Raw genomic sequence first — 114,071 nt, forward strand, 5'->3', positions numbered from 1 at the left:
CTGCAGCAACTGCAGGACGAGCTGCTCGAGTCGCGCATGCGCATGTTCAGCGCCGGCAACTTCAAAGCCTCACCTGTCGAACGCGGTCCACAACCCGAAAGCTTCTTTATCTGAGCCCCACCCCAACGCCGCCACCCCATGATGCACAACGACAAGACCCCCATCGTTCCCCCCGCCCAGCGATCGGCGCAGTGGCTGGACGCGCACTGGATGCCGTTCTCCGCGAACCGCCAGTTCAAGGCCGATCCCCGTCTGATCGTCGGGGCCAAGGGCGCGTACTACCTCGACGCCGACGGGCGACGCATCTTCGACGGCCTGTCGGGCCTCTGGTGCTCAGGGCTCGGACATGGGCGGCCCGAAATCACGGATGCGGTGAGCCGCCAGATCGAGCAGCTGGACTATTCACCGGCCTTCCAGTTCGGCCATCCGGGTTCCTTCGCGCTGGCCAACAAGCTGCGCGAACTCACGCCCGAGGGGCTGGACCACGTCTTCTTCACCAGCTCAGGCTCCGAGGCGGCCGACACCTCGCTCAAGATGGCCCGGGCCTACTGGCGCGCGAAGGGCAAGGCCAGCAAGACCCTGCTGGTCGGCCGCGAGAAGGGCTACCACGGCGTCAACTTCGGTGGCATCGCGGTCGGCGGCATCGGGGGCAACCGCAAGACCTTCGGCGCGTCGGTGGATGCCAGCCACCTGCCCCACACGCTCCTGCCGGAGAACCGCTTCACGAAAGGCCTGCCAGAGCACGGCGCCCATCTCGCCGACCGGCTGCTGGACCTGATCGCCCTGCACGACGCCTCCAACATCGCGGCAGTCATCGTGGAACCCTTCTCCGGTTCGGCCGGTGTGGTCGTGCCACCCAAGGGCTACCTGAAACGTCTGCGCGAGATCTGCACGCAGCACGACATCCTGCTGATCTTCGACGAGGTCATCACCGGCTTTGGCCGCTGTGGCGCGCTGACCGCGGCCGAGGCCTTCGGCGTGACACCCGACATCATGAACGTGGCCAAACAGGTGACCAATGGCGCGCAGCCCCTGGGCGCGGTGATTGCCAGCCGCGCGATCTACGAGGCGTTCATGGAGGCGGGTGGCCCCGAGTACATGCTCGAGTTCGCGCACGGCTACACCTACTCGGCCCACCCGGTGGCCTGCGCCGCGGCACTGAGCGCGCTGGACGTGCTGGTCAACGACCGGCTGCCGCAGAGGGTGAAAGAACTCGCGCCCTACTTCGAGAACGCGGTGCACAGCCTGCGTGGCCTGCCCCATGTGCTCGACATCCGCAACTGCGGCCTGGCCGCAGGCATCACGCTGGAAGCCGCGCCCGGAGAACCCGCGCTGCGACCCCACCAGGTCGCCATGGCGTGCTGGAAGATGGGCTTCTATGTGCGTTACGGCGGCGACACCATCCAGCTGGCGCCCCCCTTCATCACCGAACGCGAAGAGATCGACAGCCTGGTCAACGCGCTGGGTGAAGCGATCGAAGGCCTGCAGGACCGGCCCGTGCGCGTGGCCGTGAGCCAGTGGGCCGCCGAGGTGCGGGACAACGCCTGACCCGGCGGTTCCGAACCTACGAAGAGAACAGGAAGTTCATCACGTCACCGTCCTTGACGACGTAGTCCTTGCCTTCGGCGCGCATCTTGCCGGCGTCCTTCGCGGCCTGTTCGCCCTTGTAGGCGATGTAATCATCGAAGCCGATGGTCTGGGCACGGATGTAGCCCTTCTCGAAGTCGGTGTGGATCACCCCGGCGGCCTGCGGGCCGGTGTCGCCCACGTGGATGGTCCAGGCGCGCACTTCCTTCACGCCCGCGGTGAAGTAGGTCTGCAGGCCGAGCAGTTGGTAAGCCGCGCGGATCAGCCGGTTCAGGCCAGGCTCTTCCTGGCCCAGTTCCTTGAGGAATTCGAGCCGGTCGGCGTCGTCCATCTCGGACAGCTCCGCCTCGATCTTGGCGCAGATGGCCACCACCGGCGCGTTCTGCTTCTGCGCGAATTCCTTGAGACGGTCCAGCAGCGGGTTGTTCTCGAAACCGTCTTCCGACACGTTGGCCACGAACATCGCCGGCTTGGCGGTGATCAGGAAAAACTGCTTGAGCTGTGCGCGCTCTTCCTTGCTGAAGTCGATGGTGCGCACGGGCTGGGTGTCGTTGAGCGCGGTCTGGCAACGCTCCAGGATCGCCACCTGTTTCGCGGCTTCCTTGTCGCCCGAACGCGCGATCTTGCTCACGCGCTGCAGCGCCTTCTCGACCGCGGCCAGGTCAGCCAGGCAGAGCTCGGTCTGGATGACTTCGATGTCGGCGATCGGGTCAACCTTGTTGGCGACGTGGATCACGTTCGGATCTTCAAAGCAACGCACCACATTGACGATGGCGTCGGTCTCGCGGATGTGCGCGAGGAACTTGTTGCCCAGGCCTTCGCCCGTGCTGGCACCGGCCACCAGGCCCGCGATGTCCACGAACTCGACGATGGCCGGCACGATGCGCTCGGGCTTCACGATCTCGGCCAGTTGCGCCAGGCGCGGATCGGGCACCTCGACCACGCCGGTGTTGGGCTCGATGGTGCAGAAGGGGTAGTTCTCGGCCGCGATGCCGGCCTTGGTCAGCGCGTTGAAAAGGGTGGACTTGCCCACGTTGGGCAGGCCCACGATGCCGCATTGGAGACTCATGGAATACCTCGGAAAAACAGCCGTGAAGTGTATGCGATGCGTGTTTTTTCAAGGACCGGTGCGGTTTGGCGCGATTCTTCAAGACGCGCGCCGCGGTGCTGGCGACAGTGCGGCATCGCCATCCACGGAGCCCGCCATGCACGTCCTCGTCAACCGTCAGCGATTCGACATCCCGCCCGGGTGGCAGGACGAGACCCTGCTCGCCGTGCTGCGCGAGCACCTGGGGCTGGTCGGCACGAAGTTCGGTTGCGGCGCGGGCCAGTGCGGTGCCTGCACCGTTCTGCTGGACGGCCACGCCCAGCGCAGTTGCCTGCTGCCGGTCGGTGCGGTGCAGGGGCGGGCGGTGGAAACCATCGAAGGCCTGTCGGACGCGAACGGGCGCCTGCACCCGGTGCAGCAGGCCTGGCTCGACGAAGCGGTGCCGCAGTGCGGCTACTGCCAGGCGGGGCAGATCATGGCCACCGTCGCGCTGTTGCGGCAGGAGCCCACGCCCAGTCCGGCCCGCATCGACGAGGCGCTGTCGGGCAACCTGTGCCGCTGCGGCACGCAGCAGCGCATCCGCGCTGGCGTGCAGCGCGCCGTGGCCCTCCAGGGCGAGCGGTCATGAGGCGGCGGGCATTCCTGCAGGCCAGCACGGTGCTGGGCGTGGCTTTCGTGTCGGGGTGCGCGCTGCCCGTTATCCCGCAGCGGCCCACCGCCCGTTACGAGGACGCGCTGGGCTGGATCCGCCACAGCGAGGGACGCTACGAACTGCTGCTGCCGCGCGTGGAGATGGGCCAGAACATCGGCACCGCGCTCAAGCAGATCGCGTGCGAGGAACTGGGCATCGAATGGCACCAGCTCACGCTGTGCCTGCCGCACACGGGAGAGATGGCTCGGGTGCGCGCCACGGTGGGCAGCGAATCGGTGAAGGATTTCGCCCTGCCGCTCGCCCAGGCCTGCGCCACGCTGCGCGATGCCCTGGCGGCGGGCCACATGCAGGGCGAACGCATGGCCGAACCACGCCCTGCTGGCGAACTGCGGGCCTTTCGCCGCGACGCCCGCCACGTGGGGTGTTGCGCCCCGCTGGAGCAGGGGCATGCCATCGTCACGGGCGAACCGCTCTACGCCGCCGACGTCCGCCTGCCCGGCATGATGTTCGGCCGCGTGCTGCGCGCCCCGGTGTCGGCGGAACTCGTATCGACACCCGGCTGGGTGAACGAGGCCGCCGCGCGGCAGGTGCCGGGCTTCGTCGCCCTGGTGCGCGATGCGCGGCTGCGGCAGGGCCTGAGCGACGGCCTGGGGATCGTCGCGCGCACACCCGGAACGCTCGACCTCATCGAGGCCGCGCTCGATGTGCGCTGGTCGACCGAGGGCAGCTTCGACCAGGCCGACATCGACCGTGCGATGGACGTGGACCGCCACCTCGCTGGCGACGGATGCCGCTACCGGGTGCACGACGATGCCATCGATGCGCCGGGACCGTGGGACGTGGACCTGCGCATCGACATCCCGCTGGCGGCACACGCGCCCATCCAGCCGCGCGCGGCGGTGGCCGCCTTCGATGCCGACGGCGGGCTGGACCTCTGGGTGGGCTCGCAGGACGTGTACTACCAGCGCGACGTGGTCCGCAAGCGCCTGGGCCTCGACGAAGACCGCGTGCGCGTGCATGGCACGCGCGTGGGCGGGGCCTTCGGGGGCAAGACGATCTGCACCGTGGAACTGGAAGCGGCCGTACTGGCCGAGGCGGTGCGCCATCCCGTCAAGCTGCAATGGACACGCGCGCAGGAATTCCGGCAGGGGTTCCACCGCCCGCCATCGAGCCACCGCATCCGCGTGCGCCTGCGCGAGGGCCGGCTGGACCAGTGGTGGCACGCGTTCGCGAGCAGCCACATCCTGTTCACCAACGCCGGCCTGCCGGTGTGGATGCAGCGCCTCACCGACTTCGTGACCGACGCCGGCGTGGCGCGCGGCGCGCAACTGCCGTACCGATGCCCCACCCGGCGCGCGGAGTTCGCCCTGAGCCGCCTGCCCGTGTTCACCGGCCCCTGGCGCGGCCTGGGCGCCGGCCCCAACGGCCTGGCGATGGAATCGGCCATCGACGAGTGCGCGAGGCACGCCGGCCTGGACCCGGTGGCGTTCCGACTGCAACACATTGGCGACGCCCGCCTGGCCGGCGTGCTGAAGGCGGCGGTGGCACAGGCCGGGTCATGGCGCGCCCGCCCCGCCGGCACGCGACAGGGACGTGGCGTGGCCTGCGGCACCTACAAGCAGGTGAGCCACGCCGCCGTGGTGGCCGAGGTGGAAGTGGACGAACAAGGCCGCACGACCGTGACGCGGCTGGTGTGCGCACACGATTGCGGCACCGTGATCAACCCTGACCAGGTGCGCGCGCAATGCGAGGGCAACCTGGTCTGGGGCCTGGGCATGGCGCTGAGCGATCGGCTGCACGCGGCTGGGGCGCGCATCGCGGCGGGCAGCTTCGCCGAAGCGCCGATACCATCGCTGCACCAGATTCCACGGCTGGAGGTGGTGCTGGTGGACGAAGGCGGGGCCCCGGGCGGCGCAGGGGAGACCGCCATCGTGGCCACGGCGGCGGCCATCGCCAACGCCGTGCGCGAGGCCACTGGCGTGCGCATCCAGCGGTTTCCGATCGATCCTCTCGTGCTGGCCCTGCCATCCAGAACATGAACGACTTCGCTTCCGAAGCCATGCTGCGCCTGATGCGCGCCGGCCTGCAGCGCCAGGGTCTGGTGCCCGATGGACCTCCACCGGTGCCCCATGCACACGTTGCGCTCGCGGACAAACGCACCTGGCTGGAACGCCTGTGGCGCGACCATGGGCCGGGCGTGATCGTGCGGCTGGGCGAAGCGCTGCAAGACCTGGAAGACGAACCACTGGGCATCGCCCTGTCCCTGGCACGCGATCCCCTGGATCTGTTGCAGCGCTGGCAGCGCCTGGAGCGCTTCGTGCACGCGCGGCATCGCACACGCGTCACCCACTCCGCCCGGGGCCTGCTGCGCATCCAGCATGTTTCCCGGGATCCGCGGCAACCACCTGCCCCTGCAGAGGATGTACTGGTGTTCGGCTTCCTGGCTGCGCTCTTCGAACGTGCCGGAGCCCCCGCTCTGCGGGCACGCCCGGTCGGCCATGCGGCCTGGTGCCGCGTTCGGGGAAACTGGCAGACACCAGCATGGCCAGATGACCTGTCGCACTGGGAATTCCGCTGGACCGCCCAGCCCGATCGGTCGCGCCATGCAGACCGTCGGATCGAGGCCGACCACTGGATCGCGCAGCTGCAGCAACGCCTCGTCACCGACCCGGGACGGGGCTGGACGGTGGAGCTCCTGGCCAGCGAGATGGCGGCGTCGCCACGCACGCTGCAGCGCCGGTTGGCCCGGCAAGGTCAGAGCTTCACCCGCCTGCTGTCGGGGGCGCGGCTGTCCAGCGCGGCCCGCCTGCTGGCTTCGAGTTCCATGGCAACGGCAGAGGTCGGCTATGTCTGCGGCTTCGCCGACCAGGCCCACTTCACGCGTCAGTTCAAGCAGCACACAGCCATGACACCGGGGTTGTACCGCCACGAATTCGCGATGCAGGACGGGGCCTGATCAATCGAACTTCCAGTCGGCACCGACGGCCTGCCCCACCCGCAGCATCTGCCCGTCGCCTTCCAGCACGATGGCGTTCATGCCGAAGGTGATGGCGCCGCCGAGGCGGGGGTCCTGCCGGTAGGCCTGCAGCGTGTCGTTCACTTCGGGGCTCGAGATCGCGGTGGCCGGATCGATGTTGGGAATCGGACAGCGGCCGCAGGGCTTCACCGGCTCGATCAACGCCGAGACCCCGTCCCCGGTGTCGATGCGCATCGCGCCCACACGGTCCTCATCGTGGGCGTCGATGCCGGCCAGCACGATGTTGGGCCGGAAGCGCAGCATCGCCACCGGTGCGTGGCCGGCCGAACCCAGCCGGGTATTGAGCTCGTCCAGCGACGCGGTGCTGGTCACGAGCACGCTGAATCCATCGGCGAATTGTGTGATGGCTTCGCGGCCACCGGTCCATTTGCGGCTGCTCACGCGCCGCACCTCGGGGTCGAAGCGCGCCAGGCGCAGCCGCTTGAGGCCGACCGGCGCATCGGGACCGAGAAAGTCGCTGAACCACTGGGCCGCGAGATCGCCCATGTCGCAGGCCATCACCTCGTCGTCCCACACACGCACTTTCAGCGGGCCTTCGGCCGCGTCCAGCGCGAGGTGCAACGACAGCATGCCGGGGGCGCGAAGAACCAGCTGGCCCATCCTGAAGGCTGTCTGGATCAGCGCCATGCGGGGCAGTTCGCGCTGGGTGACGAACTCGCCGTGCTCGTCCACCACCATCCACGCGCGGTCGTACAGCAAGCCTGTCTCGGTCAGCTCGGCCTCCGTCAGCTGGATGCCTGCACAGGACTTGACCGGATAGACCCAGAGCTGGGCGATGGTGGCCTGGACGTCGGCGGTGGGGCTGTCTGCGCTCATGGTGATCGTTGAAAGCGGTGGATGGGTGAAGGCGGCGGCGGCCGTTCGGCGGGGCGGAGCCCCCGGTGGTCGGGCCATGCCCGGGATGGGGGTCGGGGTATCGTCGGCGCGAGGCCCGGATTGTGCCCTGCTCCTAAAATCCCCACATGAACTCCCCTGCCCCCCGTCCCGGCGCCGCCCGGCGTTTCGACGTCACCATCCGTGGGGCCGGCGTGGTGGGCCAGACCCTGGCCCTGCTGCTGGCGCGTGACCGCCTGCGCGTGGCCCTGGTCGGCACGCCACGCAGCCCGCAGGACGCGCCCGACGTGCGCGCCTACGCCATCAACGCCGCCTCGCGCGACCTGCTGCGCTCGGTGCGCGCCTGGCCCGAGGTCGATCCGCAGGATCTGCGCGTGCCGCCCATCACCCCGGTGTGCGAAATGCAGGTGTGGGGCGACGACGGCGGCGAACTGCAGTTCTCGGCCGAGGACCAGGGAGCCGACGCACTCACCTGGATCGTGGACGTGCCGGCACTGGAGCAGCGGCTGTCCGACGCCGTGGGTTTCCAGGGCGGCATCGAACGCATGACCGAAGCACCGCCTGCCGCCCTCACCGTGGTCTGCGAGGGCAAGCGCAGCCAGACGCGCGACGAGCTCGGTCTGGACTTCGACGTGCGCCCTTACCCGCACAAGGCGGTGGCCGCGCGTCTGCATTGCGACCAGCCGCACGGCGGCATTGCCCGGCAATGGTTTGCCGATGGCGAGGTGATGGCCCTGCTGCCACTGGGCGGCATCTCGGGGAACTCCGTCGCGCTGGTGTGGTCTGTCCCTGCACAGCAGGCCGACACCTGGCTGCAAGCCGACCCCACCACCTTCACCCAGGCCGTGCAGGCGCGTTGCGCCCATGCCCTGGGGCACATGCACATGGAAAGCCCCGCCCAAGCCTGGCCCCTCGAACGCTCCCGTGCCCGACGCTGGATCGCCCGCACCCCTCAGGGCGGCGTGGCGCTGGCCGGCGATGCCGCACACGCCATGCACCCGCTGGCGGGCCAGGGCCTCAACGTGGGTCTGGCCGATGCGGCGGAACTCGCGCGCGTGCTGCAGCAGCGCGAGTACTGGCGTGACCTGGGCGACCTGAAACTGCTGCGCCGCTACGAACGGGCACGCGCAGCCGAAGTGGGCGCCATGGGCTGGGTCACCGACGGCCTGTTCAGCCTGTTCTCCCAGGGTGATTCGCGCCTGCAGGCGTTGCGCAACTGGGGCCTGAGCGGTTTTGACCGCAGCGGCCCCCTCAAGCGCTGGATCGCGCGGCAGGCCATGGGCCAACCCGGCATGTGAGCGCTTCGCTCACCCACCCACTCTTCCGAATGCCCACGAGGCCCTCACGATGAAACTCCTCAAATCCCTCCTGATCACGGGCCTCGCCGCCCTGTCCATGGCCGCCCTGGCACAGGAAGCGACCATCCGCAAGAACCTGACCGAGCGTCTGCCCAACCTGCCACCCATTGACGAGATCAGCAAGACCCCGATGCCCGGCATCTTCGAAGTGCGCGTCAACCAGAGCGATCTTTTCTACACCGATGCCGAGGGCAACTACCTCATCCAGGGGTCGATGATCGACACCAAGGCCCGGGTCGACCTGACCGAGCAGCGCGTCGAAAAGCTCACCGCCATTGCGTTCAAGGACCTGCCCCTGAAGGACGCGTTCACCATCGTGCGCGGCAACGGCAAGCGCAAGATGGCGGTGTTCGAAGACCCGAACTGCGGCTATTGCAAGCGCTTCGAACGCGACCTGCTGAAGATCGACAACGTGACGGTGCACGTGTTCCTGTACCCGATCCTGAGTGCCGACTCGGGTGAGAAATCGCGCAACATCTGGTGCGCGAAAGACAAGGGCAAGACCTTCATCGACTGGATGGTGCGCGACGTCGCACCGCCTTCCGCCACCTGCGATGCCGCCGCCGTGGCGCGCAACTTCGAGTTCGGCAAGAAGGCCCGCATCACCGGCACACCGACCATCATCTTCGCCAACGGCACGCGCGTGCCCGGCGCCATCGGCGCTGAGCAGATCGAGAAGCAACTCGCGGAAGCCAAGCCTTGAGCACGCGCACCAGGGCCAAGGCCGTGCGCGCCGGTGTGCGTTACACCGTCTCGGTGCTGAACGCGCACGCGCATCTCTTCGCCGTCACCCTTTACATCGAGCGACCGGCCAGAAACCAGCGCGTGAGCCTGCCGGTGTGGATTCCTGGCAGCTATCTGGTGCGCGAGTTCTCGCAGAACCTGCAGCAGATGCAAGCCCGGCAAGGCGGCAAGCCATTGCCCCTGAAACAGCTCGACAAACACCGCTGGCAGGTCCCTTCGGTCGCGGACAAGGCGCTCGAGCTGCGCTACGAGGTCTACGCATTCGACGCCTCGGTGCGCACCGCCTTCCTCGATGCCTCACGCGGCTTCTTCAACGCCACCAGCCTGTGCCTGCGCGTGCTCGGGCAGGAAGACCAGCCACACGCTCTTGAACTGGTCAAGGGTGACGCCACGGCGGGTTGGGAAGTGGCCACTGGCCAGACCCCGCACGACGTCGACGCCCAGGGCTTCGGGCACTACCGCGCCGCCAACTACGATGAGCTTGCCGACTGCCCCTTTGAGATGGGCCGCTTCTGGAGCGCCCGCTTCACCGCCGCCGGCGTGGAACACCGTTTCGTCGTCGCCGGCGCGGGCGAATGGCTGGATGGCGAACGCCTCCTCCGGGACACACGGAAGATCTGCGAAACGCAGATCGCCTTCTGGCACGGCAATGAGGCACCACCCTTCTCGCGCTACGTCTTCATGCTCTACGCCAGTGCCGACGGCTATGGCGGCCTGGAGCATCGCAACTCCACCGCGCTGATCTGCCAGCGCAGCGACCTGCCGCGCGCGCCCGCAGCGGGTGAGAAACCCGCCGCCCTCAAGGCCGCCGACGGCTACACCACGCTGCTCGGCCTGATCAGCCACGAGTACTTTCATACCTGGAACGTCAAGCGCCTGCGCCCGACCGAGTTCGCGCGCTACGACTACGACACGGAAAACCACACTGAACTGCTGTGGTTCTTCGAAGGCTTCACCAGCTACTACGACGACCTGATGCTGCGCCGCGCCGGCCTGATCGACGACGCCACCTACCTGCAGCTCGTGGCCAAGACGATCAACCAGGTGCAGCAGACCCCGGGCCGTCTGGTGCAGACCGTGGCCCAGGCCAGCTTCGACGCCTGGGTGAAGTACTACCGGATGAACGAAAACACGCCCAACGCGACCGTGAGCTACTACACCAAGGGCTCGCTGGTGGCGCTGTGCCTGGACCTCACGCTGCGCGCCGAAGGGCACAGCTCGCTCGACGCCGTGATGCGCGAACTCTGGCAGCGCTGCGAAGGCGGACCGATGCGCGAAGCGGACCTGCTGCGCGCCCTCAAGCGGCAGGGAAAACGCAGCTATGAGAGCGAGATCGCGACCTGGGTGCACAACACCGAAGAACTGCCTCTGCCCTCGTTGCTGGAAACGCGCGGTGTGAAAGCCGCGCACGACAAGGCCCCCATTGCGCAGCAGCTCGGCCTTCGGGTGAGCGAGGCCGGCGGCAACGTGGTGATCAAGACCGTGTTGCGCGGCGGTGCGGCAGAAGCAGCGGGACTGGCGGCCAACGACGAGTGGCTGGGGGTGGAATTTCCACCGGCCCGCAAAGGGGCCGAGGGCGAGTCGTGGCGCATCCACAAGCTGGACGAACTGCCCCCGCTTCGCGCACGGCGGCCCCAGCTCACCGCCCTGGTCTCGCGCGACAAGCGCCTGCTGCGCCTGCCGCTGGTCTGGCCCACGGAATCGTTCACCGTCCGGCTGTCGGTCGGTGACGCAGAAAAGCTGACCCCCTGGCTGGGCGACACCCGCAGCGCTTGAGGCAACTCCCTCCGGAACTGCCGCGGAACCGGCTTTGCCGGGCCGCAGGCAGTCGCCCCTGGAGGGGGTGGCGCACAGCGCCGCGGGGGTGCCTCACCTCTGATCGAGCACGCGCCTGGCCTTCCCCTGGCTGCGCTCGACGCCGCCTTCCGGCCTGAGCTGCACCAGCACCGTACTGCCCACGAACACCTTGATGTCGTGCTGCAGCTGGCGCGAAGCCTCCAGGGCTTCCTCGCTGTCGGGCGCCAGACCCGCGCGCGTTTCCACCACCACCGTGAGGTCGTCCATGGGCCCCTGCCGCGTGATCACGCACTGGTAGTGCGCGCTGAGCGCGTCCCGCTTGAGGATCAGCTCCTCGATCTGCGTGGGAAACACATTGACGCCGCGCACGATCATCATGTCGTCGCTGCGGCCGGTGATCTTCTCCATGCGACGCATGGGGCGCGCGGTGCCCGGCAGCAAACGCGTCAGGTCGCGCGTGCGGTAGCGGATGATCGGCAAGGCCTCCTTGGTGAGGCTGGTGAACACCAGCTCGCCCATCTCGCCGTCGGGCACCGGTTCACCGGTCTCCGGGTCGATGATCTCGGGATAGAAATGGTCTTCCCAGATCGTCGGGCCGTCCTTGGTTTCCACGCATTCGTTGGCCACGCCCGGCCCCATCACCTCGGACAGGCCATAGATGTCTACCGCGTCGATGCCCATGCGCTGCTCGATCGCCAGGCGCATGTCGTTGGTCCAGGGTTCGGCGCCGAAGATGCCCAGGCGCAGGCTGCTGTCGCGCGGGTCCACGCCCTGTCGCTCGAACTCGTCGGCAATCGCAAGCATGTAGCTCGGCGTGACCATGATGATGTCGGGCCGGAAATCCTGGATGAGCTGCACCTGGCGTTCGGTCTGGCCTCCGCCGAAAGGCACCACCGTCAGGCCCAGTTTTTCAGCCCCGTAGTGCGCGCCCAGGCCACCCGTGAACAGGCCGTAGCCATAACTCACGTGCACCAGGTCGCCCGGTCGCGCACCGCTGGCGCGGATGCTGCGCGCCATCACCGTGGCCCAGGTATCGATGTCATTCAGCGTGTAGCCCACCACCGTGGGCTTGCCGGTGGTACCGCTGCTGGCGTGAATGCGCGCGCACTTCTCGCGCGGCACGGCAAACATGCCGAAGGGGTAGCTGTCGCGCAGGTCCTTCTTGGTGGTGAACGGGAACTTCGCCAGATCGGAGAGGCTGCGGCAGTCGTCCGGATGCACACCGGCGGCATCGAACTTGGCCCGGTACACCGGTGAGTTCTGGTACGCATGTCGCAAAGTGGCCTGCAGGCGCTTGAGCTGGAGACCGCGCAGTTCGTCGATGCTGGCTTTTTCGATCGGTTCCAGGGGAAGGGTGTTCATGACGGGTTGTCCTCGGGAAACACGGTGCCGGCGATCACGGCGCTCTTGCCGCGGAACATGGCCACGACTTCGCCACGCTGGTTGCTCACACGCATGTCATAGATGCCGTGGCGGCCCGACAGCGTCTGTTCCACGCCCTCGCAGGTCAGCACGTCACCCGCATGCGCGGGCCGCAGGAATTCGATGCTGCAGCCCGCAGCGACCGCATTGCGGTTGTGGCTGTTGCAGGCGAAGGCGAAGGTGGAATCGGCCAGCGTGAAGATGAAGCCACCGTGGCAGATCTGGTGTCCGTTGAGGTGCAGAGGCTGTACGGGCATGCGCATCACAGCGCGCCCCGGTTCGCAGGCCAGCAGTTCCATGCCCATGGTGTTCTTGCTCGCGGTATCCACCGCGAACATGGTTTCACCCACTTTTCTCGCGCGTTCTTGTGGGTTCATCGCTCATTCACCCTTGAACTTTGCAGGACGCTTCTCGAGGAACGCCATCACGCCCTCGATGTAGTCGTGCGTGCGCCCCAGCGCCGACTGCGTGTCGCGCTCGGCGTCGAGCTGCTGGTCCAGCGTGCGTGTACCGGCGTCGCGCAGCAGGCCACGTGTGGCGACCAGCGCCCTGGTGGGCATCACGGCGAGTCGGTCGGCCAGCGCGAGCGCGGCGGCCAAACAGTCGTCGGAAACTTCCCAGACCAGGCCCCACTCCTTCGCCTGTGCGGCGGGCAGCTTGTCGCCCGTCATCGCCAGGGCCATGGCCCGCGCCAGGCCCAGGCGCTCGACCAGGAACCAGCTGCCACCGGCATCGGGGATCAGCCCGATCTTGCTGAAGGCCTGGATGAAGCTCGCGCCGGTGGCCGCGATGGCGATGTCGCAGGTCATCGCCAGCGAGGCACCGGCACCGGCCGCCACACCGTTCACGGCGGCGATGGTCGGCATGCGCAGCTTCTGCAGACGGCGAACCGTGGGGTTGAACGCCTGGTCGATCACCGGGCCGGGGTCGGCGCGCTTCACCAGATCGGGGCCGGGTGCCAAGTCGAACTCGGAGAGATCGGCCCCCGCGCAGAAACCGCGCCCCGCCCCGGTGATGACCAGTGCCCGGACCTGGGCGTTGGCCTCGGCGCGGTCCAGCGCGGCCCAGAGATCCGTGTGCATCTGGCGCGTGAAGCTGTTCAGCGCTTCAGGGCGGCTGAGCGTGACCAGGGCCACAGCCCCACGCTCTTCATAGACGACGGTGGCGTTGCTCATGTCGGCTTGTCTCCTGCGGAATTCGTTGGTGTCGGCTGCAATTTACCATTAACCAACCAATCGGTCGGTTAATGTTTTCCCTTGGTGCGGCCCGATATAGTGATGGGCTTTCATCGATACCTTCCGCAGGAGACGCCATGACCGCCACCTCACCCGAATGCATCACCGTGCGCACCGAAGGCCGCGTGGGCATCGTCACGCTCAACCGGCCCAAGCAGCTCAACGCGCTCAACAACCAGCTCATGGACGAACTGGGTGCGGCGCTTAAGGCCTTCGACGCGGACCAGGACATCGGCTGCATGATCGTCACCGGCAGCGAGAAGGCCTTTGCTGCCGGTGCCGACATCGGCGCGATGGCCACCTACACCTTCGCCGACGTCTACAACGGCGACTACATCACCCGCAACTGGGAAACCATCCGCGCCATCCGCAAGCCGGTGATCGCCGCCGTGAGCGGTTTCGCACTGGGTGGCGGCTGCGAACTGGCGATGATGTGCGACTTCATCATCGCGGCGGACAACGCGAAATTCGGCCAGCCGGAAATCAAGCTGGGCATCATCCCCGGCGCGGGCGGCACGCAGCGCCTGCCGCGCGCGGTGGGCAAGGCCAAGACCATGGACATGGTGCTCACCAGCCGCATGATGGACGCCACCGAGGCCGAGCGCGCGGGACTGGTCAGCCGCGTGGTGCCGCTGGACAAGCTGATGGACGAGGCACTGGGTGCCGCGCTGGTGATCTGCGGCCTCTCGCTGCCCAGCGTGATGGCGGCCAAGGAAGCCGTGAACCGCTCCTTCGAGGGCACGCTGTCCGACGGCGTCATGTTCGAACGCCGCCTGTTCCACGCGCTGTTCGCCACCGAAGACCAGAAGGAAGGCATGGATGCCTTCGTGAACAAGCGCAAGCCGGACTTCAAGAACCGGTGAACTGAGGACGCCCAAAAAACTGTCTATAATGCGCGCTTCGCTGGCGATATAGCTCAGTTGGTTAGAGCGCAGCATTCATAATGCTGATGTCGGTGGTTCAAGTCCACCTATCGCCACCAGCATCTCAAAAAGCGGGTTCCGGCAACGGGGCCCGCTTTTTTTCGTTCAATCCATATTTCGCCCTGCTCGAGGCGACGCCCACCAGAGACACCGAGGGTCCGGCTCCGCCGGCCCAAGGTGTCGCCCCCCTCGAGGGGGGTGGCGCCGAAGGCGACGCGGGGGGTGTTTCGCTCATGGCCCTCAAGTCCACCATCTTCAAGGCGAACCTGCAGATCGCCGACATCGACCACGGCTACTACGCCGACCACGCGCTCACCCTGGCCCGCCACCCCAGCGAGACCGACGAGCGCATGATGGTCCGCCTGGTGGCCCTGGCGATCCAGGCCCACGAGCTGCAGGACACCTGCCGCGGCGACGGCACGCTGGCTTTCGGTGCCGGGCTGTCCGACCCGGATGACCCGGACGCCTCGCTGACCGACTTCACCGGCCGCAAACGCCTGTGGATCGAAGTGGGCCAGCCCGAAGACAAGCCGCTGGCCAAGGCCTGCAGCAAGGCCGATGCGGTGGTCGTCTACGCCTTCGGCAGCGCCGCCGACGTCTGGTGGCGCGGCATCGAGAACAAGCTCACCCGGCTCGACCGGCTGCAGGTCTGGCGGCTGCCCACCGAAGTGGCGCCCGCGCTGGCCGAACTCGCCGAGCGCAGCATGCAGCTGCAGGCCACGGTGCAGGAAGGCGCACTCACGCTATCCAGCGAGAAGGGCAGCGTGCACATCGAACCCGTGCGCTGGAAGTAGACCGGCCGCCTGCCATGCGCTGCCCCGTGTGCGAAGGCCAGGAGGGCCGGCCGTTCCAGGTCGTCGGGGAGCGCGCCTACGGCCGCTGTGAACGGTGCGAGGCCACCTTCCTTTTCCCGGACCAGCGGCCCTCGATCAAAGCCGAACGCGCCGAGTACGCGCTGCACCAGAACACCGACGACGACGACGGCTACCGATCGTTCCTGGCACGCCTCGCCACGCCACTGCTGCAGCGCCTGCGGCCGAGAAGCGATGGACTGGACTTCGGTTGCGGGCCCGGGCCGGTGCTGGCCGGCATGCTGCGCGAAGCAGGCCACACGGTCGCGCTGTACGACCCGTTCTTCCACCCGGATGGCGCGACGCTCGAGGCCACCTACGACTTCATCACCTGCACCGAGGTGGCCGAGCATTTCCACGACCCGGCCACCGAGTTCCGCCGACTGGACCGTCTGCTGCGGCCCGGTGGCTGGCTGGCGCTGATGACCCGCTTCCAGACCGACGACACGCGATTCGCCCAATGGCACTACCGGCGTGACCCCACCCACGTGGTCTTTTACCGGGAGGCCACACTGCGCTGGCTCGCCCGCCACCACGGCTGGCGGGCCGAAGTGCCCTGCCCGAATGTCGTTCTGATGTACAAGCCCTGAATTGATTTCCTGTACACCGTACAACGATTCCTGTACATTGGACAGCACCAGATCGACACCGGAGACCTGAGCATGAGCCAGTCCACCCTTTCCCGTGACGAGGCACTCGTCGATGCCGTTGCACAGGCCAGCAGCCAGTTTGCGCAACGCAACCCGGCCAGCCGTGCCCAGCACGAGCGCGCCCTGCAGGTGATGCCCGGTGGCAACACACGCAGCGTGCTGTTCTACGCCCCCTTTCCGCTGGCCATGCGCCGCGGCGAGGACTGTCGACTCTGGGATGCCGATGGCCATGAGTACACCGACTTCCTGGCCGAGTTCACCGCCGGCCTTTACGGCCACTCCCACCCAGTGATCCGCGCCGCCGTGCAGGCCGCGCTCGATGGCGGGATCAACCTCACTGGCCACAACCTGCTGGAGAGCCAGCTCGCGCGCCTCATCTGCGACCGCTTCCCCTCCATCGCCCAGCTGCGCTTCACCAACTCGGGCACCGAGGCCAACCTGATGGCGATCGCCGTGGCCAAGGCCTTCACGCAGCGTGGCAAGGTGCTGGTGTTCAAGGGCGCGTACCACGGTAGCGTGCTCACCTTCGCGGGGGGGCCTTCGCCCGTGAACGTGCCGCACGACTTCCTGATCGGCCGCTACAACGACGCGGCCGGCGCAATGTCGCTCATCCAGGCGAACGCGAACGATATCGCTGCCGTGCTGGTGGAACCGATGCAGGGCGCGGGCGGCTGCATTCCCGCCGAGACCGCGTTCCTCGAGGCATTGCGAAAGGCCACATCGGACACCGGTGCGCTGCTCATCTTCGACGAGGTGATGACCTCGCGCCTCGGGCCGCATGGACGCCAGGGTCAGCTTGGCATCACACCCGACCTCACCACGCTGGGCAAGTACATCGGCGGCGGCATGTCTTTCGGCGCCTTCGGCGGCCGGGCCGATGTGATGGCGCTGTTCGACCCGCGCCGTGCGGGCGGGCTGGCACACGCCGGCACCTTCAACAACAACGTGCTCACCATGTCGGCGGGCATCGCCGGCCTGCGCGACATCTACACCGCCGAGGCCGCGCTCGCCCTCAACACGCTGGGCGACAGCATGCGCAAGCGCCTGAACGCGGTGTGCCGTGCGCAGGGCGTGGCCCTGCAGTTCACCGGACTGGGTTCGCTCATGAACCTGCAGGCCACGGCACATCCGATCGCGCACATCGACGACACCACCGAAGGCGACCCGCGCATCCGCGACCTGTTCTTCTTCCACATGCTCGAGGCCGGCGTGTACGTGGCACGGCGCGGCTTCACCGTGCTCTCGCTGCCGATTCGCGCCTCGCACGTGGACAAGTACGTGCAGGCCTTCGAAGCCTTCGTGCAGCGCTACCGAGACCTGATCGGCACTGCCGCATGAGCGCAGCGCCGGGCCGTTCCCAAGCTAGCTCGCACCGCAGCCCGCAGGGCGAAGGTACCCCATTGAGCACCGCCGCGAAACGCCCCCGCGCGCGCAAAGCGGCTCCGTCGCCCGACGGCCTCACGCACGAGAAGATCGTGGCCGTGGCGCTGGCACTCATCGCGCAGAAGGGACTGGACGCGTTCAGCCTGCGCGACGTGGCGCGTTCGCTCGGTGTCTACCCCACCGCGCTGTACTGGTATTTCCCGAACAGGAATGCGCTGCTCGGCGAAGTCTGCACCACCACCATGGCACAGGCCATTCCGGCACGAGGCAGGCTGGGCTGGCAGGACTGGTTGCGCACCCTGTTCCGCCAGTACCGCAAGACCATGCGCAAGCACCCCCACATGGCCCAGCTGGTGGGCGCACGGTTGCTCTCGAACTCGGAGAACAACACCCAGCTCATCGAACGCATCCTGCAGGCGCTGGAAGACGCCGGCTGCCCGGATGCGCACATCGTCGCGGCCTACAACGCCATCGTGGCCGCCATGTGCGGCTACCCGACCATGGAGTTCGCGCCCGTGCCCACCGAGGACACCGAGGCCTGGCAAGCCGCCATGCAGGCGCGCGCGCACGAGATTTCGGCCCTGCGCTACCCGGCGGTGGCACGCCATTTGCCCGCGCTGGTCAATCGGTCCTTCATCCTGCGCTGGCAGAGCGGGCACGAACGGCCGCTGGATGCTGGCTTCGACGCCTACGTGGCCGCGTTCATCGGCGGCCTGCAACAACAGATCCACGGCTGGCGCACGTCGACAGGCTGAGCGCGTGCCATGGGCCGCGCGTGAGACAATCGCCCCTCGCGCGCGGGAGCGCCGCGCCCCACCCCACAGCCTCTGGACACATACCATGAACCGCTGCAGACCCGCCTTCGCGGCCACCCTCATCGGCCTGAGCACGATGCTCACAGCCGCCCTCGTCCCCATCCATTCGGCCCAGGCCCAAGCCGTACAGCGCAGCTTCCCCGCCAAGGCCCTGCGCGGCACCATGGTGGTGTCGCAGCCGCCCCTGCTGACCATGGACGACCGCGCCACGCGCTTCGCACCGGGTGCGCGCATCCTGGACAGCCAGAACAAGATCGTGATGTCCGCCACCCTGATCAACCAGGAAGTGGTGGTGAACTACACCCTCGACCAGCGCGGCCAGGTGCACCAGGTGTGGGTGCTGACAGAGGCCGAGGCGAAGGAAAAGCGCGCGGGCTATGGCACGCAGCGCAACTTTGTCTTCGAGTCGCAACAGGCTTCGCCCGCCGGTACGCCGGCACGCACCACCAACTGACCACTGCGGCGCCTGCAGCGGTATCGCCCGCGGCGCTCGCCCGCCGCGCAGCGCCGTTTCCCGATCGGAATTCCCCATGAGCAAAAAAGTCTTCATCAAAACCTTCGGCTGCCAGATGAATGAGTACGACTCGGACAAGATGGCCGATGTGCTGGGCGCCGCCCAGGGCTACGAGCCCACGCAGGACGTGGAGGAGGCCGACCTCATCCTGTTCAACACCTGCTCGGTGCGCGAGAAGGCACAGGAAAAGGTGTTCAGCGACCTCGGCCGCGTCAAGCACCTCAAGGAAAAGGGCGTGCTGATCGGCGTGGGCGGCTGCGTGGCCAGCCAGGAAGGCGCCGAGATCATCAAGCGCGCGCCCTATGTGGACGTGGTCTTCGGTCCGCAGACGCTGCACCGCCTGCCCGACATGCTGAACCAGCGCGCGCGGCTCGCCATGCCGCAGGTGGACATCAGCTTCCCCGAAATCGAGAAGTTCGACCACCTGCCGCCCGCCAAGGTGGAAGGCGCCTCGGCCTTCGTCTCCATCATGGAAGGTTGCTCGAAGTACTGCAGCTACTGCGTGGTGCCCTACACGCGCGGCGAGGAGGTGAGCCGTCCGTTCGACGACGTGCTGGTGGAAGTCGCCGGCCTGGCCGACCAGGGGGTGAAGGAAGTGACACTGCTCGGCCAGAACGTGAACGCCTACCGCGGTGCCATGGGAGACACCAGCGACATTGCCGATTTCGCGCTGCTGCTGGAATACGTGGCCGAGATCCCGGGCATCGAGCGCATCCGCTACACCACCAGCCACCCCAACGAATTCACGCCGCGCCTGATCGAAGCCTACGCCCGCATTCCCAAGCTGGTGAATCACCTGCACCTGCCGGTCCAGCACGGCAGCGACCGCATTCTCATGGCGATGAAGCGCGGCTACACGGCCATGGAGTTCAAGAGCACCGTGCGCAAGCTGCGCGCCATCCGGCCCGAGCTGTCCCTGAGCAGCGACTTCATCGTGGGATTCCCGGGCGAAACGGAGGACGACTTCCAGAAGATGATGAAGCTCATCCACGACGTGGGCTTCGATGCCAGCTTCAGCTTCATCTTCAGCCCACGCCCCGGCACCCCGGCGGCCAATCTGCCCGACGACACACCGCACGAGGTGAAGCTGCAGCGGCTGCAGCACCTGCAGGCCGTGATCGAGGACAACGTCAAGCGCATCAGCGCGAGCCGCGAGGGCACGGTGCAGCGCATCCTGGTGGAAGGCCACTCGCGCCGCCCGGGCAGGAATGGCGAGCCCGAGCTGATGGGCCGCACCGAGTGCAACCGCATCGTCAACTTCGAGGGCGGCCCGCAGGCCGCACGCCTGATCGGCCAGATGATCGACGTGCGCATCACCGAGGCGCGACCGCACTCGCTGCGCGCCGAAGTTCTGGTGCGCGAGGCCGCCTGACACCACCGTGAAAGCCTTGCGTTTCTCCTTCCAGCAATTGCTGCTGGTCGCCTTCGTGCTGATCGGGGCGTTGCTGGGTGTCGCTGCGGTGCGCGCGCTGTTCTCGCTGGAGACGCTGATGGCCCAGAGCCGCGAAAGCGCAGCGCAGGCGATCGCGCTGTCGACCGCCGCGCAATCGCTGTCCGAACGCAGCCTGACGATGGAGCGTGCCGCGCGCCAGTCGCTGGTGCTGCGCGACAACCAGCTGCGCCAACGTTTCAACGAAGCCGCCGGCAACGCGCGCGACATCCTTCGTCGGCTGGAAGACAACGAACTGCCGGCGGACTACGCCATCAACTGGCGCGACCGCCTCGATGCGATCACCCGGCTGCTGGACGGTCCACCCGAGACGGCCCTCGACCGCGAGCGCGAGGTGGCGGCGGTGTTCCGGGAAATCGACGGCCACAGCGCGTCGATCGCGCAGAAGGTCCAGTCCATCATCACCGGGCGCAACGAGGCGCTGCAGGCGCGTTTCGAGACCAGCCGTCAGGAACTCACGCAGCAGGTGGTCGGCTCGATCGGCATCGCGGCCATCCTCGCGCTGGCGTTCGGCATCTGGCTGGCGCGGCCGTTCAAGCGGCTGGAAAGGGCGATCCAGGGGCTGGGCGAAAACCGCCTCGACGTGCCCATCGACATCCATGGCCCGTCGGACGTGCGGCGTGTGAGCCAGCAGCTGGAGTGGCTTCGTCTGCGCCTGACCGAACTGGATGCCGACAAGGCGCGTTTCCTGCGCCATGTCTCCCACGAACTCAAGACGCCGCTGGCCTCGTTGCACGAAGGCGTGGCGGTGCTGGGCGACGGCGTGGCCGGCCCGCTCAACACCAGCCAGGCCGAGGTGGTTCACATCCTTCAGCACAACACCCAGTTGCTGCAGCACCAGATCGAAGCCTTGCTGCGCTTCAACGCCGCCGCTTTCGAGGCGCGCCAGCTCAAGCGCGAGCGCACCGACCTGATGGCGCTGCTGGAAGACCAGGTGGACATCCAGCGCCTGCAATGGCAGGCGCAGGCGCTGTCGGTGCGTGTTGAAGGTGTGCCGGTGACCATGCCACTGGACCGCGAGAAGATTGCCTCGGCGGTGGGCAACCTGCTGTCCAACGCCATCCGCTTCTCCCCCCACGGTGGCCACATCCGGCTTCTGCTGCTGGACCTGCCCGGACGCGCCTGCATCGACATCCTCGACCAGGGCCCTGGCGTGGCGGAAGCCGACCGCGAACGCATTTTTGAACCCTTCTACCGTGGCGAGCGGCAACCGGTGGGTGCCGTGCGCGGCACCGGCATCGGCCTGTCCATCGTGCACGAGTACATTCTGGCCCATGGTGGCCGCATCACCCTGCTGCCCCAGCGCCAGGGTGCCCACTTCCGGATCGAACTGCCCCATGCCAACTAGTCCTTCCCCCACCCGCCACACCGGGCGCCTTGCCGGTCTGGTCACAGCTCTCGCCCTCTCGCAGGCAGCCTGTGGAACGGCGCCCACCGCGCCCGAACCTGCCGACGGCGGTACCGTGTCCATCCGGGTCAGCCCGCCCGCCCCGACCACGGCCCCGACCGCCCCTGCACCCGCGACCGTGACACCGCTGACGGCTGCGCCGTCGCAACCGCCTGTGGTGCTCAACGCGGAGACGCCGGCGGCGCCCGACGTGATCACCGCGCTGCTGAGCTACGCCGACCGCCTGCACGCCCTCAGTCCGGCCGACCTCGCCGCCGAAATCGTGGTGCAGGGTGACCCCGGCAACGTGGCGCTGCGCCAGATGCAGCTGGCCCTTGCGCTGATGCACCTTCGCCAGCCGGCGGAGACCGCCCGCGCGCTGGGCCTCCTGCAGCGGGTGATTGCCCACCCTGGCCCGGAGAGCGTGCCCCTCAAACCCCTGGCACGCCTGCTGGCCAACCGCCTGATGGACCAGCGCCGTCTGGAGGACGGTGCCGAACGCCAGGCGCAGCAATTGCGCGACAGCCAGCGTCGCATCGACCAGCTCAATGAGCGCCTGGAAGCCATGCGTGCGATCGAACGCAGCCTCACCACCCGACCGCCTGCCGCACCCAACGGTGCGCGCCCTGCGCCATGAGCGGCGCACCGAACGGCGGCCCGGAGGCGGCCGGATGAACGCACAACCCGTGCTCAGCCCGACGCCGCGCGCGCGCCTGCTGGTCGTCGACGACGACGCCGACATGCTGCGCCTGCTGGCCATGCGCCTGGGGGCGGCGGGCTACCAGGTCACCTCGGTCGGGTCGGCCGAGGCCGCCCTCGCCCAGCTCGACATCGAGCGGCCACAACTGGTGCTGTCCGACGTGCGCCTGCCCGGGCGGGACGGGCTGGCGCTGTTCGACGAGATCCGCGCGCGCCACCCCTCGCTGCCGGTGATCCTGCTCACGGCGCACGGCACCATCCCGGATGCGGTGGAAGCCACCGCACGCGGCGTGTTCACCTACCTCACCAAGCCCTACGACGCCAAGGAATTGCTCGAGAAGATCGCGCAGGCGCTGGCGCTGGGCGCACCCGCGTTGCAGAACACGCAGATCGACGAAGCCTGGCGCAACGAGATCGTCAGCCGCTCCAACCGCATGGCCGACCTGCTGGCCGAAGCGCGCATGGTGGCCCAGTCCGACGCCAGCGTGCTGTTGCGTGGCGATTCGGGCACCGGCAAGGAGCTGCTGGCGCGCGCCATCCACAAGGCCAGTGCGCGCGCGAACCGGCCCTTCATCGCGGTGAATTGCGGTGCGATACCGGAAGCGCTGCTCGAATCCGAGCTCTTCGGCCATGTGAAGGGCGCTTTCACGGACGCGGTGGCCAACCACAAGGGCCTGTTCCAGGCGGCCGATGGCGGCACGCTCCTGCTGGACGAGATCGGTGACATGCCGCCGGCCCTGCAGGTGAAGCTGTTGCGCGTGCTGCAGGAACGCGCCGTGCGCCCGCTGGGCTCCAGCCAGTCGCTGCCGGTGGATGTGCGCATCATCTCGGCCACACACCGCGACCTCGAAGACGCCATGGCGGCGGCCCAGTTCCGCGAGGACCTGTACTACCGCCTCAACGTGGTCACGCTCACCCTGCCCACGCTGGCCGAGCGCCGCGAGGACATCGCCCTGCTGGCCAACCACTTCCTGGCCCGGCTCGCGGCCAAGTACGGCAAGCGCAGTTCCGGCTTCGCGCCCGAGGCGCTCAAGGCACTCACCATGGCCGCGTGGCCCGGCAACGTGCGCCAGCTGTACAACGTGGTCGAACAGGTCTGCGCGCTGTCGACCACGCCACTGGTTTCGCTGGCGCTGGTGCAGCGCGCGCTGCGCACGCCCTCCGTGGAGGTGCTCAGCTTCGCCGACGCCAAGCAGCGCTTCGAGCGCGAGTACCTGGTGGACCTGCTCAAGATGACCGACGGCAACGTGGCCGATGCCGCCCGCCTGGCACAGCGCAACCGCACCGAGTTCTACCGGCTTCTGCAGAAACACGCCCTGACGCCGGGGCTCTTCAAAAGCGATGCCCCCGGGGGTTCCAGCGACGCTGTCGCCGATGAGTGACAGCGAAAATTCGTTGTTTTCATTGGATTTTTTCTGAACCTGGTTCGGGGCTGTCGCCATCTGGCGACAAAAACAGGGGGTCAGAGCCCCCCCGCAGGCGGTTTTGCGCCGCATACACATCTCGATACCACTCAAGATGTTGATCTGTATAGGTTTTTTTGTGTTGGCACAGGGTTTGCCCTTATATGCCCATGCCTCACACGATTCGACCGTTTCCCACCCTTCAGCGCCTGCGTCGCTGGACCGTGCTCGGCGCGCTGCTGGCCTCGTTCTGCGGGGCGTCGGCCCACGCACAACGCTTTGACTGGGACCAGCTGACCCGGCTCGCGCAGACCCGCGCCCAACAACCGTATCAAGCAAACAGCGACAAGCTGCCCGGCGAACTCGCCACCATCACGTACGACCAGTTGCGCGACATCCGGTTCAAGACCGACCGCTCCGTCTGGCGTGCACAGAACCTGCCTTTCGAGGCCCAGTTCTTCCACCTCGGCCTGTACCAGACCGAGCCGGTGCGCATTCACGAACTCATGCCCGACGGCACGGTGAACCACCTGCCCTACCGGGGAGCCGATTTCGACTACGGCAAGAACACTTTCGACGCCAGCAAGTGGGGCGACCTGGGCCACGCCGGTTTCCGCCTGCACTACCCGCTCAACGGCCAGGCCTACAAGGACGAACTGGTCGTGTTCCAGGGCGCAAGCTATTTCCGCGCGCTCGGTGCCGGCCAGCAATACGGCCTGTCGGCACGTGGCCTGGCCATCGACACCGTGGGTGGCAACGGCGAGGAGTTCCCGCGCTTCTCCGAGTTCTGGCTGCAACGCCCGGCCGCTGGTGCGACGGAAGTCACCGTGCTCGCGCTGCTCGAATCGCCGCGCGCCACCGGCGCCTACCGTTTCGTGATCCGACCCGGCCAGCAGACCACCACCACGGTGAACGCGCGCGTGTTCCTGCGCGCTGGTGCCGGCCCGGTCAACACCCTGGGCATCGCCCCACTCACCAGCATGTTCCTCTCTGGTGAGAACCAGCCCATGCCGGGCGACTTCCGTCCGGAAGTGCACGATTCCGACGGCCTGATGATGGTCAGCGGCGAGGGCGAATGGCTCTGGCGTCCGTTGCAGCGTCCGAAGGGCATCCAGGTCAGCTCCTTCACGATGCAGAACCCGCGCGGTTTCGGGCTGATGCAGCGCGACCGCAGCTTCGCGAACTACGAAGACGTCGAAGCGCGTTACGAGCGCCGCCCCAGCGCCTGGGTCAAGCCGTTGGGCGACTGGGGCCCGGGCCGCGTTGAGCTGGTGCAACTGCCCACCCCCGACGAGACACACGACAACATCGTCGCCTACTGGGTTCCTGCCCGTCTGCCCGCCGCCGGCCAGCCGCTGGAATTGAGCTACGAGCTGGCCTGGCAGGGCGACGTGCAGCAGCGCCCACCGTCGAGCTGGGTCACCCAGACCCGCAAGGGCTACGGATTCACCCGCCTCTCGCCCGCCGAGCAGGCGCGCCAGCCGCAGTACGTGATCGATTTCGCCGGCCCTGCGCTGGATGCACTGCCCGCCGACGCGCCGGTCAAGGCCGTCGTCACTGCCAATGCCAACGGCCGGGTGCTCGAAACCCTTGCCTATCCCAACCCCGCCACGCGCGCCTGGCGCGTGACCGTGCGCGTCGAACGCGTGGACGCGACGCAGCCTGTCGAGCTGCGCGCTTATCTGCAACACCACAACGACACCGTGAGTGAAACATGGACACATCTGCTGTTACCCGAGTGAACGCCGTGCCCCAGGCTCCCCGAGCCCTGCTGCGCGAAGAGCGCCACCCCAACGCGGTGACGGCGCCCCCGATCAACCGCGGTTCCATGGTGCCGCGCCCCTGGCGCGGCTTCTGGAACAGCATCGGCACCGCGCTGTTGAGCACGGCCAGCCGCGTGCTGCCCCCGCGCACGCCCTCCGAGGCCGAAGGCCCCGCCGAACCGCCGATGGCCTGGGAGAGCGCTGCCAACCGCCGCCGTCTGGTGTTTGCCCTGCTCACGGTGCTCAGCACGGCCTTTGCGACCACGCTGTTCGCCAACGCGCAACCCGAGCACCACAATGTCTGGCTGCAATACGGCCAGCTCGGTCTTTTTGGCCTGCTCTCGGCCTGGGTCGTCACCGGCTTCGTCACCGCCCTCATGGGTTTCTGGGTCTCGCTCTTCGGTGACCGGCACACGCTGCGTGCCGCCGATGTGCGCGACCACGCGATGAACCCCGAGGCGCGCACGGCGATCATCATGCCGATCTGCAACGAGGACGTGGCCACCGTGTTCGCCGGCCTGCGCGCCACCTGCGAATCGCTCGCTGCCACCGGCCACGCGGGCCAGTTCGATGTGTTCGTGCTGTCCGACAGCTACAACCCCGAGATCGCCAGGGCCGAGCGTGCCGCCTGGGAAGACCTGCGCGCCGCGCTGGCCGCCCAGCCGGATCTGCCGCCCATCGAGGTCTACTACCGCCTGCGCACCCGCCGCACGCACCGCAAGGCCGGCAACGTGGCCGACTTCTGCCGCCGCTGGGGCAAGGACTACCGCTACATGGTCGTGCTCGACGCCGACAGCGTCATGAGCGGCAACTGCCTGGTCTCCATGGTCAAGCTCATGGAAGCCAACCCCAGGGCCGGCATCATCCAGACCGCCACGCAGGCCATCGGCCACGCCACCCTGCACGCCCGCGCGCAGCAGTTCGGCTCGCGCGTGACCGGCCGCCTGTTCACGCTGGGCATGCAGTTCTGGCAACTGGGCGAATCGCACTACTGGGGCCACAACGCGATCATCCGCGTCGAGCCTTTCATGAAGCACTGCGCGCTGGCACCCATCAAGGGCACAGGTGGCATGTCGGGCGGCATCATGTCGCACGACTTCGTGGAAGCGGCCCTGATGCGCCGCGCCGGCTACCACGTGTGGCTGGTCTCGGACCTCACCGGCAGCTACGAGCAGCAGCCACCGGACCTGCTGAGCGAACTGCAGCGCGACCGCCGCTGGTGCCAGGGCAACCTGCAGAACTCGCGCCTGATGGCCGAGCCCGGCATCCACCGCGTGCACCGCACGATGTTTGCCATCGGCGCCATGTCCTACCTCTCGGCACCGTTGTGGCTGGCCTTCCTGTCGATTGGCACGGCCCTGTGGGCCGCCGATTCCAGCGCGATCCCGAGCTGGGCGGCCGTGCCCGAGGAACTTCGCGCACTCTGGATGTGGACGCTGACGATGCTGTTCATGCCTCGCGTGCTGGGTCTGCTGGCGGTGTTCATGCGGCGCGAGCAGAAGTCGTTCGGCGGTACGCTGGGCCTGCTCGGCAGTTCGGTGGTGGAAACCTTGCTCGCGCTGACGCAAGCGCCGATCCGCATGCTGGCGCACTCGCTGTTCGTGCTGGTGGCGATCACCGGCCTGAAGCTGGAATGGAAGTCGCCGCCCCGGGAAGCGAATGGCGTGGCCTGGCGCGATGCCGTGGCCCGTCTGGCGCCAATGACGATCGTGATCGGTCTGCTGGGTCTGGGTGTGGCCATGATCAATGCGAACGCGCTGATCTGGCTGGCACCTGTCGCCCTGCCATTGCTGCTGGCGGTGCCGCTGACCGTGGCCACCAGCCACGTGGACCTGGGTGCCTGGATGCGTTCGCGGGGCGTGCTGCTGATTCCCGAGGAGTCGTGGTCGCCTGCCGTGCTGCGCCGTGCGTGGCGGCATGCCAGCCGGTTCTCCTTGCCCCAGGCTGCCTGAGTTTCTTGCTGAGCTCCCGGTTTCGCCCCACTGTTGTGGGCGAGGTCGGGTGGTCCGGTCAATCCAGGCGCCGGCTCGTCGCGGGTGTCTGCCCGGGTTCTCCGCCAGCCCTGTGTCAACAACAGGATTTGTGCACTGCCACTGGTTTGACGCGAGGTCTACCCCTTGCGTCCCCTGAAAAGCCCACCCAGCTGATTCACCACCAACCCCAGCAGCACGAGCCCCGTGCCCAGCCACTGCTGCAGCAAGGGCAGTTCGTCGAAGAACATCCACGCCGCCCACAAGCCCACCACCGGCACCAGCAAGGAAAACGGCGTCACGCGCCCAGCGGGATGGCGCTTCAGCAACTGCGTCCACAGGCTGTAGGCCAGCAGCGTTGCCAGCCACGCCAGGAACAGCACCGCCAGCGCGGCGGGCCAGCGCATCCCCGCGAGTTGCGCCACCACGGCCTGCGGCCCGTCCATCCACAGGGCCAGTGCGACGAAGGGCAGCACCGGAAACAGGCTGCTCCACACGATAAAGGGAAACGGGTCGTAGTCGCCCAGTCGGCTGGCCAGACGCGCCACCAGATTGGAGATGGCCCACATGAAAGCAGCGCCCAGCGTCAGCACGAAACCGGCCAGCGTCATCTGCCCCGGGCCCTCGCCGTGCGCGGTGGCGATCAGCACCAGCCCACCCAGTGCCACCGCCAGGCCCAGGCCCTGTGAAAAGCGCGCACGTTCACCGAGCACCGGCACAGCGAGCAACAGGGTGAAGAACGCCTGCGTCTGCATCACGACCGACGCCATCCCTGCGGTCATGCCCATCTGCAGTCCCAGGAACAGGAAGCCGAACTGACCCAGGCCCTGTGCCAGACCATAGGCCACCACGTAGCGCAGCGGCAGGTTCGGGAACCGCACGAACAACAGGAACGGCAACGCGGCCGCGGCGAACCGCAGCGCGCCCAGCAACATCGGCCCCACGCCTTGCAGGCCCACCTTCATCACCACGAAATTCAGGCCCCAGATCACGACCACCGCGAGCGCACGCAGCAGATCGCCGCGCGACAGCGGCACGGTGCTCACCGCGAAACCTTCACCGGCCGCCCCTGGGCCTCGCGCGCCGCGACGAAGGCATCGAAGGCCTGCGCGCTGGTCTTGTGCGGCCGATAGCCGAAGCGTTCCTTCAGCGCGGTGTTCAGCAGCACAGGCCGGTAGCGCAGGAAATCGAGTTGCTCCGGCCCGTAGCGGCTCACACCCAGGGCCGTGCCCACGCGCAGCGCCAGGCGCAACAGGCCTGCAGGCAGGACGAGCGCGCGCTTGCCCAGCCGTTCGGCGATCTGGTGGATGGTGAGCGCGCCATCGCCCGCCAGGTTGTAGCAACCCGGCACGGCGCGACCACTCAGCGCGTGCAGGATCGCGCCGGTCACGTCTTCGTCCCACACGAACACGAAGGGGCTGTCGCTGCCCGCGATCGCGATCGGCCTCGGTTTCTCGAACAGTGCGGTGATCTGGTTGTCCACCCGGTCGCCCAGGATGGTGCCGATGCGCAGCACGGTCTGGTGCAACCCGGGGTGTTGCGCCCGTGTCTCGGCCAGCATCTCCTCCACCAGGCGCTTGTGGTGCGCATAGGCGAACACCTCGTTGCCGCGCAGCGGGTGTTCTTCGGTCAGCCACGCCGGGTTGTCGGCGTGGTAGCCGTAGGCCGCGCCGCTGCTGGACACCACCAGATGCGCGACACCGTGCCGCAGGCAGGCGTCGATCACGTTGCGCGTGCCACCCACATCCACCGAATGTTCGAACGCGCGGCTCGACCCTTTGCCGGGCGTGACGATGGAGGCGAGGTGGACCACGGCGTCGATGCCGTGCGCATCCACCGTGTCGGCCAGCACGCGGTCGCGCACATCCTCCGTCACATACGCTACGCGGGGCAGGCGCTGGTTCGGCGGCACCTCACGCACGTCCACAGCCACCAGATGTTCGATGTGTGGCTGGCGCGACAGCGCCTCGATCACCCCACGGCCCAGAAAACCGTCGGCTCCCGTGACCAGCACGCGCCGTGCGGCTGGCGCCTGTCCTGTCGCTGTGTTCATCACTTCCCCGTATCCGGCACGCCACCTTCCAATGGCCGTTTGGCCCACCAGCCCGCCAGCAGCAGGCCGGCGATGATGTCCCAGAAACCCCAGACGCCGGCCACCACCGCCATGCCACCCAGGCCACCGAAGAAGCTGAAGATGATGACCAGCCCGAGACCCGCGTTGCGGATGCCGACCTCGATGGACAAGGCACGACGGTCGTAGTCGGGCAGGCCGACGGCGCGTGCGATGGCATAGCCGGTGCCGAAGGCCAGCGCGTCGTGGATCACCACGGCCAGCAGCACCAAGCCGACGTAGTCGAGGAAGTAGCGCCAGTTGCCCGCGATCGCCCCGACGATGAAGGCGATCAGCGCGACAAAGCTCAGGATGCGCACCGGCTTCTTGAAGCGCGTCGTCCAGGCCGGAAAGCGGTGCGCGCACCCGATGCCGAGTACAAAGGGAACGCCGATGATGAGCAGGATATGGACGAGCATCTCCAGCGGGTCCAGCGCGATCGTCTTGAGCAGCGGCGCGGCCGTCGGATGGATGCCACCCCAGAACGCGAAGTTCAGCGGCATGGCCACGATGGCAATGGCATTGGACACCGCCGTCATCGACACGCTGAGCGCCACATTGCCATTGGCGCGGTGCGTGAGGATGTTGCTCACGTTGCCTGGCGGGCAGCAGGCCACCAGGATCATGCCCAGCGCGATGCTGGGGCCCGGCTGCAGCAGCAACGTGAGCACGTAGGTGATGGCCGGCAGCGCGATGAACTGCGCGACGATGCCGACAGTGAATGCCAGTGGCATGCGCATGACACGGCGGAAATCTTCCAGCTTCGTGTCCAGCGCGATGCCGAACATGAGAAAGGCCAGCACCGCGTTGAGCACCGCCAGCGAAGCGGGGTTGAAGTTCAGCCGGATTTCGTCCACGGGCAGCATCGGTGTCTCCTTCTCGTTGTGGTCTCGGGTCGCCTCGATGGCTTCAGGTCAACGCCTCGGCCGCCTGGCGCACTGCGTCGCGGTACACGTCCTTGTTCACGTAGTAGGCCATGCGTTCGAGCTGCAGGTACTTGTAGCCCCCCGAGAGGTCTGGAGCGGGGCCAGCCTTCGCCGCACGGAACGCGGCAGCACTGGCCTTGCCATCGTCAAGCCCCTTGAAGTAGCGTGCCACCAACTCGGCCTGTTCATAGCGGCCCTGCCAGCCCAGACCACTGGCCTCGACCATGCCCAGCACAGCGAGGCGGTCGAAGCGTGGCGCGAAGATGTTCAGGTAGAGACGCGGCGCCATGCCCTGCCAGTTGAGCAGCGCATGATCGAGAAACGGGTAGTGCAGCTTGTAGCCAGTGGCTGCGAGCACGAGGTCGTAATCGCGGTGGCTGCCGTCCTTGAAATGCACGGTATGGCCATCGAAGCGCGCGATGTCGGCGCGCACGCCCACGTCGCCATGGCCGATGTGGTACAGGATGAGCGAGTTCACCACCGGATGCGATTCGTACATCCTGTACGTGGGCTTCGGAAAACCGAAGCGCACCGGGTCGCCGGTGAACCACTTCAGGATGGTGCTGTCGATCTTCTGCTTGAGCCAGGGCGGTAGCCGCAGCTTGCCGCCAATGGAGTCGGCCGGCTTGCCAAACACGTACTTGGGCACGAAGTAGTAGCCACGGCGCACCGAGATGTCCACACTGCGCGCCTGGTGCACCGCGTCGACCGCGATGTCGCAACCCGAGTTGCCCGCTCCCACGATCAGCACCCGCTTGCCCCGGAACTGGTCGGCATGCTTGTAGGCCGAGGTGTGCAGCAGCTCGCCAGTGAACTCACCCTCGAAGGCCGGCATGTTGGGCTCCGCCAGCGTGCCATTGGCCACCACCACGCCCTTGTACTCCGCGGTGTGCCGCTCGCCGCTGGCATCTTCGGTGGTCAGACGCCACAAGGTATCGGGTGCGTCGCTCATCGGCACCGCCTTCAGCACGCGGGTGCCGAAGCGGTAGTGCTCGCGCAGCCTGAAATGGTCGGCGAAGGCGCTGAAGTAATCGAGCAACTCGCGGTGGCTTGGGTAGTCGGCCACCCAGTCGGGCATGGGAAATTCGCTGAACTCCGTCATACGCTTGCTGGAGATCAGGTGCGCCGACTGGTAAACCGTCGAACGCGGGTTGTGGATGTTCCACAGACCGCCCACGTCGGTGTGAGCCTCGAAACCCTGGAAGGGAATGCCGTGCTTCTGCAGGCAGCGCGCGCCGGCCAGGCCCGAGGGCCCGGCACCGATGAGGGCAATCTGTTGTTCGGTCGGTGTCGTCATTTTTTCAGGCCCGGGATGTCGGTGGCACCGGGTTCGCCGGCACGGGGTTTGCGCGGCTGGCCGAGCAGGATGCGGTCGTGCAGACGCGCGGGCAACAGGCTGAGCGCTCGCGAGAGCCAGCCGATGCGCCGGGGCAGCACGATGTGTTCGGTGCCGCCGGCCACGCCGGCCAGCAGCCGGCGCGCGGCTTCGTCGGGTTCGAGCAGACCCGGCATGGCGAAACGGTTGCCCGCGGTGAGCGCGGTGCGCAGGTAACCCGGGCTGACGGTGTGTACGGTGATCGCGGTCGGGCGCAATTCCGCTCGCAGGCTCTGCAGGTAGGCGATCAGGCCGGCCTTGCTCGCGCAGTACGCGCCATTGCCCGGCATGCCGCGCCAACCCGCCACGCTGGCCACGCCCACCAGCGCGCCACGCCGCCCACCGGCGCGCATCGGCGCCATGAAGGGTTGGAAAGTGGTGGCCACCCCGAGCAGGTTGATTTCGAGCATGCGGCGCATCACGGCAAGGTCGCCGGCCTGCGCGGTGTCGAAACCGCCGGCCACCCCCGCGTTCGCGATCACCAGATCCGGTGCGCCAGCGCGGCCCAGCCAGTCCGCCGCCATCGCCTGCATCGCGCCTGCGTCAGACACGTCCGGCTGGTAGATGGCGCAGCGCTCCGGCGCCAACGCGGCCAGCGCCTCCAGCGCGGGCCGCTGCAAGCCGACCAGTGCCACGCGCGCGCCACCGGCGATGAGTTCACGCGCCAACGCCTGGCCCAGGCCACCGCAAGCCCCGGTCACCACCGCGTTGTGAAAGCTCGGTGTCGTCACCGCCCATCTCCTCGAAGTTGTGCCCGCAATGTAGGGGCCCCTAGAATTCGTCTCGAAATAATTTCATGATTCATCTCATTTTTCGAGACATGAGCACCGAAACAGACAGCAGTCCCGGCTTGCGGTTGATGGAACTGCTGGAGCGGATCACCCGCACCGACCAGCCGCTGGCGCTGCCCGACATGGTGACACTGACGGGCTGGCCCAAGCCCACCGTGCATCGCATGCTCTCACAACTGGAGCACGGAGGCTGGCTGGTGCGAGAACCCGACGGCCGGCGGTACGCGATGGCATCGCGCCTGCTGCGTCTGGCCGAAGCCGCCCTGAGCAACAGCACACAGCAGGGTGTGCGACATGCTGTGCTGCGGCAGCTGGTGGCCGAGGTGGGCGAGAGCTGCAACCTGACGGCGCTGTCGGGCGCGGAGGTGGTCTACCTCGACCGCGTGGAGTCGGCCTTTCCGCTGCGGCTGGAACTGCGGCCCGGCACACGCGTGCCGGCGCATTGTTCGGCCAGCGGCAAACTCTTCCTGGCGTGGATGAGCGCACGCCAGCGGCGCGCCGTGCTGGATGGCCTCACGCTCACACGCTACACCGCCAGCACGCTGACGCAGCGTGAAGCGCTGGACGCCCAACTGGACGCCATCCGCCGTGATGGACATGCGGTGGACGCCGAGGAATTCGTCGAAGGCCTGGTGTGCGTGGCGGTGCCGGTGTTCGCACCGGGCCAGCGCACCGTGCGCTGCGCGCTGGCGCTTCAGGCCCCCGCCGCGCGCATGTCATTGGCCCAGGCGCGGTTGCAGTTGCCCCGTCTGGAGGCGGCCGCGCAGGCGCTGGCCCGCACCCTGGGTTGACGCCGTCGCTCAGTAGAGCGTGTTGCGCTGGCGTTCAGGCAGGGCGCTGTCGTAGGCGACCCCGTCGATGGCATCGTTCGTCAACGCCGCCAGCATCGCGCCGGCGGTGGGCACGGCAGCCGGTTCTTGCACGTCCCACAGGCGTGAACGCTTCATGGCGCGCGCACACTGGAAGAACACCGTCTCCACGGTGATGACAATCACGCAGCGCGGTGGCTTGCCTTCCATGGCCAGCCTTTGCAGCAGGTCCGGCTCGACCGAGATGAGCGCACGACCGTTCACGCGCACGGTCTCCCCCACACCTGGCACGAAGAACAGCAAGGCCACGCGGGGATCGGCCAGAATGTTCTTCAGGCTGTCGATGCGGTTGTTGCCCGCGCGCTCGGGCAGCAGCAAGGTGTGCTCGTCCTGGATCGTGACAAGACCCGGCGGGTCGCCACGCGGAGAGGCGTCCAGGCCGTCGGACCCCACCGTGGCCAGCACCGCGAAGGGGGAAGCTTCGATCCAGCGCTGGTAGACCGGGTGAAGGCGCGAGGTTTCCTTGCGCAGCGAGGCTTCGCCCACCGGGCCGAACAGGGCCTGGAGCGAGTCGAGGTCGCTGATGGTGTGGGGATCGGCGGGTGCGGTGCCCATGTATTCGAATCCTGTCAACGGCCCATGCCGGGCAGCTTGGGCATGCCTTTCATGCCCCCCATGCGCTTCATCATCTTCATCATGCCGCCGCCTTTCATCTTCTTCATCATGTCCTGCATCTGCTCGAACTCCTTGAGCAGGCGGTTGACCTCCTGCACCTGCACACCCGCGCCTGCGGCGATGCGGCGCTTGCGCGTGGCCTTGATGATCTCGGGCTTGCGGCGTTCGCTGAGCGTCATGCTGCAGATGATTCCTTCCTTGCGCTTGATGTCCTTCTCGGCGCGGCTCATGTCCACCTCGCCGGCCTTCGCAGCCATGGCCGCAGGCAGCTTGTCCATCAGGCTGGAAAGCCCCCCCATCTGCTTCATCTGACGGAGCTGGTCCAGGAAGTCGTTGAGATCGAACCCTTGCCCGCTCTTCACCTTGGCGGCGAGCTTCTGTGCCGCCGCCATGTCCACGCCCGCGGTGACCTGCTCGACCAGCGCGAGAATGTCGCCCATGCCGAGCACGCGCTGGGCATGGCGATCGGCATCGAACACCTCCAGACCGTCGATCTTCTCGGACACACCGGCGAACTTGATCGGCGCGCCGGTGATCTGGCGCACCGAGAGCGCTGCGCCGCCGCGCGAGTCGCCATCGAGCTTGGTGAGCACGATGCCGGTCAGGGGCAGCGCATCCTTGAATGCCTTGGCGGTGTTGATCGCGTCCTGGCCCTGCATCGCGTCCACCACGAACAGCGTCTCCACCGGCTTGAGCACGGCGTGCAGTTCCTGGATCTCGCGCATCAGCGCCTCATCGATCGCCAGGCGGCCTGCCGTGTCCACCAGCAACACGTCGAAATAGTGCTTGCGCGCGTGGTCGATCGCGGCGCGCGCAATGTCCACCGGCTTCTGGTCCGGCGTGCTGGGAAACCATTCGGCCCCGGCTTGTGCGGTCACAGTCTTCAACTGCTCGATGGCAGCCGGGCGGTAGACGTCGCCAGAAACGGTCAGCACCTTCTTCTTGCGCTTCTCGATCAGGTGTTTGGCCAGCTTGGCGGTGGTCGTGGTCTTGCCGGCGCCCTGCAGGCCCGCCATCAGGATCACGGCCGGCGGTTGCGCCGCCAGGTTGATGTCGGCCACGCCCTCGCCCATGGTCGCGGCGAGCTCGCGATGGACGATGGCCACCAGCGCCTGCCCGGGCGTGAGCGAGCCCACCACTTCCTGGCCCAGTGCCTTCTCCTTCACGCGTGCGATGAAGTCGCGCACCACCGGCAGCGCGACGTCCGCCTCGAGCAGGGCCATGCGCACCTCGCGCAGCATGTCGGTGACATTGCTCTCGGTGATGCGGGCCTGGCCGCGCATTTCCTTGACGATGCGTGAGAGACGGTCTGAAAGGGCTGATGCCATGCTGCGCTCGGGTAGGGAGGAAAAGAACGGAAACCCGCGCCGGACGGGCCGTCGGGCGGCGATACAGGCCGGCGGGCCGGTGTGGTCGGGCCAGACAAGGCCGTTAAACTGTGCGGATGATTTTAGCTGCGCCCTTCCCTTTCACGCTTGGCGCGCTGCCCCGGTGATGAGCCTGCTGCCCGCACTCGCGTCCAACCTTCCCGTCACCGTGTTCTCCGGTGGTGCGGCACTCGCCTACGCGCTGCTCGCCTGGGCCCACCCGCGCATGTCGGCCCCGCAGAGCCGCGGCCTGCTCGGTCTGGCCTGGGCGCTGCACCTGCTGGTGCTGGTGCTGGGCCTGTTCGAGCAACCGGCACGCTTTGGTTTCGCACCGGCGTTGTCCGTCACGGGCTGGCTCGTGCTCACCGTCTACCTCATCGAAAGCCGCCTGTATCCACAGATGCGTGCGCGCTGGACGCTGGCCGTTCTGGGCATGGCCGTCGTGCTGCTGGCCCTGGTGTTTCCCGGTACACCCTATCCCGCCCTGCACTCCGCCTTGATGCCACTGCATTGGGCGTTGGGCATCGCGTCCTACGGCCTGATCGCGGCGGCCGTGGTGCACGCCTGGCTGATGCAGCGCGCCGAAAAAGCCATCCGGCTGGGCAACGCGAGCGAATCCTCCATGCCGCTGCTCACACTGGAACGCCTCACCTTCCGCTTCGTCGCGGCCGGCTTCGCGCTGCTCAGCGCAACGCTGCTGGCGGGCTGGTTCTTTTCCGAAACCCTCAACCACCGCTGGGTCTGGGACCACAAGACCACATTCTCGCTGCTGTCCTGGCTCACCATGGGCGTGCTGCTCTGGGGTCGGTGGCGCCTGGGCTGGCGAGGCCGTGTCGCCGTGCGCACGCTCTATGTGGCCGCGGGCTTCCTGCTGCTGGGCTACGCCGGCTCCCGGTTCGTGCTGGAAGTGCTGTTGCACCGCGCCTGATGCATCGACCATGAAATACCTGATCGTCCTGGCCGTGGTGATGGTGGCCTTCTACATCTGGCGCAACAACCGCGTGAGCGACCGCGCCGACGCCGCCCGCCGCGCCCCCCCCACGCCCGGGCGCCCCAAGCTGCCCACGGTCATGGTGGCCTGCCCGCACTGCGGCACACACCTGCCCGAGAACGAAGCCGTGCAAGGCCGGCAGGGCGCGTATTGCAGCGTCGAGCACCGCCGGCTTCGCGAAGGCGGCGCGGTATGACCCTGATCCATCAGGACTGACATGGCCCGGGACGTCAGCTCTCAGTTCTCCCCGTCCTGGTACTCCGCATTCGAGGGCACCCACACGCAGAGCCGTGAGCAGCGCATGCGCGCGTTCTCGCGCTTGTGGAGCGCCTTCATGCGCGCCCGCGTGTTCATTGCCGCCGTGCTGCTCTCGCTGCAGGTATTCACGCTGGTCACCCAGTCCGCCGGCCCGCAATGGCTGGTGGTGGTGTGCTCAGCTCACCTGTGCGCTGCCCTGGTGATGATGTATTTCTGGCGACCGGTGGAACACCGCCACCCCATGCACATCCAGTGGGTGTTGACCATCGGGGTGGATGTGCTGGTGTTTGCGCTGCTGCAGTCCTTCCAGATCAGCAACATCAACTACACCGCACTCTTCGCCTTGCCCGTGCTGCTGGCGGCCATCCTGGGCTCCCTCACGCTGGGCATGGCAACCGCCGCGAGCGTCACCCTGTATCTGCTGGGCGAAGCCGGCTTGAGCGCCCTCTGGACGAGCGACCTCTCCACCGCCCGCTTTCTGCAAGCGGGTCTGACCGGTACCGGTTTCTTCCTGGTGGCAGTGCTGGCCCACCAGTTGGCGATCCGCCTGGCGAGAGAAGAAGCGCTGGCTGCCAGCAGCCAGGCCGCAGCGCGCGCGCAGGCGCAGGTGAACGTGCTGGTGATCGAGAGCCTCACGGTGGGCGTGCTGGTGGTGGATCCGCACGGCGTGGTGCGCAGCGCCAATCCCGCCGCGCAGTCCATGCTGCTCGGCCAGGTCTCGCCCCAGGCCGCGAAGCTGCTGCTCTCCGCGCGTTCGAGCTGGCAGCATCTGGCTCATCTCGTGAACGAGACTTTCGCCCGGGGTGAAGCACTCGAAACAGAAACCACCATCGACGACGAGAATCGGCCCAGCCAACGCCTGCATGCACGCACCCGGTTGACCGCCCAGAGCGGTCGCAGCGCAGGCCTGTGCGTGCTGTTCCTGGAAGACCTGCGCGAGGTCGAAGCGCGCGTGCGCACCGAGAAGCTCGCATCCATGGGACGCATGTCCGCCGCCGTGGCGCATGAAATCCGGAACCCTCTGTCGGCCATCACGCAGGCGAATGCCCTGCTTGATGAAGAAGTGCAGGCGCCAGCACAGAAGCGCCTCACCCGCATGATCGAGCAGAACGCGCAGCGGCTTTCGCGCATCGTCGACGACATCCTCAACGTGGCACGCGCACAGCCCAACCAGGACACCACCACGGCGCCCGCTCTGCCGCTGGACCAGACGGTGCGACAGGTCGCACTGGAATGGGTGAGGCAGAGCCGCGCGGATCGCATTCTTGGCGTGCACGTCCATGCGCCGGCTGCCCATGTGGGTTTCGACCCGGAGCACCTGCGCCGCCTGCTCATCAACCTGCTGGACAACGCCCTGCGCCACGCCAGCGGCAAACCTTCCTCGATCCGATTGATCACGCAACCCAGCGGCAATGACCATATCCGCCTGTCGGTCTGGAGCGACGGGCAGGCGCTGGAGGCCAGCGTGATGCGCCACCTGTTCGAACCCTTCTTCTCTTCCGAAAGCCGCTCCAGTGGCCTGGGACTCTACATCTGCCGTGAGCTGTGCGAGCGCTATGGCGCCCAGATTGCCTACAGGCGCACCCGGCTGGACCAGCAGGAGGGCAACGAGTTCTATGCGCTGATTCCGGCTGCCGGTCCGGCCCCGGCGCGAGAGCCCACGCAGCAGAGCCTCTCGTACCCGGCCGGCGATTCCATCGCCACACGTGCCGAACCCCACAGCCGCCCCATGACAACCGGAGGCGCGTCCCTGGGGGCCCGCTGAATTCAACCCGATGCCCAACGCGCCTTCCCCCGCCTCCGTGCTGGTCGTTGACGACGAGCCCGACCTGCGCACGCTCTACGAGCTGACGTTGTTGCGCGAGGGCCATGCGGTGGTCGCCGCCCCCGATATCACCCAGGCACGGGAATGGCTCGCGCAACAACGCTTCGATGTGGTGATTTCCGACATGCGTCTGCCCGATGGCCTGGGCCTGGATCTGCTGCGCGAAATCGGCGACGCACAGCGCTCAGAGAAATGCATCGTGATCACGGCCTACGGCTCTGCGGAGAACGCGGTGGAATCGCTGAAGGCTGGCGCGTTCGACTACCTCACCAAGCCGGTGGACCTCAAGCAGCTGCGCAGTGCGGTCACGGCCGCCGTGCGAAGCTTGCGCGACCAGCAGGGTGGCGCGCTCAACGGTGCGGCCACTCCGGGCCTGCCACAGGGCGGCGCGACGGGCGATGTATCGCGCAAGCCCGAAGCTCCATCCAGCGGCACGCAATCGCTGCGCCGGATCGTGGGCAACTCACCCAGCATCACCCAGATCAAGTCACGTATCGAAAAGGTGGCCTCCAGCATGGCACCCGTGCTCATCCTGGGCGAATCTGGAACCGGCAAGGAGCTGGTCGCCCGCGCCGTGCACGACTGCAGCCACCGCAACGCCGGGCCCTTTGTCGCGGTCAACTGCGGCGCCATTCCCGAGAACCTCATCGAAGCGGAATTCTTCGGCGCGCGCAAAGGCGCCTACACCGGCGCCACCGCGGACCGCGAGGGGTACTTCCAGGCAGCGCGTGGCGGCACCCTGTTCCTCGACGAGATCGGCGACCTGCCACTGGCCATGCAGGCCAAGCTGCTGCGCGTGATCCAGGAACGCCGGGTGCGTGCACTCGGTGGCGTGCAGGAAGAAGCCGTCGATGTGCGGCTGGTCAGTGCCACGCACCGCGATCTCGGTGGCCTGGTGCAGAGCGGTCAGTTCCGCCAGGACCTGTTCTACCGCCTCAACGTGATCGGATTGCGCACGCCGGCCTTGCGCGAACGCCGTGACGACCTGCCAATGCTGGTGAACGCGCTGCTGGTTCGCCTGTGCGCCGAATCCGGCCAGAATGTGCCATCGCTTTCGCCGCGCGTGCTCGCCTGGTTGCAGTCCCGTGAGCTGCCGGGCAACGTGCGCGAGCTGGAAAACCTGCTGCAGCGCGCCCTCGCCTTGAGCAACGGAGACACGCTCGAACCCGAAGACTTCGGCGAATCCGACGATCTTCCCGAGCAACCGACCCAGCCGGACGAACTGTCACCCACCAGCGGGCATATGGGCGCGTCGACCGCCTCCCCCACGGACATACCGCCCGACCTGCAGACCTACCTGGACGAACAGGAGCGGCAGGTGCTGCTCAAGGCGCTGCGCGAATGCGACTTCAACCGCACGGCGGCGGCGGCCCGGCTGGGCCTGAACCTGCGTCAGATGCGCTATCGCATCCAGCGGCTGGGCATTGCCATGCCCTCGGACGATGACGACACCTGACGAAAGCATGCGAGGCGCCTGGCGCGGTGGCTGGCTGCAGACAGCCCGCCACTGCGCTTCGCCCAACCACGGACCGAGGCCCGAAGGAGCCATCGTCGACCTGATCGTCATCCACTCCATCAGTCTGCCGCCGGGCGTCTACGGCGGCCCTGAGGTGGAACAGCTCTTCACCAACCAGTTGGACTGGAAGGCACACCCCTACTTCGAACAGATCCGCGGCATGGAGGTGTCGTCGCACTTCTTCGTGCGGCGCGATGGAGAAGTCATCCAGTTCGTCGATGCCGACGCGCGGGCCTGGCACGCGGGCCGGTCCTGCTGGCGCGGCCGCAGCAATTGCAACGACGACTCCATCGGCATCGAGCTCGAGGGGCTGGAGGGCGATGTGTTCGAGGTCGCCCAGTACGCGGCGCTCGTCCAGTTGTGCACCCAGCTGGTGCAGCGTTACCCCATCGCGCATGTCGCCGGCCACGAGCACATCGCCCCTGGGCGCAAGCAGGATCCCGGTCCGGGTTTCAGCTGGTCACGTCTGCGAGCAGGTCTTGGCTGGTCAGATGATTTTTTTCCACCCGATGCGTTGCGCCAGAGCATCGCGGGCAACTGATTGCAACGCTGGACGAAGCCGCTTCGCGCCCAAGCCATGAACGGCGCGCCGATCCAAGGCAAATCTGGCTGGAGCGCCCGTCAGCGTTGATCCCACCTCCACAAGGCAAGGCGTCTCGCGCGCTCGACAGCGATCACTTCGTGCATGACATCAACGCGCCATCGATCAATTTCTGTCTAACGTAAAGCGCTTCGCGCATGCCCTCCCTCGATTTTGGGAAAACACTACCCGTAGTGGCTTGAACGTGACATGGACACCAGATATAGTGTTACCTTGTGACGTCCAAAACGTACTCCCACCCGTATCGCCACCCACCGGATGCAGCCCGCCTGGCTGCTGTGGCAATCACCTGTGGCCAACGTTGATACCGGCACCCAGTCACTATGCAGCCATCGGGCAACGCGCACCCGATGCCGTCACCACACAACAATCAAATGAAAGAGGAATCATGCTGACCGCTTCCCCCATCACCACCCCGTCACCCGCCTCCCTGAAGCCTCCTGTCGGCATGCCCGCCGCAGCTTCGCTGGCCGCGAGCAGCTCGGTTTTCTCCAATTACCAGATCATCCGCCGCAACGGTGCCGTGGTGCCGTTCGAGCCCAGCAAGATCGCCGTGGCCATGATGAAGGCGTTCCTGGCGGTGCACGGCACCCAGGGTGCCGCATCGGCCAGCGTGCGCGAAACGGTGGATGAATTGACCCAGAACGTGGCGCGCGCCCTGATGCGCTCGCGCCCGGGCGGCGGCACCTTCCATATTGAAGATGTGCAAGACCAGGTCGAACTCGGCCTGATGCGCAGCGGCCACCACGAAGTCGCCCGCGCCTACGTGCTCTACCGTGAACGCCGCACGCAGGAACGCGCGCACCAGGCGGAAGTGGCTCACCCGACCGAGCCTGTTCTGCACGTGCTCGACGGTGGCCAGCGCGTGCCGCTCGACCTGCCGCGCCTGCAAGGCCTGATCGCCGCCGCCTGCAACGGCCTGGGCAAGGACGTCAAGGCCGAGCCCATCGTCGCTGAAACCAAGCGCAACCTGTACGACGGTGTGCCGATGGAAGAGGTCTACAAAGCCTCCATCCTCGCTGCGCGCACGCTGATCGAGAAGGATCCCGACTACACCTACGCCACCGCGCGCCTGTTGCTGCACACGATCGTCAAGGAAGTGATGGGCGAGGAAGTGCCCGCCGCCGAGATGGGTGCCCGCTATGCCGAGAACTTCCCGCAGTTCATCAAGAAGGGCGTCGACAACGACCTGCTCGACGAGAAGCTGCTGCAGTTCGACCTGGCCCGCCTGGGCGCGGCACTCAAGCCCGAGCGTGACCTGCAATTTGACTACCTCGGCCTGCAGACCCTGTACGACCGCTACTTCCTGCACGTGCGCAAGACGCGCATCGAGCTGCCGCAATCTTTCTTCATGCGCGTGGCCATGGGCCTGTCGCTCAACGAGATCGACCGCGAAGCCCGCGCCATCGAGTTCTACGAGGTGCTCTCCAGGTTTGATTTCATGTCGTCCACGCCCACGTTGTTCAACAGCGGTACGCTGCGCTCGCAGCTCTCCAGCTGCTACCTGACCACCGTGCCCGACGACCTCGACGGTATCTACGAGTCGATCAAGGAAAACGCGCTGCTGTCCAAGTTTGCAGGTGGCCTGGGCAACGACTGGACGCGCGTGCGCGCCCTGGGCTCCCACATCAAGGGCACCAACGGCGAGTCGCAGGGCGTCGTGCCGTTCCTGAAAGTGGTGAACGACACCGCCGTGGCCGTCAACCAAGGCGGCAAGCGCAAGGGCGCGGTCTGCACCTACCTGGAAACCTGGCACCTCGACATCGAAGAATTCCTGGAGCTGCGCAAGAACACCGGCGACGACCGCCGCCGCACGCACGACATGAACACGGCGAACTGGATTCCCGACCTGTTCATGAAGCGCGTGCTGGAAAAGGGCGAGTGGAGCCTGTTCTCGCCCTCCAACACCCCGGACCTGCACGACAAGTTCGGTGCGGACTTCGAGAAGGCCTACGTGGCCTACGAGGAAAAGGCCGCACGCGGCGAAATCAAGCCCTACCGCAAGGTGCCCGCCAGCGACCTGTGGCGCAAGATGCTCTCGATGCTGTTCGAGACCGGCCACCCCTGGATCACCTTCAAGGACGCCTGCAACGTGCGCAGCCCGCAGCAGCACGCCGGCGTCGTCCACAGCTCCAACCTCTGCACCGAGATCACGCTGAACACCAGCGACACCGAAACCGCGGTCTGCAACCTGGGATCGGTCAACCTGCTCAACCACGTCAAGCTGGGCAACGACGGTGCCAAGGTGCTGGACCACGAAAAGCTGCAGGCGACCATCAAGACCGCCATGCGCATGCTCGACAACGTGATCGACATCAACTACTACGCGGTGAAGAAGGCGCGCGATTCCAACATGCGCCACCGCCCGGTGGGCCTGGGTGTGATGGGCTTCCAGGACGCGCTGTATGAACTGCGCATCCCCTACGCCTCCAATGAAGCGGTGGAATTCGCTGATCGCTCGATGGAAGCCGTCTGCTACTACGCCTACTGGGCTTCGACCGAGCTTGCCCGCGAGCGCGGCCGTTACGCCAGCTACCGCGGTTCGCTGTGGGACAAGGGCATCCTCCCGCCCGACACACTGGACCTGCTCGCCCGTGAGCGCGGTGGCTATGTGGACGTGGACCGCTCCAGCAGCCTGGACTGGGACGCCCTGCGCCAGAAGATCGCCGCCGATGGCATGCGCAATTCCAACTGCGTGGCCATCGCACCGACCGCGACCATCTCCAACATCATCGGCGTGGACGCGTCCATCGAGCCCTGCTTCGGCAACCTCTCGGTGAAGTCCAACCTCTCGGGCGAGTTCACCGTCATCAACAGCTACCTGGTGAAGGATCTCAAGCGCCTGGGCCTGTGGGACGACGTGATGGTCATGGACCTCAAGCACTTCGATGGCTCGCTGCGTCCGATCGACCGTGTGCCGCAAGACGTGAAGGCGCTTTACGCCACGGCCTTTGAAGTGGAGCCGCTGTGGTTGGTGGAAGCCGCCGCACGCCGCCAGAAATGGATCGATCAGGCACAGAGCCTGAACATCTACATGGCCGGCGCATCGGGCAAGAAGCTCGACGACACCTACAAGCTGGCATGGCTGCGCGGCCTCAAGACCACGTATTACCTGCGCACCACGTCGGCCACGCAGATCGAGAAATCCACGGGCCGCACCGGCCAGCTCAATGCAGTCTCGGTCGGCAACACCAGCCCCGTCGCGGCTTCGGCAGCGGTGGCCCCGACTGCGGACAGCACCGATATGAAGCCTGCAACCGACATCAAATTCTGCGCAATTGACGACCCGGGTTGTGAAGCCTGTCAGTGATTTCGAGCGTCGTGCGTGCATGTTTTGTGATGTTCATTGAATGCAATTCGATGCAACACCGCAACACAAAATGTGCGCATATCGCCTGATCACTTTGCATTTCATGCACACACTTTCATAATCCGCACATTGGAAACCTCTATGTTGACCTGGGACGATCACACCACGCCCTCATCGAAGCCAGCGAACAGCCCACTGCCCACCGGCATGTCGGGCCTGCAAGCCTCACTGTCCTCACCATCCGGTGAGCGCGCCGCCACCCCTTCCGCTTCGATCAACACCGCGGCCACACCGAAGGCCGCAGCAGCTCAGCCTTCGGTGCGTCGCGTCAATGCGGCTGACAAGCGCATCATCAACGGCCAGACCGACGTCAACCAGTTGGTGCCATTCAAATACAAGTGGGCCTGGGAAAAGTATCTCGCCACCTGCGCCAACCACTGGATGCCGCAGGAAGTGAACATGAGCCGCGACATTGCGCTCTGGAAAGATCCCAATGGTCTGACGGAAGACGAACGCCGCATCGTCAAGCGCAATCTTGGCTTCTTCGTGACCGCCGACTCGCTCGCCGCCAACAACATCGTGCTGGGCACCTACCGCCACATCACGGCGCCCGAGTGCCGCCAGTTCCTGCTGCGCCAGGCTTTCGAGGAAGCCATCCACACGCACGCCTACCAGTACATCGTGGAGTCGCTCGGTCTGGATGAGTCCGAGATCTTCAACGCGTACAACGAAGTCGATTCGATCCGCGCCAAGGATGAGTTCCTGATTCCCTTCATCGAAGCGATCATGGACCCGGACTTCCACACCGGCACGCCAGAGACCGACCAGCGCCTGCTCAAGAGCCTGATCGTGTTTGCCTGCCTGATGGAAGGCCTGTTCTTCTATGTCGGCTTCACGCAGATTCTGGCGCTGGGTCGCCAGAACAAGATGACTGGCGCTGCCGAGCAGTATCAGTACATCCTGCGCGACGAGTCCATGCACTGCAACTTCGGCATCGATCTGATCAACGCGATCAAGATGGAGAATCCGATGCTCTGGACCGCCGAGTTCAAGGCAGAGATCAAGGAGCTGTTCCTCAAGGCCGTCGAACTGGAGTACCGCTATGCCGAGGACACCATGCCGCGCGGCGTGCTCGGCATGAACGCGTCGATGTTCAAGGGTTATCTGCGCTACATTGCCAACCGCCGCGCCACGCAGATAGGCCTTGAGCCCCTGTTTCCGAACGAAGAGAACCCGTTCCCCTGGATGAGCGAGATGATCGACCTCAAGAAGGAACGCAATTTCTTCGAAACGCGTGTGATCGAATACCAGACCGGCGGGGCGTTGTCCTGGGACTGATTTCCCATAACTGCCAGAGCCGCATTGCCCGTATCGACCAAGAACATGATTTCCGTACATACAGAACCCTGTCACCGACGCGCAGACGCCGGGAACAGGGTTTTGTCACAGGATTCAAATCCTTGGGGCCAGCCGTGGATGCATCCACACGGCCCCAGGGCGTTGAATCACTTCACCGGCAACAAGGCTGGATGAAGTGCTCTTTGCAACTTGATCAAGGAGAAAACAATGGCAACTGCAAAAAAAGCCCCGGCCAAGAAGGCCGCACCGGCTAAGAAGGCTCCGGCCAAGAAACCTGCTGCGAAGAAGGCAGCACCGGCGAAGAAGGCACCGGCCAAGAAGGTCGCTGCCAAGAAGGCACCGGCGAAGAAGGTCGCTGCCAAGAAGGCAGCACCGGCGAAGAAGGTTGCGGCCAAGAAGGTCGTCGCCAAGAAGGCACCGGCGAAGAAAGCCGCTGCCAAGAAAGCGCCGGCGAAGAAGGTCGTCGCCAAGAAGGCCGCGCCCAAGAAGGCTGCTGCCAAGAAAGCGCCGGCGAAGAAAGCCGCTGCGAAAAAGGCTCCTGCCAAAAAGGCCGCTGCGAAGAAGGCCCCTGCGAAGAAGGCAGCCCCAGCAAAAAAAGCTGAGCCGGCCAAGAAGCCGGCAGCCCCTGCTGCTCCTGCGGCGCAGACGAAACTCAACCCTCAGGCTGCCTGGCCGTTCCCCACGTCCAGCAAGCCCTGAGTCTCTCGTTGAGATGACCTGCAAGCCCGGCGCGAAAGCGCCGGGCTTTTTTTTGTCAGTTCGTCAGCGTGTAGTTCTGGCCGCCCCGGCTGGCGATCTTCACCGCACCCATGCGGTTGCCGAGTTCAGCGCATCGCTGCAGCGGCCAGCCCTGCTCCAGCCCATGCAGCAGGGCGGCACGGAACGCATCGCCGCAACCGGTGGGGTCCACCACCGACGTGGCGGCAACACCCGCCACCCGCACCTTCGCCGCGCCGCCGTCCCACACGTCACAACCTTCCGCACCCAATGTGACGATCATCCCGCGCACACTCGCCGCGATCTCATCCAGGGTGAGACCGGTGCGCTCACTCAGCATCTGGGCTTCGTAGTCGTTCAGAGTGACCCAGCTAGCCAGCTCGATGAACTGCCGCAACTCCTCGCCATTGAACATCGGCAGGCCCTGTCCGGGGTCGAACACGAAGGGCACACCGGCATCGTGCAGCTGACGCGCGTGCGAGAGCATCGCATCGCGGCCATCGGGAGAGATGATGGCCACCGCAATGTCGCTCCGCGGAGGCACAGGGTTCTCGTGCGCCATCGACATGGCGCCCGGGTGGAACGCGGTGATCTGGTTGTTGTCGCGGTCCGTCATGATCATGGCCTGCGCGGTGTAGCTGTCCGCGTCCGACAACACGTGGCGCGTGTCCACCCCGAGCGTGCGCAGCCGCTCCAGGTATTCGCCTCCATCGTTTCCAAGCATCGCCAATGGCACGGCCTGCGCGCCCAGCTGGCGCAAACCATATGCGATATTGCCCGCGCAGCCCCCATATTCACGGCGCAAACCCGGCACCAGAAACGACACATTGAGAATGTGCAATTGACTCGGCAGGATCTGCTCGGCGAAACGGCCTTCGAAGGTCATGATGGTGTCAAAGGCGAGCGAACCGCAAACAAGAATGGGCATGGAGTGTTTCCGTATCAGGGGTAGAAAACCAGGGCGTTGTAACCGGCCATGGGAGTGTCGTCGCCGAGGGCGAGCGACAGCCGGAAGTTGATCGTGACCGATGCCTGTGCCGGCAGCAGGGCCGGCGCATCGGGCCACTCGTCAGGGAGGAAGACGCGGCGCGAGATCACGCCACCGCCAATGTCGGTCAGACTCAGCTCGAGTGCCGGCACGGCCAGCGCCATCGGCGCCGTGTTCTTGAGCACGAGGTCGAACGAGTAGAAATTGCCCAGGCGCCGCACCAGCGACGTGCTGTCGATGACGATGGCATCGATGCGGCGCACGGGCGCCAGCTTGCAGCCCAGGTGGTTGCAGACCTGCTGCAGCATGGGTTGCAGCTCAGGCCGCCACGCGGCCAGCCGATCCCGTTCGTGCACAGCCCACTGTCCAGCGAACAGCGCCACCAGAACCAGCGTGAGCGAAGCCAATGTGGCGCGCATACCGCGCGAAGACCAGAAGGCCTGACGCTGGGCCTGGCGCACGAACCCCGGCACGGGGTCGGTGGCATCGGGTTGAGCGGGTGGTTGTTCCTCTGCATCCTGTGCCTCCTGCGGCGCGGGTGCCTCTGGCATCACCGAGACGGCAGCATCAGCGCCCGCCTCCGCCACCACCGGGCTGGCGCCCCCTTCCTTCAACCGTCCGAGGCCGGCCGCAAAGCGCTTCAACTCGGCCTGGAAGTCAGATTCCGCGTCGTCGGCAACTGGCTCGCTGATGGGTGCGACACTGAAAGGTGGAGGCATGGTCTCGACCGCACGCTCGTCCATGGAGGCCTCTGCGGACTCCCACATCGGCTCATCGAGCAAGACATCCGGCGTCAATTCCTGCCGAGAATCGACCTCGCCCGGCTCATGGTTGAGCTCATCGGCGAGCTCCACATGCGGATCCAGCTCGGGCTCGAGCGGAGGTTCGGGATCAGGCTCTGCTGCGGGTCCGGGCTCGGGTTCCGGCGCGGCGGCCAAGAACTCCTCGGACGCCGGCTCCTCACCTGGTGGAATCCAGGGCTGAAGGTAGAGCGTGGCATCGAACACATCGGCACAATGCCCGCAACGCACCCAGCCTTCGGAGATCTTCAGCTGGTCGGCAACGACCCTGAACATCGTTCCGCACGAGGGGCAACGGGTGGTGAAACTCATGCGCCGATTATCGCGGGCGCGGCAGCGGCTTCAGGCCTTGACGGCGGTCATGAGGATCCAGCCATCCTCTTCGTCGCTGACCTGCAACGTCACCCAGGGGGCGTAGGCTTCGATCAGCTCTTCGGCCTGACGCGCCAGGATGCCGGCCAGCACCAGATGGCCGCCTGCGCGAACATGCGAACAGAGCAGCGGCGCGAGCACCTTCAATGGCGTGGCCAGAATGTTGGCCAGCACCAGATCGTGCTCGCCACGCGCCCGATCCGGCAGACCTGCGGACAGGATGGCGTTGTTGGCCTCGGCATTGAGCTGGGTCGACTCCACCGCCGCCGGGTCGATGTCCACCGCCACGATCTCACGTGCACCGAACTTGGCTGCACCGATCGCCAGAATGCCCGAACCACAGCCGTAGTCCAGCACATGCGGACCAACAGGACCGTGTTGTGCAATCCAGCGCAGGCACATCCGCGTGGTCGGGTGCGTGCCGGTGCCGAAGGCCAATCCCGGATCGAGCCGGATGACCTGCTGCGCGGCCGCCGGGGGTTCGTGCCAGCTCGGCACGATCCAGAAGCTGGGCGTGATCTCCACCGGCTCGAACTGCGATTGCGTGAGCCGGACCCAGTCCTGCTCGAGCACCGCACGCACACCCTGCACGGCACATCCTTCAAAAAAATCCTGGGCCGACAGCAGGCGCGCCGCCTCCCGCGCCGCAGCGTCGGTCGGGAACAAGGCCACCAGGCGTGAACGCTGCCACCCTTCCTTGGGCGGCGGCATGCCGGGCTCGCCGAACATCGCCGTCTCCGCATCGGTCATCGCGTCGGCGTCTTCCACCGAGACGCTGAGCGCATCGAGCGCCACCATCGCGTCGCTCACGTCGTCCACAGCCGCCTCCGAGACCAGAAGAACCAGCTCAAAAAGGCACCCAGCTGGCGGCTGGGTCAGCAGGGAGGCTTCAGCGCTCACGTTGCGACAGCCACTCTTCCAGGTAGTGGATGTTGGTCCCGCCGGTCACGAAATTGGCGTCCACCATCAACTCGCGATGCAGCGGGATATTGGTGCTGATGCCTTCGATCACGGTCTCGGCCAACGCCGTGCGCATGCGGGCCAATGCCTGCTCGCGCGTATCGCCATGCACGATGATCTTGCCGATCATCGAGTCGTAGTTGGGCGGCACGAAGTAGTTCGCGTAGGCGTGCGAATCCACCCGGACGCCCGGGCCACCCGGTGCATGCCAGGTCGTGATGCGGCCTGGCGAAGGCGTGAACTTGTATGGATCTTCCGCGTTGATGCGGCACTCGATGGCATGGCCACGCAGCTCGATCTGGCGCTGCGTGAAAGGCAGCTTCTCCCCCGCGGCCACTGCAATCTGGGTGCGCACGATGTCGACGCCGGTAATCCACTCGGTCACAGGGTGCTCGACCTGCACGCGGGTGTTCATCTCGATAAAGTAGAACTCGCCGTTCTCGAACAGGAACTCGAAGGTACCTGCTCCGCGATAGCCGATCTTCTTGCAGGCAGCCGCGCAGCGCTCGCCAATCTTCTCGATCAACCGACGAGGAATACCGGGCGCTGGCGCCTCTTCGATCACCTTCTGGTGACGGCGCTGCATGGAGCAGTCGCGCTCCCCCAGATACACCGCGTTGCGATGCTGGTCGGCAAGAACCTGGATCTCGATATGCCGAGGGTTCTGGAGAAACTTCTCCATGTAGACCTCGGGATTGCCGAAAGCCGCACCGGCTTCTGCCTTCGTGGTCTGCACCGCATGCAGCAGAGCCGCTTCAGTGTGCACCACGCGCATGCCACGTCCGCCGCCGCCGCCGGCTGCCTTGATGATGACGGGATAGCCCACGGCTTTCGCGGTGCGCTTGATCACCACGGGATCATCGGGCAATGCCCCCTCGGAGCCCGGCACGCAGGGCACGCCGGCGCGGATCATGGCCTGCTTGGCCGACACCTTGTCGCCCATCATGCGGATCGAGTCGGGCGTCGGACCGATGAACGTGAAGCCGCTCTTCTCGACGCGCTCGGCGAAATCGGCGTTCTCCGACAGGAAGCCGTAGCCAGGATGGATGGCTTCGGCATCGGTCACCTCGGCCGCCGAAATGATGGCCGGCATGCTGAGATAGCTCTGGGCGCTCTGTGCCGGGCCAATGCAGACCGCCTCGTCGGCCAGGCGCACGTACTTGGCGTCGCGGTCGGCCTCGGAATACACCATCACCGCCTTGATGCCCATTTCCCGGCAGGCGCGCTGGATACGCAACGCGATCTCCCCCCGGTTGGCGATCAGGATTTTCTTGAACATGGGCTCGGAGCCTTCTTTATTCGATCACGTACAGCGGTTGGCCGTACTCCACAGCCTGACCGTTTTCCACCAGGATCTGGGTCACGGTGCCCGATTTGTCGGCTTCGATTTCATTGAGGATCTTCATGGCCTCGACGATGCAGATCGTCTCGCCTTCCTTGATGGTGTCGCCCACTTCGACAAAGGGCTTGGCGCCCGGGCTGGACGCGCGGTAGAACGTACCGACCATGGGTGACTTCACGGTATGACCGGCAGGCGCAGCAGGCGTTGCTGCGACGGCGGGCGCGGCAGAGGCCGCTTCCACCGCAGGCACCACCGTGGGAGCCACGGGCGCAGGCGCCATGCTGTAGGTGATGGGAGCGGCGGCCACGACCGGAGCGCTCTTGACGATGCGTACCTTGCCTTCGGCCTCGGTGATTTCGAGCTCGGACACGTTCGACTCGGACACGAGATCGATCAGTGTCTTCAGTTTTCTTAAATCCATGATTTCTCCAACGAAGATCGGTCAAGTTGATCTAAAAGCACTCAATTTCATTGAAATAATAGGTGCATCAACCCGCCGGGGTGCCGCAGTGTACACGAACGGACCGGCTGTCCAACCCCGCGCCCGTGAGGGTCTTGAGGCGCGGAGAAGCGCCATCAACCTCGGGCTGTTCTTGTAGAAGGGAGGAATTTACCCCTTTTTCGGATCACGTTCGCGCGGATTGACGAAAGGTCACCCGAGCTCTGCCCACTGGGCCAGATCTGTCTCGGATACCTTCCCGATCTTGCGATGAAGAATCGCGCCGTCGGTGCCGAACACAACGGTATACGGCAAGGCACCGGTGGGATTGCCCAGACTCTTGCTGAGCTCGGTGCCGGCAAAGCCGGCCATGCCGACCGGGAACCGGAGGGGAAGCTTCTGCATGAAGCCGCGCACTGCGCTGGGCTGGTCCACCGCCAGACCGACCACCTGCCACCCCCGTGCGGCATGTGCCGCATGAAACTGGTTCAGAAGCGGCAATTCCTCCACGCAGGGGGGGCACCAGGTCGCCCAGAAATTCACCAGCAAGGGTTTGCCCCGGAAGTCGGCCATGCGCAGGGATTCCCCGTTCGGCCCATCGAACGAGCCAGCCCAGAATGCGGTCTCGGCCTCGCTCATCACAGGCTGAAGCTGGAAGCGGTGCGTGGCCACCAGAGCGCCAGCGCCGCCAGCAGCCACTGCCACCCCCGCCATCCAGAGGGTTCTTCGCTTCAGGCTCATGCCACGGCCTCCCCAGCCAGCAGCCGGCGCAAGGCAGCCACATCCCCCCTGGGCTTTCGCCCCTGCGCATCGGGCTTGAGGGCTCCCCGAAGATCGTCCAGGTCGTGCACCATGAGGTGCACCAACACCCACTGCCCCAGCGTTTCGCTGCGGGCGCGCAATGTCAGCGCTTCCACCGGCTCGCCCCTCCAACCATTCACCGTGCCGGGGTGGTACTCGACACGATGGTCGAGCAATGTCCATTCAGGTGCCTTGGGGTCGTCGCAGAACAACTGGAGATAGATATCGCTGTGCCTCGTCGCCGTCCCATGCCACACCGAACCGCCGAGATGAGGGCGGAAGATCTGCAGACGGTCCATCCACAGCAGTGCCAGCTCACGCAGCGCCTGCAGTTCCACGGACTGGGTTTCGGCGCAGAACACGGCAATGTCCTCGCGCACCGCCACTTCCAGCATCACGTTGTCAGGAAGCGGTGTGCGGGCCGGCAAACCCAGCTGCTTGACCGCGCGCCGCTTGGCTGCAGCGTACTCCAGGCCCTCCTCGACAACCAGCCGGGCGGCCACGGCAGCGATTTCATGGAGGGTGTCATCTCGGGTGGCGTCCATGGGAGGATTGTGCCGCGTCATCGAGATCCGCATCGAGCCCGCCGGCCATACCCTCGAAAGCGGTGTGCACGCCCCCTAGAATCCCGGGATGCACATACACATTCTGGGCATCTGCGGCACCTTCATGGGGGGGCTCGCCGCCCTGGCCCGCGAAGCCGGCCACCGCGTGACCGGCTGCGATGCCGGCGTTTATCCGCCCATGAGCGATCAGTTGCGCGCCCTGGGCATCGATCTGGTCGAAGGCTTCGGTGCCGATCAGCTGGCGTTCAAACCCGACATGTTCGTGATCGGCAACGTGGTCAGCCGAGTCCGCCAACCCGACGGCACCCCCAGGTTCCCGCTGATGGAAGCCATCATGGACAGCGGCGCGCCTTTCACCAGCGGCCCCCAGTGGCTGGCGGAGCATGTGCTCCAAGGCCGCCATGTGCTGGCCGTTGCCGGCACCCATGGCAAGACCACCACGACGGGCATGCTGACCTGGATACTGGAAGCCAGCGGCCTGCAGCCAGGTTTCCTGATCGGCGGCGTCCCGATGAACTTCGGCGTGTCGGCCCGTCTGGGCCAGGGCCATGTGTTCACCATCGAAGCCGATGAGTACGACACGGCCTTCTTCGATAAGCGCAGCAAATTCGTCCACTACAGGCCACGCACCGCCGTTCTGAACAACCTGGAGTTCGATCACGCCGACATCTTCGATGACCTGGCAGCGATCGAGCGCCAGTTCCACCATCTCGTTCGCACCGTTCCTTCCAGCGGGCGTGTGATCGTGAACGGACTGGAAGACAGCCTGGAGCGCGTGCTGCACAAAGGGCTCTGGAGCGAGGTACGCAGCTTTGGGGCGGCGGTGAGCGACTTCACCGCCCACGGCGAGCCACATGCGTTCGACGTGCTCCGCCATGGCATGCCCGTGGGCCGCGTGGAGTGGGCACTGACCGGCGTGCACAACCAGCTCAACGCGCTGGCGGCCATTGCGGCAGCCGAGCACGTCGGCGTATCGCCGGCCGATGCCGCTCGTGCGCTGGGCAGCTTCCAGAATGTGCGCCGGCGCATGGAAATTCGTGGCACCGTGGCGCGCACCGGAGGTGCGATCACGGTCTATGACGACTTCGCCCATCATCCCACCGCCATCCGCACCACGCTCGATGGACTGCAGCGCAAGCTGGGCAGTCCGCGTGGGCGCATCCTGGCGGTGTTCGAGCCGCGCAGCAACACGATGAAACTGGGCACCATGAAGTCCCAGTTGCCATGGAGCCTGGAAGCGGCCGATCTGGCGTTCTGCCATGCAGGCGGGCTCGACTGGGACGCGGCGGAAGCCCTTGCCCCCATGGGTTCACGCGCCCAGGTGGGCCGGAATATCGATGAGCTGGTGCACCAGGTGACCGCAGCCGCTCTGCCAGGCGACCACATCGTGTGCATGAGCAACGGCGGCTTCGGCGGTATCCACGACCGCCTGCTGAAGTCGCTGGCTGGCTGATCTCATCGCAGGGGCTGGCCACACCCCTGTCAGTATGAGAGCGAGTGCCGGGGCACGTCGATCGACACCACGGGCTTGGCCAGCGCCGCACTCGCGGCGCGGGCGAAGGCCATGGCCCAATGGCGGTGAGCGGCATCCCGGAAGAAGCCCTCTCCGGCCGCCTCGGCCACACAAAGAATCTTGTCTGCCGTCAGCACCTTGCCCGTGGGCCGGATCGGGTCACAGCCGAGGACGGTGAATTGCTCGTCGAGCCAGGCGCGGGCGAGGTCGTGCGGCATGGGTTGCACTTCTTCGAGATCGAACGGGTAGCTGGCGGAGTCGCCCCAGCTCACGGTCACTTGGCTGCGCATGTCGGATTCTCCTGATCAATCTTCTGCAGCATTGTGGCCCGTGCGCCAATTGCGATCCACCCCGTGAAAGCCCGCGGACTTATCCGGCACGAGCGGTCCGCACTGCGGTTGACAGCATCTCCAGAGCCTGCAGCGAATCGTCCCAGCCCAGACACGCGTCGGTGATGCTCTGACCGTATTTGAGTCCGCGCACGTCATCTTTCCCAGGGGTGAATTTCTGCGCACCCGCTTCGATGTGGCTCTCGATCATCACGCCGAAGATGCTGCGCGATCCACCCACGATCTGGCCCGCGATGTCACGAGCCACCTCGAGCTGTTTTTCGTGCTGCTTGCTGCTGTTGGCATGGCTGCAATCGACCATCAGGCGCGCGGGCAGCCTGGCCGCCTCGAGCTCCTTCACCGACGCAGCGACGCTCGCAGCGTCGTAGTTCGGCGTCTTGCCACCGCGCAGGATCACGTGGCAGTCCTTGTTGCCATTGGTCTGCACGATGGCTACCTGGCCATTCTTGTGCACCGAGAGGAAGTGGTGGCCACGCGAAGCCGCCTGGATCGCATCGGTCGCGATCTTGATGTTGCCGTCCGTGCCATTCTTGAAGCCGATCGGGGCGGACAGGCCCGACGCCAGCTCGCGGTGCACCTGGCTTTCGGTGGTGCGCGCGCCGATCGCCCCCCAGGCAATCAGGTCGCCGATGTACTGCGGCGAGATCACGTCCAGGAATTCGCTGCCGGCCGGCAGACCCAGCCGGTTGATTTCGATCAGCAGCTGGCGCGCGATGCGCAGGCCCTCGTCGATGCGGTAACTCTCGTCCAGGTACGGGTCGTTGATCAACCCCTTCCAGCCCACCGTGGTGCGCGGCTTCTCGAAATAGACGCGCATCACGATCTCCAGCGTGTTGGCGTACTTTTCACGCAAGGGCTTGAGGCGGCGCGCGTAGTCCACTGCTGCCGCCGGATCGTGGATCGAGCACGGTCCGATCACGACCAGCAGGCGATCGTCCTGCCCGTGCAGGATGCGGTGGATGCGCTGGCGGGTCTCGCTGATGAGCGACTCGACCGGGGTTCCGCCAATGGGGAAAAAGCGGATCAGGTGTTCGGGAGGCGGAAGCACGGTGATGTCCTTGATGCGTTCGTCGTCGGTCTGGCTGGTTTTGTCGACAGGACGGGCATGCCAGGCGTCGCTGCTGGCGGGGGCGTTCTTGACGGTCATCACATGGCTCCTGGGTAGGCTTGGTTAGAAAAAAGTATCGGTGGGGCAAAAAAAAACCGCCGGGCTTGGAGCTCCGGCGGTTGTTTCGAGATTCGGTGATGCGCTTACAGCTTCGCCTCTCGTCCGCCGGGGACTGAGAACCAAAAATAAAAGGCAAAAAAGGCGAAGCGCAGGGTCATGGGAGCGGAATGTAGCACAAGCAACTGACAGTTCAATCTCAGGCCGTTCCGCCCACGGTGAGACCGTCGATGCGCAAGGTTGGCTGGCCCACGCCCACCGGCACGCTCTGGCCTTCCTTGCCGCAGGTGCCGACTCCGCTGTCGAGCCTCATGTCGTCGCCGATCATGCTCACACGGGTCAGTGCGTCCGGGCCGTTGCCCACCAGCGTGGCCCCCTTCACCGGGTACTGGATCTGGCCGTTTTCGACCCAGTAGGCCTGGCTGGCCGAGAACACGAACTTGCCACTGGTGATGTCGACCTGGCCACCGCCGAAATTGGTGGCGTACAGCCCCTTCTTGATGCTGGCCACGATCTCCTCGGGTGCCTTGTCACCACCGAGCATGTAGGTGTTGGTCATGCGCGGCATGGGCACATGGGCGTAGCTTTCGCGGCGGCCGTTGCCGGTGGGCTTCACACCCATCAGGCGCGCGTTCATCGCATCCTGGATATAGCCACGCAGGATGCCGTCCTCGATCAGCACATTGCGCTGCGAGGCATGGCCTTCGTCGTCCACGTTGAGCGAGCCTCGGCGGTCGGCAATGGTGCCGTCATCCAGCACCGTCACACCCTTGGCCGCCACGCGCTGGCCGATCTTGCCGGAGAAGGCGCTCGAGCCCTTGCGATTGAAGTCGCCCTCCAACCCGTGGCCCACGGCCTCGTGCAGCAGGATGCCTGGCCAGCCTGAACCGAGCACGACCACCATCTCGCCGGCGGGGGCGGGCCGGGCGTCGAGGTTGGTCAGCGCATACGACACCGCTTCGTCCACGTACGACTGCACCACGCCGTCATCGAAGTAAGCCAGCCCGAAACGGCCACCGCCACCGGACGAACCGGCTTCGCGCCGACCCGCCTGCTCGGCGATCACCGTCACCGACAGACGGATCAGCGGCCGCACATCAGCCGCCAGGGTGCCATCGGCACGGGCGACCAGCACCACGTCGTACTCACTGGCCAGGCCGGCCATGACCTGCTTGACGCGCGGGTCCTTGGCCTTGGCCATGCGCTCCACCTTTTCCAGCAGCGCCACCTTCGCGGTGCTGTCCAGCGTGGCGATCGGATCCAGGCTGGGGTAGAGAGAGCGCGACTTGGGCACCTTCACCGTCGGAACACGCGCCTTGCGACCCTGCCCCTGCGCGGAAATCGAGCGCACGGTGTGGGCGGCATCGATGAGGGAATCCCATGACAGGTCGTCGGAATAGGCGAACGCCGTCTTCTCGCCGCTGACAGCACGCACACCCACACCCTGGTCGATGCTGAAACTGCCCGTCTTGACAATGCCTTCCTCCAGGCTCCAGCCTTCGCTGCGTGTGGTCTGGAAGTAGAGATCGGCATCGTCGACACCGTGAGACATGATCTCGCCGAGCGCACGCTGGAGGTGCGTCGGGCTCAGGCCGAACGGTTCGAGCAGCAGGCTTTGGGCGGTGGCCAGGCGGGCCAGGGTGGGTTCGCGTGAAATCATCGGGCCATTGTAAGAACCCCGGCCCCACACACGAGCACCAGGGTCTTGGCCATTGCAGTGCCTAGGACTGCATCAGCCGCTTGGATTTGGCGATCGACATCAGGATGCCCAACCCCACGCCCAGCGTCACCATGGCGGTACCACCATAGCTCACAAACGGCAGCGGCACGCCCACCACCGGCAGGATGCCGCTCACCATGCCCATATTGACAAAGGCATACACAAACACGTTGAGCGTGACCGCCGCCGCCACCAGTCGCGAAAACTGGGTGGGTGCCTCCACGGCAATCAGCAGGCCACGCACAATGAGGAAAATGAAGCCCGCCATGAGCCCGAGCACACCCATGAGCCCAAACTCCTCGGAAAAAGCGGCATAGATAAAGTCGGTGGTGCGCTCCGGAATGAACTCCAGATGCGTCTGCGTCCCCTGCATGAAGCCTTTGCCCCAGAGCCCGCCTGAACCGATGGCGATCATGCCCTGGATGATGTGGAAGCCCTTGCCGAGCGGGTCCTTGGACGGGTCGAGCAGCGTGCAGACACGCTGTCGCTGGTACTCATGCAGGATCTGCCAGTCGACCCCGGGCGCGCACATCTGCGGCTCCATGATGATCAAGGCCACCACGCCAATCGCACCCAGCACCACAGGCGGCAGGATCAGCTTCCAGCTCAATCCGGCGAAGAAGATCACGCACAGCCCGGACGACAGCACCAGCAGCGAGGTGCCCAGATCGGGCTGCTTGAGGATGAGGGCCACGGGCATGGCAAGCAGCACACCCGCCACCACGAAATCCAGGGACTTGAGCTGGCCTTCACGGCGGTGGAACCACCATGCCAGCATCAGCGGCATCGCGATCTTCATGAGCTCGCTTGGCTGGATGACGGTCACACCGATGTCCAGCCACCGCTGCGAGCCCTTGCGCATGATGCCAAACACCTCCACGCCGAGCAGCAGGAGCACCCCCACGGTGTACAGCGGCAGCGCGAGCGACATCAGGCGCTGCGGTGGCACCTGCGACACGATGAACATCAGCCCGAGCGCCAGGGCCATGTTGCGACCGTGCGCGGAAAACCGGGTGCCATGGTCGAAGCCCACCGAGTACATGGTGATCAGGCCAGCGCCGGCCATGAGCAGGATCGCGAACAGCAGCCACCCATCAAACCCCTGAAAGATCGGGGCGATGCGCTGCAGCAGGGTGGGTTTGTCGAAGACGGCGGCCATGTTGGGCCCCGATTATCCTTCCCCCATGAAACCCGCCACCACCCACCTCCTGTACCTGCATGGTTTTCGCTCCTCGCCGCAGTCGATGAAGGCGCAGAAGGTGGCCGTGCGCATGCGGACGCGGCACCCGGGGGTGGTCTGGTGGTGCCCCCAGTTGCCGCCATCGCCACGCGAGGCGATGGCCCTGGTCCTTCGTGACATCGAAGCCTGGCCGCGGGACACCATGGCGGTGATGGGCTCATCCCTCGGTGGCTTCTATGCACGCTGGGTGGCGCTGCAGAACGGCTGCCCGTCAGTGCTGCTCAACCCGGCCCCTTTTCCGGCCCGCGACCTCGCCAACCACATCGGTGAGCAGACTGCGTGGCACGCTCCCGAGGAGCGCTTTTTCTTCGAGCCAGGCTTCGTGGCCGAGCTGCAGGCACAGCAGGACGACATCGACCGACTCTCGGCCGTGGCACCAGCCACGCCGGAACGCCAGTTCGCCATCGTGGCCAAGGGTGACGAGGCGCTGGACTGGCGCGAAATGGTGGCTTTCTGCGCGGGCGGCACGATTCGCCTGCTGGAAGGCGGCGATCACGCGATCAGCGACTTCGACGCCCATATCGACGACCTGTTCCGTTTCCTGGATCTGTAGCGCATGCGTGGGACAATCCCGCGCATGCATATCCTGTTTGATGAAGCCGGCAAGCTGCTGACCGGCCGTCTCCTGTCCGAAGCCGAAAGTTCCCTGCAGGTCGAGCTCGAATCGGGCAAGCGCGTCAAGGTCAAGGCGCCCCACGCGCTGCTCCGTTTCGAGAAGCCCGCCCCCAGCCAGTTGATGTCTGCCGCCACCGCGCTGGCCGACACCATGGAGCTCGATCTGGCGTATGAATTTGCGCCCGAGGACGAGTTCGGTTTTGCCGATCTCGCCCACGAGTACTTCAGCGACAACGCTGGCACCACCGAGCAGGTCGCGGCGCTGTTGTGCCTGCAGGGCGCTCCGCACTACTTCCGCCGGGCCGGCAAGGGCCGCTACAAGAAGGCCCCGCCCGAGATCCTGGCCCAGGCGCTGGCCGCGATCGAGAAAAAGAAGCAGGTGCAGGCGCAGATCGAGGCCTGGGCCGCCGAACTGGCCAGCGGCACCTGTCCCGAGCCGGTGCGCCAGCAGCTTTACAAAATCCTTTTCCGGCCCGACAAGAACGCGCCCGAATACAAGGCCGTGGTGGAGGCCGCACGAAGCAGCCACACCGCGCCGTTGACGCTGCTCCAGAACGCCGGCGCGATCCGCAGCGCCTACCAGTTCCACTGGCAGCGCTTCCTGTTCGATCAGTTTCCCAAGGGCACCGGATTCCCCGCCTTGCAGGCACCGGGGATTGCCGACGAATTGCCGCTGGCGCCAGTGCAGGCTTTCTCCATCGACGATTCGGCCACCACCGAGATCGATGACGCCCTGTCGCTGCAGGGCCTGGGCAGCGGCAGTGTCACGCTGGGCATCCACATCGCGGCACCTGGCCTGGCTGTGGCTCCTGACAGCGTCATCGACCAGGTCGCGCGCACGCGGCTGTCCACCGTCTACATGCCCGGCCACAAGCTCACCATGCTCCCCGATGACGTGGTGCAGGCCTACACGCTGCAGGCTGGGCGCGACTGTCCCGCCGTGTCGCTCTACGTGACGTTCGACGAAACCACGCTGGCGGTCACCGAGAGCCGCACCGCGCTCGAACGCGTGCCGATCGCCGCCAACCTGCGCCACGATCAGCTCGACTCGGTGATCACCGAAGCCTGGCTGACCGGCGAAGCGCCCACCGGCGGTGCCTCCGCCGAGGTCGCGGCGCTGCAGCCATCACTGGCCTTCCTGTTCCGGCTCGCCCTGCACCTGAAAGCCCAGCGCGAGGTGGTGCGTGGCAAGCCAGAGAACTTCACGCGGCCGGACTACACCTTCCGGCTCGAAGGCGTGGATGGCGAGGCGCCCCAGGGCGACGAAAGCGTCGTGATTGGCACCCGCAAGCGCGGTGCGCCGCTGGACCTGATGGTCGCCGAAGCGATGATCCTGGCCAACAGCACCTGGGGCACCTGGCTGGCCGATTGCGGCGTGCCCGGCATCTACCGCAGCCAGGCCAGCCTGCAACCCGGCGTGAAGGTGCGCATGGGCACCAAGGCCCAGCCGCACGCGGGCATCGGTGTCAAGAGCTATGCCTGGAGCACATCGCCCCTGCGCCGCTACGTCGACCTGGTCAACCAGTGGCAGATCATCGCCTGTGCCCGCCATGGCAAGACCGCTGCGCTCGCCGCACCGTTCAAACCCAAGGACGCCAGCCTGTTCTCCGTCATCAGCGCCTTCGATGCCGCCTACACCGCCTACAACGGTTTCCAGAATGGCATGGAGCGCTACTGGACGCTGCAGTACCTGCGCCAGCAGGACATCACCGAAGTGACCGCCACGCTGATCAAGGACAACCTGGTCCGCGCCGACACGCTGCCACTGGTGCTGCAGGTGCTGGGCGCCGAAGGCCTCCCCCGGGGCGCCCATGTGCGGGTGAGGCTGGGCGAAATCGACGACATCACGCTCGACGTCCACGGCACTGTCATCGAACGGCTGGACCTCCCGGTGGAGGACGTGGAGGAGAACGCCAGCGAGGATACCGAGGACGAGGCACTGGCCGCAGCACCGCTGGCGCTCGCCATCGACGTGAACGAGCCCGATGCGGAAACCGCCCAGTCCCCCCAAACGCCCGGCCCGGCAGCCGGTTGATGCCGGGGCGGCACCCAGCGCGGATAATGCCCGCGTGAAGTCGTCTGCCCTGTCCTATCTCAAGAAGCTGAGCACACTGCAGCTGGCACTGGGGGTGTCGGTCATCGTCCATGCCGCCCTGCTCACGGTGCGCTTCGTGGACCCTGAGCGCTTCAACCGTGTGTTCCAGGACACGCCGCTGGAAGTGATCCTCGTCAATGCCAAAGGCAACGAGCGACCCGAGAAGGCGGCGGCCATCGCGCAGGCCTCGCTGGCCGGCGGTGGCGATGCGGAACGCGGCCGGGCCACTTCACCCCTGCCGCCATCCACCGTGGCGCGTATCGGCGATGCCCACGAGGAGGACGAACGCACGATCGAGATGCTGCGCGAGCAGCAGAATCGCCTGCTCGCCCAGGTGCGGCGCGAACTCGCCAAGATGCCGCCACCCGACCCCGAGTCGGTTAACCCCAACGAAGCCTCGTCGGAACGCGAACAGAAACGCCGCGCGCTGGTGAAGATCCTGGCCGAGATCGAGAAGCGCATCAACGAGGAAAACGCCCGTCCCAAGAAGCGGTACATCAGCCCCGCCACGCGCGAGGCGGTCTACGCCATCTACTACGACGAGCTGCGCCGCAAGATCGAGGACCGGGGCACCACCAACTTCCCCGAAGCCGGCGGGCGCAAGCTCTACGGCGAGCTCACGATGACCATCACGGTCAACCACGACGGCGCCGTGCTCGACACCGAGGTGGTGCAGCCATCGGGCATCTCGCAGCTGGACCGCCGTGCCCAGGCCATCGTTCGCAGCCTGTCCTTCGGCCGCTTCAACGACGCCATGCGGCGCCAGGCAGACCAGATCGTGGTCGTCTCGCGCTTCCGCTTCACGCGCGACGAAACGCTGCAGACGCAGCTGTCGGGGCAATGATCCGCCGCGCCGCATGAAATCGTTCGGTCGCTGGATCCTGTGGTTGCTCCTCGCTGGTGTGGCCCTGCAGCTGTTCTTCCTGGCGCGCATCGCGCTCATGGTTGCCGTCGACCCCACCAGCACCGCCTTCATGCGCTCCGAAGCCTGGCGCATCGCTGGCACCAGCCTTCAGTCCGACAAGGAGTGGCGCTGGTCGCACCGCTGGGTGCCTGACGAACAGATCAGCCCCCTGCTCAAACGTGCGGTGATCGCGTCCGAAGACGCAGGTTTTTTTGAACACAGAGGGGTGGACTGGGGCGCCATCGAAGGCGCCTGGCAAAAAAACGAGCGGCGCCAGCAGCAAGCCGAAAAGCGCGCCACACGCCAGCCCTCCCAGCCCGCGCGTGAGCCCAAGGTGGTCGGCGGCTCGACGATCACGCAACAGCTCGCCAAAAACCTGCTGCTGTCGGGCGAACGCCAGTTGCTGCGCAAGGGCCAGGAACTGGTGCTCACCATCATGCTCGAGCTCGTGCTCGACAAACGCCGCATTCTGGAGATCTACCTCAACAGCGTGGAATGGGGCGAGGGCGTCTTCGGCGCCGAAGCCGCGTCCCAGCGCTATTTCAACAAGCCGGCCAGCAAACTCAACGCCCACGAAGCCGCACGGCTGGCGGTGATGCTGCCCTCGCCCAAGTTTTTCGAAACCCGCCAGGGCTCGGCCTACCTGGCACGGCGCACCGGCACCATCGTCGCACGCATGGGCGGGGTGGTGCTGCCATGAACCTTCGCGCCACGTTCATGAGCGTCCTCCTGCTCGGCCTGGTGCGCCTGCTCACCGGCGCACAAGCACGCTGGCACGGATGTCCGCCCAAGGCCGAACAGCGCATCTACTTCGCCAACCACCAGAGCCACGCGGACCTCGTACTGATCTGGGCCGCCCTGCCGCACGAACTGCGCAGCATCACGCGGCCGATCGCGGCCAAGGACTACTGGACCGCCTCGAACTTCAAGCGCTGGATCACCACGGAGGTGTTCAACGCAGTCTATGTGGAGCGCGAACGCAAGGGCGACGAAGACCCGCTGGCCCCCCTGGTGCAGGCACTTGACAGCGGCGACTCGCTGATCCTGTTCCCCGAAGGCACCCGCGGTCACGAGGAAGACCCGCAGCCATTCAAGTCGGGCCTCTACAACCTCGCGCTGCGGTTTCCTGGTGTGGTACTGGTGCCGGCCTGGATCCACAACGTGCAACGCGTGATCCCCAAGGGCGAGGTGGTGCCGGTGCCGGTGCTGTGCTCGGTCACCTTCGGCGAACCGCTGGTGCTTGGCGCCGAAGAGCCGCGTGCCGATTTCCTCAAACGCGCACGCGAAGCCGTCATGGCATTGAGAGAAATATGACCCCCCACACTCTTCACTTCGTGTATTCGTTGCCCCCCGAGGGGGTGGCGACCGCCCTCGGGGCGGCCCGGCGGACGGCCATCTGATGGGCTCCTTCCTCCGCGGCCTCACCCCCGACCAGCAGGTCAGCCTGGTCTTCGTGGTGCTGTTCGGCCTGCTGATCATCGCCAGCGGCGTGGGCGTGCTGCTGTCGCTGCGCGAGCGCCGCTCCGGGGACGACGACATCACCGGCGAGCGGGCCTTGCGCCTGCAGGACAACCAGGCGCTGCTGCGCAGTTCCTGGATGATGATGCTGGTGTTCTGGTTCGGCTGGGTCATGGGCGAGGGCTTCGCCATCGTGCTGTTCGGCGTGGTCTCTTTCTTCATACTGCGCGAATTCATCAGCCTCTCGCCCACGCGCCGGGGAGACCACCGCAGCCTGGTGCTGGCCTTCTTCGTCGTGCTGCCCTTGCAGTACGCGCTGGTCTGGACCGAGCGCTTCAACCTCTTCACCGTGTTCATCCCGGTCTACGTGTTCCTGGCAATCCCCGTGGTGAGCGCGCTGGGCAACGACCCCCAGCGCTTTCTGGAGCGCAACGCCAAGCTGCAGTGGGGCATCATGGTCTGCGTGTATGGCATGAGCCATGTGCCGGCCCTTCTGTTGCTCAACTTCCCTGGCTTCGCGGGCAAGACGGCCTTCCTGGTGTTCTTCATCGTGCTCGTGGTGCAGACCTGCATGCTGGTGCAGCACCTGGCCGCACGTGGCCTGCGCCACCCGGTGGCCCCTGCCATCAGTGGCAGTTTCCACTGGCGCAGCTGGGCGCTGGGCCTGGCGGCAGGTGGCCTGCTTGGCGCGGTGCTGTCGGGCTTCACGCCGTTCAAGCCCTTGCCTGCCCTGGCCATGGCGCTGATCGCCTGCGTCGCGGGCAGCTTCGGGCATCTCGTCATGAAAGCCATCAAGCGCGACCGTGGCGTCACCCACTGGGGCCTCGCCGGCCGCTCGGTCACCGGCGCCAGCGGCTTGCTGGACCGCGTGGACGCCCTGTGCTTCGCCGCACCGGTCTTCTTCCACTCGGTGCGCTGGACATTCGATCTTTGAAGACATCCAGCATGCGCATCCTCGGCATCGACCCCGGCCTGCAATGCACCGGTTTTGGCGTGATCGACACGGAAGGCGCAGCCTTGCACTACGTGGCCAGCGGCACCATCCAGACCAGCCCCAAGGACGGCGCCCTGCTGCCCGAACGGCTCAAGATCCTGTTCGATGGCATCACCGAGGTGGTGGCGCGCTACCAGCCCGAAATGTCGGTCTGCGAAATCGTGTTCGTGAACGTCAACCCGCAGGCCACGCTGTTGCTGGGTCAGGCGCGCGGCGCCTGCCTGACGGCCTTGGTGGCCAACCGGCTACCGGTGGCGGAATACACCGCGCTTCAGCTGAAAAAGGCCGTGGCGGGCAACGGCAAGGCAGGCAAGCCGCAGATGCAGGAGATGGTCAGGCGGCTGCTGCAACTGCCCGGATTGCCCGGCAAGGATGCCGCCGACGCCCTCGGCCTGGCCATCACGCACGCGCAGGTGAGCCGCACGCTGTCGGCGATCAACAAGGTGTCGCCGCAACAGGCGCGCACGCACGCTGCCTACAAAGCCGGCCGGGTGTACTGAAATGATGAACAACCGCATTCACCGGGTCGGCCTGGGGGCGGGACTTGCCATCGCCTTCACGGCCCTGTCGGTGCTGCTGACGCTGAGCCTGACCCTGTTCAGCGACCGGGCCGCCAGCAACCAGGTGCGCGAGTCCATTGGTGCCAATCTGTCGGAGCTGGCGCAACAGACGGCCAGCAGGCTGGACCGTTCGATGTACGAGCGCTTTCGTGAGGTGCGCCTGCTCACCGAGCGGCTGGGTGGCGGGCTCCCACCCGAACGGGGACGGCAGGAAATCGAAGCACTGCAAAAGAGCTATCCCCACTACGCCTGGATCGGTGTGACCGATACCGCCGGTGTGGTGCGCACCGCCACGCGCGGCATGCTGGAAGGGGTGGACGTCTCTGCGCGTCCGTGGTTCCGGAATGCGCTGGCCGGCCGCCCCATGAGCGACGTGCACGACGCGGTGCTGCTCGCACCGTTGCTCGGCCCTTCCGGGGGTGAGCCGCTGCGCTTCGTCGACATTGCGTTTCCCCTCAAAGACACCTCTGGACAAACCACGGGAGTTCTCGGTGTGCACCTGTCCTGGAAATGGGCGAACGACATCCGCGACACCATCTTCGCCTCCGTGACCCGCCACCGCACCGTCGAACTGCTGATCGTCTCGAACACCGGCTCCGTGCTGCTGGGCCCCACTGGCGTGCAGGGCACGACGCTGCAGTTGCCCAGCCTGGAGGCCGCCGGACGGGGCGTATCCGGACACTCGAAGGAGACCTGGCCCGACGGCAAGACCTACCTGGTGGGCTACAGCCATGACGCAGGGTTCGATGGCTACCCGGGCCTGGGCTGGCGGCTGCTGGTGCGCCAGACGCTGCAGGAGGCCTATGAACCGGTGAACCAGTTGCACCGGCGCCTGCTTGCCGGCGGGTTGGCTGGTGCGTTGCTGTTCTCGCTGCTCGGCTGGCTTGCCGCCCGGCTGATCACACGCCCGCTGCAGAACCTGACCGACGTGGCCCGCGGCATCGAGGCGGGCTACGCGGTGAAAGCCCCTGCCGAAGCGGCCTACCGCGAGGTGGCCGCACTCGGACAGGCATTCAACTCGCTGGTCAAGAGCCTGCAGGAGAACGAAGCGGAATTGCGCCACAGCAACGCTGCGCTGGAGCGGCGGGTGAGCGAACGCACCGCCGAATTGCGCGAAGCGTTGGACGACGTGCGCGCCAACGAGGAACGTGTGCAGACCGTGATCGACACCGCGCAGGAGGCCTTCATCGGCATGGACTTCGACGGCTGCATCACCGACTGGAACAACGAAGCGGAGAAGCTGTTCGGCTGGAAGCGCTTCGAGGTGCTGGGCCAATCGTTGGCCGACACGCTGCTGCCCGAGCGCTTCCACACCACCTTCGTGCAGGCGCTGGCCCACTTCCACACCACAGGCAAGGCCCCTTTCACAGGGCAGCGGATGCGTCGCACGGTGGTGAACCGGCAGGGCCGCGAGATGGTCGTGGAAATGAAGATCGGACTGATCCACACCACCGAGGTGCAACTGTTCAGCGCTTTCGTGCGACCCGTGAACGACGCCCGCTGAGCGCCGGCCGCTTCTACAGCAGGCGTTCGAGCGCAAGCACGCCGAAGAAGCCGAGGGCCGCGATGACCGTCCACTTCAGGATCACGATGCCCCAGGTGCGGTAACGCGCCTGGCCGGTGCCGATGTAGAAGGCAAAGCACACACCCGCCGCCAGCAGCAGGAGCATGACAGTCCATCGGAACAGCAGCATCGGAACGACTTACCAGGCCGGCGCGAGCTGGGCGAAGCCTCGCGGCGCTTCGCGCTCATGCTGGAAGCTCACGACCTCATAGGCGTCGGGCCGTTCCAGCAGGGCGCGCAGCAACTGGTTGTTCATCGCGTGGCCGCTGCGAAAGGCGCTGTACGCGGCCAGCAGCGGTTTGCCGACGATGTAGAGATCGCCGACGGCATCGAGGATCTTGTGCTTCACGAACTCGTCCTGGTAACGCAGGCCATCGGCGTTGAGCACCTTCACGTCGTCCATGACGATGGCGTTGTCCAGCCCGCCGCCCATGGCCAGGCCGTTGGAACGCATCATTTCCACGTCGCGCGTGAAGCCGAAGGTGCGTGCACGGGCGATCTCGCGGGCGTACTGGCCACTGCCGAAATCGAACTCCACGCGCTGGCCGGTGGAGTTGACGGCGGGGTGATCGAACTCGATTTCGAACGCCAGCTTGTAGCCGTGGTAGGGGTCCAGGCGCGCCCACTTGAGCGTGCGGCCCTCACCTTCGCGCACTTCCACCGGCTTGATGACGCGGATGAAACGCTTGGGCGCGTTCTGCATCACGATGCCGGCGCTCTGAAGCAGGTACACGAAGGACGCCGAAGAACCGTCGAGGATGGGGACTTCCTCGGCGGTGATGTCGACGTAGAGGTTGTCCAGGCCGAGACCGGCGCAGGCGCTCATGAGGTGCTCGATGGTGTGCACCTTCACGCCGCCGTTGGAGATGGTGGAAGCCAGGCGGGTGTCGGTCACCGCCATGGCGTTGACGGCGATTTCGACAGGGGCCGACAGGTCGACGCGGCGAAACACGATGCCGGTATCCGGTCCGGCGGGGCGCAGCGTCAGTTCCACACGCTGGCCGCTGTGCAGCCCGACGCCAACCGCCTTGGTCAGGGATTTGAGGGTGCGTTGCGCGAGCATCCGTGAATTGTAGGTTTCGGGGCGTCGGAACATGGTTAAGAAAGGTGATGACCTTGATAGCGGGTGTTTTTCTCCGACTGCAACGGTCATCGGCGACCGGGTATCCGGCTCCGCGGCTGTCCCCCGGTCGGCTTCGCCACCCTCCTCCTTTCATGCCGCTGCGCCGGATACCCGATCACCGATGACCTCAACGTTTGAACCACCTGATCCACGGATACGGCCTGGCTGGTGGACGCCGGGCGCTCTGCGCAGCGACATAAAGGAGGAGGCGGCCTCCGGCCGCCGGGGGACAGTCGCGGAGCAGAGTGCCCGGTGGCCACGAGCCCGCGAGGTGCAGGCGAGAAACCCCCAAAAGCACTCAGCTCCGAGAAAACCTCAGTCCGCCTGCTTGCGCAGGAAAGCCGGAATCTCGAAATCGTCCATGCCACCGGAAGCCAGCGCGTCCACCTTGGCCGCGGCTTGCGTGCGGTTGGTGCGCCAGACGCTGGGCACGGCCATCGAGTTGTAGTCCGGCTGAGCAGCACCCGGGCCACCCACGGCAGCATTCACGGTCGGCACATTGAACGGCACGTTGTCGGTGCCGGTGCGCAGCACCTGCAGCGGAGGCGCCGTGCGGCGCGCCCCCTGGCGGGACAGACCCGTGGCCACCACGGTCACGCGCATCTCGTCGCCCAGGTTGTCGTCGTATGCGGCGCCGTAGATCACATGCGCCTCAGGCGAGGCGTAGGCGCGGATGGTGTTCATCGCCAGCTTGGATTCGGACAGCTTGAGCGAACCCTTGGCCGCCGTCACCAGCACCAGCACACCCTTGGCGCCCGACAGATCGATGCCTTCCAGCAGCGGGCAGGCCACAGCCTGCTCGGCGGCGATGCGCGCGCGGTCCGGGCCAGCGGCCACGGCCGTGCCCATCATCGCCTTGCCAGGCTCACCCATCACGGTGCGCACGTCCTCGAAGTCAACGTTCACGTTGCCGTACTCGTTGATGATCTCGGCGATACCACCCACGGCGTTCTTGAGCACGTCGTTGGCATGGGCGAAGGCCTCGTCCTGCGTCACGTCGTCGCCCAGAACTTCCAGCAGCTTCTCGTTGAGCACGACGATCAGCGAGTCCACGTTCGCCTCGAGTTCGGCCAGGCCGCTATCGGCATTGGTCATGCGGCGGCCGCCTTCCCAGTCGAAAGGCTTGGTCACCACGCCCACCGTCAGGATGCCCATTTCCTTGGCCACGCGCGCGATCACGGGTGCCGCACCAGTGCCCGTGCCACCGCCCATGCCGGCGGTGATGAACAGCATGTGCGCACCGGCGATGGCTTCGCGGATGTCGTCCACGGCCACTTCGGCCGCCTCGCGGCCCTTCTCGGGCTTGCTGCCGGCGCCCAGGCCGCTGGTGCCCAGCTGGATGGTCTTGTGTGCCGCGCTGCGCGAGAGCGATTGCGCGTCGGTGTTGGCGCAGATGAATTCCACGCCCTGCACGCTGCGCGTGATCATGTGCTCGACCGCGTTGCCGCCGCCACCGCCCACGCCGATGACCTTGATCTGCGTGCCCTGGTTGAATTCTTCGACTTCGATCATTTCGATGCTCATTGGGATGCTCCTTGTACTGTGTCTGTTGCCTTGATGCCGGCGATAAGCGAGAAGTTCATTGGGGTGAGGATGCGGGTCATCCGGGGGGCCCGGTGTGTTCGGCACACCGGCCTCGTCGTCGTCGACATCGGCCCAGGGAGAAGCGCATGGCGTGGCGAGCGAGTTTCATCAGAATGTCCCCAGGAACCAGTTCTTGACCCGCTCGACCGCACCCTGCATCGAGCCCGCTTTCTGTGCCACCTTGTGGCCACGCACGCGCGCCAGCCGCGCTTCCTCGAGCAGGCCCATCACCGTGGCCGCACGCGTCTGTGCCACCATGTCGGACAGGGCACTGTGATAGTTCGGAATGCCACGGCGCACCGGCTTGAGGAAGATGTCCTCACCGAGCTCGACCATGCCAGGCATCACCGCGCTGCCGCCGGTGAGCACGATGCCCGAGGACAGCATCTCCTCGTGGCCCGAGTCGCGCAGCACCTGCTGCACCAGCGAGAAGATCTCCTCCACGCGCGGCTCGATCACGCCCGCCAGCGCCTGGCGGCTGAGCATGCGCGGGCCCCGGTCGCCCAGGCCGGGCACTTCCACCTGCGTGTCCGGGTCGGCCAGCAACTGCTTGGCGCAACCGCTTTCCACCTTGATGTCCTCCGCGTCCTTCGTGGGGGTGCGCAGTGCCATGGCGATGTCGCTGGTGATCAGGTCGCCCGCGATCGGGATCACCGCCGTGTGGCGGATCGCACCGCCCGAGAAGATGGCCACATCGGTCGTGCCCGCGCCGATGTCCACCAAGGCCACGCCGAGTTCCTTCTCGTCATCCGTGAGGATCGCCTGGCTGGATGCCAGCGGGTTGAGCATCAGCTGATCGACCTCCAGGCCGCAGCGGCGCACGCATTTGATGATGTTCTCCGCCGCGCTCTGTGCGCCGGTGACGATGTGCACCTTGGCTTCGAGACGGATGCCGCTCATGCCGATCGGCTCCTTCACCTCCTGGCCGTCGATCACGAATTCCTGCGGTTCCACCAGCAGCAGGCGCTGGTCGGTGGAAATGTTGATGGCCTTGGCGGTCTCGATCACTCGCGCCACGTCGGTCGCGCTGACCTCGCGGTCCTTGATGGCGACCATGCCACTGGAGTTGATGCCCCGGATGTGGCTGCCGGTGATGCCGGTGTACACCCGCGCGATGCGGCAGTCGGCCATCAGCTCGGCCTCTTTCAGGGCCTGCTGGATGCTCTGCACCGTCGCGTCGATGTTCACCACCACACCGCGCTTCAAGCCATGGCTGGCCGACACGCCCAGGCCCGCGAGCTTGAGTTCGCCGTTGGTCTGGACCTCAGCGACCACCACCATGATCTTGGCGGTGCCGATGTCGAGTCCGACCACCAAATCCTTGTATTCCTTGGCCATGATTGCTTCTTGCTTATCTACGGGGTTGTGCGGCGCCGGGCGGCGTGTCGATGACAGTGGTCACGCCACGCAGACGCAAGGCGTAACCGTTGGGGTAACGCAGGTCCACGGACTGCACCGCGCCTGCATAACGTTCGGTGAGCTGCGACAGCGTGCCGGTGAACCGGCGCGTGCGCTCCAGCAGTTCGTCGGGCGTACCGCGGCCCAGTTCCACGCGCGCTCCGCTGTCGAGCTGCGCGCGCCAGGTGCCGCGCTCGGTGAGTTCGAGCCGCTCCAGGCCCAGGTCGAGCCGGCCGAGCTCGGTGCCCAGCAACTGGTACAGCGCCCAGACCTGGGCCGACTTCTCCCGCGGGCCCGCGAGCTCGGGCAGGCCATCGCCGTCGTCCGGACTGGCGTCGAACACCTCGCCCAGGCGGTTGACCAGCTGGCCGGAGCCGGACTCGCCCCACCACGCCACGGCCTGGTGTTCCTCCAGCGTCACGCGCAGGCGGTTCGGGAATTCGCGCTGCACCACGGCCTTGCGCACCCATGGCACGGCCTCGAACATCTCACGCACCTGCTGCAGGTCCACCGTGAGGAAGCTGCCGGTGAGCCGCGTCTTCATCTGCGATGACAGCTGGGCACGGAAGGTCACGGCGTTCTGGTGCAACACGTCGCCGTGCACCGAGATCGCCTTGACCGACCAGACCGGATGGCGCACCAGCCAGGTGGTGAACAGGCCCAGGCTCAGCACGGCAAACATCGCGACCAGGACGTGCGTGACCACGGTCATGAGCTTGACGTCCAGGGGCAGTTCGGTGCTGGGCATGGTGGTGTTCCGGGCCTCAGGCGGCGTTGTCCAGCGCCGCGCTGGCGAGCAGCCGCACGCACAGGTCTTCGTACGACAGGCCGGCCGCCTTGGCCGACATCGGCACCAGCGAATGGCCGGTCATGCCGGGCGAGGTGTTGATTTCCAGCAGCCAGGGCTTGCGCGTCTTCGCGTCGATCATCACGTCGGCGCGCGACCAGCCCCGGCAGTCCAGCGTCAGGTAGGCCTTTAGCACCAGCGCCTGGATGGCTGCCTCTTCGCCCTCAGGCAGGCCGCAAGGCACGAGGTACTTCGTGTCGTCGGTGAAGTACTTGTTCTGGTAGTCGTAGTTGCCTTCAGGGGCGACGATGCGGATGACCGGCAAGGCCCTGGCCGAGGCGCCGGTGCCCAGCACCGGGCAGGTGACTTCGTCGCCGGCAATGAACTGCTCGCACATCACCATGGGATCCTGCCGGGCGGCGAGCTCATAGGCAGCGGCGCATTGCGCTTCGCTGGTCACCTTCGTCAGACCGATGGTGGAGCCTTCGCGCACGGGTTTGACGATCATGGGCGAACCCAGTGCCTTGAACGCGGCCACTGCTTCATCCGCGCTGCGCACCTGACGCCAGGCCGGCGTGGAGAGACCCTCGGCGACCCAGATGCGCTTGGTCATGAGCTTGTCCATGGCCACGCTGGACGCCATCACGCCCGGGCCGGTGTAGGGAATGCCCATGAGCTCGAGCGCACCCTGCACCGTGCCGTCCTCGCCGAAACGGCCGTGCAAGGCGATGAAGCAGCGCTGGAAGCCTTCCTTCCTGAGCTCGCCCATCTCGCGCTCCGCCGGGTCGAAGGCATGGGCATCCACACCCTTCGACTTCAGGGCGGCCAACACGCCGTTGCCCGACATGAGCGAGACCTCGCGTTCGGCCGAGCGCCCGCCCATGAGCACGGCCACCTTGCCCAGAGCCTTCGTATCCACCTGCATGTGTTCCTCTGGTTTCATTTGACGACCCCTTCAGCCAGCTCCATCACGCGGCCGGCCACGGCGCCCACGGTGCCAGCACCCATGCAGAGCACCACATCGCCATCGCGGGCGTTGTCCAGCACCGCTTGCGGCATCGCAGCGATGTCGTCCACGAACACCGGTTCCAGCTTGCCGGCCACCCGCAATGCACGGGCCAGCGAGCGGCCGTCGGCCGCAACGATGGGGGCCTCGCCTGCGGCATAGACCTCGGCAAGCAGCACGGCGTCGGCCTGCCCGATGACTTTCACGAAGTCCTCGAAGCAGTCGCGCGTGCGGGTGTAGCGGTGCGGCTGGAACGCCAGCACGAGGCGGCGCCCTGGGTAGGCACCGCGCGCGGCGGACAGTGTGGCCGCCATCTCCACCGGGTGGTGGCCGTAGTCGTCCACCACGGTGCAGCTGCCACCCGTGGGCAACGCGGCGTCGCCATAGCGCTGGAAACGCCGGCCGACCCCCTTGAATTCGGCCAGCGCCTGCAACACGGCCTCGTCGGACACCCCCAGTTCCACCGCAATGCCGATGGCGGCCAGCGCGTTGAGCACGTTGTGATGGCCCGGCAGGTTGAGCACCACGTCCAGGTCGGGCAGCTCCACGCCGTTGCGGCGCTGCACGGTGAAGTGCATCTGCGTGCCCACCGCGCGCACGTCGAGGGCACGAACCTGCGCGTCCTCCGAGAAGCCGTAGCTGGTGATGGGGCGGGCAATCTGCGGCAGAATCTCGCGGATCGCCGGGTCGTCCACGCAGACCACGGCCGCACCGTAGAACGGCATCTTGTGCAGGAAGTCCACGAACGCCGTCTTGAGGTTGCCGAAGTCGTGGCCGTAGGTGTCCATGTGATCGGCGTCGATGTTGGTGACGACCGACAGCACGGGCAGCAGGTTCAGGAACGAGGCGTCGGATTCGTCGGCCTCCACCACGATGTGCTCGCCCGAGCCCAGCTGCGCGTTGGCGCCCGCGCTGTTCAGACGCCCACCGATCACGAAGGTCGGGTCCAGGTTGGCGGTGGCCAGCACGCTGGCCACCAGGCTCGTGGTGGTGGTCTTGCCGTGCGTGCCGGCGATGGCCACGCCCTTCTTCATGCGCATCAGTTCGGCCAGCATCACCGCGCGCGGCACCACCGGCACCAGCTTTGCGTGTGCGGCCACCACCTCGGGGTTGTCTTCCTTCACCGCGGTGGAGGTGACGATGGCGTCAGCGCCCTCGATGTGCGCGGCATCGTGACCGAGGAACACCTGCGCGCCCAGTGCCACGAGCCGGCGCGTGACGGTGCTCTCGCCCAGGTCGCTGCCGGAGATGCGGTAACCCTGGTTGAGCAGCACCTCGGCGATGCCGCTCATGCCGGCGCCGCCGATACCGACGAAATGGATGTGACGGATGGCGTGTTTCATGGAGACGGGACTTTCGCGAGTTGCTCGCAGGCGGACACCACGGCCGCCACGGCTTCGGTTTTTTTCATCTGCAAGGCCTTTTCGGCCATGGCCTGCAACTGGGGGCGCTGCACGGTCTGCAGCGTCTGCGCCAGTCGCTGGGGCGTCAGTTCAGGTTGGGGCACCAGCCAGGCCGCATCGGCTTCCACCAGGAAGCGGGCGTTCGTGGTCTGGTGGTCGTCCACCGCAGCAGGGAACGGCACGAACAGCGCGGCCGCGCCCACAGCGGCGATCTCGGTCACGGTGCTGGCGCCGCTGCGGCAGACGATGAGGTCGGCATCGGCAAAAGCCTGCGCGGTGTCTTCGATGAAGGGGGTGAGCTCGGCCTGCACACCGGCAGCCACATAGTTGGCGCGCAAGGCATCGATCTGTTTCTCGCCGCTCTGGTGCGTGACCTGCGGCTGCTGCTGTGCGGGCAACAGGGCCAGGGCCTGCGGCACCACGTCGTTGAGCGCCTTGGCGCCCAGGCTGCCGCCCACCACGAGCAGGCGCAGCGGACCGCTGCGGCCGGCGAACCGTTCGGCGGGCGCGGGTTGCTGCAGGAACGGCGCGCGCAAGGGATTGCCCACCCATTGCGCCTTCTTGAACACATTGGGGAAGGCGGTGAACACACGGTCGGCCACGCCGGCCAGCACGCGGTTGGCCATGCCGGCCACCGAGTTCTGCTCGTGCAGCACCAGCGGCTTGCCCGCAAGCACGCCCATCATGCCGCCGGGGAAGCTGATGTAGCCCCCCAGGCCGACCACCACGTCGGGCTTGACGCGGCGCACCACCTGCAGCGCCTGCCAGAAAGCGCGCAGCAGCCGCAACGGCAGCAACGCCAGCGTGACCGGCCCTTTGCCACGCACGCCGCCGAAGTCGATGGTCTCCAGCTTGAAGCCACGCGGTGGCACGATGCGGCTTTCCATGCTGCCCGGGGCGCCGAGCCAGTGCACGCGCCAGCCGCGCTCACGCAGGGCTTCGGCCACGGCGAGGCCCGGGAAGATGTGACCACCCGTGCCACCGGCCATGATGAGTGCACAAGGCGAGGTCACGAGCGGCCTCCCTTCATCATCTGGCGGTTTTCGTAGTCCACCCGCAGCACGATGGAAAGCGCCACGAGGTTGAGCAGGATCGCGGAGCCACCGTAGCTCATCAGCGGCAGCGTGAGCCCCTTGGTTGGCAGGGCTCCCAGGTTCACCCCGATGTTGATGAAGGCCTGGAAACCCATCCACAGCCCCACGCCCTGCGCCACCAGGCCAGAGAAGACCTGATCCAGTGCAATGGCCTGACGGCCGATGTGCATGATGCGGCGCGTGAGCCAGAGGAACAGCGCGATCAGCACCACGACGCCGAGCAAGCCGAATTCCTCTCCGATCACGGCGAGCAGGAAGTCGGTGTGCGCCTCCGGCAGCCAGTGCAGTTTTTCCACGCTGCCACCCAGGCCCACGCCGAAGATCTCGCCGCGACCGAAGGCGATCAGCGAATGTGAGAGCTGGTAGCCCTTGCCGAGCGCGTGCTCGACGCTCCAGGGGTCCAGGTAGGCAAAGACGCGCTGACGGCGGAAGTCGCTGGTCATGACCATGAGCGCAAACGCGGCCACCACCACCAGGGCCATGAGGAAAAACATGCGCGCGTTCACGCCACCCAGGAACAGGATGCCCATGGCAATCACCACGATCACCATGAACGCGCCCATGTCCGGCTCGGCCAGCAGCAGCATGCCGACCACGCCCACGGCGACCGCCATCGGTGCCACGGCATGGAAGAAGCGCTCCTTCACCTCCATCTTGCGCACCATGTAGCTGGCCGCATACAGCAACACCGCCAGCTTGGCCAGCTCGGAGGGCTGGAAGTTCATGATGCCCAGCGAGATCCAGCGCCGCGCGCCGTTCACGCCCCGGCCGATGAAGGGAATGAGCACGATGACCAGCAGCACCAGCGCCACGGCGAACAGCCAGGGTGCCATCTTTTCCCACGACCGCATCGGGAACTGGAACGCCACCATGGCCGCGACCACGCCGATCACCATGGAGATGCCATGGCGCAACACGAAGTGCGTGTGGGCGTAGCTGGAGAAACGCGGGTTGTCCGGCAACGCGATGGACGCGGAATACACCATCACCAGGCCCCAGGCCAGCAACGCCACCACCACCCACAGCAGCGGCTGGTCGAACCCGAGCTCGCGCACCGCGACGTTGCGCGTGCCGGCGTAGGTGCGGTTCGACAGGCGCACGGGCAGGTCGTCGCGCGAGCCACCACCGGCCAGCGCACCGGCGAGGTCGCGCCCGGGCCAGCGCGGCAGCATGCCGGCCAGCGCACCGCGCAACCGGGCGCCCCAGGGAGCGCTGTTCTTTTTCGCGGCGGCCGTGGGCTTCTTTTTCACAGACCACCCTCCAGGCTCATGCCCTGCTCGGCGGCCAGGGCGGTCACCGCCTCGACGAACACCCGGGCGCGGTGCATGTAGTTGTCGAACATGTCCAGGCTCGCGCAGGCGGGCGACATCAGCACCGCATCGCCCGCACGGGCCTGCTGCGCCGACACCGTCACCGCCTCGGACAGCGTGGCGGCGTCGAGCTGCAGCACACCGGCTTGATCCAGCGTGGCACCCACGGCTTCGCGGATGCGACCGGCGTCGCGGCCGATGTAGACCACGGCGCGGGCAAAGCGCGCGAGCGGTTCGGCCAGCGGTGCGAAGTCCTGCCCCTTGCCGTCGCCACCGAGAATGACGACGAGCCGGCGCTCGGCACCCAGGCCGCGCACGGCCGCCAGCGTGGCACCCACGTTGGTGCCCTTGCTGTCGTCGAAGTACTCGACCTCATCGATGATGGCCACGGGCTCCACACGGTGCGGCTCGCCGCGGTACTCACGCAGCCCATGCAGCATGGGCCCGAGGGCTGCGCCGGTGGAACTGGCGAGCGCCAGCGCGGCCAGCGCATTGGCGGCGTTGTGGCGCCCCCGGATGCGCAAAGCGTCCACGGGCATGAGGCGCTGGAAATACAACTCGTCGTCCTCGTCGGCCCCCCGACCACGCTTGCGGGTTTCGTCCAGCGCGAGCGCGCGCACCAGCCAGGCCATGCCATTGACCGATTCAATGCCCCAGTCGCCAGCGCGGGACGGCGTGTCGAAACCGAAACTGGCCCAGGGGCGTGCACTTTGCTGACGGTTGCGGTTGCCCACCTTCACGGTCACCAGACCGGGTTGCATCGCCATGACCAGGGGGTCGTCCCGGTTGAGCAGCATCAGGGCCTGCGTGCCGTACACCGCCGCCTTGGCCTTGGCGTATACGGTCATGTTGCCGTGCCAGTCAAGGTGGTCTTCCGTCAGGTTGAGCACGGTGGATGCGGTGGGCACAGCGTCCCAGTCCCCGCCTGCCGTTCCGTCGAGCTGGAAGCTGGAGAGTTCCAGCACCCAGGCCTGGGGCAGGTGCGCAGGTTGTGGTGGCTCCACAGGCGGTGGCACGAGCAGGGTCGGACCCTCTTCCTCGGCGTCGCCGCTGGCGGGCGGTTCGACGGCATCGACCTCGGGCATGGCCTCGCCATCGCCCTGCGATTCGGTCGGCTCCCCGGCAATCGCCGGCGCCTGCGGAGCGGCCTGGGCAGCCTGCGATTCGGCTTCGGCCTGTGCCCTCGCCTCTTCGGCTGCCGCGCGTTCGTCGTCTGCCTGCTGGGCCACCGCTTCGGTGTCGAGCGCGGCCGACAGCACATCGAGCAGGGCAGGGCCAATGTTGCCGGCCACGGCCACGTTCAGCCCTGCGCGCTGCAGGAGCAGGCCGGTCAGCGAGGTGACGGTGGTCTTGCCGTTGGTGCCCGTGATGGCCAGCACCTTCGGGTGGTAAGGCAGACGTGCGCGCTGCGACAACTCGCGCAGGGCACGGGCGAACAGGTCCAGTTCACCCACCAGGGCCACGCCCTGTTCTTTGGTCCATGCCGAGACGCCCTGCAGCTGATCGGGTGTCAGGCCCGGGCTGCGCGCCACCAGGCTCCATGCCGCACGTGCCAGCAAGGCATCGTCGAACGGCCCCGCGACAAACTGCGCGTCGGGGCATTCGGCGCGCAGGACGGCCAGCTGCGGCGGCGTCTCACGCGTATCGGCCACGGTCACGCGGGCACCCTGGCGGCTGCACCAGCGCGCCATGGACAGGCCGGAGGCGCCCAGACCGAGGATGAGGACGTGCTGCTCGTTCATCGGAGTTTGAGCGTGGACAGCCCCACGAGGCACAACAGCATGGTGATGATCCAGAAGCGCACGACGACCTGCGTCTCCTTCCAGCCCTTCTTCTCGAAATGGTGGTGCAGCGGCGCCATCTGGAACAGACGGCGACCGGTGCCGTAGCGCCGTTTGGTGTACTTGAACCAGGTCACCTGCAACATCACCGACAGCGCTTCGACCACGAAGATGCCCCCCATGATGGCGAGGACGATTTCCTGGCGCACGATGACGGCGATGGTGCCCAGGGCGCCGCCGAGCGCGAGCGCGCCCACATCGCCCATGAACACCTGGGCGGGGTGGGTGTTGAACCACAGGAAGGCCAGGCCGGCGCCGGCCGTGGCGGCACAGAAGATCAGCAACTCGCCCGCGCCGGGGATGTGCGGCATCAGCAGGTAGCGCGCAAACACCGCGTTGCCGGTGACGTAGGCAAACACGCCGAGAGCCGAACCGACCATCACCACCGGCATGATCGCCAGGCCGTCGAGACCGTCGGTGAGGTTCACCGCATTGCTGGAGCCGACGATGACCAGGTAGGTCATGATCACGAAGCCGAACACGCCCAGGGGGTAGCTGATTTCCTTGAAGAACGGCACCAGCAGGCCAGCCTGCGGCGGCAGGTCCACCGTGAAGCCCGAACGTACCCAGGCGATGAAGAGTTCCAGCACGCGCAGGTTGCTCGACTCGGAGACCGCGAACACCAGATAGAACGCGGCCACGAGGCCGATCACCGACTGCCAGAAGTACTTCTCGCGCGAACGCATGCCTTCCGGATCCTTGTGAACGACCTTGCGCCAGTCGTCCACCCAGCCGATCGCGCCGAATCCCAGCGTCACCAGCAGCACGATCCACACGAAGCGATTGGAAAGATCGAACCAGAGCAGCGTCGACAGCGCGATCGAGAACAGGATCAGCACGCCGCCCATTGTGGGTGTGCCACCCTTGCTCAGGTGCGTCTGCATCGCGTACTCGCGAATGGGCTGGCCGATCTTGAGCGCGGCCAGCCGGCGGATGAAGTAGGGGCCGGCGACGAGGCCGAGCAGCAGCGCCGTCATGGCCGCCATCACGGCCCGGAACGTGAGGTACTGGAACACCCGCAGGGATCCGAACTCGGGTGACAGGCCTTGCAGCCAGAGGGCCAGGCTAGGCAGCATGGTCGTTGTCCTTCTTGTTTTTTCCGGGGGTGATGTCCAGCGCCTGCAGCGCCTGCACCACACGTTCCATGCGCATGAACCGCGACCCCTTGACGAGCACGCTGCGGTATACGGGCCGGTCGTCAGCGATGGCGGCGCTCACCGCACCCGCCATGGCGGGGACTTCGACCCACTGGGTGATGGCAGGCAGGGCCGCGCTGGCCTGACGCATCCAGTCGCCCGACACATGCACGGCTTCGATGCCACGTGCCAGGGCATGCCGCAGCACTTCGTCGTGAAACGCCAGGCCCTGTTCGCCGACCTCGCCCATGTCGCCCAGCGCCAGCAGACGGGGTCCGGGCAGTTCGGCGAGCACGTCGACGGCGGCGCGCATGGAGTCGGGGTTGGCGTTGTAGGTGTCATCGATCAGCGTGACGCGCCGTCCCTCCAGCTGCAGCGACAGTGCACGCGAGCGACCGCCCACCGGCTCGAAACCATCGAGCCCGCGCACGATGGCCTCGAGCGGCACACCGGCAGCGAGGGCGCAGGCGGTGGCCGCAAGGGCGTTGCGCACGTTGTGGCGTCCGGCGATGTGCAGTTGTACCCGGGCCTCGCCAGCGGGCGAGGTGAAGTCCAGCGTCCAGGCGCCATCGCGCCATTCGGCCTGGCGCGCGGCCACATCGGCGGCGGCGTCGGTGTCGCTGAAGGTCAGCACCCGGCGCGAACCGGCGAGCTCGTGCCACAGCGGGGTGTATGTGTCATCGGAGGGAAACACGGCCACCCCGTCGGCGCCCAGCGCCAGAATGACCTGCCCGTTTTCGCGCGCCACGGCCTCGACCGTGGACATGAATTCCTGGTGCTCGCGTTGCGCGTTGTTGACCAGCGCCACCGTGGGCAGCACCAGTGCAGCAAGCTCCGCGATTTCCCCCGGGTGGTTCATGCCCAGCTCCACCACCGAAAGCCTGTGCGCCGGCTGGAGCCGCAGCAGCGTGAGGGGCACGCCGATGTCGTTGTTGAAATTGCCCTGCGTGGCATGCGCCGCGTCGCCTGCAGCAGCGCGCAGGATGGACGCGATCATCTGCGTCACGGTGGTCTTGCCGTTGCTGCCGGTCACCGCGATCAGCGGCAACGTGAACTGGCTGCGCCAGCGACGCGACAGTTCGCCCAGCGCGCGCCGCGTGTCGGGCACCTCCACGCCGGGCAGGCCTGCCTCGGCCAGTCCCTGATGGGCGATGGCGGCCAGCGCGCCCTGCCCTTGCGCCTGCGGCAGGAAGTCGTGCGCGTCGAAGCGCTCCCCTTTCAAGGCCACGAACAGATCACCAGCCTGCAGGGTGCGGGTATCGGTATGCACACGGTGGAACGGCAGGTCGGGCTCGCCGACCACGCGCGCGCCATCGAGTTGCGGCAGGAGCTGGCCCAGGGTCTTCATGCGCGCACCTCGTGGCCCGTGCGCTGCGCCAGCGCGGCGCGGGCGTGCTGCAGGTCGGAGAACGGTTTCTTCACACCCATCACGTCCTGGTAGTCCTCGTGGCCCTTACCCGCGATCAGCACCACATCGCGCTCGGTGGCGCGGGACACAGCCAGCACGATGGCCCGCGCGCGATCGGATTCGACCAGTGCGGCGTCCGGCGATGACAGGCCCGCCACCATCTGGCTCAGAATGGCCAGCGGGTCTTCGCTGCGCGGATTGTCGCTGGTGAGCACCGGGTGCTGCGCCTCGCGCTCGGCGGCGGCGGCCATCAGCGGGCGCTTGCCGGCATCACGGTCACCACCACAACCCACCACCACCCAGAGCGCACCGCCGCGCTGGCGCGCCAGTGGCTGCAGCGCCTGCAGGGCCTTTTCCAGCGCGTCGGGCGTGTGCGCGTAATCCACCAGCACCAGGGGGTTCGCCGTGCTCCCCGCCTCGGCCTGCTCCATGCGCCCGGGAACCGGCGTCAGCGCGGTGCAGGCTTGCACGGCATCGGCCAGCGGCACACCCAGCGCGCGCGCGGTGGCGATCACGCACAGCAGATTGGAAACGTTGTAGCGCCCGACCAGCGGAAGGTTCAGGGCATGCAGTGCAATGGGATGCCCCTGGGCATTGCGTTCGCCCACCTTCAAGGTCATGCCACGGTCGGTGAAGGCAAGGTCTTGCGCGAACAGGCGTGCCCTTGCCATGCGCTCACGTTCGTCCGTCTCGATCGCCACGGTCCACAGGTCCATGCCCCGGCTGGCGAGCATCGCCGCCAGGCCGACACCGCGCGTGTCGTCGATGTTGACCACGGCGCTGCGCAGCCCGGGCCAGTCGAACAGCGCCACCTTCGCCGCCCAGTACGACTCCATGTCGCCATGAAAATCGAGGTGGTCCTGCGTGAAGTTGGTGAACACCGCCACGCGCAGCCTCGTGGCATTGAGCCGGCCCTCGACGATGCCGATGGAGGATGCCTCGATCGCGCAGGCCTTCAGACCCGCATCGACGAAGTGGCGCAGCTCGGCCTGCAGCATCACCGGATCGGGCGTCGTCAGACCGGTGGCCACGAGCGGCCGCGTGGCCTCGCCTGCCACCGGAGGCTGCCCCATGCCCAGCGTGCCGACCACAGCGCATGACTTCGCGCAGGAAGACAGCAGCTGCGCGGTCCACCACGCGGTGGACGTCTTGCCGTTGGTGCCGGTGATCGCCACCATGTCGAGCGATGCGCTCGGCGTGCCGTTAAAGACACTGGCGATCGCACCAGCAGCGGCCTTGAGACCGGGCACCGCGATCACGCGTTCGTCGTCGAAGGCATAGGGTTCCACGCCTTCACGCTCCACCAGGGCCGCCACGGCACCGGCATCGAGCGCACTGGCCACGAAGCGGCGGCCATCGGTGGCCGCACCCGGCCAGGCCACGAACCCGTCGCCCGCACCCACGCGGCGGCTGTCGCAGTGCAAGGCACCGACGCCGCGCTCGCGCAGCCACTCGGCCACGCTCTGGGGTTGTGCCATGGTCCGCATCAGAACGATTCCTCCACCACATGGGTGACGATCTGCGGTTTCACATTCATGTCGGGCTGCACACCGAGAATGCGCAGGGTCTGCTGCACCGTCTCGCTGAACACGGGTGCCGCCACCACGCCGCCGAAGTACTGGCCGTTGCTGGGCTCGTCGAGCATCACCGCGACGACGATGCGGGGCGCCTCCACCGGTGCCAGGCCCACAAACCAGCTGCGGTATTTCTTGTCGGCGTAGCCCTTGCCTTCCTGCTTGTGCGCCGTGCCGCTCTTGCCACCGACCGAGTAGCCCATGGTCTGGGCGCGCGAACCGGTGCCACCGGGGCCGGCGGCCAGGCCCAGCATCTGCCGCACGGCGACGGCATTCTTCGCACTGAACACGCGCACACCGGCGGTCTGCGTGTCCGACTTCTGCAGGGTGAGCGGGATCAGTTCGCCATCGCGCGCAAAGACGGTGTACGCCTGTGCCAGCTGGAACAGCGAGGTCGACAGGCCATAGCCGTAGCTCATGGTGGCCTGCTCGATCGGACGCCACGTCTTGTAGGGCCGAAGCCGGCCAGTGACCGCGCCCGGGAACGGCACCTGCGGCTTCTGACCGAAGCCCGCCTGTGCGTACGTTTCCCACATCTCGCGCGGGCTCATCTGCATGGCCATCTTCACCGTGCCGACGTTGCTCGACTTCTGGATCACCTGGGACACCGTGAGCACGTCGTTGGGGTGCGAATCGCTGATCGTCGACCCCCCGATGGTGATCCGGCCCGGCGCGGTCTGGATCGGCGTGTTGGGCGTGACCAACCCTTTCTCCAGCGCCAGCGCGGCGATGAAAGGCTTCATCGTCGAACCCGGTTCAAAACTGTCGGTGAGCACGCGGTTGCGCAGTTGCTCGCCGGTGAGGTTCTGTCGACGGTTGGGGTTGTAGCTGGGGTAGTTCGCCAGCGCCAGCACTTCGCCAGTGATGGTGTCGAGCACGATCACGCTGCCGGCGTGCGCCTTGTGCGCAATCACCGCATCCTTGAGCTTCTGATAGGCGAAGTACTGCACCTTGCTGTCGATCGACAGTTGCAGATCGGGACCGTCCACCGGTGGCACCACATCGCGAACGTCTTCCACCACCCGGCCTAGGCGGTCCTTGATCACGCGCCGCGAGCCGCTCTTGCCCGCCAGTTGCCGGTTGAACGCGAGCTCCACGCCTTCCTGGCCGATGTCTTCCACGTTGGTGAAACCCACCACATGCGCCGCGGCCTCACCTTCGGGGTACTGGCGCTTGTACTCGCGACGCTGGTAGATGCCCTTGATACCAAGGGCCGCGATCTCCTTGGCCACCGGCTCGTCCACCTGGCGCTTGACCCAGACGAAGGTCTTGTCTTCGTTGGCCAGGCGCTTGCGCACATCGGCCAGCGGCATGTCCAGCAGCTTGGCGAGCTGGCGCAGCTTGGGGTCGTTGCGATCCACATCTTCGGGAATCGCCCAGATGCTCTGCGCCACGACACTGGAAGCGAGGATCAGGCCATTGCGATCGAGCACACGGCCACGGTTGGCGGGCAGTTCGAGCGTGCGCGCGAACCGCACCTCACCCTGGCGCTGGAAGAAGTCGTTGCCGAACACCTGCACATAGGCCGCGCGGCCGGCCAGGCCCGCGAAAGCCACGGCCAGCGCCGCAACGATGAACTTGCTGCGCCAGACCGGCGTGCGGCTGGCCAGCAACGGGCTGGCAGAGTAGTTGATGCTGCGGCCCATGTTCAGCGCTCCGGCGAGGTGTTGGCCGCCGGTTGCGACGGATCGAACACGGTGACGTACTGCGTGATGCCCGGCGTGACAGGCCGCATCTGCAATTGACGCGCGGCGAGCAATTGCACGCGAGCGGGGGTCGCCTGCGCGCGCTTCTGCACCTGCAATTGCTCATGCTCGGATTCAAGCTTGCGCGCCTGCGCCTGGGAACGGTCCAGCGCGGTGTAGAGCCGGCGCGACTCGTACTGCGTGTGCACCAGATAGAAGGCGCTCGCGATCACGGCGGCCAGCAGCACCAGATTGAGACGGATCATGCCGGGGCCTCCGTGCGTTCGGCCACCCGCATCACGGCGCTGCGCGAACGCGGATTGGCCTTCACCTCGTCATCGGAAGGCATCACACGCCGGAGTCCTGCCAGCGCCATGGGAGCGGGTTCAGCGAACGGCACGCGGCGGTCCACCACGGCACGCGAATGGCGCGCCATGAACTGCTTGACCATGCGGTCTTCGAGCGAATGGAAGCTGATCACCACCAGTTTTCCCCCCGGGCGCAACACATGCAGACTGGCCTCTAACGCTTGTTGCAGCTCTTCAAGCTCGGCGTTGATGAAAATCCGAAAAGCCTGAAATGTGCGCGTTGCAGGGTCCTTGCCCGGCTCGCGGGTTTTGACCGCGCCAGCCACGACTTCGGCCAACTCGCCGGTGGTTCGAAGAGGGCCCCGTTCCTGTCGGCGACGATCAATCGCCTTTGCAATCGATTGAGCAAACCGTTCTTCCCCATAGTCACGAATGACCTCCGACAGTGTTGAAACTTCAGCCATTTCCAGCCACTGGGCCACGCTCTGGCCGCGCGTCGTGTCCATGCGCATGTCCAGAGGCCCGTCGTGCCGAAAAGAAAAACCCCGTTCGGGGTCGTCGATTTGCGGGGAGCTCACACCGAGATCCATCAGCACCCCATCCGCACTCGCGGCTCCCAGTTCGCCGAGGTGGCTGAACCCCTCGTGCCGGATGGAAAACCGGCCATCGCTGGCCGCCAGTTCCCGAGCCACCCGCACCGCTTCGGGATCCTTGTCGAAGACGGTCAGCCGGCCCTTGCGGGACAACTGCGCCAGGATCAGCCGGGAATGGCCGCCACGCCCGAACGTGGCGTCGACGTAATGGCCGTCCGGGTTGATGCCGAGCGCCTGCACAGCCTCGGTCAACAGGACGGTCTGATGGTTCCATGTGCTTTGCACCGCCACCCTTAGAAGGAGAAGTCCTTGAAGACATCGGGCATCTCGCCCTTCATGGCTTCGGCTTCCTGCGCCGCATAGACCTGCGCGTCCCACAGCTCGAAATAGGAACCCATGCCGAGCAACACCACGTCCTTGCTGATGCCGGCGGCCGCGCGCAACTCTGGCGACACCAGCACCCGGCCGGAGGCGTCCATTTCGACGTCCATGGCGTTGCCCAGGAAGATGCGCTTCCACCACTGGGCCTGCATGGGCAACGAGGCAATGCGATCACGGAACTGTTCCCAGGCGCTGCGCGGGAATACCATCAGGCAACCGTGGGGATGCTTCGTGATCGTGAGAGCGGCGCCCAGCACGTCACGGTGCCGGGTCGGCATGGACAGCCGACCCTTCACATCGAGACTGAGAGAGGACGCACCTTGGAACACCGCTGCTAGCCCTTGAAAGACACTTTTCACCACTTAATTGCACTTTTTTCCACTTTATCAGGAAATGCGGGGCCTGCAACGCCGTGGCTACACATTTTTTCAATGAAATCAACCACTTAGGACACATTTCGCAGCCCACTCGCAGTCAAAAACACAGTAAAAGCAAGCACTTACAACAAGCACTGCATGTGATGCTTCAAAACCCTGTTGCATGCAGGGCTGTATAGACGATCAGGTAGAGAAAATGGGTGGCGCAACACCTGCGGTGCGGGGTGCAGGTGGGCCATGGGATGCCCGGCATGGCGCCGGGCCCGAAACGGACGCCGAAACAGCGTCAGAGGATGTAGCGGGAGAGGTCCTCGTTGCGACTGAGTTCGCCCAGGCGAGCGTCCACATAGGTCGCATCAATGGCGATGGTCTGGCCTTGCAGGCGCGTGGCATCGAAGCTGACTTCGTCGAGCAGGTGCTCCATCACGGTGGACAGCCGCCGTGCCCCGATGTTCTCGGTGCGCTCGTTCACTTCGAAGGCAATCTGCGCCAGGCGTCGGATGCCATCGGGCACGAATTCCAGTGTGACGCCCTCTGTGGCCAGCAGCTCCTGGTACTGCCTCACGAGCGACGCATGGGTCTGCGTAAGGATGGCCTCGAAGTCCTCCACCGACAGGGACTGCAGCTCGACGCGGATCGGGAACCGGCCCTGCAGCTCCGGGATGAGGTCACTCGGCCGCGCCAGATGGAAGGCGCCGCTGGCGATAAAAAGGATGTGATCGGTCTTGACCACGCCGTACTTGGTGGACACCGTCGTGCCCTCCACCAGCGGCAGCAGATCGCGCTGCACGCCTTGCCGCGATACCTCGGCATTGCCGCTGGCATCGCTTCGCGAGGTGACCTTGTCGATTTCATCGATGAACACGATGCCGTTCTGCTCGGCGTTCTGCAGGGCGCGGGTCTTGATCTCTTCTTCGTTGACCAGTTTGCCAGCCTCTTCATCGATCAGCAGCTTCATCGCCTCGGCGATCCGCAGCTTGCGGGTCTGGCGCTTGCCCGCCCCCATCTGGCTGAACATGCCGCGCAACTGCTCAGCCATTTCTTCCATGCCTGCGGGTCCCATGATCTCCATGGACGGGCGGACCTCGGCTAGATCGATCTCGATTTCACGGTCGTCGAGCTGGCCTTCGCGCAGTTTCTTGCGAAAGTTCTGACGCGCTGTGCTCTCTGGCGTCGCAACGGCGCTGGCAGGCTCGCCCGCCATGCTGCGCGGCGGCGGGATCAACACGTCGAGGATCCGGTCTTCGGCGGCATCCTCGGCGCGCACGCGCTGCTTGCGCATTTCGACCTCGCGCGTCTGCTTGACCGCGATCTCGGCCAGGTCGCGGATGATGCTGTCGACGTCCTTGCCGACATAGCCGACCTCGGTGAACTTGGTCGCTTCGACCTTGATGAAAGGCGCATCCGCCAATCGGGCGAGGCGTCGGGCGATCTCGGTCTTGCCCACGCCAGTGGGGCCGATCATGAGGATGTTCTTGGGCGTGATCTCGGGCCTCAGCTTTTCATCCACCTGCTGCCGGCGCCAGCGGTTGCGCAAGGCGATGGCCACGGCGCGCTTGGCGCCCTTCTGGCCAATGATGAAACGGTCGAGTTCGGAAACGATTTCCTGGGGCGTCATGGAGGACATCAAAGCACCTCCACCGTGTGGTTCATGTTGGTGTAGATGCACAGCTCGCCGGCGATCGCCAGCGACTGGCGCACGACATCTTCCGCGCTGAGATCGGTGTGGTCGATCAGGGCCTTGGCCGCCGCCTGCGCATAGGCTCCGCCAGAACCGATGGCCACGATGCCATGCTCGGGTTCGAGCACATCACCGTTGCCCGTGATGATGAGCGAGGCACTGTGGTCGGCCACGGCCAGCATCGCTTCCAGGCGGCGCAGCACGCGGTCGGTGCGCCAGTCGCGTGTGAGTTCGATGGCGGCGCGCGCCAGGTGACCCTGGTGCTTTTCGAGCTTGGCCTCGAAACGCTCGAAGAGCGTGAAGGCATCGGCGGTCGCGCCGGCAAAGCCCGCGAGCACCTGATCTCGATAGAGCTTGCGCACCTTGCGCGCAGTGCCCTTGACGACGATGTTGCCCAGCGTCACCTGACCGTCACCGCCAATGGCGACCTGTACGCCCTGGGGTGTCTGTCGCCGGACGCAAACAATGGTGGTTCCGTGAAATGATTCCATGGCGCTTCAATTGAGGATGTTCTGTGCGATTGCAACGGCGGCCCGCGCACGTTTGTGCAACAGAAGAAACATGGGGTGGCCGCGCACGGCCACCCTCAGTCGATGCGAACGACCACCTTGGCGTATTCGGTGATGCCGATCACATGGAAGAACGCCGACACCAGCCGATGTGCATCCACGAACTGAACCACGCGACCTTCGGCGTGGTGGTTGGACACCCAGTTCAGCAATGTGCCCGCGGCGGAGAAGTCCACCCGGATGAGGTTGCGGCAGGAAATGATGAGCACGTCGGCACCCTTGAGCTTGCGCTCCAGCGCCTCGAGCGTGGCCTGGGGATCGCCGCGAATCTCGCCCGACAGCTCGACCAGCCCCAGCTGGCTGAAGTCGGTTGCCTCGCTGTCGAGCACGGACTCGCTGTGTGCGCTGTTCGGATACCCCGATGCCACCTGCTCCAGCACCGACTCTCCCAGCACGGAATGGCCGGCCTCGCCTGGCTTGTCGGCGGACTGGGAGGTGTAGTAGCAGCGCGGTTTTTCCCACCCGGGCGGCGATACCTCATAGGTCACACAGAAGTCGAGCGCCGTGAGTTCGAACTCGTCCGGCCGGTTCATGACGCGCAACACCGCCATGCGCAACTCCCACCAGAGCTGCTCGACATCCCGTCGGCCCGAAGGTGTCTGGCTCTTGAGCAACTCGCGGAAAGGCGAAGAGCCCTGGAAGCGCAGCTCGACTTCCTGGTCACCCCACAGCGTGAAGATCCCCAGCAGCGCGCGCGCCGCCTTGAGGTCCATGCTTTCCAGCGGCGTCCAGTCCAGCACCCAGGGCTGGGGCGCGCGCAGCAGCACGTTCTGAAGGGTGCCCACAGCGTGCGCGTCCAGCTCCGATTCGCTCACCCAGACCGCCCTGTTGTGCCCGGTGGAAGGCACGTACACCTTGCCCGTCAGGCCCGAAACGATGTCCGGCATGTCGTACCACTGAGGGGCCGAGCGGTTGAAGCGGTTGACGAAGTCCACCGCGCGGCTTTCGAAGGGTGCCAGTTGCCCGGTCGCGCGGTACAGGTCGAACAGGGCCAGCCAGTCCTCCTGCTGGTCGGCCTTGGCACCACGTTCGCCGAGCACCTCCAGCAAGCCCTGTTCGGCGCCGGCATCGTCGCCGTTGGCAAAGCGGATGGCGGCCTCTTCGACCTCGGGATCCTGCGCAATCTCCTGCACATCCAGTGCGAAGAAATGCGACGCCGAAAATTCATGGCCGGTACTGCGCGCGGTGCTGGAGGCTGTGGGTGCCACCAGGCCAGTGCGTGTCGGCGCAGATGGCGGCGGCGGTGGGGGCAACGAGGCCGCCACCTCGCGCTCACGCGCGGGAGTCCAGTTGGTGCGCGGTGCCGCCGGCGCAGGAGCGGGCCCGGGAATGTTCAGCGTCGGCACGTCCAGCGACTGCACCGTGGCGGGCGGGCGCGCAGCCGGGTTGGGCAGCGGGCCAGGCTCGGTTTCGTCGTATTGCGCCTTGCGTTGTCGCACAGTGGAGGCCGGCACGCTGGGCGCCAGGGGCGCCTCCCTGGACTTGCCGGACGCACCGCCTGGGCCGTGTGTACCGGTGTTCAGGCCGGAACCGGTGCTCACCAGGGAGTCGGGGCCCTTGGTCTTCCACCACTGCATCGACATCTGCGCTTCGATCTCGTCGATCTTCTTCAGGGTTTCGGCCCGGTCATCCGGCTTGGACGGCAGGCTGCTCTGGAAGAAGGAAGGGCGCATGCCCGGCCCTTCGGCACCGGTGCCCTCACGGCTGCGGATCTTGCGCAGCATATCGAACTCGCGCTTGCGCACGAAGTCATTGCGCCGCTTGCGCTCGATCATCTCCTTGAGCGCGGCCTTGCTGTACTCGCTCTCGCGATCGGCCGTTCGGGTGTCCAGATCCGACCAACTCGTGGTCGGATGGCGCACGAACTTCACCACCTTGGACAGGAAGCCACCGCCGGAATCGTCCTTGGACATGTGAGGTGCGTCAGTTCGGAGTGAAAACGGAAACAGAAAACAGCAACTCAGTCCCCGAACATCTTCTGCTTGAGCTCGCGGCGCTGCTGGGCTTCCAGCGAAAGGCTGGCCGTGGGCCGGGCCATCAGGCGGCCCACACCAATGGGCTCACCGGTCTCTTCGCAGTAGCCGTAGTCTCCGGAGTCGATGCGGGCAATGGCCTGTTCGATTTTCTTGAGCAACTTGCGTTCCCGATCCCGGGTGCGCAGTTCGAGCGCGTGCTCTTCCTCGATGGTGGCGCGATCGGCGGGATCCGGCACCACCACGGTGTCTTCCCGCAGGTGCTCGGTGGTTTCACCCGCGTTGGCCAGCATGTCGGCCTTGAGCTGGGAGAGCTTGCGGCGGAAGTAGGCCAGCTGCAGGTCGCTCATGTATTCGCTGTCGGGCATGGCCTGCACATCCAGGTCGGTCAGCTGATCGACCGGCAGGGTTTTCCAGTTGTTGGCTCGCTTGGGATCCTTCTGGATCGAGGAGGGCACGGGAGGGGTCATGACGGCACGTTGATTCATTTGGGAGAAAGTCGCTTTGGCAGCGTCTGGTGCGTGGGTGGGGATCACCGCCGCCTGCGTCATCTGCTCCATCATGACCTTCTTGGCCGCCCGCTTGCCCAGGGGGCGCGGCGAGGCCTCCACCACGACCGGAGGCAGGGCCGCCGGTTGCCTGGTGCTGGAAGGAGTGGAAACAGGCGCGGCGGCAGGCGCGGCCTTGGGAACAGCAGTGGCGGCCTTGGCAGCGGGCTTGGCCGCCACCTTGGAGGCCGACGGGGCCACCGGCTTCACCGGCGTCTTGGCAGCCCTGGATGGGACAACCGCCTTCGCTGCAGCCGCCTTGGCGGGAGCACGCGCAGCCGGCTTGGCAACGGGCGCCTTGGCAGCAGGTGACTTCTTGGCAGCGGACTTGACAGGTGCCTTCACCGCAGGCTTCGCCATCACCACGGTCTTTGCGGTGGGTTTCGTGGTTTTTTTCAGTGGTGCCTTGGCCGTCGTCTTGGTGACGGGCTTCTTGACGGCCTTGGCCGGTGGTTTTGCAGCAGGTTTATGGGTTTTCGCCGCCGTTGCGCTCTTGTTTGCCACCGACGCGCGCGCTTTGGCTCCCGACGCGGCGGGTTTGCCTGATTTCGCTGTCTGTGTTGCCGGGGCTTTCACAACGGGTCTCCTCTCAGTGACTGACGAAGCGGGATCTCGGGCGGTGCGCTGCGACGGGCTGGACCCGAGATGCATCACTGTGGAACGCCGGATACGACGTTATACCCCCAGTACCGAACGGCTTTCGGCGTCGGCGGGCCGGCATCCACAAAGGCGGTCGGCCTGTCAACTTGGGCCGCGATTGTAGCGATCCATGATTCCGCCCCCGGGATTCCCGTAAGGAGCCCGGTTCCTGTCGTTGGAGAAGCGAGACAAACCACATGTTCAATTTCCCTGGGCTCCCGCTCATCAGGCCAGACTCTGGTCCAGTCCTTGCACCAGGATGTCCTTGGGCAGGTCGATGCCGATGAACACCATCTTGCTGGTGCGCGGCTCGCCCTCGGCCCATACGGGGCCCAGATCGCTGCCCATGAGCTGGTGCACCCCCTGGAAAATCACCTTGCGGTCGGTGCCCTGCATGTGCAGCACACCTTTGTAGCGGAGCAGGCGCGGGCCATAGACCTGCACGATGGCGCCGAGGAAATCCTCCAGCTTTTCCGGGCTGAACGGGCGCGTCGCCCGATAGACGAAGCTCTTCACGTCGTCATCGTGGTGGTGATGGTGGCCATGACCGCCATGGCCATGCTGGTGCGAGGGGTGGTTGCAATGCTCGCCATGTTCGTGGTCATGGTCGTGGTGCCCGTGATCATGGTCATGCTCGTGCTCGTCCACCTTGAGGAAGTCGGGGTCGATGTCGAGCTTGGCGTTGAGGTTGAAGCCACGCAGGTCGAACACTTCCTTGAGCGACACCTCGCCGAAGTGCACCGGACGCATCGGCGCGCGCGGGTTCATGTGCTTGAGGCGGTGCGTGAGCGCTCTCAACTCTTCTTCGCTGACGAGGTCGGACTTGCTGATGAAGATCTGGTCGGCGAAGCCCACCTGGCGACGCGCCTCCTGGCGATCGTTGAGCTGGTCGGCCGCGTGCTTGGCATCAACCAGCGTGAGGATGGAGTCCAGCAGGTACTGCTCGGCCACCTCATCGTCCATGAAGAAGGTCTGCGCCACCGGGCCAGGGTCGGCCAGACCGGTCGTTTCGATCACCACGCGCTCGAAATCGAGCTCACCCTTGCGCTTCTTCTGCGCCAGATCCTGCAGCGTGGCCCGCAGGTCGTCGCGGATGGTGCAGCAGATGCAGCCATTGCTCATCTGGATGATGTTCTCGGTGGTATCGGCCACGAGGATCTCGTTGTCGATGTTCTCCTCACCGAACTCGTTTTCCACCACGGCGATCTTCTGGCCGTGCGCCTCACTGAGCACGCGCTTGAGCAGTGTGGTCTTGCCTGAGCCGAGGAAGCCGGTGAGGATGGTGGCGGGGATCAGTGACATGGCGGCAACGGGCAATGAAGGGTGGCGAAAAAGGCAACCGGTGAGTGTATGCCACCCCCGCCTTTTGCGCCATGTCCGGGACATGCAAGAAAAAGGCCGGGCATGACCCGGCCTGACATCGAGAGGGACACAGGCAGCTCAGGGGCGCAGGTACACATAGCCTTCACGCGCCTGCAGCCGCGCCACCTCGGCCACACCGGACGGTACCACCTTGGCCTCCATCGCCACTTTGGATGCATCGATGTTGCGCGAGACCAGGGTGTTGTTGCAGACGAAGAAGCCCACGCCCTTGGAGGACAGATCGCCGATCGCGCCGGCAAAGGACTGGCCATTCGAGTTGTTGGCGCCGTCGAGCAGGAAATCGATGCCGGCACCGTGCGTGACAACCACGATCTTGGCTGTCGGATCCGCCGCCAGGTGGTTCCGGATGTTCTGGATGGCCCGCGTGGCCTGGGGGATGCCATCGCTCAGGTGATAGACCACCTTGATGGCCGGTTGAGCCTGGGCATGGGCCTGAAGGGACGTGGCGAGCACGGCGCCGAGCAGCAGGGTCTTGAGGACGGCGAGGAACTTGAACATGGTGGTCTCCGGATAGATGAAGCCTTGCGCTCGCGCGCGGCGGAGCAGCATCCTACAGGCAACGCCCTGGCAGGGTGCGCCAGGGGTCACGCGTTCATCGTGGGCGAACGGCCCGGGGCTTCGGGGCCGTGGGTGCGTCCGGCACAGCCTTGGGGGACTGTCCCGCCCGCGCGCCCGCTCGCGGATGTGCCGCGTCGTACACCTGAGCCAGGTGCTGGAAGTCCAGCCGCGTGTAGACCTGGGTGGTGCTGATGCTGGCGTGGCCCAGCAACTCCTGGACGGCCCTCAGGTCGCCACTGGACTGCAGCACATGGCTGGCAAAGGAGTGCCGCAGCATGTGCGGATGCACGGGCGTCGCCAGGCCCGCCCGCAGCGAGCGGCGTTTGAGCCGCACGCGGATGTGCTGAGGTGTGAGGCGCTGGCCCCGGGAGCCGATGAACAGCGCGGGATCGTCACCCGCCCAGGCGGCACGCTGTGCCAGCCAGACCCCCAACGCGGCCAGTGCCTGGCGGCCCACCGGCACGCTGCGCCGCTTGGCGCCTTTGCCGAGCACGTGAGCCTCACCGTCTTTGGCATCGATCCAGCCACGGGCGCTGCCGCTCGCGGCCACGTCCAGCCCCACCAGCTCACCGATGCGCAGGCCGCAGCCATACAGCAATTCGGTGATGCATGCATCGCGCGCCTCGAGCGCGGGATCGTCCGCCTCTTCCTGGTGCGCGGCCAGTCGCACAGCGTCGTCCACGCCCAGCGCCTTGGGCAGCGGCTTGCCGGCCTTGGGGGCCCGCACGTCCTGCACCGGGTTGTGATCGATCAGGCTCTGGCGACCGAGCCACACATAGAAACCGCGCCAGCCCGACAGGATCAACGCGATACCGCGTGCACTGCGACCCGCGCTGTGCATCTGCGCGACCCAGCGGCGGATGTGGGCGTTCTGCACCGCCGTGAGCGCAACCCCGGTGTCCCGCGCGTGCGCCGCCAGGCGTTCGAGGTCGCCCGTGTACAGGTCGACCGTGCGATCGGCCAGCCGCTTCCCCACGCGCACATGGTTCAGATAGGCCTGCACCAGGGCGGCATCGCCCTGGCCTTGCGGTGCCGCCTGGGTGGGTTCGGGCGGGCTCATGCCAGCGTCGGGTCAGTTCGCCGGGCGCAGCCGCGAGAGCGCCGCGCTGGTCAGCTCGCCAATGCGCTCGAGGAAGTCTGTGCCCATTTCAGGTGCGAAGCGCTGCACGTCCGGCGAGGCCAGCACCAGCAGTCCGAAGGCCTGCGGCGCGATGCCGGCCCGCAGGGGGATCAGCGCCAGTGAGGAAGCGGCGGCCGAGTCCTCCAGCCATTGCGCGGCCTCCAGGCCCGGGTTCGCACCGCAGTAGGGCCGCATGAGCGAGGAAGCAAATGCTTTGACGTCCTCGGTCGCGCCCTGGGCGAAAGGCTCCTGTGCAAAGCCAGGTTCCACATCCCACACCTTGATAGCCACCTGGGGCACCAGGAAATGCTCCGCGATCGCCCGCGTGGTGACGGCGGGCAGGTCGCGTGCCTCGCGGGTCAGCATGAGCTCTCGCGTCCAGCGCTGCAACTTGTCGGCAATGACGGTGTTCTCGTTGCCGTGGCGGATCATCTCGGCCCCCTTGAGCTCCAGGGTGCGAATCTTCTCGCGCAGCATTTCGGCCTGGCGCTCCTGAAGGCTGACGGCGCGCTGTCCGTGCGGGCTGGTCAGTTGCACGGCAGCCAGCAGGCTGGCGTGGCGCTCGAAGAAATCAGGGGTGTTGGCCAGGTAGTTGGCGATGTCGTCTTCGGTGATGGGCGGGATGTTGTTGGCGTTCATGTGTTGTGGCAAGTGGTGTCTCAGGAGTCAAACGAGATCCGGAATGTCGATCTCGCCGTCGAAAACGGTGGTGGCCGGGCCGGTCATGAAGACCGGCTGGTCGAGGCCCGGGGTGTGCCTCCACTCGATGGTGAGCACACCACCCCGGGTGTGCACATCCACGCGTGGATCCAGCAGCCCCAGGCGAATGCCGGCCACCACCGCGGCGCAAGCCCCGGTGCCACAGGCCAGGGTTTCACCTGCGCCGCGTTCGTAGACCCGCAGGCGAACCTCGCCGCGCCCGACCACCTGCAGGAACCCGGCGTTGACGCGGCGCGGGAAGCGCTCGTGCGATTCGATCCACGGCCCCCAGGACGCCACCGGTGCTGACTGCACATCGTCCACCAGCAGCACCGCGTGAGGATTGCCCATGGACAGCACCGCGACCGGCACGTCGCCCGCGTAAGGCAAGTCCAGCGGCCAGCGCTCGAAACTGCCCATGGGCTGGGGCTTGAGGCCCTGGGCATCGAAGGGGACCTGGCCCAGCGTGAAAACGGGTGCACCCATGTCGACCGTCACCCGGCCATCGGCGTGCATCTTCAGTTCGAGCTCGGCATTCATCACCTTCACACGCAAGGGGTTGCGCGTGCTCAGTCCCTTGTCGTGCACGTACCGCACGAAACAGCGCGCCCCGTTGCCACACTGCTCCACCTGGCCACCGTCGGCGTTGTGGATCACGTATTCAAAGTCCAGCCCACGCCCGGGCGACGCCCGCACACTGAGGATCTGGTCGGCACCCACGCCGAAATGGCGATCGGCCAGAAAGCGGTACTGGGCCGCACTCAGCCCGAGCCGGCCTTGCGTTTCGTCGAGCACGACGAAGTCGTTGCCGGCGCCTTGCATCTTGGTGAAACGGATGTGCATGAAATCCATTATCCGCCCAGTGCGGTGCGCACCGGGGTGGCATCGGGGCCACACGCTGGTGCACCCCGACCCCTTTGCGCACAGACCGGGTGCAGTTTTGTACGCAATCCTCTGGAAATTGCGTACAAAACACCTTTTTCAACGCTGGCATGGGTTATGCAAAGCAGAAAGGCATGAACACCCTGCCACCCCTGCCCGCCGGCATCGAACTGATCGCGCTGACCAAACAGTACGCTGCCGGCAGCGTTGCGGTGGACAGCATCAACCTGCGCATCGCGAGCGGCAGTTACTGTTGTCTGCTCGGGCCTTCGGGCTGCGGCAAGAGCACAACGCTGCGCATGATCGCGGGCCATGAGACCACATCCAGCGGCGACATCCTGCTGGAGAACCGCAACATCACCCACCTGCCAGCGGCCGGACGCGGCACGGCGATGATGTTCCAGAGCTTCGCGCTGTTCCCCCATCTCTCCGCGCTCGACAACGTGGCGTTCAGCCTCAAGATGAAAGGCGTGGCGAAGGACGAACGCCACCGCCAGGCGCAGGACTTGCTGGAGCGCGTGGCCATGGGCCACCTGGCGCAGCGCAAGCCTGGTGAGCTCTCGGGCGGCCAGCAGCAGCGTGTTGCGCTGGCGCGCGCACTGATCACGCAGCCACGCGTGCTGTTGCTGGACGAGCCCTTGTCCGCACTCGACCCCTTCCTCCGCATCCAGATGCGCGCCGAGCTGCGCCGCTGGCAGAAGGAGCTGGGGCTGACGTTCATCCATGTCACGCACTCGCAGGAAGAGGCCATGGCGCTGGCCGACACCATGGTGGTGATGAACCACGGGCGCATCGAGCAGGTGGGCCCGCCGCACGAGGTCTACAACCGGCCCGCCACCGAGTTCGTGGCCCGCTTCATGGGTGGCCACAACGTGCTGGACACCACGCAGGGCAAGGTCGCCGTGCGCAACGACCACATCCACCTCGCCCCACTGGCCAATGGCGAAAGCGGCTGGCCGGCTACCGTGCACGACGTCGAGTACCAGGGCACCTACGTGCTGCTCGGTCTGCGGCTGGACAACGGCCAGACCGGTGAAAACATCTCGGTGATGCTGCCTGAAGCCAGCTTCGCGCAGCGCCCCTACGCTCCCGGCGATCAGGTCAGCATGACCTGGGCCGCCTGGCAGGCGCACAGCTTTCCCCCCAGCCCGGCCGCCTGAGGCGCGTCCGGATCCCTTCGCTTTTCCAACCCCCCTCGCACAGCAGGAGATTCCCATGTCGCACAACGATCACGACGCGCCCGCCATTTCCGCCCCGACAGGCCTGAGCCGCCGCAGCCTGCTGCAAGGCACCGCCGGCATGGCCGGCATCCTCGCCACCGGCCTGGCGCCTGCCGTGCACGCACAGGAAAAAATCGTGCTGCGCTACCTGGGCACGGCCGTGAACCAGGACAAGGCCATCGCCGAGAAGTTCAAGGCCGACACCGGCATCGACATCCAGTACGTGGCCGTGACCACCGACGACGTGACCAAGCGCGCCGTCACCGCGCCCAACAGCTTCGACCTGATCGACACCGAGTATTTCTCGCTCAAGAAGATCGTGCCCACCGGCAACCTCAAGGGCATCGACACGAAGAAGATCAAGAACGCCGACAAGATCACCACGCTGTTCACCACCGGCACGGTGGGCGGCAAGGCCGTGGGCGACCAGGGCACCGCCCCCAAGAAGGTCATCTTCCTGGAAGGCGAGAAGAGCAAGGTGTTCGCCAAGTCGCCCACCCAGTTCATGAGCCTGATTCCCACCGTGTACAACGCCGACACGCTGGGCATCCGCCCCGACCTGATCAAGCGCCCCATCGACAGCTGGGCCGAACTGCTCAACCCCGAATTCAAGGGCAAGGCCGCCATCCTGAACATTCCTTCCATCGGCATCATGGACGCCGCGATGGTGGTGGAAGCCAAGGGCATTCACAAGTACAAGGACAAAGGCAACATGACCAAGGCCGAGATCGACCTGACGATCAAGACCCTGATCGAGGCCAAGAAGGCCGGCCAGTTCCGAGCGCTGTGGAAAGACTTCAACGAATCGGTGAACCTGATGGCATCCGGCGAGGTGGTGATCCAGTCGATGTGGAGCCCGGCGGTGACCGCCGTGCGCACCAAGGGCATCGCCTGCAACTTCCAGCCGCTCAAGGAAGGCTATCGCGCCTGGGCCGCCGGTTTCGGCCTGCCGGCCACGCTCAGTGGTCGCAAGCTCGACGGCGCCTATGAGTTCATCAACTGGTTCCTCGATGGCTGGGCGGGCGCCTACCTCAATCGCCAGGGCTACTACAGCGCCGTGCTCGACACCGCCAAGGCCAAGATGGAAGCCTACGAGTGGGCCTACTGGATGGAAGGCAAGCCCGCCTCGCAGGACATCAAGAGCCCGAACGGCGACGTGCTGGCCAAGGCCGGCGCGGTGCGCGACGGCGGCAGCTACGAGGCCCGCATGGGTGGCATCGCCTGCTGGAACGCGGTCATGGACGAGAACGAATACATGGTGCGCAAATGGAATGAATTCGTCGCGGCCTGATGAATTGACCCACCCCCGCGCCGGGCTTCGCCCGTCACCCCTCAAAGGGACAACACCTGCGGCCCGGCAAAGCCGGTTCCGCGGTGTTCTGGACGGAAGGCTCTTCGCTCGTTGCCGACCTGATTTTTTCCAGCCATGAGCACCACGACCACCCCATCCGGCCCACCCTCCATCAGCCCCACTCGCACCGTGAAGGCGTGGTGGCAGGCCGCGCCGTTCACCCTGGTGTTCGTGGTGTTCTTCCTGATTCCGCTGGCGCTCACCGTGATGGTGAGCTTCTGGAACTTCAACGAGTACGAACTCATCCCCGACTTCACGCTGCGCAACTACGCTGCCATCTTCGAAGGCTGCTCGACGCTCACGGACCACGGGGATTTCTGCGTCTCACTCTCCACCTACCTTTCCACCCTCAAGTTCTGTCTGCTGGTCTGGGGCCTCACGCTGGTGGTGGGCTTCGCGGTGGCCTATTTCCTCGCCTTCCACGTGCGCTCGCCGGGCATGCAGACGCTGCTGTTCGTGTTGTGCACCGTGCCGTTCTGGACGTCGAACGTCATCCGCATGATTTCCTGGGTGCCGCTGCTGGGCCGCAACGGGCTGGTCAACCAGGGGCTGATGGGCGCGGGCCTGATCGACGAACCGGTGGAATGGTTGCTGTTCTCAGACTTCTCGGTGGTGCTCGCCTTCGTGCATCTCTACACCATGTTCATGATTGTGCCGATCTTCAACAGCATGATGCGCATCGACCGCAGCCTGCTCGAGGCCGCGAACGACAGCGGCGCCAGCGGCTGGCAGACGCTGTGGAACGTGATCGTGCCGCTGAGCAAGACCGGCATCATCATCGGCTCCATCTTCGTGATCACCATCGTCATGGGTGACTTCGTCACCATCGGCGTGATGGGCGGTCAGCAAATCGCCTCGGTGGGCAAGATCATCCAGGTGCAGACCTCGTACCTGCAGTTCCCGCTGGCCGCGGCCAACGCAGTGATCCTGCTGGCCTGCGTGCTGATGATCATCTGGGGCCTCACCCGCCTGGTCGACATCCGGAAAGAACTCTGACCATGGCCCCCCCCCGCATCAAGGAACCCCGCGCGCCCGGCTTCTGGCCGCTGGCCATCGTCTTCGCGCTGTTCGTGCTGTTCATGTACGGGCCGATGTTCGTGATCTTCGTGCTCAGCTTCCAGGGTCCGGAAGGCGGCCTCACCTTCCCGCTGCGCGGCGTGTCGCTGCACTGGTTCCACAAGCTGGCCGAAGGCCTGGGCACGGTCGACATCGGCGCGGCCTTCCTGCGCTCGCTCATGCTGGGTGGCGTGGTGATGCTGTTCACTGTGGTGCTCTCGGTGCTGGCCGGTCTGGCCTTCCGCAAACCGCTGCGAGGCGCCAACGCGCTGTTCTACGTCACCGTGGCCAGCCTGATCATGCCGTCGATCATCGTGTCGCTGGGCATCGGGCTGCAGTTCCGCCTGCTCGACGGCGGCCTGAAGTGGCTGCTGGAGGCCGTGGGCGCCACCAGCGTTCTGGAGAACTACGGCACCGCGCTGGGCCTCATGACGTCGGCCCTCGGTGCGCACCTCACCTGGACGCTGCCTTTCGGTCTTCTCATCATGTTTGCGGTGTTCAACCGCTTCAATCCCGCCTACGAGGAAGCCGCCCGCGACCTGGGCGCGACGCCCTGGCAAGGCTTCCGCCATGTGGTGCTGCCGCTGATCGGCCCGTCGGTGGTCGGCATCGGCATGTTCGGCTTCACGCTGAGCTGGGACGAAATCGCCCGCACCTCGCAGGCCATCGGCGACGTGAACACGCTGCCACTCGAGCTGCAGGGTCTGACATCCACCGTGACCACACCTGCCATCTATGCGCTGGGCACCGTGACCACCGTTGTTTCGCTGCTGGTGATGGGTGTGGCCGTGTCGCTTGCACTGTGGCTGGGCAAACGCCAGAAGAAGGGGCGTGCCGCATGAGTGCAGCGCCCATGGGCACGGACAACGCGATCTACGAACGCGTGGTCTCGGCCATCCTCGACCACCGCCTCCCGCCCGGCACCAAGCTGGTGGAGGACCGGCTGGCCAGCGCCTTCGGCGTCTCCCGAACCCTCATCCGCCCGGTGCTGGTGCGGCTGGCCAACGAACAGGTGGTCACGCTCACACCGAACCGGGGAGCCACCATCGCCCAGCCCACCGAGCAGGAGGCGCGCGAGGTGTTCGAGGTGCGGCGGCTGATCGAATCCAGCCTGGTCGAACGCTTCGTGGAGCGTGCAGAACGCGCCGACATCCAGCTGCTCACCCAGTGCATCCGCGACGAAGAAGCCGCCCGATCGGCCGGCGACATGCGCCGTGCAATCCGTCTCTCGGGCGACTTCCACCTGCATATCGCCGACCGGGCCGGCCAGCAGACCATGGGCCGCATCCTGCGCGAAATGGTGTCCCGCACCTCGCTCATCCTCATGACCTACAGCAGCAGCCACGCCCAGGCGCGGCGCGATGCCACGGCTTGCGGCTGCGAGGAACACCGGGCGCTGCTCGCCGCCATCCGCCTGCGCGACGCACGCGAGGCCGCTCGCCTGATGCGCGAGCACCTCGACCGCCTGGAAGCCCAGTTGGACTTCTCGCCCCCCCCTGCCCAGGCGCCCGACCTCGAACGCCTCTTCGCGCCCATGGCCTGAATGAGGCCACACCATTCATGCGCCAACTGCTGGTCATCAACCCCAACACCTCGGCGCAGGTCAGCGCACTGCTGCAGACGCACATTCAACAGGCCGCAGGCCTGCACGTGCGGGTGCGCACCGCCACCGCGCGCTTTGGCTCCCCCTACATCGCGGACGAGGCGAGCTACGCTGTCGCCGCCCACGCCGCGCTCGACGCCTGGGCACACGATCTGGCCTCTCGGCCCGATGCGCCCGACGCGGTGCTGATCGGCTGCTTCGGCGATCCCGGCCTGATGGCGCTGCGCGAGAGCAGTCCGGTGCCAGTGACGGGACTGGCCGAAGCGGCTTTCATCGAAGCCGCGCGCCATGGCCGCTACGCCATCGTCACCGGTGGAACGCGCTGGGGACCGATGCTGCAGCGACTCGCGCAGGCGCTCGGCCAGGCGCAGCAGCTTGCCGGCATCCATACCGTGGCACCCACGGGCGCCCAGCTCGCGGCCGACCCGGTGACGGCGCGCGCCCTGCTCGCCCAGGCCTGCCGCGACGCTTCACGACAGCTCGGGGTGCAAGCCGTCATCCTCGGTGGCGCGGGCCTGGCCGGCATGGCCGCCGCCGTGCAGGCCGACGTGCCGATCCCGGTCATCGACAGCGTGCTGGCCGGCGCGCACTGGGCCCTGCGCAGCGCACCGATGCCACCCGAGCGCGCCCACGCGGGCTTCGATGTGGCGTGGCAAGGGCTCTCGCCCGAGATGGCGGCGCTGGGCGCGCGGGCCTGACGCCGAAGCGCCTGCAGGCGGCGGCGCGTTGCCGCAAAATGCCGCATGGTCCGCCCCACCCAACTCCTCCACCCACCCCGCCCCCTCGCCGCCGTGCGGCCCGCCGCCACCGTGCTGTTGCTGCGCGACAGCACCGACCCGCAACGGCCCGGTATCGAAGTGCTGATGACCCGCCGCTCCATGACGGCGAGCTTCGCGCCCGGCGCCTATGTGTTCCCCGGTGGCGGCATCGATGCCGCAGACACCCAGGCCCACACCATCTCCACCCGGCGTCCGACCCAGGGCGACCTGCACCTCACCCAGGCCATCGCCGCCATCCGCGAGAGTTTCGAGGAACTGGGCGTGCTGCTGGCCCACCGCGCCGACGGCTCACCGGTGGACGACAGCGACATTGCCCTGCTGGACCGCACGGCCCCCTTCGCCGGGCAGTGCCGGGACAGGGGTCTCACGCTCGACGGCGCCGGCGTCTTCGTGTTCGCGCACTGGATCACCGACCGCGACCTGCCGCGACGTTTCGACGTGCCGTTCCTGGTGGCCCGCATGCCCACAGGCCAGCAGCCCGTGGCAGACGAAGCGGAGCAGTTCGAGCCTTGCTGGGTGCGTCCAGCCGATGCACTGGAGCGGCACAAGGACGGTGACTTCTTCATCATCTTTCCGACCATCCGCACCCTGGAGCGCCTGCAGGCCTACGCCAACGTGCAGGCCGTGCTGGACGCGTGCGCCCGCAACGACGGACCGTTGTGGACGAGTTGCCCGCGTGCCGGCCTGGTGCGCGGCGCCGAAGAGCGCTACATGGAACATGAACTGCCATTCGGGGAGCTGGCGCTGGTGTGCCCCGATGGACAGATGGTGCACAACCTGGACTGGCAGCACGAGCAACCGGTCCAGCTGCTCAAGAACGTGCAGCGGCTGACCGCGCACAACCCCGGTTTCATGACCGGCCCGGGCACCAACAGCTACGTCGTGGGAGACCCGGCCAGTGGCCACATCGTGATCGACCCCGGTCCGGACGAGCCGGCCCACATCGAGCGGCTGTGGCGTGCCGCCGGCGGCCGCATCCAGGCCATCGTCTGCACCCACTCCCACCCCGACCACTCCCCCGGTGCGCCGCGCCTTCAATCGCTCTGCGTGGCCGCCGGCCTGGAGAAGCCCCCCATCCTCGGCCTGCCGAGTGCGCCCACCTCGCGGGAAAACAGCCACTTCACCCCCGAACGCGTGCTGGCCGACGGCGAACAGCTGGTGCTGCTGGGCCAGGCGGGCGACACCACCGTTTCACACACGCTGGAGGTGGTGCACACCCCCGGCCATGCGGCCAACCACCTGTGCCTGGCCCTGTTGGAGGACGGCCTGCTGTTCACCGGTGACCACATCCTCAACGGCAGCACCACGGTGATCGACCCGCCCGACGGCAACATGGGCGCGTATCTCGATTCGCTCGACAAGCTCGATGCGCTGTGCGAGCGCCATGGCATCGAATTCCTGCTGCCCGCACACGGCCACGTGCTGGGCGATCTCCGGCGCACGGTCGACAACCCCAGTGCACCACCGAACGGCGGTGCGCGCGCCGCCATCGCCCACCTCAAGGCACACCGCCTGGCGCGCGAGGCCAAGGTCGCGCGCGCCATGCAGGCCGCACCCGAAGGCTCCATGGACGACTGGGTGAAGATCGCCTACGACGATGTCCCTGACCGCCTGTGGCCCGTGGCGAAGCGCTCGCTCATGGCCCATGTGGAGCGCATCCAGAGCCTGGGCGGTTTCAATCTCTGAACACAGCGGAGGCGACCATGCCGAAGTCCACCAACCGGTATTCGCAATTCGCCAAGGCCGCGTCCCGCTTCTGCGGACGCCCTCGTGTCTTCACGCTGGCGGTCGCACTCATCGTGGTGTGGCTGGTCACGGGACCGCTGTTCGGCTTCAGCGACACCTGGCAACTGGTGATCAACACCGGAACGACCATCGTCACGTTCCTGATGGTCTTCCTGATCCAGAACACGCAGAACCGCGACACCGAAGCGATCCAGGTGAAGCTGGACGAACTCATCCGCGCCACGCAGGGGGCGCACACGGCGCTGCTGGATCTGGAAGAGCTGGAAGAGGAAGAGCTCGATGCCTTCCGGCGCAGATACGAAAACCTGGCGGCCGAAGCACGTGCACGGCTCCAGCGCGGTGGCAGCGACACCGACATTCCCGACGCCTGAGTGCAAGAAAAGTGTGAAGCGCACTGATAAGCCGGATTCTGTGCATCCGGGTTGCCCCGGATGTGACCGCCATTCATCTGGGCCGGGAGTCGCCTCCCGGCTCGGTGCCACCTACCCGCCAGCTCCGCGGAACCACGTCAACGCTGGCCTATTTGGTGTTGCTGCGCGTAGAGATTGCCCGTTTCACCCGAACTGAATCGGCTCGTCTCTGTTGCTCTGATCCTCACCTTAGGGCCTTGCGGCTTGTCGGTGGAGAGGTGTTACCTCCTACGCTGTCCTGTGCAGTCCGGACGTTCCTCCAGCACACCCTTTCGGGCTGTCGTGCCAGCGGCGGTCTGGTGCGCTTCACGGTGCGGATTATCGCCTCTCACACGAGCCGCTCGATCTTGCGGTGGCGCCACACGCCCCGGTAGTAAGCGGTCTGCAGGACCAGCATGGCGACATAGGCCACCGGGAAGGCGATCCAGACGCCGGGAAGGCCGAAGTGCATGTCCAGCAGATAGGCGGCGGGCAGTTGCACGCCCAGGATGCAGAAGACCGAGATCGCCATCGGCACCAGCACCACGCCGCTGGCGCGCATGAGCCCGCCCACCACGGCCTGGAAGCCGAACACCAGAATGCTCCACAGCATGATGTGCAACAGGTGTTCGGCCTGCGCGCGCACCTCGGGCTGGGTCAGGAACAGGCCCATCAGCGTGTGCGAGAGCGCGTAACCCAGCAGCACCAGCGCGCCTGTCAGGGCGGCATTGAGCCACAGCCCCGTGCGCAGGATCGCACCCAGCCGGTCGACCCGGCCCGCGCCGATGGATTGCGCCGCGAGGATGGAAGCCGTGATCGCGATGGACAGCGCCGGGAACTGCACGTAGTTCACGACCTGCGTCACCGCGCCGTAGGCCGCCGTGGCCTGCGAACCATGGCCGTTCACGAGCGCAAGGATGACCAGTTCGGACATCGAGATCACCACCATCTGCAGACCGGTGGGCAGACCAATGCGCATCACCTTGGCCAGGATGGCGCGATCCAGCCGCAACGCGCCCAGCAGTTCGCGGTCGAATGCCAGCACGTGGTGCCTGCTGCGCAGCCGCCACACCAGGAACGCCAGCGCCGCGGCGTAAGACACAAGCCCCGCGTACGCCGCGCTCTGGATGCCCAGCTTCGGCAGGCCGAGCCAGCCCTGGATGAGCGCCGGGGTGAGCGCCAGGCCCAGCGCGGTGGAGAGCAACAGGGCGATCAGGGGCGAGAGGGTGTCGCTCACCCCGCGCAGCAGTTGCGTGAACAGGATGAACACCAGCAGCAAAGGCATGATGAGCAGCATCACCCGGGCGTAGGCCACCGCGTCGTCGAGCACGTCGATCGGTGTGCCCAGCGCCTGCATCGCCGGGCGCGCGAACGCAATGCCCACCACCGCAGCCACCAGTCCGATCAATGCACCCAGCACCAGCGCCGTGCCTGCGATGGCCTTGACCATGTGCGGTTCCTTCGCACCCCAGGCCTGGCCGATCAGCACCGACGCCCCGGCGCCGATACCGATCACCAGCGAAATGAAGAAAAAGACGATCGGGAACATCCCCGACACCGCCGCCAGCGCGTGGGTACCCAGCATCTGGCCGATGAAGATGCCGTTGAGCGTGCCGGACAGCCCCTGGAGGATGTTGGACAACACCATGGGCACGAGGAAGACGAGATAAACCCGCCAGAGCGGGCCTTGGGGTGTGGGCGGCATGTGAGATCCGGGGTGAAGGTGAAAGTCAGGGGGTCGGATTGTCAGGGGTTTCCGGCGCGAAAGCGTCGCGGGCGAGCCAGGCCAGGTGGGCCTGCACGTCCGGGGGCCAGGCGGCGATGCGGAGCGCGAAGGCCTCGGCATCGTGAGCAAACAGGGCACGCGATGCCTCCTCGAAGCCCGCGAAGCCGCCCGCGATGGCGCTCATGAACCGGTAAGCCCGTTCCCTGGCCTGCCGCTCTCCGTCGCGAGTCGCGTGGGTTCGCCGCGCCTCTTCGACCAGGCGCCGCAGGGCCGCCGACGCGCCGCCGGGTTGCTGCGACAGCCATTCCCAATGGCGGGGCAGCAGCGTCACCTCACGGGCCACCACCCCCATGCGGGGACGCCCGACCTGTGGCGCGGCAGCCACTGTGCCCGGGCTGGAACCCGCTTCGGCAGGCGTGGTGTGAAGGCCGGGCGGCCAGGGGTGGTCCACCTGCGCGCCCGTGGCGTCGTCGAACACCAGCAGTCCGCCGGCGGACAGGTCGAGTGCGGCGAGGGACCTGGCCACCTCGTCGTAGGACCCGAAAGCAACGCGCCGGACGCCTAGAAAAGCGGTGCAACTTGAGGAAGGGATGCCAGACATGCAGCAAATTATACCCGGGTCAAATAATTTAACCCGGATGATTCCAAAGAACATCCCATCGGGGGGGACCGCATTTGGTGACAATAGCGGGCATACGTCTCCTGCTTGATCAACACAAGCCCCACGACACATGATCCGTCTCTCCGAACTCAAGCTGCCCCTGGCCGCCCTGCCGGCCGAACCCCGTCGCGCCGCCGACGCCCCGACCGAAACCGACGACGACCGTCAGCCCGCCCCGCATCCCGTCGAGGCCCTGACGGCGCTGGCCGCCACGGCTCTGGGCATCGACCCTGCTGGCATCGCCCGCGTCGATGTCTTCAAGCGCAGCTTCGACGCGCGCAAGGCCGATCTGCTCGCGGTCTACATCGTCGACGTGACGCTGTCGGACCCCGCCCAGGCCCAGGCCCTGCTCGCCGCGCATGCCGGCAAACCCCATGTGCAGCCCACCCCCGACATGGCCTGGCGTGCTCCGGGCCGCGCGCCGGCGCACTGGCCGGCGGACGAGCGCGAGCGTCCCGTGGTGGTGGGGTTGGGGCCCTGCGGCCTGTTCGCCGCGTTGGCGCTGGCGCAGATGGGCCTGAAACCCATCGTGCTCGAGCGCGGCAAGCCGGTGCGCGAGCGCACCAAGGACACCTGGGGCCTGTGGCGCCGTGCCGAGCTCAACCCCCAGAGCAACGTGCAGTATGGCGAAGGTGGCGCGGGCCTGTTTTCCGATGGCAAGCTCTACAGCCAGATCAAGGATCCGCGCTTCCTCGGCCGCAAGGTCATGAGCGAGTTCGTCGAGGCCGGCGCGCCGCCCGAGATCCTCTACGCCGCACATCCGCACATCGGCACCTTCAAGCTCGTGCGCGTGGTCGAGGCCATGCGCGAGAAGATCGTCGCGCTCGGCGGCGAGATCCGTTTCCAGCACCAGGTCTGCGGCATGAGCCTGGCCGGCGAAGGCAATCAGCAGCGCATCGACACCCTGCAGGTGCGACGACTCGACACTGGCGACACCGTCACCATGCCCGTCAGCCGCGTCGTGCTCGCCCTGGGTCACAGCTCGCGCGACACCTTCGCCCTGCTGTGGGACGCGGGCGTGTTCATGGAAGCCAAGCCGTTCTCCATCGGCTTTCGCATCGAGCACCCGCAGGGCGTGATCGACCGCGCGCGCTGGGGCCGCCATGCGGGTCATCCCCTGCTCGGCGCGGCCGACTACAAGCTGGTCCACCACGCGAAGAACGGCCGAGCCGTGTACAGCTTCTGCATGTGCCCGGGTGGAACAGTGGTGGCCGCCACGTCCGAACCAGGCCGCGTGGTCACCAACGGCATGAGCCAGTACTCGCGCAACGAACGCAATGCCAATGCCGGGCTCGTCGTCGGCATCGAACCGACCGACTTCCCCCAGTCGTTTCCCCAGGACATGCCCCTGTGGTCTGCCGCCTTTGGCGAAGCCGACGGCGCGCGCTACGCTGAACAGGCACGTGCCCTGTCCAGTGAAGGCGGCGTCCATCCGCTGGCGGGCGTGGTGCTGCAACGCCAGCTTGAAGCGCGGGCCTACGAACTCGGCGGCGGCAACTACGACGCACCAGGCCAGCTGGTGGGCGATTTCCTGCAGAAGAAGCCCTCCAGCGCGCTGGGTGGTGTGGAACCGTCGTACCGCCCGGGCGTGAAACTGGGCGACCTGGCCCACGCCCTGCCCGCCTACGCCATCGAAGCCATGCGCGAGGCGGTTCCGGTGTTCGGCCGCAAGATCCGCGGCTACGACATGGCCGATGCCGTGCTCACCGGCGTGGAAACCCGCACGTCCTCGCCACTGCGACTGACGCGCGGCGAGAACTGCCAGAGCGTGAACACGCGCGGCCTGTACCCGGCTGGCGAAGGCGCCGGCTACGCTGGCGGCATCCTTTCCGCCGGCGTGGATGGGTTGAAAGTGGCCGAAGCGCTGGCACGCGACCTGTTCGGCGGTCACGCCGGGCCGGGAACCGCGCAGGAAAACACGAATCTTTACACCGTGGGCATGTTCGCTTGACAGAAGACGCGCATGCTTCAGGCTATCCCTACAAGGAGTCTTCCATGAAAACCCCCGTTCTGATTCCCGTGATGACCGGCCTGCTCGCCCTCGCCGGCGGTGGCGTGGCGCACGCTCAGGATGAGCAAGGCCGCGTGATCAGCAGCACCCCCATCATCCAGCAGGTGGCTGTGCCGCGCGAGGTCTGCAGTGACCAGCAGGTCACCTACCAGGGCCAGAAGTCCGGTGCCGGCGCGCTGATCGGCGGCATTGCCGGTGGCGCGGTGGGCAATGCCATCGGCGACGGCAGCGGCCGCGCGGCGGCCACGGTGATCGGCCTGATCGGCGGTGCGATGCTGGGCAACCGCATCGAAGGCCCCGGCCAGCCCTACACCGAAACCTACCGCCAGTGCGGCGCCCAGACGTTCTACGAAAACCGCACGGTCGCGTACGACGTCGTCTACGAATACGCCGGCCGCCAGTACCGCACGCAGATGCCGCAAGACCCGGGCCGTTACGTGCGCCTGAACGTCTCCCCGGCCGACGCGATGCCCCCGCCCCCGCCGGCCGTCACCTATCCGTCCTACCGGCCGCAGGTCCAGTACGTCGAGCCGCCGACCACGCGCATCACGATCGGCACGACCTACTACCCGGCTTATCGCCCCGCTCCCGTGATCGTGCCCGGCCATGGCCACCGCTGGGGCCCGGGCTACGGTGACTACGACCGGCGCGCCCCGGACAACCGGCCCGACAATGGCCGCTGGGAGCGGGAACGCAACCGCTGAAAATCAGCCAGTGGCCCCAACAAAAAAGCGACCCGCGGGTCGCTTTTTTCATGCCACTCTGAGAATCAGAGCTGCTGCTGTTGCTGCAGCGCCGCGATGCGTTCCTCGATGGGTGGGTGGGTCGAGAACAGTTTGCCCAGGCCGCCGGTGATGCCCAGCGCCTGCATGGTCTTGGGCAACTCGCCAGGAGTCAGGCCGCCCAGGCGGGCCAGGGCGTTGATCATGGGCTGCTTGCGGCCCATCAGGCTGGCGGCACCGGCATCGGCACGAAACTCGCGCTGACGGCTGAACCAGGCCACGATGATGGCGGCCAGGAAGCCCAGGACGATGTCCATCACGATGGTGGTGACCATGTAGCCGATGCCGGGGCCGGAGTTGTTGTCGCTGCCACGGCGCAGAAAGGAGTCGACCGCGTAGCCGATCACACGGCTGAGGAACACCACGAAGGTGTTCATGACGCCCTGGATCAGCGTCATCGTCACCATGTCACCGTTGGCCACGTGCGCCACCTCGTGGCCGATCACGGCCTCGACCTCTTCCTTGGTCATGTTCTGCAGCAGACCGGTGGAGACGGCCACCAGCGCCGAGTTCTTGAAAGCACCCGTGGCGAATGCGTTGGGCGCGCCTTCGAAGATGCCGACCTCGGGCATGCCGATGTTGGCCTTGTCCGCGAAGCGGCGGACGGTCTCGACGATCCAGGCCTCATCCGCGTTCTGAGGCTGGTTGATCACCCGCACGCCGGCGCTGAACTTGGCCATCGGCTTGCTCATGAGCAGCGAGATGATCGCACCACCAAAACCGATCACGAGCGAGAACCCGGCCAGTGCCGTCATGTTCAGCCCGTTGGCGGTGAGGAAACGGTCCACACCCAGGATGCGGGTGGTGATCAGCAACACCGCCATCACGGCGAAGTTGGTCAGGACAAACAACAGGATGCGTTTCATGGGGACTCCGGTTTTATGGGTATCGAAAGGCAGCGGGATGATAAATGGGGCCGGCCAGGCGATTGTTCAAGCAGAAATCACACCTGAGGCAGCAGAAAGCGGCGTTCCCAGGCGCTGATCTCATGGAGGAAGCTGTCGTGTTCCAGCTCCTTGACCGCCAGATAGGCCCGCACGAAGCGTTCGCCGAGCAGCCGGGACGCGTGCGCGCTCTGGGCCATTTGTTCGTGGGCGGTGGAAAAAGTTCGCGGCAGGCCACGGGGCAGCTCGTAGCCGTTGTCGAGCACGGGCTCACCGGGCATGCGGCGCGTCTGCAAGCCTTCCAGACCCGCAGCCAGCGTGGCAGCGATCGCCAGGTACGGGTTGGCATCCGCGCCGGCCAGGCGGTTTTCGACCCGGCGGGCAACAGGCGCGCTCACCGGCACGCGCAGGCCGGCGGTGCGGTTGTCGCGCCCCCATTCCACATTGATCGGTGCCTGACTGCCTGTGACATAGCGCCGGTAGGAGTTCACCGTGGGTGCGTAGATGAGCGTGAGGTCGGGCGTGAAGGCCTGAAGGCCGCCGATGTAGTGCAGGAAAGCCTCGCTCTCGGAGCCGTCGGGCAGGCTGAAGATGTTGTGGCCGTTCGCGTCGACCACGCTCTGGTGCAGGTGCATGGAGCTGCCGGCTTCGCCGGCCAGCGGCTTGGCCATGAACACGGCGTTCAGCCCGTGCTGCAGCGCGATCTCGCGCGCCGCTGTCTTGAACAGGAATGCCTGGTCAGCCACCGCCACCGGGTCGCCATGCAGCAGGTTGATCTCATACTGGCAGGGCCCGACCTCGTGCAGCCAGGTGTCCGCCCGGATGCCCAGCGCATCGATGGCGCCATGAAACGCGTCCCAGAAAGGCGCCAGCTCGTTGAGCGCATTCAGGCTGAAGGCCGATTGCCCGACCTCGGGTCGGCCGCCACGACCCACCGGCGCGGTCAGCGGCTGGGCCGGGTCGGTCATGGCCGCAGTGAGGTAGAACTCGATCTCGGGTGCCACCACGGGCGTGAGCCCCATGGCCTGGTAGCGCGCCACCACGTTCCTGAGCACGGAACGCGGTGCGAATTCGCACAGGCTGCCGTCGAGCTCGACGCAGTCGTGCACCGCGAGGTAGCGTGGCACGCTCGCCCACGGGGCACGGCGCAGCGTGGCCAGGTCGGGCACGAGGCGCACGTCCGGGTCGCTGTCTGGAAAAACCTTGTCGTACGAGTACTCGCCCGTCACACACTGCATGGGAATGGCCTGGCAGATGCGCAGTTCGCCGCCTGCGGCGAAGCTGGCGGCCGGCATGAGCTTGCCGCGCGGGTAGCCGGTGACGTCGGCGAACAGGCACTCCACGTCGCGCACGCCGGTGGCGCGAAAGTGGGCCGCAAGCTCGGCACGGTCGGCGTCTTGCGTCAGGTTCAGGTGGGACCACGAAAGCAGGGCAGGCTGGGTCATGATGTGAAAGGGTCGGAACGCCTGGGGCGGAATACCCCGGCGTCGGCATAGTAAGCGGGATCGCTGTTGGCGGGCCACCAGCCCGGCACGCCGAGCACTGGCAACGGCGTGAATGGTTTGGCCGCCAGCACCGGCGCGGTGAGTGTGTCGGCCAGCCAGCCGTCCCACGCTGCGAGGTCCTCGCCCAGCGCCAGCGGCACGGGCTCACGGAACACATGGGCGGTGATCGACTTGTACGGCGTGACCAGCTTCTCCAGCAAGGCATGGCCAAACAACACCAGCCGGGCCTGTGGCCAGAGGGGACGCAGGGTCACGAACAGGTGATGCCACTCGCGTGCCTGCAGGGCGTCCCACAGCGGTGGGGGTGCCTGGAGCAGTGCGGCGTTCTCGTCGAACAAGGTGAGTGCGTCGCGCACCGGCCCGCGCACCGCCCCCACCCCGGCGCAGGCGATCTCGGCCGCCTGCAAGCGGTTCAGGCGCTGCTTGGTGGCCGGGAACCGCCGCCAGCACAGGCCGTTGAAGAAGTCGTGCAGGTTGTCGCGCGTGGGCACATGGCCGGTATCGAAGATGAACTGTTCATAGGCCACCCCCGTCGGCAGACGGTCCTGCGGCACGAAGTGCACCGGGCAGGCGCCGGGCGCATCGAGCGCTTGCGGCAGCGACCGGCCCCGTGCCAGCGCCGCCTGCACCGCCCGCCCCTCGCCCTCCACGGTTGCGAACCACGGTGCGGACCAGTCGAGCGCCAGCTCCAAGGGATTCAGGCTTGCACGCGCCAGGGCAACGCCTCGCCACCGCGCAAGGGCTTGAGGTCGGCTTCGCCGAACCGGAAGCTCTCGGGCGTGGTCCAGCTTTCGCGCTTGAGCGTGAGCGTGCCGCTGTTGCGCGGCAGGCCATAAAAGGCCGGACCGTGGAAGCTGGCAAAGCCCTCGAGCCTGTCGAGCGCACCCACCGAGTCGAAGGCCTCGGCGTACATCTCGATGGCGGCATGCGCGGTGTAGCAGCCAGCGCATCCCAATGCATGTTCCTTCAGGTGAGCGGGGTGCGGCGCGCTGTCCGTGCCGAGGAAGAACCGGTCGCTGCCGCTGGTGGCAGCGGCTACCAGCGCCTGTCGATGGGTTTCGCGCTTGAGCACCGGCAGGCAGTAGTAGTGCGGGCGGATGCCACCGGTGAAGATCGCGTTGCGGTTGTAGAGCAGGTGGTGTGCCGTGAGCGTGGCGGCGGTGAAGGGGCCGGCCTCGCCCACGTATTGCGCGGCTTCCCGGGTGGTGATGTGCTCCATCACGATCTTCAGCTCGGGAAAGTCGCGCCGCAGCGGAATGAGCTGCTGGTCGATGAAGACCGCCTCGCGGTCGAACAGGTCAATGTCGGAGGAGGTCACCTCGCCATGCACCAGCAGCAGCACGCCGGCGCGCTGCATGGCCTCCAGCGTCTTGTAGGTCTTGCGGATATTGGTCACGCCAGCGTCGCTGTTGGTGGTAGCACCGGCCGGATAGAGCTTGAGGGCCACCACCCCCGCGTCCTTAGCGCGAGCGATCTCGTCGGGCGGCAAGTTGTCGGTTAGGTACAGCGTCATCAGCGGCTCGAAGCTCATGCCCGCGGGCACGGCGGCGCGGATACGCTCCCGGTAGGCCACGGCCTGCGCCGCGGTGGTGACCGGCGGCTTGAGGTTGGGCATGATGATCGCGCGGCCGAACTGTGCGGCGGAGTGGGGCACGACGGTGTGCAGCGCAGCGCCATCGCGCACGTGCAGGTGCCAGTCGTCGGGGCGGGTGATCGTGATTTCAGCGGGGTGGGAAGAGGTGCTCATGCCGCGATTCTCGCAAAGCCGGCTCGCGGCCGGCCAAAGGGCGGCCAGACGCGCGGGCGCTGGCCTCATCCGCTCAGACGCTTTATGATCCCTTTCGTCGGGACACCCGCCCCGTCTCTGTAGCTGGTCGTGTAGCAGTTGCAGACAGCGTCATTCCATCTTTTCCGTGTCTGGGTCTGCGACATGTCCATCCTCTCCCTCCGACTTTCAGGCACCGCCCTCCAGGCGGCCGCCTGCGCAGGCCTGGTCCTGTGGGCGGGTGCGGCGATGGCCACCGAAGGCAGTCCGGTCGGCTACGTGAAGAACGTGAAGGGCACGGCCACGGTCACGACAAACGGCCAGGCCATCGAGGCCCAGCCCGGAACGCCGCTGCACCCGGGCAGCGTGCTCAGGACCGGGGCGCAATCGAGCATGGGCGTGACGTTCAAGGACAACACCCTGATGTCTTTCGGACCGGACACACTGCTCACGGTCGAGGAATACCTGTACGAGCCCGCCGAGGGTAAGCTCAAGCTCGGCGCGCGCATGGGCAAAGGGACGCTGAACTATGTTTCCGGCGTGATCGCCAAGCTGCAACCCGAGGCCGTCACGGTCAAGACACCCGCCGGCATGATCGGCGTGCGCGGTACGCAATTCCTGCTCAAGGTCGAGGAAGAGTGAACGTCATTTGGCGCTGAGCACGATCTCATCGCCCCGCTCTCCTTGCGCCAACCGGGCGCAATACAGGGCCACCAGGGGATCGTCCGGGTGGGTTGCGCGCAGGCGTGCAAATTGTTCCTGTGCATCCGCACCGCCATCGCGCACGGCTTCATAGGCTGCCAGATACAGCGCAGTGGGCGCGTACCCGGGCGGCAAGGGCCTGGGCAGTGGCTCGTACACCTGCAGTGCCGACCGCTTGCCCTTGAGCACCAGCCGCCCCACGGGTCGGGCCTCGCAGGGCGCGCAAGCCGACA

The 114,071-nt window shown here is 66.4% G+C and carries 103 protein-coding genes, 1 tRNA gene, 1 other RNA gene and 1 pseudogene (1 of these 106 running past the window's edge); 49 read left to right on the forward strand and 57 right to left on the reverse strand.

Features of this window, described 5'->3' with window-relative positions; all coding sequences use genetic code 11:
* Nucleotides 1-138 precede the first annotated feature (138 nt).
* Nucleotides 139-1,476 (forward strand): annotated as a pseudogene (aptA, locus tag J2X09_RS18105) (omega-aminotransferase AptA); the annotation flags it as partial.
* An 88-nt stretch (nt 1,477-1,564) separates the two neighbouring features.
* Here the strand turns inward: aptA and ychF are convergent.
* Nucleotides 1,565-2,656 carry a redox-regulated ATPase YchF gene (gene ychF / locus J2X09_RS18110; protein WP_204734567.1) on the reverse strand — a complete coding sequence of 364 codons (1,092 nt, stop codon included), beginning with the start codon at nt 2,654-2,656 and terminating at the stop codon, nt 1,565-1,567.
* A 136-nt stretch (nt 2,657-2,792) separates the two neighbouring features.
* Between ychF and J2X09_RS18115 the strand changes: the two genes are divergently transcribed.
* The 3 genes from J2X09_RS18115 to J2X09_RS18125 are packed head-to-tail and all read left to right on the forward strand — an operon-like array spanning nt 2,793 to nt 6,243.
* Nucleotides 2,793-3,263, forward strand: coding sequence for a (2Fe-2S)-binding protein (locus tag J2X09_RS18115; protein ID WP_204734568.1), 471 nt, complete (start codon nt 2,793-2,795; stop codon nt 3,261-3,263).
* Nucleotides 3,260-5,326 carry a xanthine dehydrogenase family protein molybdopterin-binding subunit gene (locus tag J2X09_RS18120; protein ID WP_204734569.1) on the forward strand — a complete coding sequence of 689 codons (2,067 nt, stop codon included), beginning with the start codon at nt 3,260-3,262 and terminating at the stop codon, nt 5,324-5,326. Before J2X09_RS18115 ends, J2X09_RS18120 begins: the two co-directional genes overlap by 4 nt.
* Nucleotides 5,323-6,243 carry a helix-turn-helix transcriptional regulator gene (locus J2X09_RS18125; protein ID WP_204734570.1) on the forward strand — a complete coding sequence of 307 codons (921 nt, stop codon included), beginning with the start codon at nt 5,323-5,325 and terminating at the stop codon, nt 6,241-6,243. Before J2X09_RS18120 ends, J2X09_RS18125 begins: the two co-directional genes overlap by 4 nt.
* On the opposite strand, the gene J2X09_RS18130 is transcribed toward J2X09_RS18125, so the two are convergent.
* On the reverse strand, nt 6,244-7,140 hold the full coding sequence (locus J2X09_RS18130) for an MOSC domain-containing protein (RefSeq protein WP_204734571.1): 897 nt from the start codon (nt 7,138-7,140) through the stop codon (nt 6,244-6,246).
* 146 nt (nt 7,141-7,286) lie between these two features.
* On the opposite strand from J2X09_RS18130, the gene J2X09_RS18135 reads away from it, so the two are divergent.
* Genes J2X09_RS18135 through J2X09_RS18145 form a run of 3 tightly spaced genes read left to right on the forward strand, consistent with a single transcriptional unit; the run spans nt 7,287 to nt 11,036 of the window.
* A complete protein-coding gene (locus tag J2X09_RS18135) occupies nt 7,287-8,456 on the forward strand; it encodes an FAD-dependent monooxygenase (protein ID WP_204734572.1) in 1,170 nt (389 codons plus the stop codon).
* 49 nt (nt 8,457-8,505) lie between these two features.
* A complete protein-coding gene (locus tag J2X09_RS18140) occupies nt 8,506-9,219 on the forward strand; it encodes a DsbC family protein (protein WP_204734573.1) in 714 nt (237 codons plus the stop codon).
* Nucleotides 9,216-11,036: a M61 family metallopeptidase gene (locus J2X09_RS18145; protein ID WP_374726518.1), complete on the forward strand. Its 1,821-nt coding sequence runs from the start codon at nt 9,216-9,218 to the stop codon at nt 11,034-11,036. The genes J2X09_RS18140 and J2X09_RS18145 overlap by 4 nt, the downstream gene beginning before the upstream one ends.
* A gap of 93 nt (nt 11,037-11,129) precedes the next feature.
* Here J2X09_RS18145 and paaK read toward each other — a convergent pair whose 3' ends face one another.
* The 3 genes from paaK to J2X09_RS18160 are packed head-to-tail and all read right to left on the reverse strand — an operon-like array spanning nt 11,130 to nt 13,654.
* Nucleotides 11,130-12,419 (reverse strand): phenylacetate--CoA ligase PaaK, encoded by a 1,290-nt coding sequence (gene paaK / locus J2X09_RS18150; protein ID WP_204734574.1) that lies wholly within the window; start codon nt 12,417-12,419, stop codon nt 11,130-11,132.
* Nucleotides 12,416-12,856 carry a hydroxyphenylacetyl-CoA thioesterase PaaI gene (gene paaI / locus J2X09_RS18155; RefSeq protein WP_204734575.1) on the reverse strand — a complete coding sequence of 147 codons (441 nt, stop codon included), beginning with the start codon at nt 12,854-12,856 and terminating at the stop codon, nt 12,416-12,418. The genes paaK and paaI overlap by 4 nt, the downstream gene beginning before the upstream one ends.
* Before the next feature lie 3 nt (nt 12,857-12,859).
* Nucleotides 12,860-13,654 (reverse strand): enoyl-CoA hydratase-related protein, encoded by a 795-nt coding sequence (locus tag J2X09_RS18160; protein WP_204734576.1) that lies wholly within the window; start codon nt 13,652-13,654, stop codon nt 12,860-12,862.
* A gap of 137 nt (nt 13,655-13,791) precedes the next feature.
* Here J2X09_RS18160 and J2X09_RS18165 point away from each other — a divergent pair, with 137 nt between their 5' ends.
* From J2X09_RS18165 to mdoH, 13 genes are all read left to right on the forward strand, one after another.
* Nucleotides 13,792-14,577, forward strand: a complete 786-nt coding sequence (locus J2X09_RS18165) for an enoyl-CoA hydratase (protein WP_204734577.1) — start codon at nt 13,792-13,794, stop codon at nt 14,575-14,577.
* 42 nt (nt 14,578-14,619) lie between these two features.
* Nucleotides 14,620-14,696: transfer RNA gene (locus tag J2X09_RS18170), tRNA-Met, on the forward strand.
* A gap of 174 nt (nt 14,697-14,870) precedes the next feature.
* Nucleotides 14,871-15,431, forward strand: coding sequence for a YaeQ family protein (locus J2X09_RS18175; protein ID WP_204734578.1), 561 nt, complete (start codon nt 14,871-14,873; stop codon nt 15,429-15,431).
* Between the two features lie 14 nt (nt 15,432-15,445).
* Nucleotides 15,446-16,078, forward strand: coding sequence for a class I SAM-dependent methyltransferase (locus J2X09_RS18180; RefSeq protein ID WP_204734579.1), 633 nt, complete (start codon nt 15,446-15,448; stop codon nt 16,076-16,078).
* A gap of 72 nt (nt 16,079-16,150) precedes the next feature.
* Nucleotides 16,151-17,476, forward strand: coding sequence for an aspartate aminotransferase family protein (locus tag J2X09_RS18185; protein ID WP_204734580.1), 1,326 nt, complete (start codon nt 16,151-16,153; stop codon nt 17,474-17,476).
* 62 nt (nt 17,477-17,538) lie between these two features.
* Complete coding sequence (locus J2X09_RS18190; RefSeq protein ID WP_204734581.1) at nt 17,539-18,276, forward strand: TetR/AcrR family transcriptional regulator; 738 nt, start codon at nt 17,539-17,541, stop codon at nt 18,274-18,276.
* An 85-nt stretch (nt 18,277-18,361) separates the two neighbouring features.
* Nucleotides 18,362-18,790: a hypothetical protein gene (locus J2X09_RS18195; RefSeq protein WP_204734582.1), complete on the forward strand. Its 429-nt coding sequence runs from the start codon at nt 18,362-18,364 to the stop codon at nt 18,788-18,790.
* Between the two features lie 76 nt (nt 18,791-18,866).
* Nucleotides 18,867-20,222 (forward strand): tRNA (N6-isopentenyl adenosine(37)-C2)-methylthiotransferase MiaB, encoded by a 1,356-nt coding sequence (gene miaB / locus J2X09_RS18200; protein ID WP_204734583.1) that lies wholly within the window; start codon nt 18,867-18,869, stop codon nt 20,220-20,222.
* 7 nt (nt 20,223-20,229) lie between these two features.
* Nucleotides 20,230-21,648 (forward strand): sensor histidine kinase, encoded by a 1,419-nt coding sequence (locus tag J2X09_RS18205; protein WP_204734584.1) that lies wholly within the window; start codon nt 20,230-20,232, stop codon nt 21,646-21,648.
* The gene (locus tag J2X09_RS18210) at nt 21,638-22,324 is read left to right on the forward strand and encodes a hypothetical protein (protein WP_204734585.1); all 687 of its coding nucleotides are present in this window, start codon (nt 21,638-21,640) and stop codon (nt 22,322-22,324) included. The genes J2X09_RS18205 and J2X09_RS18210 overlap by 11 nt, the downstream gene beginning before the upstream one ends.
* A 34-nt stretch (nt 22,325-22,358) precedes the next feature.
* The gene (locus J2X09_RS18215; protein WP_204734586.1) at nt 22,359-23,768 is read left to right on the forward strand and encodes a sigma 54-interacting transcriptional regulator; all 1,410 of its coding nucleotides are present in this window, start codon (nt 22,359-22,361) and stop codon (nt 23,766-23,768) included.
* 191 nt (nt 23,769-23,959) lie between these two features.
* Nucleotides 23,960-25,531, forward strand: a complete 1,572-nt coding sequence (locus tag J2X09_RS18220) for a glucan biosynthesis protein G (RefSeq protein WP_204734587.1) — start codon at nt 23,960-23,962, stop codon at nt 25,529-25,531.
* Entirely contained in the window at nt 25,504-27,504 is a 2,001-nt protein-coding gene (mdoH, locus tag J2X09_RS18225; protein WP_204734588.1) for a glucans biosynthesis glucosyltransferase MdoH, read from the forward strand. The genes J2X09_RS18220 and mdoH overlap by 28 nt, the downstream gene beginning before the upstream one ends.
* Nucleotides 27,505-27,662: 158 nt before the next feature.
* Here the strand turns inward: mdoH and J2X09_RS18230 are convergent, their stop codons facing one another.
* The 5 genes from J2X09_RS18230 to J2X09_RS18250 are packed head-to-tail and all read right to left on the reverse strand — an operon-like array spanning nt 27,663 to nt 32,664.
* Complete coding sequence (locus J2X09_RS18230) at nt 27,663-28,553, reverse strand: EamA family transporter (protein ID WP_445352005.1); 891 nt, start codon at nt 28,551-28,553, stop codon at nt 27,663-27,665.
* Between the two features lie 11 nt (nt 28,554-28,564).
* On the reverse strand, nt 28,565-29,575 hold the full coding sequence (locus tag J2X09_RS18235; RefSeq protein ID WP_204734590.1) for an SDR family oxidoreductase: 1,011 nt from the start codon (nt 29,573-29,575) through the stop codon (nt 28,565-28,567).
* Entirely contained in the window at nt 29,575-30,498 is a 924-nt protein-coding gene (locus J2X09_RS18240; protein WP_204734591.1) for a bile acid:sodium symporter family protein, read from the reverse strand. Before J2X09_RS18240 ends, J2X09_RS18235 begins: the two co-directional genes overlap by 1 nt.
* Before the next feature lie 43 nt (nt 30,499-30,541).
* Entirely contained in the window at nt 30,542-31,855 is a 1,314-nt protein-coding gene (locus tag J2X09_RS18245) for a flavin-containing monooxygenase (protein WP_204734592.1), read from the reverse strand.
* On the reverse strand, nt 31,852-32,664 hold the full coding sequence (locus tag J2X09_RS18250) for an SDR family oxidoreductase (protein WP_204734593.1): 813 nt from the start codon (nt 32,662-32,664) through the stop codon (nt 31,852-31,854). The genes J2X09_RS18245 and J2X09_RS18250 overlap by 4 nt, the downstream gene beginning before the upstream one ends.
* Nucleotides 32,665-32,753: 89 nt before the next feature.
* On the opposite strand from J2X09_RS18250, the gene J2X09_RS18255 reads away from it, so the two are divergent.
* Nucleotides 32,754-33,515 carry an IclR family transcriptional regulator gene (locus J2X09_RS18255; protein WP_204734594.1) on the forward strand — a complete coding sequence of 254 codons (762 nt, stop codon included), beginning with the start codon at nt 32,754-32,756 and terminating at the stop codon, nt 33,513-33,515.
* 9 nt (nt 33,516-33,524) lie between these two features.
* On the opposite strand, the gene J2X09_RS18260 is transcribed toward J2X09_RS18255, so the two are convergent.
* Together J2X09_RS18260 and ffh are read right to left on the reverse strand one after the other, a co-directional pair.
* Nucleotides 33,525-34,148, reverse strand: coding sequence for a pyridoxamine 5'-phosphate oxidase family protein (locus J2X09_RS18260; protein ID WP_204734595.1), 624 nt, complete (start codon nt 34,146-34,148; stop codon nt 33,525-33,527).
* Between the two features lie 14 nt (nt 34,149-34,162).
* Nucleotides 34,163-35,536: a signal recognition particle protein gene (gene ffh / locus J2X09_RS18265; RefSeq protein WP_204734596.1), complete on the reverse strand. Its 1,374-nt coding sequence runs from the start codon at nt 35,534-35,536 to the stop codon at nt 34,163-34,165.
* Nucleotides 35,537-35,702: 166 nt separating this feature from the next.
* Here ffh and J2X09_RS18270 point away from each other — a divergent pair, with 166 nt between their 5' ends.
* From J2X09_RS18270 to J2X09_RS18305, 8 genes are all read left to right on the forward strand, one after another.
* Nucleotides 35,703-36,503 (forward strand): cytochrome C assembly family protein, encoded by an 801-nt coding sequence (locus J2X09_RS18270; protein WP_204734597.1) that lies wholly within the window; start codon nt 35,703-35,705, stop codon nt 36,501-36,503.
* Between the two features lie 10 nt (nt 36,504-36,513).
* A complete protein-coding gene (locus J2X09_RS18275) occupies nt 36,514-36,762 on the forward strand; it encodes a PP0621 family protein (protein WP_204734598.1) in 249 nt (82 codons plus the stop codon).
* Between the two features lie 21 nt (nt 36,763-36,783).
* Entirely contained in the window at nt 36,784-38,589 is a 1,806-nt protein-coding gene (locus J2X09_RS18280; RefSeq protein ID WP_204734599.1) for a sensor histidine kinase, read from the forward strand.
* Between the two features lie 10 nt (nt 38,590-38,599).
* Nucleotides 38,600-40,105 carry a sigma-54-dependent transcriptional regulator gene (locus J2X09_RS18285; RefSeq protein WP_204734600.1) on the forward strand — a complete coding sequence of 502 codons (1,506 nt, stop codon included), beginning with the start codon at nt 38,600-38,602 and terminating at the stop codon, nt 40,103-40,105.
* A complete protein-coding gene (gene ampD, locus J2X09_RS18290) occupies nt 40,092-40,706 on the forward strand; it encodes a 1,6-anhydro-N-acetylmuramyl-L-alanine amidase AmpD (protein WP_204734601.1) in 615 nt (204 codons plus the stop codon). Before J2X09_RS18285 ends, ampD begins: the two co-directional genes overlap by 14 nt.
* A 508-nt stretch (nt 40,707-41,214) precedes the next feature.
* Nucleotides 41,215-44,076: a ribonucleoside-diphosphate reductase subunit alpha gene (locus J2X09_RS18295; RefSeq protein ID WP_310309021.1), complete on the forward strand. Its 2,862-nt coding sequence runs from the start codon at nt 41,215-41,217 to the stop codon at nt 44,074-44,076.
* A 141-nt stretch (nt 44,077-44,217) separates the two neighbouring features.
* Nucleotides 44,218-45,414, forward strand: coding sequence for a ribonucleotide-diphosphate reductase subunit beta (locus J2X09_RS18300; protein ID WP_204734603.1), 1,197 nt, complete (start codon nt 44,218-44,220; stop codon nt 45,412-45,414).
* A 228-nt stretch (nt 45,415-45,642) separates the two neighbouring features.
* Complete coding sequence (locus J2X09_RS18305) at nt 45,643-46,134, forward strand: histone H1-like DNA-binding protein (protein ID WP_204734729.1); 492 nt, start codon at nt 45,643-45,645, stop codon at nt 46,132-46,134.
* A gap of 55 nt (nt 46,135-46,189) precedes the next feature.
* Here J2X09_RS18305 and J2X09_RS18310 read toward each other — a convergent pair whose 3' ends face one another.
* The 7 genes from J2X09_RS18310 to J2X09_RS18340 all read right to left on the reverse strand — a co-directional run bounded on the left by J2X09_RS18310 (nt 46,190) and on the right by J2X09_RS18340 (nt 52,399).
* Nucleotides 46,190-47,080 (reverse strand): carbohydrate kinase family protein, encoded by an 891-nt coding sequence (locus tag J2X09_RS18310; protein WP_204734604.1) that lies wholly within the window; start codon nt 47,078-47,080, stop codon nt 46,190-46,192.
* A gap of 14 nt (nt 47,081-47,094) precedes the next feature.
* Complete coding sequence (locus J2X09_RS18315) at nt 47,095-48,252, reverse strand: DUF3426 domain-containing protein (RefSeq protein ID WP_204734730.1); 1,158 nt, start codon at nt 48,250-48,252, stop codon at nt 47,095-47,097.
* A gap of 30 nt (nt 48,253-48,282) precedes the next feature.
* Nucleotides 48,283-49,110, reverse strand: coding sequence for a 50S ribosomal protein L11 methyltransferase (gene prmA / locus J2X09_RS18320; RefSeq protein ID WP_310309023.1), 828 nt, complete (start codon nt 49,108-49,110; stop codon nt 48,283-48,285).
* Nucleotides 49,111-49,201: 91 nt separating this feature from the next.
* Nucleotides 49,202-50,551, reverse strand: coding sequence for an acetyl-CoA carboxylase biotin carboxylase subunit (accC, locus tag J2X09_RS18325; protein WP_204734605.1), 1,350 nt, complete (start codon nt 50,549-50,551; stop codon nt 49,202-49,204).
* A 16-nt stretch (nt 50,552-50,567) separates the two neighbouring features.
* A complete protein-coding gene (gene accB, locus J2X09_RS18330; RefSeq protein WP_204734606.1) occupies nt 50,568-51,035 on the reverse strand; it encodes an acetyl-CoA carboxylase biotin carboxyl carrier protein in 468 nt (155 codons plus the stop codon).
* A 231-nt stretch (nt 51,036-51,266) separates the two neighbouring features.
* The gene (locus tag J2X09_RS18335; protein WP_204734607.1) at nt 51,267-51,794 is read right to left on the reverse strand and encodes a TlpA family protein disulfide reductase; all 528 of its coding nucleotides are present in this window, start codon (nt 51,792-51,794) and stop codon (nt 51,267-51,269) included.
* Nucleotides 51,791-52,399 carry a hypothetical protein gene (locus tag J2X09_RS18340; protein ID WP_204734608.1) on the reverse strand — a complete coding sequence of 203 codons (609 nt, stop codon included), beginning with the start codon at nt 52,397-52,399 and terminating at the stop codon, nt 51,791-51,793. Before J2X09_RS18340 ends, J2X09_RS18335 begins: the two co-directional genes overlap by 4 nt.
* 88 nt (nt 52,400-52,487) lie before the next feature.
* Here J2X09_RS18340 and mpl point away from each other — a divergent pair, with 88 nt between their 5' ends.
* On the forward strand, nt 52,488-53,873 hold the full coding sequence (mpl, locus tag J2X09_RS18345; protein WP_204734609.1) for a UDP-N-acetylmuramate:L-alanyl-gamma-D-glutamyl-meso-diaminopimelate ligase: 1,386 nt from the start codon (nt 52,488-52,490) through the stop codon (nt 53,871-53,873).
* A gap of 29 nt (nt 53,874-53,902) precedes the next feature.
* Here the strand turns inward: mpl and J2X09_RS18350 are convergent, their stop codons facing one another.
* From J2X09_RS18350 to rodA, 4 genes are all read right to left on the reverse strand, one after another.
* A complete protein-coding gene (locus tag J2X09_RS18350; protein WP_204734610.1) occupies nt 53,903-54,223 on the reverse strand; it encodes a hypothetical protein in 321 nt (106 codons plus the stop codon).
* 79 nt (nt 54,224-54,302) lie between these two features.
* Nucleotides 54,303-55,430, reverse strand: coding sequence for a 3-deoxy-7-phosphoheptulonate synthase (locus J2X09_RS18355; RefSeq protein ID WP_204734611.1), 1,128 nt, complete (start codon nt 55,428-55,430; stop codon nt 54,303-54,305).
* A gap of 217 nt (nt 55,431-55,647) precedes the next feature.
* Nucleotides 55,648-57,108, reverse strand: coding sequence for a metalloprotease TldD (gene tldD / locus J2X09_RS18360; protein WP_204734612.1), 1,461 nt, complete (start codon nt 57,106-57,108; stop codon nt 55,648-55,650).
* Between the two features lie 61 nt (nt 57,109-57,169).
* On the reverse strand, nt 57,170-58,327 hold the full coding sequence (rodA, locus tag J2X09_RS18365) for a rod shape-determining protein RodA (protein WP_204734613.1): 1,158 nt from the start codon (nt 58,325-58,327) through the stop codon (nt 57,170-57,172).
* Between the two features lie 25 nt (nt 58,328-58,352).
* Here rodA and J2X09_RS18370 point away from each other — a divergent pair, with 25 nt between their 5' ends.
* The 8 genes from J2X09_RS18370 (at nt 58,353) to J2X09_RS18405 (ending at nt 66,538) form a co-directional block, all read left to right on the forward strand.
* On the forward strand, nt 58,353-58,961 hold the full coding sequence (locus J2X09_RS18370) for a YqiA/YcfP family alpha/beta fold hydrolase (protein WP_204734614.1): 609 nt from the start codon (nt 58,353-58,355) through the stop codon (nt 58,959-58,961).
* 24 nt (nt 58,962-58,985) lie between these two features.
* Entirely contained in the window at nt 58,986-61,058 is a 2,073-nt protein-coding gene (locus tag J2X09_RS18375; RefSeq protein ID WP_204734615.1) for a ribonuclease catalytic domain-containing protein, read from the forward strand.
* Nucleotides 61,059-61,092: 34 nt separating this feature from the next.
* A complete protein-coding gene (locus J2X09_RS18380; RefSeq protein WP_310308974.1) occupies nt 61,093-61,962 on the forward strand; it encodes an energy transducer TonB in 870 nt (289 codons plus the stop codon).
* A gap of 13 nt (nt 61,963-61,975) precedes the next feature.
* Nucleotides 61,976-62,722, forward strand: a complete 747-nt coding sequence (locus J2X09_RS18385; protein ID WP_204734617.1) for a transglycosylase domain-containing protein — start codon at nt 61,976-61,978, stop codon at nt 62,720-62,722.
* A complete protein-coding gene (locus tag J2X09_RS18390) occupies nt 62,719-63,336 on the forward strand; it encodes a lysophospholipid acyltransferase family protein (RefSeq protein ID WP_204734618.1) in 618 nt (205 codons plus the stop codon). The genes J2X09_RS18385 and J2X09_RS18390 overlap by 4 nt, the downstream gene beginning before the upstream one ends.
* 85 nt (nt 63,337-63,421) lie before the next feature.
* A complete protein-coding gene (locus J2X09_RS18395; protein ID WP_204734619.1) occupies nt 63,422-64,414 on the forward strand; it encodes a phosphatidate cytidylyltransferase in 993 nt (330 codons plus the stop codon).
* An 11-nt stretch (nt 64,415-64,425) separates the two neighbouring features.
* A complete protein-coding gene (gene ruvC, locus J2X09_RS18400; protein WP_204734732.1) occupies nt 64,426-64,974 on the forward strand; it encodes a crossover junction endodeoxyribonuclease RuvC in 549 nt (182 codons plus the stop codon).
* Nucleotides 64,975-64,978: 4 nt separating this feature from the next.
* Nucleotides 64,979-66,538 (forward strand): PAS domain S-box protein, encoded by a 1,560-nt coding sequence (locus tag J2X09_RS18405; RefSeq protein ID WP_310308977.1) that lies wholly within the window; start codon nt 64,979-64,981, stop codon nt 66,536-66,538.
* Between the two features lie 13 nt (nt 66,539-66,551).
* Here the strand turns inward: J2X09_RS18405 and J2X09_RS18410 are convergent, their stop codons facing one another.
* The 26 genes from J2X09_RS18410 to dapF all read right to left on the reverse strand — a co-directional run bounded on the left by J2X09_RS18410 (nt 66,552) and on the right by dapF (nt 95,619).
* A complete protein-coding gene (locus tag J2X09_RS18410; RefSeq protein WP_204734740.1) occupies nt 66,552-66,704 on the reverse strand; it encodes a hypothetical protein in 153 nt (50 codons plus the stop codon).
* A 33-nt stretch (nt 66,705-66,737) separates the two neighbouring features.
* Nucleotides 66,738-67,661, reverse strand: a complete 924-nt coding sequence (gene lpxC, locus J2X09_RS18415) for a UDP-3-O-acyl-N-acetylglucosamine deacetylase (RefSeq protein ID WP_204734621.1) — start codon at nt 67,659-67,661, stop codon at nt 66,738-66,740.
* Nucleotides 67,662-68,036: 375 nt separating this feature from the next.
* Nucleotides 68,037-69,245 (reverse strand): cell division protein FtsZ, encoded by a 1,209-nt coding sequence (gene ftsZ / locus J2X09_RS18420; protein WP_204734622.1) that lies wholly within the window; start codon nt 69,243-69,245, stop codon nt 68,037-68,039.
* Between the two features lie 168 nt (nt 69,246-69,413).
* On the reverse strand, nt 69,414-70,643 hold the full coding sequence (gene ftsA / locus J2X09_RS18425) for a cell division protein FtsA (protein WP_204734623.1): 1,230 nt from the start codon (nt 70,641-70,643) through the stop codon (nt 69,414-69,416).
* 13 nt (nt 70,644-70,656) lie between these two features.
* Entirely contained in the window at nt 70,657-71,451 is a 795-nt protein-coding gene (locus tag J2X09_RS18430; RefSeq protein WP_204734624.1) for a cell division protein FtsQ/DivIB, read from the reverse strand.
* A gap of 16 nt (nt 71,452-71,467) precedes the next feature.
* On the reverse strand, nt 71,468-72,433 hold the full coding sequence (locus J2X09_RS18435; RefSeq protein ID WP_310308980.1) for a D-alanine--D-alanine ligase: 966 nt from the start codon (nt 72,431-72,433) through the stop codon (nt 71,468-71,470).
* Entirely contained in the window at nt 72,430-73,839 is a 1,410-nt protein-coding gene (gene murC, locus J2X09_RS18440) for a UDP-N-acetylmuramate--L-alanine ligase (RefSeq protein ID WP_204734625.1), read from the reverse strand. Before murC ends, J2X09_RS18435 begins: the two co-directional genes overlap by 4 nt.
* A complete protein-coding gene (gene murG / locus J2X09_RS18445) occupies nt 73,836-74,912 on the reverse strand; it encodes an undecaprenyldiphospho-muramoylpentapeptide beta-N-acetylglucosaminyltransferase (RefSeq protein WP_204734626.1) in 1,077 nt (358 codons plus the stop codon). Before murG ends, murC begins: the two co-directional genes overlap by 4 nt.
* Nucleotides 74,909-76,165 carry a putative lipid II flippase FtsW gene (ftsW, locus tag J2X09_RS18450; protein ID WP_204734734.1) on the reverse strand — a complete coding sequence of 419 codons (1,257 nt, stop codon included), beginning with the start codon at nt 76,163-76,165 and terminating at the stop codon, nt 74,909-74,911. Before ftsW ends, murG begins: the two co-directional genes overlap by 4 nt.
* 74 nt (nt 76,166-76,239) lie before the next feature.
* Nucleotides 76,240-78,045 (reverse strand): UDP-N-acetylmuramoyl-L-alanine--D-glutamate ligase, encoded by a 1,806-nt coding sequence (murD, locus tag J2X09_RS18455; RefSeq protein ID WP_204734627.1) that lies wholly within the window; start codon nt 78,043-78,045, stop codon nt 76,240-76,242.
* The gene (gene mraY / locus J2X09_RS18460) at nt 78,042-79,220 is read right to left on the reverse strand and encodes a phospho-N-acetylmuramoyl-pentapeptide-transferase (protein WP_204734628.1); all 1,179 of its coding nucleotides are present in this window, start codon (nt 79,218-79,220) and stop codon (nt 78,042-78,044) included. Before mraY ends, murD begins: the two co-directional genes overlap by 4 nt.
* Nucleotides 79,210-80,628, reverse strand: a complete 1,419-nt coding sequence (locus J2X09_RS18465; protein ID WP_204734629.1) for a UDP-N-acetylmuramoyl-tripeptide--D-alanyl-D-alanine ligase — start codon at nt 80,626-80,628, stop codon at nt 79,210-79,212. The genes mraY and J2X09_RS18465 overlap by 11 nt, the downstream gene beginning before the upstream one ends.
* The gene (locus J2X09_RS18470) at nt 80,625-82,175 is read right to left on the reverse strand and encodes a UDP-N-acetylmuramoyl-L-alanyl-D-glutamate--2,6-diaminopimelate ligase (RefSeq protein WP_204734630.1); all 1,551 of its coding nucleotides are present in this window, start codon (nt 82,173-82,175) and stop codon (nt 80,625-80,627) included. Before J2X09_RS18470 ends, J2X09_RS18465 begins: the two co-directional genes overlap by 4 nt.
* On the reverse strand, nt 82,175-83,908 hold the full coding sequence (locus J2X09_RS18475) for a peptidoglycan D,D-transpeptidase FtsI family protein (RefSeq protein ID WP_204734631.1): 1,734 nt from the start codon (nt 83,906-83,908) through the stop codon (nt 82,175-82,177). The genes J2X09_RS18470 and J2X09_RS18475 overlap by 1 nt, the downstream gene beginning before the upstream one ends.
* 2 nt (nt 83,909-83,910) lie before the next feature.
* Nucleotides 83,911-84,213 (reverse strand): cell division protein FtsL, encoded by a 303-nt coding sequence (gene ftsL, locus J2X09_RS18480; protein WP_204734632.1) that lies wholly within the window; start codon nt 84,211-84,213, stop codon nt 83,911-83,913.
* On the reverse strand, nt 84,210-85,133 hold the full coding sequence (gene rsmH / locus J2X09_RS18485; RefSeq protein ID WP_204734633.1) for a 16S rRNA (cytosine(1402)-N(4))-methyltransferase RsmH: 924 nt from the start codon (nt 85,131-85,133) through the stop codon (nt 84,210-84,212). Before rsmH ends, ftsL begins: the two co-directional genes overlap by 4 nt.
* A gap of 8 nt (nt 85,134-85,141) precedes the next feature.
* Complete coding sequence (mraZ, locus tag J2X09_RS18490) at nt 85,142-85,558, reverse strand: division/cell wall cluster transcriptional repressor MraZ (protein ID WP_204734735.1); 417 nt, start codon at nt 85,556-85,558, stop codon at nt 85,142-85,144.
* Between the two features lie 334 nt (nt 85,559-85,892).
* Entirely contained in the window at nt 85,893-87,233 is a 1,341-nt protein-coding gene (gene hslU / locus J2X09_RS18495) for an ATP-dependent protease ATPase subunit HslU (protein ID WP_204734634.1), read from the reverse strand.
* Complete coding sequence (gene hslV / locus J2X09_RS18500; protein WP_204734635.1) at nt 87,233-87,778, reverse strand: ATP-dependent protease subunit HslV; 546 nt, start codon at nt 87,776-87,778, stop codon at nt 87,233-87,235. Before hslV ends, hslU begins: the two co-directional genes overlap by 1 nt.
* Nucleotides 87,779-87,873: 95 nt before the next feature.
* A complete protein-coding gene (locus J2X09_RS18505) occupies nt 87,874-89,769 on the reverse strand; it encodes an STAS domain-containing protein (RefSeq protein ID WP_204734636.1) in 1,896 nt (631 codons plus the stop codon).
* Nucleotides 89,770-89,816: 47 nt separating this feature from the next.
* The gene (gene dksA, locus J2X09_RS18510) at nt 89,817-90,737 is read right to left on the reverse strand and encodes an RNA polymerase-binding protein DksA (protein WP_310308986.1); all 921 of its coding nucleotides are present in this window, start codon (nt 90,735-90,737) and stop codon (nt 89,817-89,819) included.
* Between the two features lie 504 nt (nt 90,738-91,241).
* Entirely contained in the window at nt 91,242-92,318 is a 1,077-nt protein-coding gene (locus J2X09_RS18515; protein ID WP_204734638.1) for a CobW family GTP-binding protein, read from the reverse strand.
* Nucleotides 92,319-92,456: 138 nt separating this feature from the next.
* Complete coding sequence (locus J2X09_RS18520; RefSeq protein ID WP_204734639.1) at nt 92,457-92,897, reverse strand: DsrE family protein; 441 nt, start codon at nt 92,895-92,897, stop codon at nt 92,457-92,459.
* Between the two features lie 94 nt (nt 92,898-92,991).
* Nucleotides 92,992-94,017: a tyrosine recombinase XerC gene (locus J2X09_RS18525; RefSeq protein ID WP_204734640.1), complete on the reverse strand. Its 1,026-nt coding sequence runs from the start codon at nt 94,015-94,017 to the stop codon at nt 92,992-92,994.
* 12 nt (nt 94,018-94,029) lie between these two features.
* Complete coding sequence (locus tag J2X09_RS18530; RefSeq protein ID WP_204734641.1) at nt 94,030-94,716, reverse strand: DUF484 family protein; 687 nt, start codon at nt 94,714-94,716, stop codon at nt 94,030-94,032.
* Nucleotides 94,717-94,743: 27 nt separating this feature from the next.
* Entirely contained in the window at nt 94,744-95,619 is an 876-nt protein-coding gene (gene dapF / locus J2X09_RS18535) for a diaminopimelate epimerase (RefSeq protein WP_204734642.1), read from the reverse strand.
* A 173-nt stretch (nt 95,620-95,792) separates the two neighbouring features.
* Here dapF and J2X09_RS18540 point away from each other — a divergent pair, with 173 nt between their 5' ends.
* From J2X09_RS18540 to J2X09_RS18575, 8 genes are all read left to right on the forward strand, one after another.
* On the forward strand, nt 95,793-96,818 hold the full coding sequence (locus tag J2X09_RS18540; RefSeq protein ID WP_204734643.1) for an ABC transporter ATP-binding protein: 1,026 nt from the start codon (nt 95,793-95,795) through the stop codon (nt 96,816-96,818).
* Between the two features lie 55 nt (nt 96,819-96,873).
* Complete coding sequence (locus tag J2X09_RS18545; protein WP_204734644.1) at nt 96,874-98,169, forward strand: ABC transporter substrate-binding protein; 1,296 nt, start codon at nt 96,874-96,876, stop codon at nt 98,167-98,169.
* A 135-nt stretch (nt 98,170-98,304) separates the two neighbouring features.
* Nucleotides 98,305-99,225 (forward strand): ABC transporter permease, encoded by a 921-nt coding sequence (locus J2X09_RS18550; RefSeq protein WP_204734645.1) that lies wholly within the window; start codon nt 98,305-98,307, stop codon nt 99,223-99,225.
* A gap of 2 nt (nt 99,226-99,227) precedes the next feature.
* Nucleotides 99,228-100,127, forward strand: coding sequence for an ABC transporter permease (locus J2X09_RS18555; protein ID WP_204734646.1), 900 nt, complete (start codon nt 99,228-99,230; stop codon nt 100,125-100,127).
* Nucleotides 100,124-100,828, forward strand: coding sequence for a GntR family transcriptional regulator (locus tag J2X09_RS18560; RefSeq protein ID WP_204734647.1), 705 nt, complete (start codon nt 100,124-100,126; stop codon nt 100,826-100,828). The genes J2X09_RS18555 and J2X09_RS18560 overlap by 4 nt, the downstream gene beginning before the upstream one ends.
* Nucleotides 100,829-100,845: 17 nt before the next feature.
* Nucleotides 100,846-101,586 carry an aspartate/glutamate racemase family protein gene (locus J2X09_RS18565; RefSeq protein WP_204734648.1) on the forward strand — a complete coding sequence of 247 codons (741 nt, stop codon included), beginning with the start codon at nt 100,846-100,848 and terminating at the stop codon, nt 101,584-101,586.
* Nucleotides 101,587-101,631: 45 nt separating this feature from the next.
* Nucleotides 101,632-103,353 carry an MBL fold metallo-hydrolase gene (locus tag J2X09_RS18570; RefSeq protein WP_204734649.1) on the forward strand — a complete coding sequence of 574 codons (1,722 nt, stop codon included), beginning with the start codon at nt 101,632-101,634 and terminating at the stop codon, nt 103,351-103,353.
* A 17-nt stretch (nt 103,354-103,370) separates the two neighbouring features.
* Nucleotides 103,371-103,784 carry a low affinity iron permease family protein gene (locus J2X09_RS18575; protein ID WP_204734650.1) on the forward strand — a complete coding sequence of 138 codons (414 nt, stop codon included), beginning with the start codon at nt 103,371-103,373 and terminating at the stop codon, nt 103,782-103,784.
* An 11-nt stretch (nt 103,785-103,795) separates the two neighbouring features.
* On the opposite strand, the gene rnpB is transcribed toward J2X09_RS18575, so the two are convergent.
* The 3 genes from rnpB to J2X09_RS18590 all read right to left on the reverse strand — a co-directional run bounded on the left by rnpB (nt 103,796) and on the right by J2X09_RS18590 (nt 106,129).
* An RNA gene (gene rnpB / locus J2X09_RS18580) (RNase P RNA component class A) lies at nt 103,796-104,131 on the reverse strand.
* A gap of 20 nt (nt 104,132-104,151) precedes the next feature.
* Nucleotides 104,152-105,507: an MATE family efflux transporter gene (locus tag J2X09_RS18585; RefSeq protein ID WP_204734651.1), complete on the reverse strand. Its 1,356-nt coding sequence runs from the start codon at nt 105,505-105,507 to the stop codon at nt 104,152-104,154.
* 25 nt (nt 105,508-105,532) lie between these two features.
* Nucleotides 105,533-106,129, reverse strand: coding sequence for a DUF2239 family protein (locus J2X09_RS18590; protein ID WP_204734652.1), 597 nt, complete (start codon nt 106,127-106,129; stop codon nt 105,533-105,535).
* 130 nt (nt 106,130-106,259) lie between these two features.
* Here J2X09_RS18590 and J2X09_RS18595 point away from each other — a divergent pair, with 130 nt between their 5' ends.
* Nucleotides 106,260-108,140 (forward strand): NAD(P)/FAD-dependent oxidoreductase, encoded by a 1,881-nt coding sequence (locus J2X09_RS18595; RefSeq protein ID WP_310308989.1) that lies wholly within the window; start codon nt 106,260-106,262, stop codon nt 108,138-108,140.
* Nucleotides 108,141-108,184: 44 nt separating this feature from the next.
* The gene (locus tag J2X09_RS18600) at nt 108,185-108,904 is read left to right on the forward strand and encodes a glycine zipper 2TM domain-containing protein (protein ID WP_374726519.1); all 720 of its coding nucleotides are present in this window, start codon (nt 108,185-108,187) and stop codon (nt 108,902-108,904) included.
* Between the two features lie 65 nt (nt 108,905-108,969).
* Here J2X09_RS18600 and htpX read toward each other — a convergent pair whose 3' ends face one another.
* From htpX to pyrC, 4 genes are all read right to left on the reverse strand, one after another.
* Nucleotides 108,970-109,848: a protease HtpX gene (gene htpX / locus J2X09_RS18605; RefSeq protein ID WP_204734653.1), complete on the reverse strand. Its 879-nt coding sequence runs from the start codon at nt 109,846-109,848 to the stop codon at nt 108,970-108,972.
* A 77-nt stretch (nt 109,849-109,925) separates the two neighbouring features.
* Entirely contained in the window at nt 109,926-111,311 is a 1,386-nt protein-coding gene (locus tag J2X09_RS18610; protein WP_204734654.1) for a glutamine synthetase family protein, read from the reverse strand.
* Nucleotides 111,308-112,063 (reverse strand): DUF3025 domain-containing protein, encoded by a 756-nt coding sequence (locus J2X09_RS18615; RefSeq protein ID WP_204734655.1) that lies wholly within the window; start codon nt 112,061-112,063, stop codon nt 111,308-111,310. Before J2X09_RS18615 ends, J2X09_RS18610 begins: the two co-directional genes overlap by 4 nt.
* Before the next feature lie 5 nt (nt 112,064-112,068).
* A complete protein-coding gene (pyrC, locus tag J2X09_RS18620) occupies nt 112,069-113,118 on the reverse strand; it encodes a dihydroorotase (RefSeq protein ID WP_204734656.1) in 1,050 nt (349 codons plus the stop codon).
* Nucleotides 113,119-113,301: 183 nt separating this feature from the next.
* Here pyrC and J2X09_RS18625 point away from each other — a divergent pair, with 183 nt between their 5' ends.
* Nucleotides 113,302-113,778 carry a FecR family protein gene (locus tag J2X09_RS18625; protein WP_204734657.1) on the forward strand — a complete coding sequence of 159 codons (477 nt, stop codon included), beginning with the start codon at nt 113,302-113,304 and terminating at the stop codon, nt 113,776-113,778.
* A gap of 3 nt (nt 113,779-113,781) precedes the next feature.
* On the opposite strand, the gene J2X09_RS18630 is transcribed toward J2X09_RS18625, so the two are convergent.
* Nucleotides 113,782-114,071: the 3' end of a CHASE2 domain-containing protein gene (locus tag J2X09_RS18630; protein ID WP_204734658.1), read on the reverse strand. Its footprint extends 1,846 nt past the window's final position; the window shows 290 of its 2,136 coding nt (coding positions 1,847-2,136); its start codon lies off the right edge, out of view — the gene reads right to left on this strand; its stop codon occupies nt 113,782-113,784.

The organism is Hydrogenophaga laconesensis (genome assembly GCF_031457235.1).
Taxonomy (GTDB): domain Bacteria; phylum Pseudomonadota; class Gammaproteobacteria; order Burkholderiales; family Burkholderiaceae_C; genus Hydrogenophaga; species Hydrogenophaga laconesensis.

Excerpts from the sequence above, each read along its gene's own strand:
- J2X09_RS18465 (WP_204734629.1), bottom strand. The coding sequence starts at position 80,628 with ATGAAGACCCTGGGCCAGCTCCTGCCGCAACTCGATGGCGCGCGCGTG.
- ftsW (WP_204734734.1), bottom strand. The coding sequence starts at position 76,165 with ATGCTGCCGCGCTGGCCCGGGCGCGACCTCGCCGGTGCGCTGGCCGGT.
- J2X09_RS18385 (WP_204734617.1), top strand. The coding sequence starts at position 61,976 with ATGAAATCGTTCGGTCGCTGGATCCTGTGGTTGCTCCTCGCTGGTGTG.
- J2X09_RS18185 (WP_204734580.1), top strand. The coding sequence starts at position 16,151 with ATGAGCCAGTCCACCCTTTCCCGTGACGAGGCACTCGTCGATGCCGTT.
- mdoH (WP_204734588.1), top strand. The coding sequence starts at position 25,504 with ATGGACACATCTGCTGTTACCCGAGTGAACGCCGTGCCCCAGGCTCCC.
- prmA (WP_310309023.1), bottom strand. The coding sequence starts at position 49,110 with ATGGTGGCGCTCGATGCGCTCAGCGTCTCGGTGGAAGACGCCGACGCG.
- J2X09_RS18350 (WP_204734610.1), bottom strand. The coding sequence starts at position 54,223 with ATGCGCAGCCAAGTGACCGTGAGCTGGGGCGACTCCGCCAGCTACCCG.
- J2X09_RS18405 (WP_310308977.1), top strand. The coding sequence starts at position 64,979 with ATGAACAACCGCATTCACCGGGTCGGCCTGGGGGCGGGACTTGCCATC.
- J2X09_RS18575 (WP_204734650.1), top strand. The coding sequence starts at position 103,371 with ATGCCGAAGTCCACCAACCGGTATTCGCAATTCGCCAAGGCCGCGTCC.
- J2X09_RS18160 (WP_204734576.1), bottom strand. The coding sequence starts at position 13,654 with ATGAGCAACGCCACCGTCGTCTATGAAGAGCGTGGGGCTGTGGCCCTG.
- J2X09_RS18270 (WP_204734597.1), top strand. The coding sequence starts at position 35,703 with ATGAGCCTGCTGCCCGCACTCGCGTCCAACCTTCCCGTCACCGTGTTC.
- ftsA (WP_204734623.1), bottom strand. The coding sequence starts at position 70,643 with ATGGCCAAGGAATACAAGGATTTGGTGGTCGGACTCGACATCGGCACC.
- J2X09_RS18475 (WP_204734631.1), bottom strand. The coding sequence starts at position 83,908 with ATGGGCCGCAGCATCAACTACTCTGCCAGCCCGTTGCTGGCCAGCCGC.
- J2X09_RS18470 (WP_204734630.1), bottom strand. The coding sequence starts at position 82,175 with ATGCGGACCATGGCACAACCCCAGAGCGTGGCCGAGTGGCTGCGCGAG.
- mpl (WP_204734609.1), top strand. The coding sequence starts at position 52,488 with ATGCACATACACATTCTGGGCATCTGCGGCACCTTCATGGGGGGGCTC.
- J2X09_RS18355 (WP_204734611.1), bottom strand. The coding sequence starts at position 55,430 with ATGACCGTCAAGAACGCCCCCGCCAGCAGCGACGCCTGGCATGCCCGT.
- J2X09_RS18335 (WP_204734607.1), bottom strand. The coding sequence starts at position 51,794 with ATGAGCCTGAAGCGAAGAACCCTCTGGATGGCGGGGGTGGCAGTGGCT.
- htpX (WP_204734653.1), bottom strand. The coding sequence starts at position 109,848 with ATGAAACGCATCCTGTTGTTTGTCCTGACCAACTTCGCCGTGATGGCG.
- accB (WP_204734606.1), bottom strand. The coding sequence starts at position 51,035 with ATGGATTTAAGAAAACTGAAGACACTGATCGATCTCGTGTCCGAGTCG.
- J2X09_RS18115 (WP_204734568.1), top strand. The coding sequence starts at position 2,793 with ATGCACGTCCTCGTCAACCGTCAGCGATTCGACATCCCGCCCGGGTGG.
- J2X09_RS18610 (WP_204734654.1), bottom strand. The coding sequence starts at position 111,311 with ATGACCCAGCCTGCCCTGCTTTCGTGGTCCCACCTGAACCTGACGCAA.
- J2X09_RS18175 (WP_204734578.1), top strand. The coding sequence starts at position 14,871 with ATGGCCCTCAAGTCCACCATCTTCAAGGCGAACCTGCAGATCGCCGAC.
- tldD (WP_204734612.1), bottom strand. The coding sequence starts at position 57,108 with ATGATTTCACGCGAACCCACCCTGGCCCGCCTGGCCACCGCCCAAAGC.
- J2X09_RS18370 (WP_204734614.1), top strand. The coding sequence starts at position 58,353 with ATGAAACCCGCCACCACCCACCTCCTGTACCTGCATGGTTTTCGCTCC.
- hslV (WP_204734635.1), bottom strand. The coding sequence starts at position 87,778 with ATGGAATCATTTCACGGAACCACCATTGTTTGCGTCCGGCGACAGACA.
- ftsL (WP_204734632.1), bottom strand. The coding sequence starts at position 84,213 with ATGATCCGTCTCAATCTGGTGCTGCTGGCCGCCGTGATCGCGAGCGCC.
- J2X09_RS18255 (WP_204734594.1), top strand. The coding sequence starts at position 32,754 with ATGAGCACCGAAACAGACAGCAGTCCCGGCTTGCGGTTGATGGAACTG.
- lpxC (WP_204734621.1), bottom strand. The coding sequence starts at position 67,661 with ATGCTCGCGCAACGCACCCTCAAATCCCTGACCAAGGCGGTTGGCGTC.
- J2X09_RS18410 (WP_204734740.1), bottom strand. The coding sequence starts at position 66,704 with ATGCTCCTGCTGCTGGCGGCGGGTGTGTGCTTTGCCTTCTACATCGGC.
- J2X09_RS18260 (WP_204734595.1), bottom strand. The coding sequence starts at position 34,148 with ATGGGCACCGCACCCGCCGATCCCCACACCATCAGCGACCTCGACTCG.
- J2X09_RS18165 (WP_204734577.1), top strand. The coding sequence starts at position 13,792 with ATGACCGCCACCTCACCCGAATGCATCACCGTGCGCACCGAAGGCCGC.
- J2X09_RS18595 (WP_310308989.1), top strand. The coding sequence starts at position 106,260 with ATGATCCGTCTCTCCGAACTCAAGCTGCCCCTGGCCGCCCTGCCGGCC.
- accC (WP_204734605.1), bottom strand. The coding sequence starts at position 50,551 with ATGTTCAAGAAAATCCTGATCGCCAACCGGGGGGAGATCGCGTTGCGT.
- paaK (WP_204734574.1), bottom strand. The coding sequence starts at position 12,419 with ATGAACACCCTTCCCCTGGAACCGATCGAAAAAGCCAGCATCGACGAA.
- rodA (WP_204734613.1), bottom strand. The coding sequence starts at position 58,327 with ATGGCCGCCGTCTTCGACAAACCCACCCTGCTGCAGCGCATCGCCCCG.
- J2X09_RS18130 (WP_204734571.1), bottom strand. The coding sequence starts at position 7,140 with ATGAGCGCAGACAGCCCCACCGCCGACGTCCAGGCCACCATCGCCCAG.
- J2X09_RS18305 (WP_204734729.1), top strand. The coding sequence starts at position 45,643 with ATGGCAACTGCAAAAAAAGCCCCGGCCAAGAAGGCCGCACCGGCTAAG.
- J2X09_RS18435 (WP_310308980.1), bottom strand. The coding sequence starts at position 72,433 with ATGAAACCAGAGGAACACATGCAGGTGGATACGAAGGCTCTGGGCAAG.
- J2X09_RS18195 (WP_204734582.1), top strand. The coding sequence starts at position 18,362 with ATGAACCGCTGCAGACCCGCCTTCGCGGCCACCCTCATCGGCCTGAGC.
- murC (WP_204734625.1), bottom strand. The coding sequence starts at position 73,839 with ATGAAACACGCCATCCGTCACATCCATTTCGTCGGTATCGGCGGCGCC.
- murD (WP_204734627.1), bottom strand. The coding sequence starts at position 78,045 with ATGAACGAGCAGCACGTCCTCATCCTCGGTCTGGGCGCCTCCGGCCTG.
- ruvC (WP_204734732.1), top strand. The coding sequence starts at position 64,426 with ATGCGCATCCTCGGCATCGACCCCGGCCTGCAATGCACCGGTTTTGGC.
- J2X09_RS18530 (WP_204734641.1), bottom strand. The coding sequence starts at position 94,716 with ATGAACGCCAACAACATCCCGCCCATCACCGAAGACGACATCGCCAAC.
- ychF (WP_204734567.1), bottom strand. The coding sequence starts at position 2,656 with ATGAGTCTCCAATGCGGCATCGTGGGCCTGCCCAACGTGGGCAAGTCC.
- J2X09_RS18285 (WP_204734600.1), top strand. The coding sequence starts at position 38,600 with ATGCCCAACGCGCCTTCCCCCGCCTCCGTGCTGGTCGTTGACGACGAG.
- J2X09_RS18550 (WP_204734645.1), top strand. The coding sequence starts at position 98,305 with ATGAGCACCACGACCACCCCATCCGGCCCACCCTCCATCAGCCCCACT.
- dapF (WP_204734642.1), bottom strand. The coding sequence starts at position 95,619 with ATGCACATCCGTTTCACCAAGATGCAAGGCGCCGGCAACGACTTCGTC.
- J2X09_RS18590 (WP_204734652.1), bottom strand. The coding sequence starts at position 106,129 with ATGTCTGGCATCCCTTCCTCAAGTTGCACCGCTTTTCTAGGCGTCCGG.
- J2X09_RS18310 (WP_204734604.1), bottom strand. The coding sequence starts at position 47,080 with ATGCCCATTCTTGTTTGCGGTTCGCTCGCCTTTGACACCATCATGACC.
- J2X09_RS18390 (WP_204734618.1), top strand. The coding sequence starts at position 62,719 with ATGAACCTTCGCGCCACGTTCATGAGCGTCCTCCTGCTCGGCCTGGTG.
- ampD (WP_204734601.1), top strand. The coding sequence starts at position 40,092 with ATGACGACACCTGACGAAAGCATGCGAGGCGCCTGGCGCGGTGGCTGG.
- J2X09_RS18545 (WP_204734644.1), top strand. The coding sequence starts at position 96,874 with ATGTCGCACAACGATCACGACGCGCCCGCCATTTCCGCCCCGACAGGC.
- dksA (WP_310308986.1), bottom strand. The coding sequence starts at position 90,737 with ATGGCGAAGCCTGCGGTGAAGGCACCTGTCAAGTCCGCTGCCAAGAAG.
- J2X09_RS18210 (WP_204734585.1), top strand. The coding sequence starts at position 21,638 with ATGCCAACTAGTCCTTCCCCCACCCGCCACACCGGGCGCCTTGCCGGT.
- J2X09_RS18375 (WP_204734615.1), top strand. The coding sequence starts at position 58,986 with ATGCATATCCTGTTTGATGAAGCCGGCAAGCTGCTGACCGGCCGTCTC.
- ftsZ (WP_204734622.1), bottom strand. The coding sequence starts at position 69,245 with ATGAGCATCGAAATGATCGAAGTCGAAGAATTCAACCAGGGCACGCAG.
- J2X09_RS18180 (WP_204734579.1), top strand. The coding sequence starts at position 15,446 with ATGCGCTGCCCCGTGTGCGAAGGCCAGGAGGGCCGGCCGTTCCAGGTC.
- J2X09_RS18565 (WP_204734648.1), top strand. The coding sequence starts at position 100,846 with ATGCGCCAACTGCTGGTCATCAACCCCAACACCTCGGCGCAGGTCAGC.
- J2X09_RS18215 (WP_204734586.1), top strand. The coding sequence starts at position 22,359 with ATGAACGCACAACCCGTGCTCAGCCCGACGCCGCGCGCGCGCCTGCTG.
- J2X09_RS18430 (WP_204734624.1), bottom strand. The coding sequence starts at position 71,451 with ATGCCCAGCACCGAACTGCCCCTGGACGTCAAGCTCATGACCGTGGTC.
- miaB (WP_204734583.1), top strand. The coding sequence starts at position 18,867 with ATGAGCAAAAAAGTCTTCATCAAAACCTTCGGCTGCCAGATGAATGAG.
- J2X09_RS18560 (WP_204734647.1), top strand. The coding sequence starts at position 100,124 with ATGAGTGCAGCGCCCATGGGCACGGACAACGCGATCTACGAACGCGTG.
- J2X09_RS18555 (WP_204734646.1), top strand. The coding sequence starts at position 99,228 with ATGGCCCCCCCCCGCATCAAGGAACCCCGCGCGCCCGGCTTCTGGCCG.
- pyrC (WP_204734656.1), bottom strand. The coding sequence starts at position 113,118 with ATGAGCACCTCTTCCCACCCCGCTGAAATCACGATCACCCGCCCCGAC.
- J2X09_RS18340 (WP_204734608.1), bottom strand. The coding sequence starts at position 52,399 with ATGGACGCCACCCGAGATGACACCCTCCATGAAATCGCTGCCGTGGCC.
- J2X09_RS18585 (WP_204734651.1), bottom strand. The coding sequence starts at position 105,507 with ATGCCGCCCACACCCCAAGGCCCGCTCTGGCGGGTTTATCTCGTCTTC.
- J2X09_RS18395 (WP_204734619.1), top strand. The coding sequence starts at position 63,422 with ATGGGCTCCTTCCTCCGCGGCCTCACCCCCGACCAGCAGGTCAGCCTG.
- J2X09_RS18300 (WP_204734603.1), top strand. The coding sequence starts at position 44,218 with ATGTTGACCTGGGACGATCACACCACGCCCTCATCGAAGCCAGCGAAC.
- J2X09_RS18235 (WP_204734590.1), bottom strand. The coding sequence starts at position 29,575 with ATGAACACAGCGACAGGACAGGCGCCAGCCGCACGGCGCGTGCTGGTC.
- J2X09_RS18275 (WP_204734598.1), top strand. The coding sequence starts at position 36,514 with ATGAAATACCTGATCGTCCTGGCCGTGGTGATGGTGGCCTTCTACATC.
- J2X09_RS18315 (WP_204734730.1), bottom strand. The coding sequence starts at position 48,252 with ATGAGTTTCACCACCCGTTGCCCCTCGTGCGGAACGATGTTCAGGGTC.
- J2X09_RS18540 (WP_204734643.1), top strand. The coding sequence starts at position 95,793 with ATGAACACCCTGCCACCCCTGCCCGCCGGCATCGAACTGATCGCGCTG.
- paaI (WP_204734575.1), bottom strand. The coding sequence starts at position 12,856 with ATGAACCCACAAGAACGCGCGAGAAAAGTGGGTGAAACCATGTTCGCG.
- J2X09_RS18570 (WP_204734649.1), top strand. The coding sequence starts at position 101,632 with ATGGTCCGCCCCACCCAACTCCTCCACCCACCCCGCCCCCTCGCCGCC.
- ffh (WP_204734596.1), bottom strand. The coding sequence starts at position 35,536 with ATGGCATCAGCCCTTTCAGACCGTCTCTCACGCATCGTCAAGGAAATG.
- J2X09_RS18120 (WP_204734569.1), top strand. The coding sequence starts at position 3,260 with ATGAGGCGGCGGGCATTCCTGCAGGCCAGCACGGTGCTGGGCGTGGCT.
- J2X09_RS18295 (WP_310309021.1), top strand. The coding sequence starts at position 41,215 with ATGCCCGCCGCAGCTTCGCTGGCCGCGAGCAGCTCGGTTTTCTCCAAT.
- J2X09_RS18600 (WP_374726519.1), top strand. The coding sequence starts at position 108,185 with ATGAAAACCCCCGTTCTGATTCCCGTGATGACCGGCCTGCTCGCCCTC.
- J2X09_RS18625 (WP_204734657.1), top strand. The coding sequence starts at position 113,302 with ATGTCCATCCTCTCCCTCCGACTTTCAGGCACCGCCCTCCAGGCGGCC.
- J2X09_RS18140 (WP_204734573.1), top strand. The coding sequence starts at position 8,506 with ATGAAACTCCTCAAATCCCTCCTGATCACGGGCCTCGCCGCCCTGTCC.
- J2X09_RS18515 (WP_204734638.1), bottom strand. The coding sequence starts at position 92,318 with ATGTCACTGATCCCCGCCACCATCCTCACCGGCTTCCTCGGCTCAGGC.
- J2X09_RS18280 (WP_204734599.1), top strand. The coding sequence starts at position 36,784 with ATGGCCCGGGACGTCAGCTCTCAGTTCTCCCCGTCCTGGTACTCCGCA.
- mraY (WP_204734628.1), bottom strand. The coding sequence starts at position 79,220 with ATGCTGCCTAGCCTGGCCCTCTGGCTGCAAGGCCTGTCACCCGAGTTC.
- J2X09_RS18505 (WP_204734636.1), bottom strand. The coding sequence starts at position 89,769 with ATGTCCAAGGACGATTCCGGCGGTGGCTTCCTGTCCAAGGTGGTGAAG.
- J2X09_RS18520 (WP_204734639.1), bottom strand. The coding sequence starts at position 92,897 with ATGTTCAAGTTCCTCGCCGTCCTCAAGACCCTGCTGCTCGGCGCCGTG.
- J2X09_RS18240 (WP_204734591.1), bottom strand. The coding sequence starts at position 30,498 with ATGCTGCCCGTGGACGAAATCCGGCTGAACTTCAACCCCGCTTCGCTG.
- J2X09_RS18525 (WP_204734640.1), bottom strand. The coding sequence starts at position 94,017 with ATGAGCCCGCCCGAACCCACCCAGGCGGCACCGCAAGGCCAGGGCGAT.
- J2X09_RS18135 (WP_204734572.1), top strand. The coding sequence starts at position 7,287 with ATGAACTCCCCTGCCCCCCGTCCCGGCGCCGCCCGGCGTTTCGACGTC.
- J2X09_RS18125 (WP_204734570.1), top strand. The coding sequence starts at position 5,323 with ATGAACGACTTCGCTTCCGAAGCCATGCTGCGCCTGATGCGCGCCGGC.
- J2X09_RS18245 (WP_204734592.1), bottom strand. The coding sequence starts at position 31,855 with ATGACGACACCGACCGAACAACAGATTGCCCTCATCGGTGCCGGGCCC.
- hslU (WP_204734634.1), bottom strand. The coding sequence starts at position 87,233 with ATGTCCTCCATGACGCCCCAGGAAATCGTTTCCGAACTCGACCGTTTC.
- J2X09_RS18220 (WP_204734587.1), top strand. The coding sequence starts at position 23,960 with ATGCCTCACACGATTCGACCGTTTCCCACCCTTCAGCGCCTGCGTCGC.